The 115343-nt window shown below is 48.3% G+C and carries 100 protein-coding genes, 2 tRNA genes and 1 pseudogene (1 of these 103 cut by a window edge); 66 read left to right on the top strand and 37 right to left on the bottom strand.

Going from position 1 to position 115343, the window contains the following annotated elements; all coding sequences use genetic code 11:
- The 4 genes from M1L66_RS33415 to M1L66_RS33400 all read left to right on the top strand — a co-directional run.
- Nucleotides 1-833: the 3' portion of an MFS transporter gene (locus M1L66_RS33415; protein ID WP_434690033.1), read on the top strand. The gene continues 604 nt to the left of window position 1, outside the view; the window shows 833 of its 1437 coding nt (coding positions 605-1437); the start codon falls outside the window, past its left edge; its stop codon occupies nucleotides 831-833.
- Nucleotides 790-3735: a beta-phosphoglucomutase gene (pgmB, locus tag M1L66_RS33410; protein ID WP_434690031.1), complete on the top strand. Its 2946-nt coding sequence runs from the start codon at nucleotides 790-792 to the stop codon at nucleotides 3733-3735. The genes M1L66_RS33415 and pgmB overlap by 44 nt, the downstream gene beginning before the upstream one ends.
- Nucleotides 3736-3944: 209 nt before the next feature.
- A complete protein-coding gene (locus tag M1L66_RS33405; protein ID WP_055657698.1) occupies nucleotides 3945-4832 on the top strand; it encodes a DUF3881 family protein in 888 nt (295 codons plus the stop codon).
- Between the two features lie 222 nt (nucleotides 4833-5054).
- Nucleotides 5055-5131 (top strand) — tRNA-Arg (locus tag M1L66_RS33400).
- A 236-nt stretch (nucleotides 5132-5367) separates the two neighbouring features.
- Here M1L66_RS33400 and M1L66_RS33395 read toward each other — a convergent pair.
- Nucleotides 5368-6876 carry a tyrosine-type recombinase/integrase gene (locus tag M1L66_RS33395; RefSeq protein WP_118076972.1) on the bottom strand — a complete coding sequence of 503 codons (1509 nt, stop codon included), beginning with the start codon at nucleotides 6874-6876 and terminating at the stop codon, nucleotides 5368-5370.
- Between the two features lie 22 nt (nucleotides 6877-6898).
- A complete protein-coding gene (locus tag M1L66_RS33390) occupies nucleotides 6899-7111 on the bottom strand; it encodes a helix-turn-helix domain-containing protein (protein WP_118040979.1) in 213 nt (70 codons plus the stop codon).
- Nucleotides 7112-7376: 265 nt separating this feature from the next.
- On the opposite strand from M1L66_RS33390, the gene M1L66_RS33385 reads away from it, so the two are divergent.
- Nucleotides 7377-8078 (top strand): helix-turn-helix domain-containing protein, encoded by a 702-nt coding sequence (locus M1L66_RS33385; protein ID WP_118040981.1) that lies wholly within the window; start codon nucleotides 7377-7379, stop codon nucleotides 8076-8078.
- 56 nt (nucleotides 8079-8134) lie between these two features.
- On the opposite strand, the gene M1L66_RS33380 is transcribed toward M1L66_RS33385, so the two are convergent.
- A complete protein-coding gene (locus tag M1L66_RS33380; RefSeq protein ID WP_006773348.1) occupies nucleotides 8135-8332 on the bottom strand; it encodes a ribbon-helix-helix protein, CopG family in 198 nt (65 codons plus the stop codon).
- Between the two features lie 90 nt (nucleotides 8333-8422).
- Here M1L66_RS33380 and M1L66_RS33375 point away from each other — a divergent pair, with 90 nt between their 5' ends.
- From M1L66_RS33375 to M1L66_RS33365, 3 genes are all read left to right on the top strand, one after another.
- Nucleotides 8423-8899 (top strand): hypothetical protein, encoded by a 477-nt coding sequence (locus M1L66_RS33375; protein WP_118076971.1) that lies wholly within the window; start codon nucleotides 8423-8425, stop codon nucleotides 8897-8899.
- A 47-nt stretch (nucleotides 8900-8946) separates the two neighbouring features.
- Nucleotides 8947-9366 carry a hypothetical protein gene (locus tag M1L66_RS33370; protein ID WP_118040983.1) on the top strand — a complete coding sequence of 140 codons (420 nt, stop codon included), beginning with the start codon at nucleotides 8947-8949 and terminating at the stop codon, nucleotides 9364-9366.
- Nucleotides 9367-9439: 73 nt separating this feature from the next.
- The gene (locus M1L66_RS33365; RefSeq protein WP_118076970.1) at nucleotides 9440-9886 is read left to right on the top strand and encodes a hypothetical protein; all 447 of its coding nucleotides are present in this window, start codon (nucleotides 9440-9442) and stop codon (nucleotides 9884-9886) included.
- Nucleotides 9887-10143: 257 nt separating this feature from the next.
- Here M1L66_RS33365 and M1L66_RS33360 read toward each other — a convergent pair whose 3' ends face one another.
- The 4 genes from M1L66_RS33360 to M1L66_RS33345 form a co-directional block, all read right to left on the bottom strand.
- Complete coding sequence (locus M1L66_RS33360; RefSeq protein WP_118040987.1) at nucleotides 10144-10746, bottom strand: Type 1 glutamine amidotransferase-like domain-containing protein; 603 nt, start codon at nucleotides 10744-10746, stop codon at nucleotides 10144-10146.
- A 102-nt stretch (nucleotides 10747-10848) separates the two neighbouring features.
- Entirely contained in the window at nucleotides 10849-11259 is a 411-nt protein-coding gene (locus M1L66_RS33355; protein WP_118040997.1) for a plasmid mobilization protein, read from the bottom strand.
- A gap of 322 nt (nucleotides 11260-11581) precedes the next feature.
- Entirely contained in the window at nucleotides 11582-12133 is a 552-nt protein-coding gene (locus M1L66_RS33350; RefSeq protein ID WP_118040999.1) for a molecular chaperone GrpE, read from the bottom strand.
- 179 nt (nucleotides 12134-12312) lie between these two features.
- Nucleotides 12313-13368, bottom strand: coding sequence for an AAA family ATPase (locus tag M1L66_RS33345; RefSeq protein WP_118041001.1), 1056 nt, complete (start codon nucleotides 13366-13368; stop codon nucleotides 12313-12315).
- A 560-nt stretch (nucleotides 13369-13928) separates the two neighbouring features.
- Between M1L66_RS33345 and M1L66_RS33340 the strand changes: the two genes are divergently transcribed.
- The 3 genes from M1L66_RS33340 (at nucleotide 13929) to M1L66_RS33330 (ending at nucleotide 21173) form a co-directional block, all read left to right on the top strand.
- The gene (locus M1L66_RS33340; protein WP_434690023.1) at nucleotides 13929-16172 is read left to right on the top strand and encodes an ATP-binding cassette domain-containing protein; all 2244 of its coding nucleotides are present in this window, start codon (nucleotides 13929-13931) and stop codon (nucleotides 16170-16172) included.
- A gap of 242 nt (nucleotides 16173-16414) precedes the next feature.
- Nucleotides 16415-17368: a cell wall-binding protein gene (locus tag M1L66_RS33335; protein ID WP_434690021.1), complete on the top strand. Its 954-nt coding sequence runs from the start codon at nucleotides 16415-16417 to the stop codon at nucleotides 17366-17368.
- A 52-nt stretch (nucleotides 17369-17420) separates the two neighbouring features.
- Nucleotides 17421-21173: an EAL domain-containing protein gene (locus tag M1L66_RS33330; protein WP_434690019.1), complete on the top strand. Its 3753-nt coding sequence runs from the start codon at nucleotides 17421-17423 to the stop codon at nucleotides 21171-21173.
- 2 nt (nucleotides 21174-21175) lie between these two features.
- Here the strand turns inward: M1L66_RS33330 and M1L66_RS33325 are convergent, their stop codons facing one another.
- Together M1L66_RS33325 and M1L66_RS33320 are read right to left on the bottom strand one after the other, a co-directional pair.
- Nucleotides 21176-21772: an HdeD family acid-resistance protein gene (locus M1L66_RS33325; RefSeq protein WP_434690016.1), complete on the bottom strand. Its 597-nt coding sequence runs from the start codon at nucleotides 21770-21772 to the stop codon at nucleotides 21176-21178.
- A 121-nt stretch (nucleotides 21773-21893) separates the two neighbouring features.
- The gene (locus M1L66_RS33320; protein WP_187024295.1) at nucleotides 21894-22322 is read right to left on the bottom strand and encodes an Hsp20/alpha crystallin family protein; all 429 of its coding nucleotides are present in this window, start codon (nucleotides 22320-22322) and stop codon (nucleotides 21894-21896) included.
- 315 nt (nucleotides 22323-22637) lie between these two features.
- On the opposite strand from M1L66_RS33320, the gene M1L66_RS33315 reads away from it, so the two are divergent.
- Entirely contained in the window at nucleotides 22638-23630 is a 993-nt protein-coding gene (locus tag M1L66_RS33315) for a 3'-5' exonuclease (RefSeq protein WP_187024294.1), read from the top strand.
- On the opposite strand, the gene M1L66_RS33310 is transcribed toward M1L66_RS33315, so the two are convergent.
- The 5 genes from M1L66_RS33310 to M1L66_RS33290 all read right to left on the bottom strand — a co-directional run bounded on the left by M1L66_RS33310 (nucleotide 23627) and on the right by M1L66_RS33290 (nucleotide 28574).
- Nucleotides 23627-24337, bottom strand: a complete 711-nt coding sequence (locus M1L66_RS33310) for a response regulator (RefSeq protein ID WP_187024293.1) — start codon at nucleotides 24335-24337, stop codon at nucleotides 23627-23629. The two genes, M1L66_RS33315 and M1L66_RS33310, sit on opposite strands and share 4 nt — an antisense overlap.
- On the bottom strand, nucleotides 24330-25406 hold the full coding sequence (locus M1L66_RS33305; protein ID WP_187024292.1) for a sensor histidine kinase: 1077 nt from the start codon (nucleotides 25404-25406) through the stop codon (nucleotides 24330-24332). The genes M1L66_RS33310 and M1L66_RS33305 overlap by 8 nt, the downstream gene beginning before the upstream one ends.
- A gap of 24 nt (nucleotides 25407-25430) precedes the next feature.
- Nucleotides 25431-27113: a D-alanyl-D-alanine carboxypeptidase family protein gene (locus tag M1L66_RS33300; protein WP_434690012.1), complete on the bottom strand. Its 1683-nt coding sequence runs from the start codon at nucleotides 27111-27113 to the stop codon at nucleotides 25431-25433.
- Between the two features lie 85 nt (nucleotides 27114-27198).
- Nucleotides 27199-27894, bottom strand: a complete 696-nt coding sequence (locus M1L66_RS33295; RefSeq protein ID WP_187024290.1) for a TIGR01906 family membrane protein — start codon at nucleotides 27892-27894, stop codon at nucleotides 27199-27201.
- Between the two features lie 29 nt (nucleotides 27895-27923).
- Nucleotides 27924-28574 carry a trimeric intracellular cation channel family protein gene (locus tag M1L66_RS33290; RefSeq protein ID WP_187024289.1) on the bottom strand — a complete coding sequence of 217 codons (651 nt, stop codon included), beginning with the start codon at nucleotides 28572-28574 and terminating at the stop codon, nucleotides 27924-27926.
- 365 nt (nucleotides 28575-28939) lie between these two features.
- Here M1L66_RS33290 and M1L66_RS33285 point away from each other — a divergent pair, with 365 nt between their 5' ends.
- The 3 genes from M1L66_RS33285 (at nucleotide 28940) to M1L66_RS33275 (ending at nucleotide 34738) form a co-directional block, all read left to right on the top strand.
- Entirely contained in the window at nucleotides 28940-30298 is a 1359-nt protein-coding gene (locus M1L66_RS33285; protein WP_434690009.1) for a citrate/2-methylcitrate synthase, read from the top strand.
- Nucleotides 30299-30563: 265 nt separating this feature from the next.
- The gene (locus tag M1L66_RS33280; RefSeq protein ID WP_434690006.1) at nucleotides 30564-30932 is read left to right on the top strand and encodes an Hpt domain-containing protein; all 369 of its coding nucleotides are present in this window, start codon (nucleotides 30564-30566) and stop codon (nucleotides 30930-30932) included.
- On the top strand, nucleotides 30929-34738 hold the full coding sequence (locus tag M1L66_RS33275; RefSeq protein ID WP_434690003.1) for a diguanylate cyclase domain-containing protein: 3810 nt from the start codon (nucleotides 30929-30931) through the stop codon (nucleotides 34736-34738). The genes M1L66_RS33280 and M1L66_RS33275 overlap by 4 nt, the downstream gene beginning before the upstream one ends.
- 81 nt (nucleotides 34739-34819) lie before the next feature.
- Here M1L66_RS33275 and M1L66_RS33270 read toward each other — a convergent pair whose 3' ends face one another.
- From M1L66_RS33270 to M1L66_RS33225, 10 genes are all read right to left on the bottom strand, one after another.
- Nucleotides 34820-35440, bottom strand: coding sequence for a V-type ATP synthase subunit D (locus tag M1L66_RS33270; RefSeq protein ID WP_025531253.1), 621 nt, complete (start codon nucleotides 35438-35440; stop codon nucleotides 34820-34822).
- Between the two features lie 11 nt (nucleotides 35441-35451).
- Nucleotides 35452-36855 (bottom strand): V-type ATP synthase subunit B, encoded by a 1404-nt coding sequence (locus M1L66_RS33265; protein ID WP_187024285.1) that lies wholly within the window; start codon nucleotides 36853-36855, stop codon nucleotides 35452-35454.
- A gap of 14 nt (nucleotides 36856-36869) precedes the next feature.
- On the bottom strand, nucleotides 36870-38636 hold the full coding sequence (locus M1L66_RS33260; RefSeq protein WP_029467019.1) for a V-type ATP synthase subunit A: 1767 nt from the start codon (nucleotides 38634-38636) through the stop codon (nucleotides 36870-36872).
- The gene (locus M1L66_RS33255; protein ID WP_002605355.1) at nucleotides 38629-39231 is read right to left on the bottom strand and encodes a V-type ATP synthase subunit E; all 603 of its coding nucleotides are present in this window, start codon (nucleotides 39229-39231) and stop codon (nucleotides 38629-38631) included. The genes M1L66_RS33260 and M1L66_RS33255 overlap by 8 nt, the downstream gene beginning before the upstream one ends.
- A gap of 16 nt (nucleotides 39232-39247) precedes the next feature.
- A complete protein-coding gene (locus tag M1L66_RS33250; protein WP_002605354.1) occupies nucleotides 39248-39556 on the bottom strand; it encodes a V-type ATP synthase subunit F in 309 nt (102 codons plus the stop codon).
- A gap of 3 nt (nucleotides 39557-39559) precedes the next feature.
- On the bottom strand, nucleotides 39560-39988 hold the full coding sequence (locus tag M1L66_RS33245) for an ATP synthase subunit C (protein WP_002605353.1): 429 nt from the start codon (nucleotides 39986-39988) through the stop codon (nucleotides 39560-39562).
- A 27-nt stretch (nucleotides 39989-40015) separates the two neighbouring features.
- Nucleotides 40016-41944, bottom strand: a complete 1929-nt coding sequence (locus M1L66_RS33240) for a V-type ATP synthase subunit I (RefSeq protein ID WP_434689999.1) — start codon at nucleotides 41942-41944, stop codon at nucleotides 40016-40018.
- A gap of 15 nt (nucleotides 41945-41959) precedes the next feature.
- The gene (locus M1L66_RS33235; protein ID WP_434689998.1) at nucleotides 41960-43009 is read right to left on the bottom strand and encodes a V0D/AC39 family V-type ATPase subunit; all 1050 of its coding nucleotides are present in this window, start codon (nucleotides 43007-43009) and stop codon (nucleotides 41960-41962) included.
- Nucleotides 43010-43013: 4 nt separating this feature from the next.
- Nucleotides 43014-43325: an ATPase gene (locus tag M1L66_RS33230; protein ID WP_434689997.1), complete on the bottom strand. Its 312-nt coding sequence runs from the start codon at nucleotides 43323-43325 to the stop codon at nucleotides 43014-43016.
- Nucleotides 43326-43660: 335 nt separating this feature from the next.
- Nucleotides 43661-44641 carry an SH3 domain-containing protein gene (locus M1L66_RS33225; protein ID WP_434689994.1) on the bottom strand — a complete coding sequence of 327 codons (981 nt, stop codon included), beginning with the start codon at nucleotides 44639-44641 and terminating at the stop codon, nucleotides 43661-43663.
- Nucleotides 44642-44866: 225 nt separating this feature from the next.
- Here M1L66_RS33225 and trmB point away from each other — a divergent pair, with 225 nt between their 5' ends.
- From trmB to M1L66_RS33205, 4 genes are all read left to right on the top strand, one after another.
- A complete protein-coding gene (gene trmB, locus M1L66_RS33220; RefSeq protein WP_434689992.1) occupies nucleotides 44867-45511 on the top strand; it encodes a tRNA (guanosine(46)-N7)-methyltransferase TrmB in 645 nt (214 codons plus the stop codon).
- A 77-nt stretch (nucleotides 45512-45588) separates the two neighbouring features.
- The gene (locus tag M1L66_RS33215) at nucleotides 45589-45741 is read left to right on the top strand and encodes a hypothetical protein (RefSeq protein WP_002605347.1); all 153 of its coding nucleotides are present in this window, start codon (nucleotides 45589-45591) and stop codon (nucleotides 45739-45741) included.
- A 107-nt stretch (nucleotides 45742-45848) separates the two neighbouring features.
- Nucleotides 45849-45921: transfer RNA gene (locus M1L66_RS33210), tRNA-Lys, on the top strand.
- Between the two features lie 218 nt (nucleotides 45922-46139).
- Nucleotides 46140-48422, top strand: a complete 2283-nt coding sequence (locus tag M1L66_RS33205; protein WP_434689991.1) for a restriction endonuclease — start codon at nucleotides 46140-46142, stop codon at nucleotides 48420-48422.
- A gap of 17 nt (nucleotides 48423-48439) precedes the next feature.
- Here the strand turns inward: M1L66_RS33205 and M1L66_RS33200 are convergent, their stop codons facing one another.
- Nucleotides 48440-49435, bottom strand: coding sequence for a LacI family DNA-binding transcriptional regulator (locus tag M1L66_RS33200; protein WP_187024278.1), 996 nt, complete (start codon nucleotides 49433-49435; stop codon nucleotides 48440-48442).
- A gap of 501 nt (nucleotides 49436-49936) precedes the next feature.
- On the opposite strand from M1L66_RS33200, the gene M1L66_RS33195 reads away from it, so the two are divergent.
- Nucleotides 49937-50908, top strand: a complete 972-nt coding sequence (locus M1L66_RS33195) for a dihydrodipicolinate synthase family protein (RefSeq protein ID WP_187024277.1) — start codon at nucleotides 49937-49939, stop codon at nucleotides 50906-50908.
- 101 nt (nucleotides 50909-51009) lie between these two features.
- Nucleotides 51010-52257, top strand: a complete 1248-nt coding sequence (locus tag M1L66_RS33190; protein ID WP_187024276.1) for an Nramp family divalent metal transporter — start codon at nucleotides 51010-51012, stop codon at nucleotides 52255-52257.
- Between the two features lie 102 nt (nucleotides 52258-52359).
- Here M1L66_RS33190 and M1L66_RS33185 read toward each other — a convergent pair whose 3' ends face one another.
- On the bottom strand, nucleotides 52360-53670 hold the full coding sequence (locus tag M1L66_RS33185) for a sensor histidine kinase (protein WP_187024275.1): 1311 nt from the start codon (nucleotides 53668-53670) through the stop codon (nucleotides 52360-52362).
- Nucleotides 53667-54380, bottom strand: a complete 714-nt coding sequence (locus M1L66_RS33180) for a LytR/AlgR family response regulator transcription factor (RefSeq protein WP_434689988.1) — start codon at nucleotides 54378-54380, stop codon at nucleotides 53667-53669. The genes M1L66_RS33185 and M1L66_RS33180 overlap by 4 nt, the downstream gene beginning before the upstream one ends.
- Nucleotides 54381-54559: 179 nt before the next feature.
- Between M1L66_RS33180 and M1L66_RS33175 the strand changes: the two genes are divergently transcribed.
- Nucleotides 54560-55984, top strand: a complete 1425-nt coding sequence (locus tag M1L66_RS33175; protein WP_434689986.1) for an APC family permease — start codon at nucleotides 54560-54562, stop codon at nucleotides 55982-55984.
- Nucleotides 55985-56013: 29 nt separating this feature from the next.
- Nucleotides 56014-57270, top strand: coding sequence for a metal-dependent hydrolase family protein (locus M1L66_RS33170; RefSeq protein WP_002605340.1), 1257 nt, complete (start codon nucleotides 56014-56016; stop codon nucleotides 57268-57270).
- Nucleotides 57271-57363: 93 nt separating this feature from the next.
- Here M1L66_RS33170 and M1L66_RS33165 read toward each other — a convergent pair whose 3' ends face one another.
- Nucleotides 57364-58167 carry an alpha/beta hydrolase gene (locus M1L66_RS33165; RefSeq protein ID WP_187024706.1) on the bottom strand — a complete coding sequence of 268 codons (804 nt, stop codon included), beginning with the start codon at nucleotides 58165-58167 and terminating at the stop codon, nucleotides 57364-57366.
- A gap of 806 nt (nucleotides 58168-58973) precedes the next feature.
- Here M1L66_RS33165 and M1L66_RS33160 point away from each other — a divergent pair.
- From M1L66_RS33160 to atpC, 12 genes are all read left to right on the top strand, one after another.
- Nucleotides 58974-59141, top strand: coding sequence for a hypothetical protein (locus tag M1L66_RS33160; protein WP_187024705.1), 168 nt, complete (start codon nucleotides 58974-58976; stop codon nucleotides 59139-59141).
- A 10-nt stretch (nucleotides 59142-59151) separates the two neighbouring features.
- Complete coding sequence (locus M1L66_RS33155; protein ID WP_434689983.1) at nucleotides 59152-59313, top strand: hypothetical protein; 162 nt, start codon at nucleotides 59152-59154, stop codon at nucleotides 59311-59313.
- A complete protein-coding gene (locus M1L66_RS33150) occupies nucleotides 59238-59885 on the top strand; it encodes an RtcB family protein (protein WP_434689980.1) in 648 nt (215 codons plus the stop codon). Before M1L66_RS33155 ends, M1L66_RS33150 begins: the two co-directional genes overlap by 76 nt.
- A 20-nt stretch (nucleotides 59886-59905) precedes the next feature.
- The gene (locus tag M1L66_RS33145) at nucleotides 59906-60172 is read left to right on the top strand and encodes an RtcB family protein (protein WP_434689977.1); all 267 of its coding nucleotides are present in this window, start codon (nucleotides 59906-59908) and stop codon (nucleotides 60170-60172) included.
- A gap of 512 nt (nucleotides 60173-60684) precedes the next feature.
- Nucleotides 60685-61347 carry a F0F1 ATP synthase subunit A gene (locus M1L66_RS33140; protein ID WP_002605336.1) on the top strand — a complete coding sequence of 221 codons (663 nt, stop codon included), beginning with the start codon at nucleotides 60685-60687 and terminating at the stop codon, nucleotides 61345-61347.
- 53 nt (nucleotides 61348-61400) lie between these two features.
- Nucleotides 61401-61619, top strand: a complete 219-nt coding sequence (atpE, locus tag M1L66_RS33135) for an ATP synthase F0 subunit C (RefSeq protein ID WP_002605335.1) — start codon at nucleotides 61401-61403, stop codon at nucleotides 61617-61619.
- A gap of 51 nt (nucleotides 61620-61670) precedes the next feature.
- A complete protein-coding gene (atpF, locus tag M1L66_RS33130) occupies nucleotides 61671-62171 on the top strand; it encodes a F0F1 ATP synthase subunit B (protein WP_187024704.1) in 501 nt (166 codons plus the stop codon).
- Complete coding sequence (gene atpH / locus M1L66_RS33125; protein ID WP_002605333.1) at nucleotides 62152-62655, top strand: ATP synthase F1 subunit delta; 504 nt, start codon at nucleotides 62152-62154, stop codon at nucleotides 62653-62655. Before atpF ends, atpH begins: the two co-directional genes overlap by 20 nt.
- Nucleotides 62656-62660: 5 nt before the next feature.
- The gene (gene atpA / locus M1L66_RS33120) at nucleotides 62661-64169 is read left to right on the top strand and encodes a F0F1 ATP synthase subunit alpha (protein WP_187024703.1); all 1509 of its coding nucleotides are present in this window, start codon (nucleotides 62661-62663) and stop codon (nucleotides 64167-64169) included.
- Between the two features lie 3 nt (nucleotides 64170-64172).
- Nucleotides 64173-65072: an ATP synthase F1 subunit gamma gene (atpG, locus tag M1L66_RS33115; protein ID WP_187024702.1), complete on the top strand. Its 900-nt coding sequence runs from the start codon at nucleotides 64173-64175 to the stop codon at nucleotides 65070-65072.
- Nucleotides 65073-65110: 38 nt separating this feature from the next.
- Complete coding sequence (gene atpD, locus M1L66_RS33110; RefSeq protein WP_002605330.1) at nucleotides 65111-66517, top strand: F0F1 ATP synthase subunit beta; 1407 nt, start codon at nucleotides 65111-65113, stop codon at nucleotides 66515-66517.
- Between the two features lie 12 nt (nucleotides 66518-66529).
- Nucleotides 66530-66946, top strand: a complete 417-nt coding sequence (atpC, locus tag M1L66_RS33105; RefSeq protein ID WP_002605329.1) for an ATP synthase F1 subunit epsilon — start codon at nucleotides 66530-66532, stop codon at nucleotides 66944-66946.
- Nucleotides 66947-67056: 110 nt separating this feature from the next.
- Here the strand turns inward: atpC and M1L66_RS33100 are convergent, their stop codons facing one another.
- Both M1L66_RS33100 and M1L66_RS33095 read right to left on the bottom strand, forming a co-directional pair.
- Nucleotides 67057-67863 carry a GNAT family N-acetyltransferase gene (locus tag M1L66_RS33100; protein ID WP_187024701.1) on the bottom strand — a complete coding sequence of 269 codons (807 nt, stop codon included), beginning with the start codon at nucleotides 67861-67863 and terminating at the stop codon, nucleotides 67057-67059.
- A gap of 198 nt (nucleotides 67864-68061) precedes the next feature.
- Nucleotides 68062-68871 carry a ZIP family metal transporter gene (locus M1L66_RS33095; RefSeq protein ID WP_187024700.1) on the bottom strand — a complete coding sequence of 270 codons (810 nt, stop codon included), beginning with the start codon at nucleotides 68869-68871 and terminating at the stop codon, nucleotides 68062-68064.
- A gap of 219 nt (nucleotides 68872-69090) precedes the next feature.
- Here M1L66_RS33095 and M1L66_RS33090 point away from each other — a divergent pair, with 219 nt between their 5' ends.
- The 9 genes and pseudogenes from M1L66_RS33090 to M1L66_RS33050 all read left to right on the top strand — a co-directional run bounded on the left by M1L66_RS33090 (nucleotide 69091) and on the right by M1L66_RS33050 (nucleotide 81478).
- Nucleotides 69091-70137: a substrate-binding domain-containing protein gene (locus M1L66_RS33090; RefSeq protein ID WP_434689972.1), complete on the top strand. Its 1047-nt coding sequence runs from the start codon at nucleotides 69091-69093 to the stop codon at nucleotides 70135-70137.
- 11 nt (nucleotides 70138-70148) lie between these two features.
- Nucleotides 70149-71660, top strand: a complete 1512-nt coding sequence (locus M1L66_RS33085; RefSeq protein ID WP_187024698.1) for a sensor histidine kinase — start codon at nucleotides 70149-70151, stop codon at nucleotides 71658-71660.
- Nucleotides 71638-73224 carry a helix-turn-helix domain-containing protein gene (locus M1L66_RS33080; protein ID WP_434689969.1) on the top strand — a complete coding sequence of 529 codons (1587 nt, stop codon included), beginning with the start codon at nucleotides 71638-71640 and terminating at the stop codon, nucleotides 73222-73224. Before M1L66_RS33085 ends, M1L66_RS33080 begins: the two co-directional genes overlap by 23 nt.
- A gap of 54 nt (nucleotides 73225-73278) precedes the next feature.
- Nucleotides 73279-74335: pseudogene (locus M1L66_RS33075) on the top strand (substrate-binding domain-containing protein).
- A 146-nt stretch (nucleotides 74336-74481) separates the two neighbouring features.
- Nucleotides 74482-75660, top strand: coding sequence for a multiple monosaccharide ABC transporter substrate-binding protein (chvE, locus tag M1L66_RS33070; RefSeq protein ID WP_187024707.1), 1179 nt, complete (start codon nucleotides 74482-74484; stop codon nucleotides 75658-75660).
- Nucleotides 75661-75730: 70 nt separating this feature from the next.
- Nucleotides 75731-77269, top strand: coding sequence for a multiple monosaccharide ABC transporter ATP-binding protein (gene mmsA, locus M1L66_RS33065; RefSeq protein WP_187024696.1), 1539 nt, complete (start codon nucleotides 75731-75733; stop codon nucleotides 77267-77269).
- A 2-nt stretch (nucleotides 77270-77271) separates the two neighbouring features.
- A complete protein-coding gene (gene mmsB, locus M1L66_RS33060) occupies nucleotides 77272-78447 on the top strand; it encodes a multiple monosaccharide ABC transporter permease (RefSeq protein ID WP_187024695.1) in 1176 nt (391 codons plus the stop codon).
- Nucleotides 78448-78554: 107 nt separating this feature from the next.
- Nucleotides 78555-80096, top strand: coding sequence for a peptidoglycan-binding protein (locus M1L66_RS33055; RefSeq protein WP_434689966.1), 1542 nt, complete (start codon nucleotides 78555-78557; stop codon nucleotides 80094-80096).
- A gap of 2 nt (nucleotides 80097-80098) precedes the next feature.
- Nucleotides 80099-81478, top strand: a complete 1380-nt coding sequence (locus tag M1L66_RS33050) for an MATE family efflux transporter (protein WP_434689963.1) — start codon at nucleotides 80099-80101, stop codon at nucleotides 81476-81478.
- Nucleotides 81479-81676: 198 nt separating this feature from the next.
- Here the strand turns inward: M1L66_RS33050 and M1L66_RS33045 are convergent, their stop codons facing one another.
- Nucleotides 81677-83956, bottom strand: coding sequence for a sensor histidine kinase (locus M1L66_RS33045; RefSeq protein WP_434689961.1), 2280 nt, complete (start codon nucleotides 83954-83956; stop codon nucleotides 81677-81679).
- 8 nt (nucleotides 83957-83964) lie between these two features.
- Nucleotides 83965-84660 (bottom strand): response regulator transcription factor, encoded by a 696-nt coding sequence (locus tag M1L66_RS33040; protein WP_187024691.1) that lies wholly within the window; start codon nucleotides 84658-84660, stop codon nucleotides 83965-83967.
- 166 nt (nucleotides 84661-84826) lie between these two features.
- Between M1L66_RS33040 and M1L66_RS33035 the strand changes: the two genes are divergently transcribed.
- Nucleotides 84827-85174, top strand: coding sequence for a helix-turn-helix domain-containing protein (locus M1L66_RS33035; RefSeq protein WP_002605316.1), 348 nt, complete (start codon nucleotides 84827-84829; stop codon nucleotides 85172-85174).
- Nucleotides 85175-85187: 13 nt separating this feature from the next.
- Here M1L66_RS33035 and M1L66_RS33030 read toward each other — a convergent pair whose 3' ends face one another.
- A complete protein-coding gene (locus M1L66_RS33030) occupies nucleotides 85188-86051 on the bottom strand; it encodes a helix-turn-helix domain-containing protein (RefSeq protein WP_187024690.1) in 864 nt (287 codons plus the stop codon).
- A 444-nt stretch (nucleotides 86052-86495) separates the two neighbouring features.
- Here M1L66_RS33030 and M1L66_RS33025 point away from each other — a divergent pair, with 444 nt between their 5' ends.
- The 9 genes from M1L66_RS33025 to M1L66_RS32985 all read left to right on the top strand — a co-directional run bounded on the left by M1L66_RS33025 (nucleotide 86496) and on the right by M1L66_RS32985 (nucleotide 97967).
- The gene (locus tag M1L66_RS33025; RefSeq protein WP_434689959.1) at nucleotides 86496-88757 is read left to right on the top strand and encodes a pyruvate formate lyase family protein; all 2262 of its coding nucleotides are present in this window, start codon (nucleotides 86496-86498) and stop codon (nucleotides 88755-88757) included.
- Nucleotides 88738-89676 carry a glycyl-radical enzyme activating protein gene (locus tag M1L66_RS33020; RefSeq protein ID WP_434689956.1) on the top strand — a complete coding sequence of 313 codons (939 nt, stop codon included), beginning with the start codon at nucleotides 88738-88740 and terminating at the stop codon, nucleotides 89674-89676. The genes M1L66_RS33025 and M1L66_RS33020 overlap by 20 nt, the downstream gene beginning before the upstream one ends.
- A gap of 31 nt (nucleotides 89677-89707) precedes the next feature.
- Nucleotides 89708-91024, top strand: coding sequence for an ABC transporter substrate-binding protein (locus M1L66_RS33015; protein WP_434689954.1), 1317 nt, complete (start codon nucleotides 89708-89710; stop codon nucleotides 91022-91024).
- A 29-nt stretch (nucleotides 91025-91053) separates the two neighbouring features.
- The gene (locus M1L66_RS33010; protein ID WP_025531745.1) at nucleotides 91054-91968 is read left to right on the top strand and encodes a carbohydrate ABC transporter permease; all 915 of its coding nucleotides are present in this window, start codon (nucleotides 91054-91056) and stop codon (nucleotides 91966-91968) included.
- On the top strand, nucleotides 91968-92789 hold the full coding sequence (locus tag M1L66_RS33005) for a carbohydrate ABC transporter permease (protein ID WP_434689951.1): 822 nt from the start codon (nucleotides 91968-91970) through the stop codon (nucleotides 92787-92789). Before M1L66_RS33010 ends, M1L66_RS33005 begins: the two co-directional genes overlap by 1 nt.
- Before the next feature lie 51 nt (nucleotides 92790-92840).
- The gene (locus M1L66_RS33000; RefSeq protein WP_434689948.1) at nucleotides 92841-94901 is read left to right on the top strand and encodes a beta-galactosidase; all 2061 of its coding nucleotides are present in this window, start codon (nucleotides 92841-92843) and stop codon (nucleotides 94899-94901) included.
- Between the two features lie 6 nt (nucleotides 94902-94907).
- On the top strand, nucleotides 94908-95888 hold the full coding sequence (locus tag M1L66_RS32995; RefSeq protein ID WP_187024685.1) for a Gfo/Idh/MocA family protein: 981 nt from the start codon (nucleotides 94908-94910) through the stop codon (nucleotides 95886-95888).
- Between the two features lie 166 nt (nucleotides 95889-96054).
- Nucleotides 96055-97200 (top strand): glycosyl hydrolase family 18 protein, encoded by a 1146-nt coding sequence (locus M1L66_RS32990; RefSeq protein WP_434689945.1) that lies wholly within the window; start codon nucleotides 96055-96057, stop codon nucleotides 97198-97200.
- A 101-nt stretch (nucleotides 97201-97301) separates the two neighbouring features.
- Nucleotides 97302-97967 carry a hypothetical protein gene (locus M1L66_RS32985; protein ID WP_434689942.1) on the top strand — a complete coding sequence of 222 codons (666 nt, stop codon included), beginning with the start codon at nucleotides 97302-97304 and terminating at the stop codon, nucleotides 97965-97967.
- A gap of 62 nt (nucleotides 97968-98029) precedes the next feature.
- Here the strand turns inward: M1L66_RS32985 and thrS are convergent, their stop codons facing one another.
- Together thrS and M1L66_RS32975 are read right to left on the bottom strand one after the other, a co-directional pair.
- Nucleotides 98030-99931: a threonine--tRNA ligase gene (gene thrS / locus M1L66_RS32980; RefSeq protein ID WP_434689941.1), complete on the bottom strand. Its 1902-nt coding sequence runs from the start codon at nucleotides 99929-99931 to the stop codon at nucleotides 98030-98032.
- A 262-nt stretch (nucleotides 99932-100193) separates the two neighbouring features.
- Nucleotides 100194-100325, bottom strand: a complete 132-nt coding sequence (locus M1L66_RS32975) for a hypothetical protein (RefSeq protein ID WP_432764208.1) — start codon at nucleotides 100323-100325, stop codon at nucleotides 100194-100196.
- Here M1L66_RS32975 and M1L66_RS32970 point away from each other — a divergent pair.
- The 6 genes from M1L66_RS32970 to M1L66_RS32945 all read left to right on the top strand — a co-directional run bounded on the left by M1L66_RS32970 (nucleotide 100308) and on the right by M1L66_RS32945 (nucleotide 106901).
- Nucleotides 100308-100520, top strand: coding sequence for a DUF6783 domain-containing protein (locus tag M1L66_RS32970; RefSeq protein ID WP_349769008.1), 213 nt, complete (start codon nucleotides 100308-100310; stop codon nucleotides 100518-100520). The genes M1L66_RS32975 and M1L66_RS32970 overlap by 18 nt on opposite strands.
- 120 nt (nucleotides 100521-100640) lie before the next feature.
- Nucleotides 100641-101675, top strand: coding sequence for a leucine-rich repeat domain-containing protein (locus tag M1L66_RS32965; RefSeq protein ID WP_434689939.1), 1035 nt, complete (start codon nucleotides 100641-100643; stop codon nucleotides 101673-101675).
- Between the two features lie 108 nt (nucleotides 101676-101783).
- On the top strand, nucleotides 101784-103103 hold the full coding sequence (locus M1L66_RS32960) for a vWA domain-containing protein (protein ID WP_434689936.1): 1320 nt from the start codon (nucleotides 101784-101786) through the stop codon (nucleotides 103101-103103).
- Nucleotides 103100-104605: an AAA family ATPase gene (locus tag M1L66_RS32955; RefSeq protein ID WP_434689933.1), complete on the top strand. Its 1506-nt coding sequence runs from the start codon at nucleotides 103100-103102 to the stop codon at nucleotides 104603-104605. Before M1L66_RS32960 ends, M1L66_RS32955 begins: the two co-directional genes overlap by 4 nt.
- Before the next feature lie 184 nt (nucleotides 104606-104789).
- Nucleotides 104790-105002: a DUF378 domain-containing protein gene (locus tag M1L66_RS32950; RefSeq protein WP_002605301.1), complete on the top strand. Its 213-nt coding sequence runs from the start codon at nucleotides 104790-104792 to the stop codon at nucleotides 105000-105002.
- A 423-nt stretch (nucleotides 105003-105425) separates the two neighbouring features.
- The gene (locus M1L66_RS32945) at nucleotides 105426-106901 is read left to right on the top strand and encodes an aldehyde dehydrogenase family protein (RefSeq protein ID WP_434689930.1); all 1476 of its coding nucleotides are present in this window, start codon (nucleotides 105426-105428) and stop codon (nucleotides 106899-106901) included.
- A 92-nt stretch (nucleotides 106902-106993) separates the two neighbouring features.
- On the opposite strand, the gene M1L66_RS32940 is transcribed toward M1L66_RS32945, so the two are convergent.
- Nucleotides 106994-107578 carry an AAA family ATPase gene (locus M1L66_RS32940; RefSeq protein WP_432764207.1) on the bottom strand — a complete coding sequence of 195 codons (585 nt, stop codon included), beginning with the start codon at nucleotides 107576-107578 and terminating at the stop codon, nucleotides 106994-106996.
- A gap of 174 nt (nucleotides 107579-107752) precedes the next feature.
- Here M1L66_RS32940 and M1L66_RS32935 point away from each other — a divergent pair, with 174 nt between their 5' ends.
- The 5 genes from M1L66_RS32935 (at nucleotide 107753) to M1L66_RS32915 (ending at nucleotide 111607) form a co-directional block, all read left to right on the top strand.
- A complete protein-coding gene (locus M1L66_RS32935; protein ID WP_434689928.1) occupies nucleotides 107753-108133 on the top strand; it encodes a zinc ribbon domain-containing protein in 381 nt (126 codons plus the stop codon).
- Nucleotides 108134-108288: 155 nt separating this feature from the next.
- Nucleotides 108289-109095 (top strand): CPBP family intramembrane glutamic endopeptidase, encoded by an 807-nt coding sequence (locus tag M1L66_RS32930; protein WP_434689925.1) that lies wholly within the window; start codon nucleotides 108289-108291, stop codon nucleotides 109093-109095.
- A 558-nt stretch (nucleotides 109096-109653) separates the two neighbouring features.
- Nucleotides 109654-110838 (top strand): polysaccharide deacetylase family protein, encoded by a 1185-nt coding sequence (locus M1L66_RS32925; protein ID WP_434689922.1) that lies wholly within the window; start codon nucleotides 109654-109656, stop codon nucleotides 110836-110838.
- Nucleotides 110839-110973: 135 nt separating this feature from the next.
- Nucleotides 110974-111315 carry an MmcQ/YjbR family DNA-binding protein gene (locus tag M1L66_RS32920; RefSeq protein WP_002605293.1) on the top strand — a complete coding sequence of 114 codons (342 nt, stop codon included), beginning with the start codon at nucleotides 110974-110976 and terminating at the stop codon, nucleotides 111313-111315.
- Between the two features lie 154 nt (nucleotides 111316-111469).
- Nucleotides 111470-111607, top strand: coding sequence for a hypothetical protein (locus M1L66_RS32915; protein ID WP_434689919.1), 138 nt, complete (start codon nucleotides 111470-111472; stop codon nucleotides 111605-111607).
- A 39-nt stretch (nucleotides 111608-111646) separates the two neighbouring features.
- Here M1L66_RS32915 and M1L66_RS32910 read toward each other — a convergent pair whose 3' ends face one another.
- Nucleotides 111647-114247 (bottom strand): HD domain-containing protein, encoded by a 2601-nt coding sequence (locus M1L66_RS32910; protein WP_434689917.1) that lies wholly within the window; start codon nucleotides 114245-114247, stop codon nucleotides 111647-111649.
- Nucleotides 114248-114529: 282 nt separating this feature from the next.
- On the opposite strand from M1L66_RS32910, the gene M1L66_RS32905 reads away from it, so the two are divergent.
- Complete coding sequence (locus M1L66_RS32905; RefSeq protein ID WP_434689914.1) at nucleotides 114530-115273, top strand: MerR family transcriptional regulator; 744 nt, start codon at nucleotides 114530-114532, stop codon at nucleotides 115271-115273.
- Nucleotides 115274-115343: the final 70 nt, after the last annotated feature.

The raw sequence follows: 115343 nt of genomic DNA, 5'->3' as shown, positions 1-115343 counted from the left end.
GGGCTGCGGATGAACATGGGGGTGTGGTAGAATGTGGGAATGTGGTAGAATATGAGGAGAGGGCAGAACGGGGGAAGGTAATAGAATATGAGGAGAGGACAGAACGGGGGAAGGTAATAGAATATGAGGAGAGGACAGAACAAGGGAAAACGGCAGACACCGGCTCCATGCCATTTGGACGGCTTCTGACCGCATCCGGCCTTCTATTCCTTCTGATCCCGGTGGTGGTTCACGGCGTTTTAAAGGACGGTGTGACTTCGTGGGTTCCAACGTATATCAGCGAGACATTTATGGCCTCGCCGACGCTGTCCATACTGGTGACGACCATGCTTCCGGTCATCAACCTGACCGGGGCCTATGCCGCCCAGTTTATGTACCGGAAATTCTTTCAGAAGCATGAGGTTAAGACGGCGTCCTTTTTCTTTCTCATTGCCACCGGCGCGCTGGTTCTGCTCTGGCGGTTCAGCGCGGTCAATATGTTTCTGACGGCGGGACTGCTGTCCGTTATTACAGCGTCCATGATGGCGGTCAATACGCTGTTTGTCAATCTGCTCCCGCTCCATTTCGAGAAGGAGGGGAGAGTTTCTACCGTTTCGGGATTTTTAAATGCGATGGCCTACCTGGGATGCGCCATCTCCACCTATGGAATTGGTGTGCTGGTACAGCATGTGGGCTGGCAGGTGACGATCTTCGGCTGGCTGGCCATGACTGCCGCGGCTCTGGCCGTGTGCTTTATTTTAAGAAAACGGGTATTCACAGTAAAGATGAGCATGAAGGAGGAGACAATCCATGAGCAAATGGGTCTATCAGGCAGACGGGTTCAGCCCCGATGAGGAAAGCTGCGTGCTGCACGAGACCGTGTTCCATAACGGGAACGGCTATATCGGTGTGCGGTCTAATTTTGAGGAGGGGTATCCGGAGGGACAGAAGACCATCCGCGGCTCCTATATCAATGGATTTTACGATTTTATGAAAATGCCCCAGGCGGAAAAGCTCTGCGGCTTTGTTGAGGAAAAGCAGACCATGGTCAATGTGGCCGATACCCAGACAATCCGCTTAAAACTGGGCAGTGAGGAATTTTCCCTGTTTGAGGGAACCGTCCTCCGGTTCTGCCGCCGTCTGGATATGGAAAAAGGTGTGACAGAGCGCAGTATGGTCTGGCGTTCTCCCAAAGGGAAAGAGGTGGAGATCATCTGCCGGCGTATGGCTTCTTTTGTTAAATTACCGCTTTTCACGATGGAGTATCAGGTGAAATCCTTAAATTACAGCGGAGAAGCTGAAATTATATCGGATCATAACGGGGAGGTGAGCAATTACTGTAATCCCGACGATCCGAGAGTCGCGGGGGAAAGTATCTCTCACCTGCGTCCGGTAAAGGCAGTGGTGGAAGGAAATGTGTCCTGTCTGGTCACAGCGGCCGCGGCTTCCGGCCTATTGGCCTGCAGTGCGGTATGCCACCGGCTTTCCGTCCCGGCAAAGGAGATAAGGGAGACGGCGGGACACCGGATCACCCGGACGTATGCTTTTCAGATGAAGGCGGGTGAGACCATTTCCCTGACGAAATACACGGTATTTACGGATTCTGTGCGCCGTCCGGAGGTGTTGGCCGGGGCTATGGATGAGATGAGTGAGGCCGTAGGAATGGGACTGGAGTACTGGTATCAGAGGCAGCAGGAGTACCTGGCGGAATTCTGGAGGCGTTCGGATCTCGATATTGATGGGGATGAAGAGACGGCTGTGGCGGTGCGTTACAATCTCTATCAGCTGCTTCAGTCCGCAGGCCGGGATGAGTTCTGTAATATTGCAGCGAAAGGGCTGTCCGGAGAGGGGTACGAAGGCCATTACTTCTGGGATACGGAGATGTATATGCAGCCGTTTTTCACTCTGACAAATCCGGATATCTCCAGAAGGCTTCTGTCGTTCCGGTACAGAACGCTGGACGAGGCCAGGAAGAATGCCCGGATCGCCGGACACGAAAGCGGGGCATTATATCCGTGGAGAACCATTATGGGAAAGGAGTGCTCCGGATATTTTCCGTCTGGAACGGCCGCATACCATATCAATGGGGACATTGCCTATGCGGTGGCGGCGTATTATCTGGTGACAGAGGACCGGGAGTTCCTCGCGGATATGGGGGCGGAGATTCTGTTTGAGACAGCCAGGCTCTGGATGGATGCAGGGAATTTCCATGAGGGCCGTTTTGAGATTCATGAAGTGACAGGACCGGATGAATACACGTGCCTGGTGGATAATAATTACTATACAAATGCGTGTGCAAAATACAACCTGCACTGGGCCGTAAGATCCTGGGAGATTTTAAAGGAAGCGGGAACACTGGGACCGGTGGCGGAGAAGATCGGGATGAGTGATGAGGAAGCGGCGCTTTTCCGGCAGGCGGAGGAGGCCATGTACCTGCCGTATGACGAGAAACTGGGCATCAATCCGCAGGATGAGACATTTCTGTCTAAAAAGATCTGGGACTTAGACCATACGCCAAGGGAAAATTTCCCGCTTCTCCTTCATTATCATCCGCTGTATTTATACCGCCATCAGGTGTGCAAGCAGGCGGACACGGTTCTGGCCCACGTACTGTTTGAGGACATGCAGTCCAGGGAAACCATGGAGAAGTCATTCGACTACTATGAGAAGATCACAACGCACGATTCCTCGTTGTCTACGTGTATTTTCAGCATCATGGCTTCCCGTCTGGGCAGAAGAGAAAAGGCATACAGCTATTTCGGAGACTCGGCAAAGCTGGATCTGTTCAATACGCACCATAACACTGGGGATGGAATCCATACAGCCAACATGGGCGGCGTCTATATGGCGGTTGTCTATGGCTTCGGCGGCCTGAAGGTTAAGGAGCAGGGGCTGTTCCTTGACCCGTATCTGCCTGAAAAATGGAACGCCTACCGTTTCTCGTTTGTTTATCTCGGAAGCCTGATTTCGGTGGAGGTGAACCGGGAGGGATGCAGGCTTACTCTGCTGGAAGGAAAGCCGCAGACGGTGACGATTTACGGAAAACAGTGTTCTTTAACGGGAACTGCTGTGTTTTCCATGGGAGAGAAGAATGCACCGCAGTATGACGCGGTAATCTTCGACCTGGATGGAGTTATCTGTCACACGGACGCATACCATTATCAGGCATGGAAGGCGCTGGCGGACCGGCTGGGAGTGCCGTTTGACGAACAGGTCAATAATCTTTTACGGGGCGTGTCCCGGGAGGAGAGCCTGGAGGTTATTCTAAAGCATGGCGGGCTGACCACATTGACGGATGAGGAGAAACGACGGGCCTGTGCTGAGAAAAATGAGATCTACAAGGGACTTTTAGATGAGATGTCACCAGACGATTTAAGCGCGGAGGTGAAGGACACGCTTGACGGTCTGCGAGCCATGGGAATAAAGCTGGCGATCGGTTCCTCCAGTAAAAATGCGAAAAAGATTTTGGAGCGGATCGGTCTTGACGGCTATTTTGACGCCATTTCAGATGGAACGAATATCACGCGATCCAAACCGGACCCGGAAGTATTTCTTCTGGCGGCGCAGTACGCGGCGGTTGATCCGGAGCGTTGTCTGGTCGTCGAAGATGCCAGGGCAGGCATCGAGGCGGCGTGCCGCGCCGGGATGGACAGCGCCGGTATCGGTGATGCGGCATTGTGCGAAAAGGCAAGTTACGGCATGGAGACATTTTCACAGCTGCTGACAATCTGTGGAAAGCCGTCTGGACTGTTATAATTGGGGATAAAATCATAATAATTTTATAAAATATTACTGGCATTATCTCATATTATAGTATATAATAAGCGATAAGACTTGAGGCGGAGTTTTCTTCGCCTCATTGTTTTCTTTCCTGAAATGTGAGAAAATAGAGACAGGGGAACAGGAAAGCAGTAAATTTGAGCAAAGAAGTAAATTTCAGTAAAGCAAAGGCAGGTGACGACATTATGCATAAATTCTTAAGGTCTATTGGATTCAGCCTCTACCAGAAGGACCGGGATATCGATAAATTGTTAGATCAAATGACAGAAGATTTATCCGGCATGAAGCGGATTCAGCTGGATGAGGAGACGAACCTCTGTGAGATCAGAAAAGAGGTAGCGCCTGGAATGGGAATCGCCGTATTTGGACAGATGGACCGGGATGGAGTATTTCACCGGAATTATTACTATCCTTTTTTGAGAAGCGAGGATATGACATCGGATGTGTCCTGTTCCATTCAGCGCCATACAGAGCGCGAGACGTATGCGGGACTGCTTGATGAGTATAAGGTCGGTATTTCCCTGATTTTTTATATCGATAATTCATTCGAATGCAGGGAGAGAATCATGGATAAGAGTTCCCTGGAGACAAAGCGGGCTAATTTAACCGGGCTGGCGGTCAGTGGTAAGATTCTTCTGCCGATTCAGAAGACAGAGAAGCAGCGGGAGAATGCAAAGGTTACGGCAAAGGAGCGGAACACGCTCCTGGAGGCAGCCAAGAACGGTGATGAGGACGCCATGGAGACTCTGACCATCGAGGACATCGACATGTATTCCCAGATTTCCAGACGGGTGATGAAGGAAGATCTGTATTCGATCATTGATTCCTGTTTTATGCCGTGCGGAATTGAATGTGACCAGTACTCGGTAATCGGTGAGATTACGGAAATAGTAGAGAAGAAAAACCAGATTACCGGAGAAGACGTTTACGATTTGAAGCTGGAATGCAGCGACATCGTATTTCATGTGGGAATCGCAAAGCAGGATTTGACCGGAGAACCGGCGGTTGGCAGACGGTTTAAGGGACAGATCTGGATGCAGGGCAATGTGGTGTTTGATGAGGCGGCGGACTAGGCCGTGTTTGAATATGAATTTTTAAAAACACCCTATGCCGGGGGATTTTGAAAGATTCTTCAAGTAAAACTTGACGAAACGCCTAATTGTTAATATAATAATATACAGCCTGTTCGCGGAAGACCCGCGGCACAGGGGATGTTTCTGTAGCTCAGCAGGATAGAGCGTCCGCCTCCTAAGCGGTTGTTCATTCCTCACTATTTACAATTTCATTTGATATACGCGCCAATAGCTCAGTTGGATAGAGCGTCCCCCTCCTAAGGGGAAGGCCGGGGGTTCGAATCCCTTTTGGCGCGCCAGATAATAACGCCGAAAGCCTTTGTTTTCAAGGGTTTTCGGCTTTTTTGTTGAGCAGTAAAAGAAAAAATAATCAAGCTTCGCTTGGAGAGGTTTTTCTCTTTTATTGCTGCAAGGGAATCATGGTTCGTGTATTTCGTATCGCTTATATTATACAGTAAAATCAGTGGTTTTGTACAGTAGCCGAATTTTTGGGTGATTAGCGGTGTTCCGTACGGTTGGTGTAGAATGACCGCTGTTAGTCTGAATTATTTTTTTCGTACATAGCAATAGCAAACTCAAGCATCTGTTTTCCGGCTGAATCAGAAGCCACTTCCTCAAGCTTTTTTGCAAAATCTTCATCTTCCAGTGAGATTGTCACTTTGGATTCAGAATCCGATTCATCAGAGCGGATAAGGAATTTTCCAATCGCTTTTGCTGTATCAATTCTTACGCTGTCCTCCGGCGTTTCGTAATAGTCCTGTATTGTCCCCAACTGACGGTGGGCGGTATCCTTTGCCAAACTTACATAGTCATGCCCGTTAATCGCCAGTTTCTTTGTGATAGAGAAATGTCTTAGGCTATACAGGTCTACCCTCGGAAGTCCCAGAGGTTTGTAGAAAGAACTGAACATATCATCGGCGTATTGTGAACTGATATGCGTACCATCCTCGTGAGCAAATATCAAATCATCGTCAATGTAGCTGTCTCCTGCAAGCTGTTTATGCTGATTCTGAACAAGCTTGTAATCACGGAGCATGAAAATGACTTCCGGTGCTACATAGATTCTGTCCGTCTTTGCTTCGATTTCCTTTTCCGTCTTGGTAACATGGAAAACCGCTCGTCTCTTTGCATCCAGTCGGGTGCTGCGAACTTGGTCGAATACTTTGAGAATTCCTCGACCGTTTGTTTCTTTAATAAATTCCTCAGAGCGATAGACCAACTGCTTGTAGACACGAATATAGGATGGTTCGTGCTTGTCCTCGTTATCGTATACATCAGACCACGTTAGGGCAAGACATTCTCCAATACGGCTGCTCAGTGCAATCATAAGGCTGATTAGAAGCTTTAGCTGCGGATCGGAACAGTTATCATACGCAAAATTAAACTGTTCTTCCGTCCACACCTCACGTCTGCCGGACTTCGGCTGCTTCACAGTCACACCCAACATGGGGTTTTCTGTGATAATCTCCAAATCATCCGTAGCGTACTTAAATGCTCGGCTGATGATTTTCTTGCAATCGTAAACAGTACGCTGTGATACCCTTGCTCCATTTGCCCTATGATTCCCGTTGGCTTGCGGTAATTGAAGCATATCCTTGAAACCCTGTCTCATATCGACACGGGTTATTTTCCATATAGGGAATGAACCAAACACGGGAACAATGTAATTACGAATCTTACCGATATTCGCTCTGTAAGTGCCCTCGTCCCATCCATATCTGTCTCCGATGGTATGTAGATACTTGGTATGCTCGGCATAGGCATACAGGAGCTGTTCAACAGTTTCTATCTCCGTTTTATCGACTTTTGAAGCTACTGTTGTGCCCTTGGCAGCCTTATGTTCCTTTTCTCGGAGCAGAAGATAGGATAAGAACTGATTCTTCGCACGTTCGTTGTTCACGGTCTCGGTGGTCTGGTGTTCCTTGCCCTCGGAATCAAGATACCCGTAGCGGATGCGCCAGTTGTCATTGGTAGCGTTAATTTTGGTTGGCTCGCTATGCCACAAATATTCAGCTATGTCTTTCTTTTTAGGTTTTCTACCCATAAGTTTTCTTCCTCACAAGTTGTTAGAACTCATTCGGATGATTGTTATACCAATCCTCAAAGCTGTTCTTGTCGATACGAAGATATTTTCCCACCATGAATACACGAAAATCATTGTTTTTCTGATGCTTTTTGATAAAGTTGCGGACACTTTCCTCTCCGACACCATAGATGTTCATAATGTCCTGCACAGAGTAGTTGCGACACTCCATGATGGACGGGGTTACTCCTGCCATAGTATTCATCTCCTTTATATTGGTTACTGGTTAGACACGGTTATGTGGCATTATTCTTTTTTGTGCCACAACGGTATTATAGCACAGTAGCTTTCCCGACGTCAAGCGATTTGACACGATTATGTGACTTACAGTTTTTTGACGTGGCAATTTTTGTGTGATTACCCCGTTTGCGATAGATTACCATTGCTTTCTTCCTAAAAGGATGTTATTATTTGAAGTGTTATGGTGTATCGTAACACCAATACAGCTTGGAGGGAAATAAATGAGTTTATGGGATAAATTCTTGAACAATATAAAGATAGAAAAACGAATCGAAACGGGACAGAAAATCAAGAGAATCCGTTTGCGTAATAAGACTGCCGTTTCAGAATTGGCAGAAGCCGCAGGGGTAAATGAAGCTGCAATAAGAAATTATGAGGTTGGATATCGCCAAATTTCCAGAGATAAATTGGAATTGATTGCTCAAAGGCTCGGTGTCCCTGTGGAAACACTTGTTGACCGCCAGATCGACAGCTATAATGATGCCATGCACATTCTGTTTGAACTGTCGGATAAATATGACCTTGTTCCTATCGAACTTCCGCAAGAGCCTAAGTACGCTATCCAGACAAAGGATGAGACAATTCTACAAGCGTTACAAGCATGGTACAATGAAAGGCGCAAATGGGAGAACGGGGATATCACACAAGCCGAACTGCAAGAGTGGATGGATGCGTTCCCTTTGCAGTGTGAAGAAAACGAATCCCCGGCAGAAAAAGTTGAATCCCGTTATACAGACTTTGAACGCATTTTGGGTTTGAAATCCTCGTTAGAGCAGCTTGATATGATTGTGAATGACAATGTAGAACTGATTGAGGATTGCATTGCTCATAAGGATTATAAAGCGGCTCGTGAGCATTTGAGAACGCTTAAAGCCACTGTTCATACGCTGTCACAGGTGGATATCAAACGATACGGAAAATAAAGAAATCACAGGCGATTCCTATTGCACTACGCAAAGGAGCTGCCTGTGATTTTTTGTTACTTGGGTTCGATGGAGCAGCGGTCTAACGAAAACTCCAATAGTATACCAATCAGTTCATTTCGGCTGCGACCTGTCTGAGCCGATATTTCATCAATGCGCTGCACAACGTCCTCTCTGATACGAACAGAAAAGGTCTTATAACCGTCATCCCCCTTGGGACGTTTCGGATGAATTATCAATTTTTCCTCTTTCATGCTAAATCACCTCTATGTTAGATTTTATGTTTCCATAGATGTGATTTATATGTTATAATTTATGTTATAAATTATATTGGAGGGATTGAAATGAACTCGGACGAATTATATACGCTGAAAAGTATGGTGCTTGATAACTACGAGCAGTACCATGACGGTCTTAGAATACTCTTAGAAAGCGATAAGGGGCTTTACAAGGCGTTTGGACAGTCTCCCCGTACAAAGTACCTAAAGACAGAGAACTTTTATCTAACGTCAAAAGAACGCCTTACGTACATGATGGGATTCATTGATGCCTTAGCTTGGCTGACAAGACAGGGAAAGTTAGTGCCGGATACATTCCCGACAGATATCGCAGGATTCACAGACCCGGAGGAAACCCCGGAAGAACGTGCAGAATATTTTGAGCAACGATACAAGGGCTTATCGCCGGAGCAGCGTGCCGAACTGGAAGCGTTTGATAAGGAAAACGAAGAAATGTGGCTTGAACAAGTCGAAGAAAGCATTAAAGAGAATAAAGTAATCAATAATCTGATTCTGCGTATTATTACCGGGGAAGATTTTTGATCTAAGATTACACCGCCAAAAACAAAACAGAATTTGTGGAGGTATATATGAGCAGAATTACAACAAAAATCTTAAAAATGATAATTTTTTCAGGAATCTTTGCTTGGCACGTATATAGCCAATTCAAAAAAGGAGGGGCGATTTTTTCATTAGAAGTAATGGGAGCTGGTCTTGGACTTGCCTCTTTAGCCTATATAAGCTTATCGCTTTATGGATTTATATTAGATGTATCAAAGAGATATCTCCTTGCATTTATAATAACGGTAGTGATAGCATTGCTTGTAAGTTTTAAAATAGATGGAATTATTGCTTCTATTCCTTGGCTAAGCGAAGATGGATTTGTATTTATCATAATTGTTCTAACAGTTCTCTGTGTGGTTCGGGATGTTAAGACAATACGAACAATATCAAAAATTCAAAAAAGCAGTGTAACACAAACAAATTCTACGGACGAGCATAATACATAAAAAATTCTATAACCATGGGCAAAACTCCGATTTGCTCATGGCTGAAAATTCTATTCTTGCGAGGTGATTCATTATGAAAGATTACAACTATAATGAAAATAGAGAAGAACAGAGTGCAAGGGAGATTGGCAAGAAATTTGCAGAGTTGGGTTTTGGCACTGTTATGACAGATGAAGAATACGCAAGGTCACAAAAACGAATTGAAAAGTCAGAAAAAAGATATAAGTTTTTCGGTTCTGTTTTCAGTGAATTGAGGACGATTATTTACACGCCACTTTCCATTGCGTTTCATGCGGTTTCCTTTGTCGCAAAAGGAATTGGTTACATTTCTTCTTTCGGACTGATTGCAGGAGTTTACTATTTGTATCAGTCTTTTTGTGCTTTCAAGAGCGGTGTTCCGTTTGGGGAAATCGGAGAATTGAGCAAGGCAGTAGGTTTCATAGTTTTTCCTTTTATTGCTTATCTGGTAAGCTATGTTTCGAGAAAAATCTACACCTACTTTGAAGAAAATGCGTACTAATACCAAGGTATGCCCGACAAAAGCTCTGCATTAGCTTTTCGAATATGATAAATAACAAGAGCACCTCTGCACTCAATTGAGTATAGAGGTGCTCTTTGCGTTTGCGTCAGCAGTTAAAGTGAAATCAATACGTTGACGGTTTATCGCTGGTAAACCGCAAACGCAACCATCATCCCAAAAAGCTGTTGTGTGCTAATCGGCAGCTTTAAACGACTTTATTTTGTTACAATTTAGTTCGTAAAACTGGAATTTTCAAATTAGTCTTTGCAAATAACCTTTGAATCTTCACCATCAATTACAATTCCCTGACGGTTGTTAATTGGGCATAGATTCAAATCCGAAAACTCAGTTATTATTTTCTCGGTAACTTTCTTAAATGGTGCTGTAAGATAATGCGGAAGAACATAGAAATCAATCAAATCAAGCCCTGCATCATCTTCTTGTGAGTAGTCCTCCGGCTTTTCATCCATTTGTTCAATATATTGGATAGTTGGAGCGCATATAATCGCACCTGCCGATTCACCGATCATCAGTTTTCCCTTTTCCAATTCCTTCTTCAATAGCTCATCCGTTCCCGTTTTACGGAGCTGGTCCATAAGGAAGAAAGAATTTCCGCCGGTAAAATATATCACATCTGCTTCTTCAAAAACAGACTGTATCGTTGAATAAGCCTCCGTTGAAATATCAATTTCAGTTACGATTGCTCCCAACTTTTTGAATAATTTTCGAGCCGAGCCGACATAACCGGTGTAGCCTTCACGCAGTGAAGCTGTTGGAATAAATGCGACTTTCTTATTTTCAATTTCTTCCTTTATCAGACTTCCTACACTTGAAAAGTGCGAACATAAAAATAGTTTCATCAATATTCTCCTTTATAAATCCCGATTTGTTGGTTTCATTTTATCATATAGCATCATCATCTTACAAGCGTACTTTCTACCATGGTTAGAAAACAGAGATTATTATACACTTGAGGAATCGTCCTTTGGCATCAGTTCCAGAATCTTTTTATACCAGAGTTTTTCCTCTCCGTTCTCTCGCAACGCAAACTGACAAAACAGTGTCATTAACTCAAAATATTTTGCTTGGAGTTCTCCCCAATCTTTATTAGAAGAAAATCGAACAGCATTTGTGTTATAAGCAATTTGATTGACGTTATTTCCAATACGGTTCACTTCGTAAATCAACTGCTTTGCCTGGTCTCTATCCATGTGCCACTGCTTACCCGTCAATGCTTCCGCAAGAATCAGTTTTCTTAAATAGTCCGCTTTCGATAAGCCGTACTCAAAAGCATTTTTTGTGAGCATAGCATTTTCCTCTGGAAGCAAAGTAAAACGGAATTGCTCTGTGCGAACTCTATCTTTTTCAGCCATTTATTACTTCTCCTTTCAAAACTTCCTCACCGTGAGGAAATTACAAAATTGTTCGTCAGTGGTTTTAGTTTTGTTGTGCCGTCTGTGGGACAATCATTTTGCCGTTTTGCAAAATGGTACGGGTGGGGGTATTAGGGGGCACTGCCCCAGTGCAACGGCTAACAAGTGGGAAAATGACACGAGTGGGTACATTTCCCCTATGCTTGCTATTGCAAGTATAGGGAGAATAATGGACAACGAGTGGGTACAATTTCCCCATGCTTGCTATATGCAAGTATGAGGGAATGGGTACATTTTCCCCCTGCTTGCTAATAATGTTTTGCTATGGATTTTTAGGGTCGAGAATTGTATCAAGCTGCGATTTCCACGCCATAATATTTTCGATTTCTTTTTCAAAAACATAGGATTCTTTTTGGCGTTTTCTTTCCAGAAATTTGCCCCAATAATAATCAATTTCTTTCTGCAACTCATTGATGTACTCTTGCAGTTCGTCCCTTTCCTCAGCGGAATATTCTTCGGTGTCAGCGGTCATTTCCGCCATTTCTTTTTTATTGCTTTCAAGTTCATCCATCAAATCAATATAATCGTCCAAATCGCCCCACAGCAGCAAAAATTTCAGAAATGTATCATCCGAAAACATGGCGAACCAACAACGCTGATACCACTGTTCCGCATACATCCGTTCATCACTTCCGTTGGAATACGTTCCGTCTACCAAATCCCCGATGAAATTCTCTAACAGTTCTGAAATCGTTAGCCCACCCTCGCCGGATTTTTCGGCAAGGCGTTTCACATCTGCATCGGAAAGATTCACTGTTATGGTTCTTGGTTTTATGATTTCGATTTCGTTTTTTCGTGAATTATAGTCCCTCATTTCGTCTCCTTTGCTTGTAAAATAGATTGATTTAAACCGAGGACAACGGCAACTACGGGTGCGCCGTTGTTTTCGTTAGGATAAGCGGCAGAATTTTGCCGTTGTCCTCGTAAATCCGACTACGGGTAATTTTTCTTCATCATCCTATAAAAACAACGGTGTTGGCGTAGTACCCGTAGTTACTTGACTTCGATATAGTCAAGAGTTATCCATTTTTTCTTGTTATGGAATGCGCTCACATAAGAAACCCCATAGATCTCTCTCAGCGAATCTTGCGCTGCTTTCAAGCTCTTTGAGAACACAGCAGCACTGTAACTAACAAGAATCGACTCTCGTGCCTGCAAGATTGTCAGCAGCTCTGTTGCTGTCCCCTCCCAATGGTGCGCTTCTTCTGCCTTAATGAAATTAACGATAGCGTGTAAGAACCGTTCTTTCTCATTGACAACCGATTCGTCACGGGTGAGCTTGTTCCAACGGCAGGAGTCCTTGTCAAATTCAAGAGCAAATTCAAAGGCTTCGGTGTCACGGTTGGAAATGGTGAGATTGGCTCTGGTGTCGGTGCGCTTGCTCTTTGTCAGCACCCAGTTCCCGTCCGTTCCTCCTGCCATGCCCTCACTGCCGGAAATCTTGCTGATATCATCATCGTGCTTGCCTTTGTTGGTGTGCGTGAGTGCAAGGATGGTAAGGCCAAATTCCATGCTTATCTGACGCAGGATGTTGGTAAACTCCACGTCTCCGGCATAGATGTTTTTTACAAACTCATTCCCTCTGATATGTTGGAGCGTATCAATGACAACCAGTTTGATATTGGGATGCTGCGTTAGGTAATCACGGATATCTTCCTCAACGCCGGAAGTGATGCTATTTGCCTTTAAAACGAAGTGGATGTTCTCCATACCCTCATAGGCTTCAAGCATCTCAAAACGGCTCTGTAAGCGTGTTACGGTATCTTCCAGACCGAGATACAAGACCTCGGACTGTATGGCTTGATAGCCCCAGATTTGCCCACCACTGGCAACAGCGTAGGATATCTGCTCGGCAAGCCACGATTTACCAACTTTAGCACCTCCGGCGAGGATAAAGAAACCGTGCGGTAAAATGGTGCTGATGGTGTAATGAAGCGGTGGCAAGTCCATTTCCATCAAGTCTTTTCCGTTGATGGATTCAAAGCGGCTCTCCTTTATTTTTTCTTTTATCGCTTCTTCGCTTCTCATATTTGTAGTCGATTCATTCATTGCGAATACTCCTTTGTGTTGTATTTTGAGATTCGCCATGCTATAATGTGGTATATCGTATTTCATAGCATGGTCTGAGCTTCTGTGTATTTGCCCATACAGAAGCTTTTTTCATGTAAAAAGAAAACCACAACTTCGATAAACGAAATTGTGGTTTAGTGAGTGATATTTTGTAGAGACATCAAGCTATTTGTACAGTTGCGTTTTTAAGTACAAGCCGTGGTAACCAGTTTTAATCGGCTTGATGTCTCTATAATCGTCACGGAGAAAATACAGAAACCGGGTATAAACGTCACGAATACGTTACAAAGCGAATAACCCGGAAGCCTTGATTTGCCTCCTAAGCGGAAGGCCAGCGGTTCGAATCCGCTCAGGAACGTTGTGACAGACGCCGAAAACCTTGGTTTTGCCAGGTTTTACGGCGTCTTTTTTGAGTTTGAAAACCGGAAACGAGCAGGAAATATCAAGACACCTTTATCTCAATCTGCTATAATGAAGCAGACTGTGAAAAATCTGAAATTGTATGAGAGTATTCGCAGATGAGAAAGAGGGGTAAAGAGATGGCAGATATCATTGTCCAGGGATTGACTCAAAATAATTTAAAGCATGTATCTTTCCGAATTCCAAAGGAGAAGATCACGGTATTTACGGGCGTGTCGGGATCCGGGAAGTCCAGTATTGTTTTTGATACCATAGCCGCCGAATCACAGAGGCAGATGAACGCCACCTATCCGGCATTTGTGCGGTCCAGGCTTCCAAAGTACCCGAAGCCTGCGGTGGAGCGCATTGATCATTTGACGGCTTCTGTAGTTGTGGATCAGTCGCCTCTGGGCGGGAACGCCCGGTCCACAGTAGGGACGATCAGCGGACTGTACTCCAGCCTGCGCCTGTTATTTTCGAGAATCGGCAGCCCCTATGTGGGGACTGCATCCTATTTTTCCTTTAACGATCCCAACGGGATGTGCAGGACCTGTTCCGGGATCGGTAAGATCACTCAGGTTGATATAGAAGCTATCCTGGACCGGGACAAATCGTGGAATGAAGGCTGCGTGAAGGATTCTTTGTACAGCCCCGGAACCTGGTACTGGAAACAGTACGCCAAGTCGGGCCTGTTTGATTTGGATAAACCGTTAAAGGAGTACTCGGACGAAGAGTACAATCTTCTGCTGTACGGTTCCCGGAACGGCATGGATAAGCCGGAGAACCCGAAGGTGACCGGAATCTATCACAAGTACACGAAGACACTCCTGAATCGGGATATCAGCAATAAAAGCAGGCATACACAGGAAAAGTCACAGAACCTGATTGCCGAGACCGTGTGTACGGAATGCCATGGACAACGGCTGAATCAGGCGGCCCTGAGCTGTAAAATAAATGGCTGTTCCATTGCGGATTTATGCGGCATGGAACTCACTCAGCTTCGTGAGGTGCTTTTGCAGATCACCGATAAGACGGTGGATGTACTGGTGCAGACACTGATTGAAGGACTGGACCGGATGATCGAGATCGGCCTGCCGTATCTCCATTTAAACCGCGATACCCCATCCCTGTCCGGAGGCGAGGCCCAGCGCCTAAAACTGGTCCGGTATATGGGAAGCAGTCTGACAGGCTTGACGTATATCTTCGACGAACCCAGCGCCGGGATGCATCCACGGGATGTCTACCGCATGAACAGCCTTCTGAAACAGCTTCGTGACAAGGGCAACACGGTGCTGGTGGTGGAGCATGACAAGGATGTAATCTCGATCGCCGACTATGTGATTGACGTAGGCCCCCAGGCGGGGCAGAATGGCGGGGAGATCGTCTTTGCCGGCACGTATCCGGAACTGCTCCGGTCCGGCAGTCTGACGGGAAATGCAATGATGGAGACGCTGCCGGTCAAGATGGAACCGAGAAAGCGAACCGGAAGTCTGCCGGTTCGCGGAGCCTGTCTGCATAATCTGAAGAATGTGGATGCAGACATACCGCTGGGGATTATGACCGTGGTGACCGGAGTCGCCGGTTCGGGAAAGAGCACACTCATATCCCAGGTATTTGCCAGACAGTATGAAAGCGACATCGTGATGGTCGATCAGGGTCCCATCACGGCAACAAACCGTTCCACACCAGCCTCTTATCTGGGATTCTTCGATGAGATACGAAAGCTGCTGGCCAGGGAAAGCGGGAGGCCGGACGGACTGTTCAGCTTCAATTCTACCGGTGCATGCCCGGTATGCGGCGGAAAAGGCGTTATTGTCACCGAGCTGGCATACATGGATCCTATCGTCACGGAGTGTGAAGCCTGTTCCGGAATGCGGTATAATGAGGAAGCCCTGGCCTGCATGTACAAAGGCAAAAATATTGTTGAACTGCTGGGAATGACCGCATCACAGGCGATGGATCTGTTTGAGGATGCGAAGATTCGAAAACATCTGAAGGTAATGCAGCAGGTCGGACTCTCATATCTGACGCTGGGACAGCCTCTCAGCACCCTGTCGGGCGGAGAGCGCCAGAGAATCAAGCTTGCGAAGAATCTGGGGAAAAAGGGAAGCATAATCGTCATGGACGAACCGACCACCGGGCTGCATGCGTCGGATATTCAGAATCTTTTAAAACTCTTCGATCTGATCGTATCCCGCGGAAACAGTCTGGTTGTCATTGAACATAACCTGGATGTGATAAAGCAGGCGGACTGGATCATCGACATCGGGCCTGATGGCGGTAAAAACGGCGGGGAGGTCGTATTTGAAGGAACACCCATGGATATGATACGGTCTGCAGAGACGCTGACGGCGAAATGTCTGCGGGCGTCCTGTGCACAATAGAAAAATCGAGATTATCGTCTGCTGAATGGAAAGCACTGGAAGAAAAAGCAGAAGACATGTCTGGTATCCGTCAGGTCGTATTTACGCCTGGCGGCTTTTCTTCTTTATCAGGCCTCGCAGGCTTGAATTATCGCCTCATTTTATATATAATGAATGAATACGGAAATGGAGATTTTTATTGGAAATACGAATAAAATGAGAAGTACAGGGCGTCACGATAAACAATTAAAGGAGACAGAAAAATGAGAGTAAAAAAGGTAGCGGCTGCGCTGCTCTGCGCGGCACTGATATCAGGTATGACGGGGATGACGGCACTGGCAGTGGTAGAGACGAAGATCAGTTCGGTATCTCTTGTGGTAGAAGCGGATATGGAGGTCGGACAGAATATTCAGGATCAGGAAATAGAAATCACCCCGAAAAGCGATAAGTATTCTGCAGGAGAATATGAGTTCCTCAATACAGGCTTCTCCTGGTCGGAGGAGGATATCCCGGTTGTCAAGGTGAGCATCTACGCGGAAGATGGATACAAGTTCGCGGTATCGAAGGATAAAATCACCTTAAAGGGTGCAACGTTCGTAGATTACAGCCGTGAGGATGAGTCTCACACGCTGGTTATTACCATGCAGCTGCCGCCGCTGGCGGAGCAGACATCCGCTATTGAACAGGCCGCCTGGACCTCCACGACGGGAGTATCCTGGAGCCATTCCACAGGAGCCGGAAGCTATGAGGTGAAGCTTTACCGGGATGGAAAGACGGTGGGAACTACGAAGACCACAGCGGGGAATTCCTACGACTTTTCCGCGGCTATGACGAAGGCCGGAACGTATTTCTATCGCGTACGTCCGGTAAACAGACTGAAACCGGAAAACAAGGGAGAGTGGGTGGAATCCCCCTCCAGATATATTGACAACGATACGGCCGCAGCCATCTATCAGAACGGCAGCCCTGCGGGCGAGTGGAAGCAGGATGAATCCGGATGGTGGTACAGAAACGGGGATGGAACCTACACCGTCTCCAACTGGCAGCAGATTGACGATGCATGGTACTTCTTTAATGAGCGGGGATACATGGCCACCGGCTGGGTGGACTGGAACGGTACGCAGTATTACTGTGACGCCGCTGATGGTAAGATGCTGGTCAATACGACAACGCCTGACGGACATACGGTAGGAGCCGACGGGGCTCTGGTGCAGTAGCGCCGATACAACAGAGAAAGAACGGATGCCTGTTCTTGGGAGGTAATTCTATATGCCGCAAAACAGCTTGCAGACTGGCTCACCGCTGATTGCCATCGCGGCGGATTCAGAGCAGAAGGTGATATATGTACATGAAAAAATGCAGACATTTTTGAGATATCCCGTGTCAGACTGCTCCGGCCGGGAGCTTTCCGAAGTGATCTGGGATATTGCGGAACAGCGGCTGGAGTTCAAGCCAGATGAGAGGAGCTGGGAGGTGTTCTTTACCAGAGAGGGAGAAGAGTACCATCTGGCCGTTCAGCGGCTTGATTCCGGCCGGGATCAGGCTATGCCGGAAATCACCGTTATACTCCAAAAGAGCGGGGACAGGGAAAAAAGGCGTCTGGAACAGGAACTTTCCCTGAATTTACAGAGATATAAAATAGCGCTGTCCAGATGCAATAATATTATATGGGAATACCATGTGGATGAGGACTGTGCCTATTTGCAGGGGCTCCGGAGCCTGCCCTTTGTCCAGTCCGGGAAGATCGAGGACTTCAGCAAGAAGATGATGAGGGACCGGTACCTGGACAAAGAGAGCCTGCCTGCCGTACACCAGATGTTTCTTGATTTAAGGGCGGGGAAGCTTATGGCTTGTGCGCTTCTGCACACCAGTCAGCCCGACGGCGTCCAGAGCTGGTACAGGGTTACCCATACGATGCTTCACGACGGAAACGGCCCGGACAACATCGCCATAGGCGTAGTCGAGGATATCAGTAAGGAACAGAAAGAACAGGAGAAATACCAGCAGGAAGAGAAGTACCGCCAGGCTCTGATGGGAGACGCGCTGGCCTCCTATGAGATTGATATTGATAACGACATGATCATTGAAAAGATCATTGAGAAGAAAAAGGACATGCTGGCCTCGGTCGGCTTGTCGGTCAACTGCAAATATTCACATTTTTTAAAATGCTGGGCGGAAAAGAATGTTCACCCGGAGGACCGCTTTCTCTTTTTGCAGGAGATGAATCCGAAATTTCTCCGCAGCCAGTATGAGAGAGGCCGCCAGGAGGCAGTGTGCGAATACCGTAGCTTAAACGCGGACGCGGAGATGATCTGGTGCAATACCACCATCTATTTAATCGAGTCAGGAGGCCATCTGACCGGTTTTGTCTATGTGAAGAACATCGAGGAGAAGAAACGGAGGGAGCTGGAACTGCTTCGCCAGTCGAGAATCGATCCGCTGACCAATCTACTTAACCGGGCAGCCTCTCTTCAGGAGATCAACTACATTTTAAATGAGAACGGTCAGAAGGAGAGCGCACTTCTCATCATCGACGTGGATAATTTTAAGAATGTCAACGATACCTTCGGCCATATGTACGGCGACAAGGTGCTGGCAGGAATTGCGTACAAGCTGAAGAATATCTTTGATACGGATGCCATAGTGGGACGGCTGGGAGGAGACGAATTCCTGGTCTTTCTGTTCAATATCCAGGATGAGGATGTTGTATACCGTAAGGCACAGATGGTGGCCAGAGAGCTTCAGACTATCCAGGAGGAGGGGGAAAACCGCATTGCAGTCAATAATTCCATCGGTATCGCCGTCAGCCCCCGCCACGGAACCAGATTTCAGGAGCTGTATGTAAAAGCGGATACGGCCCTGCGGTATGCCAAACAGTCCGGAAAGTCCTGCTACAGCGTGTTTGGAGACAAGATATCGAAAGTCGTCCCCATGGAGTATGTGAACCGGGAATGGCTGCTCGATGAACTGGAGGAGATTGTATACATCAGTGATATACAGGACTATACCTTACTTTATGTGAACCGGGTGGGGCGCGATCTGTTCGGTATGAAGCTGGAAGACTTCGAAAAAAAGAAGTGTTACCAGATGCTTCAGGGAAGAAACACGCCGTGTCCGTTCTGCAATAACGCGAAGCTGGTGAAAGACGAGTTTTTCATGTGGGAATATGAGAATCCCTATTTAAAGAAATACTTTATTGTGAAGGACAAGCTGGTGGAGTGGAATGGCCGTCCAGTGCGCATGGAGATCGCCGTGGACATGGGAAACCATATGATGGGGAACCGGTCAACAACCGCCAAATACCACATGGAGACGGTTATGCTGGAGAGTCTAAGGACTCTGAACAGTGCCGACGACTTAGAGACGGGAATCACACGTATTCTGGAGCTGATCACCCGTTTTTACGACGGAGAGCGGTCTTATATCATCGAGATCGACCGGGAACATGGGTATGCCCATAACATCTACGAATGGTGCAGGGAAGGGGTGCCGCCCCAGAAGGCATCGTTACAGAACGTTGCCCTGGACGCGATCCCTTATATTGTGGAGACTTTCAATAAGAAACAGCATCTGATCATATCGCAGGTGGAAGAACTTAAATGCACGTATCCCAGTGAGTACCAGTTCTTAACGAGGCGGAACGCACACAGTCTGTTTGCCGTACCGTTTGAAGATGAATCTGCGTTTTGCGGATATATCGGAGTGGATAATCCGAATATTAACCAGGATACCATACGTTTCCTGGATTCAATCGCCTATAATATTGCAAATGAGATTAAGAAAAGGCGCCTATATGAACGGCTGGAGTTCGAGGCCGGGCACGATACGCTGAGCGGCCTCTTAAACAGAAGCAGCTTCGTCCGCTACCAGAACAGGGTCCAGAGAAAGTACGGGGAGTCCTGCGGAATGATCACAGCGGATATTAACGGACTGAAACAGCTAAACCAGGATTACGGACATTCCAGGGGAGATGAAACCATCATCACGGTAACTGCGGTCATGCGTTCCTGTTTCCCGGATGGGGAGATATTCCGCCTGAGCGGCGACGAGTTCGTGATCATCGCCATGAACCAGGAGTATGAGGTCTTCATGAAGCATGTCAGGGAGATGGGGATAGAGCTGGATTCGAAGACGCCCAACGGAGTATCCTTAGGTTCCACGTGGGTGGAACACTTAACTGATTTCGATATGCTTCTTCATCACGCGGAAGAGCTGATGCTGGTGAATAAACAGATTTACTACAAGAATAGCGACGATGTGCGCAAACACTATTCACCGGAAGGGATGAAGCTTTTAGTCCATGATGTGGAGCAGGGATATTACCGGCTCTATCTTCAGCCCAAGTTCGATCCGGAGACGGGAACGGTGCATTCTGTGGAGGCGCTGTCACGGTATCAGGCGCCGGGCCATGAGCTGCAGTCCCCGGTTAAATTTGTATCGCTGCTGGAAAAGATGAAGCTTATCCGGTATCTCGATTTTTATATGCTGGAGGAGGTGTTCCGTCTTCTCTCCAGGTGGAAAGCGGAAGGCAGGCCCCTGATTCCCGTCTCTGTGAATTTCTCCAGAATTACTCTGCTGGAAAGCGATTTATTCCAGATGCTGACAGAGATTAAGAACAAATATGATGTTCCCAGCAGCCTGGTGATGATAGAAATCACGGAGAGTATCGGGGATTTCGAACACAAGGTGATAGAGGCCGTCGGTTCGAAGCTCCGGAAAGCGGGGTTCCGCATATCACTGGACGATTTTGGGGCGGACTACGCCAATATGTCCATCCTGTCCATCATGCATTTTGATGAGGTGAAGCTGGATAAATCGCTGATTGAAAATCTGGTGGGGAATGAAAAGAATCAGATTGTTGTGAAGTGTATCATTGAGATGTGCCGCAGCCTTCATGTGGACTGTGTGGCGGAAGGGGTGGAGACAAAGGAACAGCTGGAGCTCTTAAAGGCCTACGGCTGCACCACCATCCAGGGCTACTATTACAGCAAACCCGTGGAGGTGGAGCAGTTTTCGGTGTAATATTAAAACCAGAACCAGTCGAAGGAATCCCATTCCTTCTCCAGCTCGGAAATCTGTCTTCCGATCTTTTTAAAGCGGTGTGAGGCTACAAAGTACTGTACTACGTGGAAGACACCGAGTGTAAACAGGATAGCGCCCATCATCATGATCATGGCAGCTGCCGTGGCAAAAGGATTGAAGACAGCCAGAGCGCCTAAGAGGATGGTTAAAACAGCCGTGATTAAGTTAAACCACCAGGAATCCAGGCCAAACTTTTTAAGCTTCACAGAGGTCTTAAGACCTATAATTCCATAGACGGCCAGAAAGATGCCGAGGATAAGCGGAAGTATGGAGGTTGCGGCCAGCGGTTTAAAAAGAAAAATTACTCCGAATACGATGGGCAGAACCGCCAGCACACACTGCAGCCAGTAATTGGCAAAGTGATTTTTGAACCGGGTAACTTCAAACAGTTTTGTGACGCCGTAGACGATGAAACAGACGCCTGTACAGATGCCGGCCGTCGCCAGTGTGGGTCCGGGCAGCAGAAGCAGCAGAAGGCCCAGCAATGCGGCGCAGATGGATATGACAAGGTATGAGCGTTTCATTTCTTTCCAGATCATAGTAATTCTCCTTTTGTAATTGGACATTGGGATACCGGTGTTTTGTTAAAACAGGGCGGGCCGTCTTCTGCGGCCCGCCCTGTTCCGGGATGGAGGGCTTTTTCGTCCCGGGATTTGCCTGTTATTCGATTAAGATGCGGTGTGTTTCCTCAACCTGCTTCTGGGAGGTCTTCGGAAATTCCAGATGAAGGATACCATCCTCGAAGCGAGCCTTCATATCTTCCTGTTTTACAGCCTCGCCGACATAGAAGCTTCTCTGGCACGAACCGCTGTAGCGTTCCTGGCGAACGTACTTACCTGTTTTCTCGTCCTTCTCGCTTCGTTCCATACCGCGTTCGGCGGAGATGGTTACATAGCCGTCGCGAAGGCTGACGGTGATCTCGTCTTTCTTAAATCCGGGCAGATCCATATCGAGTTCATAACCGTTTTCATTCTCTCTGATATCGGTCTTCATCAGATTCTTTTCCCGTTTCCCGAATATCGGGCTCTTGAAAGCATCTTCCATAAAGTCGTCAAATAAGTTTTCTCCAAAAATACTAGGCATCATCATAAGTCATTCCTCCTAAAATGAATTTCTTATATGTGTTGACACCTTGTCGGCAGCACATATATGGTTAAAAGTCGGCCACCTTTTTCATTGTGGTGCTCCTTTTTGTTACAATTACGTTATAGCACCATTTGTTAGCACTGTCAACAGCAGAGTGCTAATTTTATGCTTTTTTCACAGAAAATTCATATTGTAAATACAATTTAAAGAGCTTGTTCCATAATGACCGTTATTAAGCAAAAAATAATTGTTTGAAATAGGAGGCATGAACTTGTATGAATGGATAAACTATCATATAATAGCACAAAGGAGAATTTTATGAAGAATTATATTGTACTGGATTTGGAATGGAATCAGAGCCCTGACGGAAAAGAGGGGACGATTGACCATTTTCCTTTTGAAATTATAGAAATCGGAGCTGTCCGCCTGGATGAAGCGTTTCAGGAGACCGGGCAGTTTTGCCGTCTGATCCGGCCGCGGGTCTATCCGCAGATGCACTACCGGATCTCCGAGGTAACCCATATGGACATGGCCGAGCTGGAACGCAATGGTGAGACGTTTGTGGCTGTCATCAGGGACTTTCTCGAATGGTGCGGGAACGACTGCGTGTTCTGTACCTGGGGGTCCATGGACTTGACGGAGCTGCAGAGAAACATGGCGTTTTACGGCGTGGAGATTCCATTCGACAAGCCCCTTCTCTATTACGATGTCCAGAAGCTCTACAGCCTTCTTCAGGGAGACGGAAAACAGAAGCAGTCGCTGGATATCACGGCCCGGGAACTGGGAATCATGGAAGACCGTCCCTTCCACCGCGCGCTTGACGATGCCCATTACACGGGGCGTGTCATGGCAGCCATGGACTTTGAGCGGGTGATGGAATACTGGTCCACCGATTATTACCGGCTTCCTGAGAGTAAGGAAGAGGAGGTCTACCTCATATTTCCCGGATACTCTAAATACATTTCAAGGACATTTGAGACGAAAGAGGAGGCGATTGCGGACAAGACGGTCACCGATTTAATCTGTTACCGCTGCAACCGTATGCTCAGAAAGAAGGTCCGCTGGTTCTCTGTGAATCAGAAGTTCTACTTTGCCCTGGGTGTCTGCCCGGAGCACGGATACTTAAAAGGGAAGATCCGCATGAAGCGCAGTGACGACGGACGAGTCTACGCCGTAAAGACCATGAAGCTGGTAGACGAGGAGGGGGCGCGTCAGATCAGCGAGAAGAAGGAAGAAGCGAAGAAGAAGCGCATTGAAAAGACGAAACACAGAAAACAGAAGACGAATATAAAAATGCGGGGAAGCGATTAATTTTCGCTTTCCCGCATTCTGTATCCAACGCCTATTTCTGTATAAATATATTGAGGTTCCGCAGGATTGATCTCCAGCTTTCTGCGGATATGAGCCATATTGACCCGCAGGATCTGATTGTTGCTGTCCGCAAATGGACCCCAGATTCTGCTGATGATGTAATCATAGGTGAGAACTTTCCCGGACTGCTCGGCCAGCAGGGAGACCAGCTTGTACTCAATCTGGGTTAAGTGGACTTCCTTATCCTTAAGCGTGACGAGGCGTTTGTCAAAATCAATGACCAGATCCCCGCTGCGGTAGGTTGGCTGAACAAGAGTTCCATCTCCGGTGCTGACGGTTGGCTTGCCATGACGAAGCGCGGTGCGGATGCGCGCCAGAAGCTCGCTGGTGCCGAAGGGCTTCGTAATGTAGTCGTCTGCGCCGAAATCCAGGGCCGCGACCTTTTCCTGCTCCTGGGTTCTTGCGGATATGACGATGATCGGGATGTTGGACCAGCTGCGCACATTCTTGATGATGTCGATTCCATCCAGGTCGGGCAGCCCCAGATCCAGAAGGATCATGTCCGGGCAGCAGGCGTTGATCAGAGACAGGCCCTCTTTTCCGCTGACGGCGGTGAGTACCTTGTAATCATGAGTCTCCAGTGCCGCCTCGATAAAACTCAGTATGTTCTTCTCATCTTCTATAATAACGATCGTTAACTTACTCATAGATATCTTCTCCTAACGGTAACGTAAATGTGAACCGGGCTCCCTGTTTTTCATTTGCGGCTGTTATGGTGCCGCCGTGGGCGGTAATAATAGTTTTGCAGATGGACAGCCCGATCCCCATTCCTTTGTGGGAATCTCCGCTGCTGTTCGGGGATGGCGTGTAGCCGTCAAACAGTGTGTCCAGCCGCTCCGGCGGAATTCCGGTGCCATGATCCGTGATGTCAAACCAGGCCAGACCGTCGTGAACGGTGATATTAAAATCGATGGGTTCATCCGAGTGCGAGTGATAGACCGCGTTTTCCAGCAGGTTTATGATAACCTGCTCGATCAGGGTGGCGTCCATGGGCACCATGATGAATTCATCCGGTACGGTGACATGAACGGTAGCGTCGGGAAGGCGCTTGTGAAACCGCTGTACTGCCTCTGAGGCCACCTCCTCCAGCGGTTCTGAGGATTTCGTCACCTGGGTCTCGGTATCGCGGATTCTGGTGACGCTGAGCAGATTCTCCACCATGTTGAGAAGCCAGTTGGCATCTTCGTTGATGTTGGACACCATGACGGTCTTTTCGTTCTCTGTCATATGGTCCATGTTTTCCAGGTAGGCGCTGCTGGCGCCGATGATGCCGGTCAGCGGAGTCCGCAGGTCATGGGAGACAGCTCTCAGCAAGTTGGCCCTCATCGTCTCCTTTTCGGCCTCCATCAGGATGTGGTTCTGCTCTTTTAAATGGGTGGTGGTGGTGCTTGTAATACCGGAGATCAGAAGCATGGCAATGAAGGTTACCGGATAGCCATCCAGTGTAAAATCCAGTTCCATAAACGGATACGTAAACACGTAATTCACACAGATAACACCGAAAACGGAGGCTACGATTCCAGGTACGTAGCCGTCGGTGTAGCGCGCCGTCAGCATGACCGCCAGCATGAAGACGATCCCCACATTTGTCCGGTTTCCCCCGACAAAGAGAAACAGAATCGAACAGAAGGTAGCACCAAGCAGGAAAACCGATGTGACGACGATATTCCGGATTAAATCTTCTTTTGGCATCTTGCCTTGTCTTTTTATCCTCATTGTCTTTTACTGCCTTTCCGCGGATTATTTGAATTTTAAATGCCGGTTTCCGCGGCCTTTCTTTCGTTTGGACGTGTAGGCGCTGCGCCTCTGTTCCATCAGGTTGTTGAATTCATCGGCGGATACGCCGGAATCCTGCAGACGTTTTAACCTCTGTTCATGACGGAAATGGTATTCCTGGGCCTCCCTGTTCTTTCTGAGGATCAGGAAGGCGATGAGCGCGCCAAGGAGCACGACGCCGGCGACACTGCCGAGAATGATCCAGGCGATGACCGGTATCTCAAAGGGTCTTAATGCCTTTTCTCTGTAATCCTCAGTCTCTTTTGGAAGCTCTGTCTCGCCCTGAGGGTTCACTCCCTCCGGAGCACTGGTTCCGTCTGATGACGGTGCGGCGGCTCCGCCGTTCTCTCCGCTGCTGGCTGTATCAGGTGCGGCAGCTTCTGTCTGGGCGCCGGAGTTCTCCGAACCGGCAGCAGTCTGATTGGAGCCATCCGAAGTTTGCCCGGCTCCTGCCGCGGATTCGCCTTCCTTGAGGGCGGCCGGAACCTGATGGGAGGACGCGGCGCTTTCAAACAGTGCTTGGTTGGTCTCCAGATAGGTACAGCCGATCTGGCGTTCATTGTAACGGTAGCAGATTTTGGCAATCGCGTTATCGGGGTCGCTGTCTGAGATATCATAGCTGAGCGTTGCCTCGGCGTCGGAAAATTCGGCCGTTTTCGGAAGAATGATCCGTCCGTCAGGATCTAAAATGAGCGCCGCGGGCTTATCCAGGGTGAGGCCGCCGAAGGTTAAATCACTGCTTACGGGGCTGTATTTCGTCTCGTGATCCGCCGCTCGGACGGAGACAAAGTTCTGGAATCCAAAGTCCAGCAGATTCTTAGTATCGGTCCAGTACTGAGGCGTAGATCCCTTGAGGATGACGGCAATAAGCTTTAAACCGTTCTTTTTGGCACAGGTGACCAGCGTGTTGCCCGCCAGTGTGGTGTAGCCGGTTTTGCCGCCCACGATGCCGGGATAGTAGTACGGCGTACTCTTCTTAAGCATCTTATGGCCCGGATAGATGGTCAGACCTTCCGGGTTGATGGAATTGGGCGGAAGCTTATAATAGGTGGTGGAATCGATTTCCTCGAAGGTGGGATTTAAAAAGGCAGCTCTGGCAATTAATGCCATGTCGTATGTGGAAGTATAGTGTTCCGGGTCGTTTAAACCGCTGGGGTTGGCGAAATGGGTGTCAGTGCAGCCCAGTTCCTTCGCCTTTGCATTCATCATATCTGCAAACGCTTCTGTACTTCCGGCCACATGCTCCGCAAGGGCGTTGGCCGATTCGTTGGCCGATTTTAAAAGCAGGGCGTAGAGACAGTCCTTGACGGACAGCTTGTCCCCCTCGTTGATCCCTGCGTTGCTGCTTCCTGCTTCCACGTTAAAGACCGCGTTGTGGGAGAAGGTGACGGTTTCATCGAGGCTGCATTTTTCAATGACGATCAGAGCCGTCATAATCTTCGTAATACTGGCCGGAAAATACTGGTTGTGAATATTTTGTCCCCAAAGTACGGTTCCGGTGTCCGCGTCTATGACGATACCGCTTTCCGCCTGAACGGAAACATCGGAGGGCCAGTCAGGGGCCGCCAGTGCAGTTTCCGTAAATACACCCATAAGGAGCATCAGACATAAGAGGAACGCCGACATTCGTTTTATCAATTGCGTCATATCGTGTAATCTCTCCGTATTTTCATTCGGTTTCATAAAAAGGTCCACTTTACAGTATAGGTTATTTCCTGTAACAAGTAAAGGTTCAAACGCTATTTTTCTTTGATTTTCTAAGGAAAAAGAGGGCCAGACCGAAGACAATGACGACACAGAGAAAGAAGGTGATTCCAATATGGAGCACCGTGTCGCTGAAAAATCCCTCCGGTACGATATTGATCAGCATATCCGTGGCAGGGTCCAGAATCCATAAATCGTTGCGGAAGAAGATGTGATGGAACATGATGAAATATTTCGAAAAATCCGTGGAAATAATAGCCGCGAGGATTGCGGTGATGCCGAAGAACAGACCGGTCCCCAGACAGACCGATTTCGGGAATACCCGCTTAAAGTCGGCTTTCAGCAGTAACAGGATAATGATGCATAGAGCCATAAGGAGCAGGCAGCCACGGCGGATGGCGAGCGCGTCTAAGAAGAGTCCGCGGACATCCTCCATATGGGCGATTTCCCGCTCATTGAAAAATTCCCGTGAAACTCCGCCCATGGTGGTGTCTACATGGAGATCAGCCCGTTTTCCGCGCAGATAGGCCATCATCTGGTCCGTCACATCGAGTAAGTCTTCCATTGTCATGTCCACCGCTTCGGTGACGTTGTATTTCGCGTATTCCTTCTCAAAATATCCGGGTGTCCAGTAGACGACCGCCTCCACCGAAGTGATTAAGAGCGTAACCATCAGGCAGAGTGAGAAGATGATGCCTGCGGCGTAATGGATCAGTGTTTTCATAGTAAGTCCTCCTGTTAATGGTGTAGCGGTTATTTTTTCGTGGCCGTCGGAAGATTCCAGCAGTAGCGGGTGGCCAGAATCCGGATCAGGATGACGGAGCCGGCGCCGATCAGCATGGCGGCGTCATTGTTCATGTAGTCCTGAAGATACGCGTAGAGAACCGCTCCTGTGATGGAAGCAGAGGCGTAGACGTGTTTCCTCAGTATATAAGGCGTCTCACCGGCCATGATGTCTCTTAAGAGTCCGCCGCCCACCCCGGTGATTACGCCGAGAAAGATAATCAGAAAATGGTATCGCCCGTAGCCGGCCAGCACCGCGGTGTCAATGCCTACCACAGTGAAGGCGCCCAGGCCGACGGCGTCGAAGATGTTCATGAATTTCTCATACATTTCGATGGAGCGGCTGGCCAGAATCATCTGGTTGCGTCGTACAATAACAAACAGTATCATGACCGTAATGAAGGCAAGTAATACATAAACCGGGTCCTTAAAGAGATTTGGCGGCACGTTTCCGATAATGATATCGCGCAGCATTCCGCCGCCTACGGCTGTGGTGACGCCGAGGACGATGACTCCCAGAAGATCAAGCTGCTTTTTGATGGCCACCATGGCTCCGGAAGAGGCAAAGGCGATCGTCCCGACCGCTTCCACGAAAAATAGTAACGACAACTGCAGTTCCATATTCAAAAACCCCCGAATGTTCTATATTAAGCATTTTGTACGGTGAATCAACAAAAGTATACGTTTCTGTTCGAATTTTGTCAATAAATATGGAGGAAGGGAAAAAAGTATTTTCTTGTTTTTAACACGGTAAAGTGATATAGTATTATAGGGATAAATGTAAAAAATTGATAATTTTAAAATATTTTACTTGCATTTTTTCGGAAAATTATTTATTATTGAAAGTGAAACAGTTCAAAAGTGAACAATTGGGAGGTGACCATATCTAACGAAGGCCCAAGGGGGCCGAAGGCATGGGATCATGCCGGAGGACTTCCGGGAAAGCGGCGGAACTTAATCATTAATTTTAAGAAAGAGGTGTTTGCATGATTGATCAGAAAGAGTTTGTAAAAAATGTTGATGAGTGGTCCAGTATCTGTTTAAACGATGAGAGGATCGACTTGGGGTTATATGAAAAATATGACGTAAAACGAGGGCTCAGAGATAAGAACGGCAACGGTGTTGTGGCGGGTCTTACGAAGGTGTCAAAGATTTTGTCCAGCAAGACTGTGGATGGCGTAAAGATGCCGTGTGAAGGCCAGTTATTCTACCGTGGTTATAATATCTATGACCTGGTAGGGGGCGTTGTGAAAGACAGCCGTTTTGGATATGAAGAGATCGCTTATCTGCTGCTGTTCGGCGAACTGCCGAATAAGGAACAGATGGAACGCTTTTCCCAGACACTCGCCTACAGCCGTACCCTGCCTACAAACTTTGTCAGGGACGTGGTCATGAAGGCTCCAAGCAAGGATATGATGTCCTGTTTGGCGAGAAGCATCTTAACGCTTTCTTCCTACGATGATATGGCCAGCGATATCTCCGTTCCAAACGTGCTGCGTCAGAGCCTGATGTTAATCAGCGTCATGCCGATGTTAGCCGTATACAGTTACCACGCCTATAATCATTATGAGTGTGACGAGAGTATGTATATCCACCGTCCGGATGAGAATCTGTCCACGGCTGAGAATCTGCTGCGTCTGCTTCGTCCGGATAAGAATTACTCCAAGGTAGAGGCACACGTACTGGATCTGGCGTTGATTCTCCATATGGAACATGGCGGCGGCAACAACTCCACATTTACAACCCACGTCGTAACATCCTCCGGTACGGACACGTATTCAGTGGTAGCGGCAGCACTGGCTTCCTTAAAAGGTCCGAAACACGGCGGCGCCAACATCAAGGTCGTTGAGATGATGGAAGACCTGCGGAAGGAAGTCCATGACTTAAAGGACGAGGAAGAAGTAGAATTCTATCTAAGAAGACTGTTACATAAAGAGGCATTCGATAAGAAGGGCTTAATCTACGGTATGGGTCATGCCGTTTATTCCAAGTCCGATCCGCGTGCCGAGATCTTTAAAGGCTTTGTACACCAGTTGTCTGAAGAGAAGGGACGCATGGATGACTTTAACTTATATTCCATGATCGAGCGTCTGGCGCCGCAGGTAATTGCCGATGAGAGAAAGATTTACAAGGGCGTCAGCGCCAATGTGGACTTTTACAGCGGCTTTGTTTACAGCATGCTTGATATTCCGAAGGAGCTGTTCACTCCGATTTTTGCAATTGCCAGAATCGTTGGCTGGAGCGCACACCGGATTGAGGAGCTGATCAACATGGATAAGATCATTCGCCCGGCTTATACCAGCGTAATGATGGAAGAGGAGTATACACGCCTCGATGAGAGATAGGGACTTAATAGAGTTGTCATAATAAAACGGCTGCAGAATGCGGAGAGGATCCGGCTGGTCTGCAGTCGTTTTTAATGTTACAGTTCAGCCTTCGCTTCCGGCTGCCGCTGTCCGGCCCCCGGAAGCGAAGGCTGAACTGTAACTTTTTAATTGCCGGCATAATAGGATTTCATTGAGTTTTGTACCTGAAAGCGCTATAATAAAACTACTATTGACCCGAAAGACTCCGGACGGTGGAACGGATATGGAAAGAGAGGTACAAAGGATGACAGAGGAAACCTTGGCAATGATGCGTGAAGCAGAGGTGGACGTGGAGGGAGCACTGGCCCGCTTCTGCGGAAACAGCGCATTGTATGAAAAATTTCTTGGGAAATTCCTTCAGGATGATAATTTTAAAAAGATTGGAGACGCGGTTAAGGCGGGGGAGAGCCAGGAGATGCTGATGGCGGCCCATACGTTAAAGGGAGTTGCCGGGAATCTGGGCTTTAATGCTTTAATGAATGCCTGTGCCGAGATGGTCGGTCAGCTGAGAAGTAACAGTATGGAAGGCGCGTTAGCTGCGTATACGGTTGTGAAGGAGAAATACGAGATGGTCTGCGAAGCAATTAACAGTATGGAGGGGATCAGTGGATGAAAAAGCGTGATACCCTTCTGATTGTGGATGACATGGAGGTAAACCGCGCAATACTGAGAAGCCTGTTTGAACGCCAGTATAATCTTCTGGAAGCGGAAAACGGTGAACAGGCTCTGCTTCTTCTTCATGAATATGAGGAACACGTGGCAGCCATGCTGCTGGATCTGGTCATGCCGGTCAAAGACGGCTACGAGGTCATGGAGGAGATGGGAAAAAGCGGTCTTGTGTCGCGCATACCCGTTATTGTTATTACTTCTGATGATACGGCGGAAAGCGAGGTACGGGCCTTTGACCTGGGGGCAGCCGATATTATCATGAAGCCATTTGAACCCCATGTAGTAAAGAGAAGGGTACAAAATGCAGTGGATCTGTGCCGCCATAAGCTCCATTTGGAGGAACTGGTGGAAGAGCAGTCGGCCAGTTTAAGGGATTCCAACGCCATCATGATCGACGCCCTTTCCTCTATCATAGAGTACCGGAGTGTGGAATCGGGACAGCACATACGCAGAATCCGCATGTTTACCAAGATCCTTCTGGAGGATGTGGCGAAGGCCTACCAGGAGTATAATTTAGACAGCAGAACCATAGAGATTATCGCGGATGCCTCCTCGATGCACGACATCGGCAAGATTGCGATTCCCGACTCTATATTAAACAAGCCGGGGCCCCTGACGAGGGAGGAGTTTGAATTGATGAAGACTCACACCACAAAGGGGTGTGAGATGCTTTCCGGTCTGGAGCGCATGAACGATAAGGAGTATATCGGCTACGCGTATAACATCTGCCGTTACCACCATGAGCGCTGGAACGGAAAAGGGTATCCGGATGGTTTAAAGGGCGACAATATCCCGATTTGCGCGCAGGTCGTGGCTATTGCCGACTGTTACGATGCGCTGACTACGGACCGGGTTTATAAAAAGGCGCTTCCGGCGGAGCAGGCGTTCAACATGATTCTGAATGGGGAGTGCGGCGAGTTTTCTCCGCGGCTGCTGGAGTGCTTTAAGAATGTACGTGAGGATTTTGCGGCTCTGTCCAGGGCGTATGCGGACGGAGTCGGCCCTAAGCTGAAGCCGGAGAGGAAAGAACTGAGAAAGCCTGAGACGATCGATGCGGTCAATACCATGGAGCAGGGGCAGATGAAGTATTTAACGCTGCTGCGGTATGTGGATTCCACGGTCATGGAGGTGGATTTGAATACGGGGATCTACCACGTCGTCTACATGCCAAACCGCGATTTTGAACTGCTTCGCTCGGGGAGCCGGTTTGAAGATTCGGTGAGAGCGTTTGCGCAGGGATCGGTCTATCCCGATGACAGAGGCATCGTTCTGGGACTCCTGGGAGATTATATGACACAGTTCTTCTCAGATGGCCTCATGAAGCGGACGAGGAAATACCGGGTGCTGGACCAGACGACGGGCACCTATTACTGGTGCTATGCCACCCTTTTGCGGGTGGATATCGGCAATCCGGGTCAGAAAAAGGTGATGCTGGTCTGGCACCGGGCATCGGATGGACAGCAGGAGGAATTGCTGCCTGGCACGGTGAAGGAAGGCATGTACCGGGGAACGGTAATCAGCCGCCTGGCCGGAGGTGTCATGAAGTGCAGGAATGATAAATGGTACACACTGGCGGACAACGGAAGAGGGCTGTGTGACTTAATCTGCTGTACAGAGCAGGACCTCAGTGAAAAATACCATAACCGCTATCTGGAGATTATATTCCCGGCAGACAGGGACCGGGTGAGCCAGGAGATGGTGTCGCAGCTGGAGGAGGGCCGTATCACGGAGCTGGAATACCGGCTGGTCACCGAGGAAGGAAAGCTGATCTGGGTGATGGACCGGAGCATTCTTGTGATGGAAGAGGACGGGCTGGAGTATATCTATACGCTTCTGGTGGACGTTACCCAGTCGCATAAGGCGATGGAAGAGCTGCAGATGTCAGTGGAACGCTACAAGATCATACTGGATCAGACGAAAGACGTGATCTTCGAGTGGAATATTGCGTCGGATGAAATATCGTATTCCAGCAATTGGGAACATAAATACGGGTATCAGCCTATCATAGACGGAATCAGCCGCCGTCTGCCTTTTGCTTCCCATATTAACCCGGATGATATTCCGGATGTTCTTAAGTTTTCCAATGATATGATGACCGGCAGGCCGTTTGGTGAACTGGAATTCCGGCTTGCAAACCCTGAGGGACGGTATTGCTGGTGCAGAGTGCGGGCCACGGCTCAGTTTGATACGGCCGGAAAACCGAGGACAGTCGTCGGAATTATTACGGATATCGACGATGAGAAGCGGGCTACGGAGAAATTAATAGACCGGGCGGAGCGCGATGTTTTGACGAAGCTGTATAATAAACGGGCGGCCAGACATAAGATCAACCGCTTTCTAGAGCTGAGCCAGGGAAGAGACTGCTCGGCCATGCTCATGATAGATGTAGATAATTTTAAGCTGGTGAATGACCGGTACGGCCATATGTTTGGCGACGCCGTGCTTACGGAGATGGCCTCCAGGATATCATCGCATTTCCGGGACAGCGATATCGTATCGCGCATTGGCGGTGATGAGTTTATGGTCTTTATGCCCGGGATCGGAAAGCGTGAGATGGCAATGGAACGGGCGGAGCGGCTGATGGCTTCATTTCAGACTATGTTTAAAAGTAATCTTAAGGATGTTCCATTTTCGTGCAGCATTGGTATCGCTTACAGCCCGGACGACGGCACTGACTTCCAGAGCCTCTTTCAGAACAGTGACGCAGCTTTATATCAGGCGAAGCTGGAGGGAAAGAACCGCTGTATGCAGTATTGTAAGTCCGCTGTGAATACGGCCTTTGAATTTAAAGAAGAGACGGACAGGCCGGAGGCTGAGAGGGAGAACGCGGAGCAGAGAGGGCAGGTTACCGTGGCCAAAGTGATCAGCATGACCTTTCAGGAACTGTATGATGCGGCAGACTTCGACCAGGCTATGAATTCCATTCTAGAGATGACGGGAAGGCTGTTTCACGTCAGCCGCGTCTATATATTTGAAAACTGCGCCGACAGCGAGGAACGCTGCACAAACACGTTTGAATGGTGCAGGGAAGGGATACGGCCGCAGCGGGATGAACTGCGGAACCTTGCCTATGGCGAGATGGGCGGTGACTACAGGGATAACTTTAATGAAGAGGGCGTGTTCTACTGCCTAGATATTACAGAACTGACGCCAGAGCTGCAGTGCCTGCTGGCAGATCAGGGGATTGCTTCCGTGCTACAGTGTTCGATTACCGCGAATGGCGTTTTTAAGGGATTTGTAGGCTTTGATGAGTGCGGGACGGGGAGAATATGGACGCAGGAGCAGGTGGACTGCCTCGTGTTTCTGTCAAAAATGCTGTCCACCTTCCTTCTTAAGAAGAGGGCCGAGGACCGGGTGCGGGAATCCATGCAGAATCTGGAGTGCATTTTAAACAACCAGAACTCCTGGATCTATGTGATCGACGAGGATACGTATGAACTGCGTTATATTAATGAAAAGACGTACCGGCTCGTGCCGGAATCCAGACTGGGTATGTGCTGCTACTATGCGTTCTTTCATCGGGACAAGCCCTGTGAGCGCTGTCCTGTCAGGGAATGCGCGGGAACGGGCAGCAGCGCGATGGAGATCTATAATCCGGTGCTGAAGGTCTGGACGCTGACCGACTCCTCGCGGATCCGGTGGGGGGACAGGGATGCGTTTCTTCTGGCCTGCCATGATATCTCACCGTATAAGGAGGGGGAGGCGGTGGAAGGGGGTACGCTTCTCACCCTGGAAGATATATACAAATAATACCTCACAGGCAGATTATGATTACAAATCAGGTCTGTCTGTGAGGTATTTTTTATTTATACGAATATTTTGTCCGCTGAATCAGGCGCTGGTCTTATTTCTCTTAATAACCTTCAGCCTTGTAAACTCCTCGCGGTCCTTTTCTTCCAGCGCGTTTGTAATGTTTCTGGTGAGCGCCTCGTAACGTGGGATCGTGATGTTCTTAAGCGCATTGGCACGCTTCTGTGTACGCTTGATGCTGTTTGCCAGGCGGTATGCGGAGTTTTCCACCATGGACAGCTTTACCGTAAGCTCCTTCACCTTTTCAAAGTGGTATCTGGCCTCATCTAAGGATTCCTTTGTGCTGTAGTAGGCATACGTCAGATTTAACGGCTTTTCCTCGTGCTGGACGAGCGGAATCTCCGTACCCATGATGCTGCGGGTCTTGATACGCACCGTATCGTCCACAGGGACGGCCGCGGCGATGTCCTGCACATAATTGATACCCAGCTCGATATTGGCCTTCTGAAGGGCCCTGTAGGCCGCTGTGAAGGTGGTGTCGATCTCAGACTGGATTCCCTTGGCTTCCTCGATCAGACCCATTAGTTCCTTGATTAAGATATTCCGCTTTTTATCCATCAGCTCATATCCCTGACGGGCCAGCGTGAGGGAACTCTTGGCGAGAATTAAATTACCCTTTGTGGGAAATGTATTCGGGTCCATACGCGTCCCTCCTATTCTTCGGAAGCTTCTGCGGTTGTCGGCTTATAGTACTGATCCAGAACCTTGGTGTCGATACGGTCGAGTTCTGCTCTCGGGAGAAGTCCTAAGAGCTCCCAGCCGATGGTCAGTGTCTCTATGATATTACGATTGGCATGGTTTCCCTGGCCGACGAAGCGGCGTTCGAATTCCTTGCCGAATACCAGATATTTCTTATCGATCGGAGATAACTCATCTTCACCGATAACGGATGCCAGCGCTCTTGCATCGCCTACCTTGGCGTAACAGGAGAACAGCTGGTTTGCCACACCCTGATGGTCCGCTCTCGTAAAGCCTTCGCCGATGCCATCCTTCATCAGACGGCTCAGGGATGGCAGTACGTTGATCGGCGGATAGATGGACTGGCCGTATAAGCTGCGGTCCAGAACGATCTGCCCTTCTGTGATATATCCCGTAAGGTCAGGGATCGGGTGGGTGATATCGTCATTTGGCATGGTGAGAATCGGTATCTGGGTCACGGAGCCGTGGCGTCCCTTTACGATGCCCGCGCGCTCATAGATGGCGGCCAGCTCACTGTAAAGGTAGCCTGGATAGCCTTTTCGGGAGGGAATCTCGCCTTTGGACGAGGATACCTCACGAAGCGCCTCCGCGTAGGCCGTCATATCCGTCAGGATAACAAGGATATGCATGCCCTTTTCAAAGGCCAGATACTCAGCCAGCGTCAGCGCCACCTTCGGGGTGATCAGACGCTCAACGACCGGATCGTTGGCCAGATTGATAAACATGGCGACGTGGTCGGAAACACCGCTTTCCTCGAAGGTACGGCGGAAGAAGTCTGCCACATCGTACTTTACACCCATGGCGGCGAATACGACTGCGAACTTCTCGCTGGACTGCGCGTCGTCCCCTAAGGATGCCTGTTTTACGATCTGAGCCGCCAGGTCGTCATGGGGAAGTCCGTTGCCGGAGAAGATCGGCAGCTTCTGGCCGCGGATCAGTGTCATAAGGCCGTCGATGGCCGAGATACCGGTACGAATATAGTCACGGGGATATTCTCTCGTAACCGGGTTTAATGGTTTGCCGTTGACATCCAGGCGGATATCGGAGCTGATGTCGCCGAGTCCGTCGATGGGGTCTCCGACACCGTTGAAGGTACGTCCCAGCATATCCTCGGACACAGCCAGCTCCATGGGACGGCCGGTCAGCCTGGTATGAACGTTTCTTAAGGCCAGTCCTTCCGTTCCCTCGAAGACCTGGATGATTGCCTTGTCTTCGTAGACCTCGATGATACGGCCGATCTTTTTATCGCGTCCCTCTACTGTCATTTCCACAATCTCATCGAAAGCCGCATCCTGGACGCCCTCTAAAACGACCATGGGGCCGTTAATAGCACTTAAGCCTAAATATTCAATTGCCATCTTATGCCGCCTCCTTATGCGTTGCGCTCGATGACGGATTCATAGAAGGCATCAATCTGCTTCCTGTAGTCATCAAACATGTCGAGTCTGTCGTTAGGTACATCGTATTTGATGGAGATGATCTTATCGAAAATCGGGTCCTCCTTGAGCACGGACATCGGCATGCCCATGGAGACGAGGGAACGGGATTTCTTATAGAGATAGAGGATTAAATCCATCATTTTAAACTGCTTTTCCATTGGAACGCACGTATCGTCCTTGTGGAACGCATTCTGCTGAAGGAATCCGATTCGGATGACCTTTGAGATCTCCAGAATCAGCTTCTGATCGTCGGGAAGCATGTCTCCGCCGATCAGCTTGACGATCTCCATCAGGCTGCTTTCCTGTGTCAATAAAAAGACGATGCGGTTTCTGTAGTCCACAAATTTCTTGTCAACATTTTCCACGTACCATGGGGCTAAGTCGGTTAAATACTCGGAGTAGCTGCTCAGCCAGTGGATTGCCGGGAAATGGCGCTCATTTGCCAGGTTCCTGTCCAGACCCCAGAAGCAGCGGACAAAACGCTTGGTGTTCTGGGTAACCGGCTCGGAGAAGTCGCCGCCCTGCGGGGATACGGCGCCGATGATGGTGACGGAGCCTTCCGTTCCATTCATGTTCTGCATCATGCCGGCGCGCTCGTAGAATGCGGATAAGCGGGATGCAAGGTAAGCCGGGAAACCTTCCTCGGCGGGCATTTCCTCCAGACGTCCGGAGAGCTCTCTTAAGGCCTCCGCCCATCTCGATGTGGAGTCGGCCATGATGGCGACGTTATAGCCCATGTCACGGTAGTATTCCGCCAGCGTTAAGCCGGAGTAAAGGCTGGCCTCACGGGCGGCAACCGGCATGTTGGAGGTGTTGGCGATCAGCGTGGTACGGTCCATTAACGGATTGCCGGAACGCGGGTCGATCAGTTCGGAGAACTCCTCCAGAACCTGGGTCATCTCGTTGCCCCGCTCGCCGCATCCGATGTAGATGATGATATCTGCGTCGGACCACTTGGCGATCTGATGCTGGGTCATGGTCTTTCCGGTACCGAAGCCGCCGGGGATACAGGCGGTGCCGCCCTTTGCCAGCGGGAATAAGGTATCGATGATACGCTGGCCGGTGATCAGCGGCCGGGAGGCCGGATATCTCTTTAACGTAGGCCTCGGAACACGGATCGGCCATTTCTGAGTCATGGTAAGCTTCTTCTCGGATCCATCCGGGAGCTGAAGCGTTAGAATTTCATCGTGAATCGTGTAGGAACCATCTGATACCACATCGAGGACGTAGCCCTCCATGTCCGGCGGAATCATGACCTTGTGCACGATGGCCGGGGTCTCTGGAACCTCCGCGATGATGGAACCCGGGAATAGACGGTCGCCCTTCTTTACGGTGATATGGGTTTCCCACTTCTTACCGCCATCCAGGGAATCCACATGGACGCCGCGGTCGATATAGGCGCCGCCGGTCTTGGCGATCTCGGTTAAGGGACGCTCGATACCGTCGAAAATATTGTTCAGAATACCGGGCGCCAGCGTTACGGAAACCGGTGATCCGGAGGAGGTAACAGTCTCGCCCGGCTTTAATCCGCTGGTTTCCTCGTATACCTGGACAATGGTGCGTCCGGAGGTGAGGCCGATGACCTCGCCGACTAAGTTGTCCTTGCCGACGTAAACCATTTCATTCATTTTGAATCCGGGGTCGCCCTTCAAATAGATGACAGGGCCGTTGATACCGGAAATAGTGCCAGTATTAATCATTGGTGATACCTCCCTCCAGATCCTTTAAGTTAAAACGGAAGTCCCGTTTTGCCTCCTCCAGTTTTGTCTGGAAGGAGTCGTCAATCAGGATATGCCGGGATGGGATGACGGCCCTTGTGCCGCCTCCGAAGGAGTATTCGCTCACGCGGATGTCGGCGCTGTTGTGGAGCGCCAGCCGGTTAAGCCTGGTCTCGTCTGCCGGATCGATGTAAATGGTAAAGAATTCATTTCCGGCGAATTCTCTGGCGTGGCGGATCTGCTTCTCCAAAAGCTGTGTATATTCGGGAGTTTCCATGTACTGTTCCAGCACATCTTTAAGCTCCACAAAAATCTTGTCTTTCAGTTCTTCCTGTTTATGTCCGAGCTCCCGTTTGATGCCAATCTGCTCCAGGGAAAGCTTCTTGTTCGTCTCGTGTTCGATCCGTTCGCTTTCCAGTTCCACCTGCTGTTCGGCTCTCCGCCTCGCATCTGCCTGATGCTCCGCAAAGGTCTGTTCCAGGGCGGCGGTATATTCATCGAGCATCTTTGCACTGCGGCTTCTCGCATCTTCCATGCAGAAATCCAGGAAATGCTGTAATTTTTCCTCAGTTGTCAAGATGACCACCTCTTTCCTATAGTTTTAATCCGATGGCTTCGTTTACATAATCCGTGATAAAGTTCGGCTTGCGGCCGGTACCATGGCGGTCGGGGATTTCTATGATGAGCGGCAGTTTCCGGTTCAGCTTTACATCGTCGATGATGTCCGGAAATTCCCGTCCGAATTTTTCTGTCAGTAGAACAATTCCGATCTCCTTGTCGGCCAGGACCTTATCCAGCTCCTGTTTTAACTCAGCCTTTTCATGGACGACAGCGCCTTCCACCCCGGCCAGCCTCATGCCGGTCCAGGTATCGATGTTGTCGCTGATTAAATACATTTTCATAGATTATAACTTACCTAAGATCATGAAAGAAATGATCAGACCATACAGACAAACACCTTCGGCAAGACCTACGAAGATCAGTGATTTACCAAGGATGGAACCATCTTCGCTGATGGCGCCAAGAGCTGCGGAAGCAGCTGCGGATACGGCGATACCACCGCCGATGCAGGCCAGACCTGTGGAAAGTGCGGCAGCTAAATATCCCATGCCTGCCACGCCGGAAGCTGCAGCAGCCGGTTCCGCGGCTGCTGCACTGCCGGAGAACATGAAGACTGCGGATACCATCAGGGTGCCGAAGAATAAGAACGCATTAACGCCCAGTGCCTTTTTGTAACGGCCTTTGGACTTTTCACCCATGGCAAATGCGCCGAAAGGAACTGCGATGCTTAAGATTAAAGCTGCTGCTAAGGTTATTTTTACTAAAGTTGACATAATAAGATACCTCCTGATCGGTTTAATTTAATTTGTCTTTCCGTATGGTTTAAATGCACGGCCTGTTCCGCGGTAGAAACGGCTGAACAGCTCGTAATATTCAAGACGGAGCACCTGAATGCCCACGATTAAGCCCTCCATGCCGCACACGAATAAATTGCCGAGAACGACAATTGCCCAGTTGGGATTACCGGCTTCTGCGCCGGACAGCATGAGAACAACCTCCATCATGGCCGCATGGCTCACGGCGAAAGCGCCCACTCGGACGAAGGAAAGCGTGTTGGAGAAGTAGCTGAGCAGTACTTCAAACAGTTCAAAAAATCCCTGAACCACAAACATGCCCTTGCCGGCCGGCATGATCTGCGCCTTCTTTTCCAGCACATGTGTAAGCGGTTCCTTGAAGAACATGACAAGGAGCGGAATTCCGAACATAATGACTAACAGAACGGTCGCCGGTACCGGATTGCCCGTCATATATAAAACGATTGTGAGGACCAGGCTCGCATAGAAGATGAGGCCGGCCACACCGTTGGTGTCAAACCATGTTTTTTCCGGATCGTGGTCCCGGAGGCTGTTGATGATGTTAAGCACCATAGTCAGCAGGATGATACCCATGCCGATGGAGACAGCCACGATAAATACCGTGTTCAGCTTGCCGATAAACGGCAGATTTGTCATGTGTTCCATGGGGCGCAGCCATACGGCGTCGATTATCGTTTCGAAGCCGAATACGCTTCCGAACATAAAACCGAAGATGGTGGAGAAGAATCCGCAGCAGGAGATGATAGCCGCCAGATTCGCCTTCTTGAACCGGTAAAGCAAAAAGCCGCCGAGCAGGAGGCAGAGTCCCTGTCCCACGTCTCCAAACATGAAGCCGAAGAGGAAGGAGTAGGTGATGCCGATCAGCATGGTCGGATCGATCTCATTATAGGCCGGAAGGCCGTACATCTGGATAAACATTTCAAACGGCTTAAACAGCTTCGGGTTATGAAGCTTTGTCGGTGGTCTGCTTATAATGTTGTTGTGGTCATCCTCCACGATGCAGAAGGTCTTTTCGTCGTTCGATATCTCCTTCTGGAACGCCTTGGCGTCCTTTTCACTCATCCAGCCGCACAGAATATAGAAGGTATTGATGTTCTGCTTCGTGCAGGCCGCCAGCTTCCTGACATTAAAGTTTGTGGAGAAGGTGGAAAGCTTCTCGTAGGAGGCCAGAAGTTTATCGCGCTGGCTGCCCAGCACCTCGGCCATCTGACTGTGTACCGCGTCGATGTCCGCTTGAAGCGCGGAGATCTTGTCCTCCAGGGTGTGAATGGCGTCTAACGGCGTGCCTTCATACTCATCCGGAAGGAAGAACCGCTCGAAATGCATGGACGAGTAGATTGCATCGATCTGATTGGAAATGGTCTCAGGCACGAAATAAACGACCCAGACGTATTCCTCGTCCTCACGGCACTTATAGAGCACGGTGTCGATGGAGTCGTAAACGTAGCTTTCAAATTTCTTATAATACTCATGAGAAATGCGTCCGAACCTGAATTTAATGTATTTGAAATGCAGGATAGAACTCAAATCATAGTTAAGCCCCGTAAAGGGAACTACCTTGTCTAAGGATTCCTGGAAGGAATCGCGTTCACCGGTGAGCATGGTCTCCTTTTCCGTAAGCTCTGTCATCGTCGTGTCCAGTTTTTTAATGGTGTCGATGGCCTCTTCAATGGAAACTACGGCGGCTGTGGTCTTCGGCGCTGTGGCCGGAAGCAGTTCCACCAGCTCGGCGGCACGCTGGTATGTGTCCCTGTACGGGTTAATCTCAATATATGGTCTTAAGTCTTTTACCGTCTTTAATTCTGACAGCGCATTTTCCAAATGAATCTCGTATTTGGACAAATACGTGTCAATGACCCGGTCGATGTCTTCTTTGGGCCCGGTGATACTTAAGAACTTCATCTTTTCTATCACGGATAATAACCCCCTTTACTGGTTCTTTACCACATAGGAGAGAATTTCATCCGGGCTGACGCCGTAACGGATGCTCTCTATGACGGTAATAATCTTCTGAATCTCCTCCTCCTTGAAATAGAGGTATGAATTCAATGTGGCGATGGAATATGGATTCTTGTGGCTGGTGGCACTGTAGATCCTGCCCAGAACTTCCTCGGCCAGCATCTCCAGCTCGGTATTATCCGAGGAGTCCATGTCTTCCAGTCTGCCATAGTACGTCGTCTGCAATGCATGGAAAAATTCATCCAGCGTTCCGGCTTCCACAAGCTTTGTGATCTGCTCCTTCTTTAAATGGAATTCGATGGGAATGAGCAGTGCGTAAATGTCTGCCGGCTGCAGGTTATAATATTTTTTTGAACGGTATATCCACTGAATATTTAAAAGGTCCAGCTTGCTGCCGAAGCAGTCGGTGAGGAGCTTCTGTTCTTTTCGGGAAAGATACTTTCCCTTGACCTTCCAGATGGTTTTGAAATACAAAAGATCCAGATGGATCTCGTAATCAAACAGGGAAGGATGTTCCACGTCATCCAAATGGGTCAGCAAATCGTAATAGATCGACCCGTCTAAATTAGAGATAAATTCCTGTACGCTTCCCGACGAGGAAAGCCTTATTAAATCAAGCTTTGAATGCTTCTCGAAAAAGTCCTGGAACACCGATAAGTCTATTTCAGGCTTCTGGTGGCCCAGCGCGTTGCGGAAGCATTTCTTCAGGATATCGATCTCATAGTGCATGAAATATAAATCCAGGAATTTGCGCTGCGAAAGGTTTGCGAAACGATAGAGCTTTGCAAAATCCTGGTATTGAGACAGAATCAGACGCTGTTCGATGGCGCCCCGGTGCAGCTCGACTCCCTCCAGATTGGAAAAAATCATGCCGTAAGCGGTCAGCCGCCGTAAATATTCCACTGCGTCGGATACTGATTCAAGCGTGGACATCTCGCCGAACTGGCGGTCGGTGATCAGATGGCTCTCCATGGCCCGGACCTTGGTAGTGATGCCGCTGTAGGATAGCAGGCCTCCCATATGATCACTCCTTTGTCATTTTTTTAAATAGTTCCTCCACATATTCTGTGTGATGTTCCTGATAACGTTGTTCCATTGCGTGAAGGACGTTCTGGGAATCGTTCCGCTGTTTTTCGAGACGTTCGTTCATCTCGATCTCCATTCTGGCCCGTAGTTCTTCAATCCGTTTATTCGTCTCGGCTTCCAGCTGAGCGTCAAAAGCTGCAGTCCGCTCTTTCATCTCTTTGGCAAATGCTTTCTTGCGTTCATTGGCATCCTCCATGATGGCGGTAGCAGCAGATTCGATCTCGGATATCTTTTCAATAACAGTATCCATATATTGCCCTCCTCTAATTATAATAAAACTCGTACACGCACAAGTTTCAACTTATAATCATACTACAAATTTAAAAATTTTCCATAGTAATTTTAGAAATAGGATATTAAAAATTATGGAAATTCAATATTTTTTAACTTTTTTGATTTAAAATTATCAATTTCTTGCTTTTAAGGAAAAAAATGGTGCACAAAAACGGCGGCGAAAGTACTTTCTTAAAATATAAAAGACCGCGGTGCGGACAGTGCCGTCATATGACGTCTGTCCGCATCGCGGTTCTAAACATTCGTTTTTCGCGGAGTGATTGATCGTACCGTGAATCTGTGATTGGAATATTACTGGGCTGCAGTTGTCGCTTCTGTCTCGGAATCCGACTGCTGAGGCGCTTCTTCTGCGGCCAGATACTTACTGGATACATAGGCCTGCCTGCCCTCAAACATAATGACCGCCCAATCCTGATCATGGGCCTGGACGTATTCGACCACTGTTCCGGGAACCAGTGTTCCCAATACTGCGCCGGTCTGTGAAGGTTCTGCTCTGACGTTCAGTCTGGGGCTGGCTGTGGTCTTATAAATCTTCGGGGCTTCCGTCGATGGCTCCGGTTCTGTCGCCGGTTCCGGCGCTACAGTCGCTTCGGTGGTAACTTCCGGAGAACTGGACGGAGCGCTTGTCTCCTTCTTATCATCCTTGCCGCCGAAAAGCTTGAAGAGGCCCATGGCCGCCAGAACGATAACGAGAATAATCAGGAAGATTACTGCCGGTCTTAACAGGTCGTAGGGATCAAATCCTTTTTTCTTTGAGCGCCGCCTGCTCCGGTTTGCCGAAGACGGTCTCTGGCTGCTTCGCTGACCGCTTCTCTGGGGAGACGAACTCCTCTGGCCGGTGCTTCTCTGAGCCGGCTGTGCGGATCTTGCCGCAGGCCGCTGCTGTGGCTTGGCGGGGGTGGTACTGCGGCGTCTGCCGCTATAGATATTTGCAAAGGCAGCAGCTTCCTGGGAAAGAAGCTGATACGCTTCATTCGCATCATAAGGGCTGTCATTACCATCATGAACAGCTTTGTTGCCAAGTACCCGAATTCTGTGATAGTGGTCTTTTGTGGCCTGGGATATCCAGTGGCCTTCAAACAACTGATCGATGCTGTCCGCCAGATCCCCATCTACAATCAAAGCCTTCTCTCCAAGGCAGTTTACCATAAATTCCAGTGCCTGGCGGGATTTGATCATGGCCAGATTATACTGCTTCTGGCCGATGAGACGTTCTGCCTCCCGGACACTTTGCTGGACCCTTGTCCAGTTGTTGTTGTCTGTAGTTCCCATATGCTTCCTCCTTTGCAAAAAACGATCGTATACCAATATACAGATATTATACTAGATTATCTGTAATTGTGCACCTATTATTTTGAAGTTTTTTATTTGTAAGAGAAAAGTAAAAAATAGCAAAACCATAATAAATCCCCTTCAAAAAGCCCGCACTTGCGTTCGAATCGTATTCTATGGTACAATCAGAACGAAAAAATTATACAGGTACTGGAGGATATGAATATGAGATTACGCCATATTCCAGGCTCGGAGGAAGAGATCGCAAACAGCCCTTACGTGGTTTCAAACCCGGAAGAGAAGAAGGGGCGCTGGAGCGAGTTCTTTGGTAATGATAATCCAATTGAAATAGAAGTAGGCATGGGAAAGGGACGGTTTATCATGGAACTGGCGTCCAAAAACCCCGGGATCAATTATGTGGGTATTGAGCGGTACTGCAGCGTCCTGCTGAGAGGAATTCAGAAACGCCAGGAGATGGAGCTTTCCAATATCTACTTTATGTGTGTGGATGCGAGAGAGCTTTCTGATATTTTCGCTCCGGGCGAGGTAAAGAAGATTTATCTTAATTTTTCCGATCCATGGCCCAAGGACCGCCACGCGAAGAGGCGTCTGACATCGGAACCGTTTATGGAAGTGTATGATAAGATTCTGGCCCCGGATGGTGTCGTGGAGTTTAAGACGGACAACCGCGGACTGTTTGACTATTCCCTGGAATCCGTGCCTGCGGCCGGATGGGAGATCAGAGAGTATACGTACGACTTACACCATTCCGACATGGCAGAGGGAAATATCATGACGGAATATGAGGAAAAGTTTTCTTCTATGGGTAACGCCATATTTAAGCTGGTTGCGGAACGGAAAAGGAAGTAACCGGGAAAAAGGGACTGGCACGCCGGAGACCGCCTGTCATATAATGGAGTTAACAGGATATGACAGGAGCGGTCCATATGGGAATGAAAGACAAGGTAACCGTAAAACTTCTCCAGGCGACAAGCGATAAGACGGAGCTCAACAAGAAGGCACTGCAATGGAAGAAATCCTTTGTGGAAGTGAACAAAACTCTCGGTACTTCCTCCCCTAAAAAGAAGAAAAATAAATAATTATGAAAGAGTTGTAAATTTTTTGTAAAAAAGGGGTTGACTTTTGTCAAACGCAGTTATATAATAACACACGTGTCACCGAGACAGGCACACAAAACTGAAGAGAAGCGCCTTTAGCTCAGTTGGTAGAGCAGTAGACTCTTAATCTATTTGTCCAGGGTTCGAGTCCCTGAAGGCGCACGAAAAAGTTCCGATTTTGCAGACAGAGAGTTGCGGGGTTGGGGCTTTTATTTCGTATTGTCACAATCTTGTTTGTTCTCGAAAGAGTGATTTAAGCTGATGAAACATTCCCATTCATAAATATTTCCCCCAAAATATGTTACAATTTAACTAAGGAAACTCTGTTTTTAATAAAATAAAAGCGGAGGGAAAGTGTAATAACAGAGTGAGGACAAGTTATGGAGTATGATTTTAAATCGTTGTTTGACTATGATTTTGAGTTGTTGTGCTGTGATTTGTTAAGTGCGTTATTAAAAAAGAGGATAGAAAACTTTCGCAGAGGAAAGGACTTAGGTATCGATCTGCGGTATGCCGGAACGTCTCAAGGGCGAATTGTTGTTCAGTGTAAGCATTTTGCTAATACGCCTTTTTCTGGTCTTTATCGCGCTGTGGTTAAAGAATATTCCAAAATTAAGAAGCTTAATCCTGAGCGCTATCTGCTAATAACATCCTATCCTTTAACACCTGGAGAAAAAGAAAGACTATTTGATGTCTTAAAACCATACTGTAAGTCAATCGATGATATATTGGGTGGAAATGAAGTGAATTCTCTTCTTCGTGAGCATCCTGAAGTAGAGCGTGTTCATTATAAATTATGGCTTACCAGTACTGCAGTTTTAGAGAAAATTCTTCATAGTGAGGTTTATCAGCAGAGCGAGATTCTTCAGGAAGAAATTAAAGATAAACTTAAATTGTATGTTCAAAGCCAGACTGCATATGGAAAGGCTAGAAAAGTACTTGATAATTATAATTGCTGTATTATATCGGGAATTCCAGGAATTGGAAAAACCACGCTTGCTGAGATACTGTTGATATACTATCTTGATCAGGATTATCAAATTGTTAAAATTCAATCGGATATAAAGGAGGCGCTTAAGGCGTATACTCCCGGTGTCAAACAGGTTTTTTTATATGACGATTTTTTGGGAGATACGGCTTTGGAGATAAAGGCTAATAAAAATGAAGGGAAAGAACTGATCTCTTTTATGAAACATATTTCCAGGCAGAAGGGAAAAAAGTTTATCCTGACTACCAGAGAGTATATTCTTAATCAGGCATGCCAAAGTGATGAAGAGCTTGCAAGGCAGGACTTTAAGTATGATAAATGTGTGATTTCTTTGGAGGATTATACGAAAGCTGACCGGGCCCGGATTTTGTATAATCATCTATGTTTTTATAACATTTCTAACGCATGTATTGAGGATCTGTTAGTAAACAAACGGATTATGAATATTATTAATCATCCCAATTATAGTCCGCGGTTGATTGAAAGTGTTATGAATCTTTACCATAGTGGTGGCGGTGGTAAATTTTACGAGTTCTTTATGAATACCTTATCTCATCCGGATAAGCTATGGGAAAAGTCGTTCTGCCGTCAGATCAGTCCCGCCGCAAGAGACTTATTGCTTCTGGTGTGTTCATTCAGTAGTCCGGTCTCTGTTGCCAGGCTAAAAGAGTGTTATGAACCTTACCATCGTCATAAGACTATTTTGGAAAACCGATCTTTGTCAAGTATCGACTTTAAGGATGCCTTGAGGGAGACAGAAGGAACTTTTATTATAATCGACAGGTCGCATATTTCCTATCATAATCCTTCCGTACGCGACTTTATTCAGGGGTATTTACTGGAAAATGATGTGGAGTATCGGATGCTTTGCGAGGGGGCGCAAGATTTTGATTTAAGCATTCAGCTAGCCGGATTTAATGAAGATTTATGTATAGCTCAACGGAATTCTCTGATTGATGCAGTTAAAAGGACATATAACAGTGGAGTCCAGTATGAGTGCGGCGGATTTCAAGTGATGGGAAACAGGGCAGTTAAATTAGCACGTATTAATAAAAATCTCAAGTTTCCGGAATTTCATAAGATGGTAAAAGAATTCATTGATAAGATACCAGACCTGTTAGAAGAAGAGCAAAAAAATATGACAAACGAAAACTGCTGCTTGAAAGTAGCGCCACATGAATTACGGGAGATACTGGAAGGATTAAAAGCTGCCGGTTACGGAGAGAGTCTGGTACGAATGAAGTATAATAAAGTGTTTGAATATTTACAGGCATGGTTTTTCTGGTCTATCATTTATTCTATAGAGGATTTTATGTTGTTTCGTGACTTATCGTCTGAATGCCCTCTCGAAATTGACGCGTTAAATTTTCCTGATGTTTATCTGGCTTTGGAGGATTTCAGAGACAATATTGCAGAAGAACATATACAGAATATTGATTATGAAAGTGACTGTGATGAATACCTGGAAAGTATAGAAGCATTACAGAGTTTATTTAAGATAGACCTTTCGGGAGCAAGGATGGCAGCCGAGGAACGTTTTTTTGAGCTCCATGATTTTGAAGACGAAGAAGATGATTATGAGTTTAGGGAGGAGAAAAATAACCAGCTGTTTAATGATGAAGTTATTTTAGATATGTTTCAAAGCCTTCTGGAGAGAGGAGAAAGCTTCGTATAAGTTAAACCTGAGCCGGTTTAACTGCTTTCCCTCTCCACCAGCGATGCAGAGAATACCAGATGCTGCACGCTCGGTTTATTATCGGAAGGCGCTTCAATTTCATCGATGACCATATGTGTCGCTTTTTCGCCCATCTCGTGGGCGGGAATCTCCAGCGATGTCATGGTCGTCTCTAAGAGTCCGCCAATGGAGTGACCGGTTAGGCTTACCAGCCGGATCTGCTCCGGAACGCGGATATTTCTGTCTTTTAAGGCGCGGATCGCCGCCATTCCCTGAATATCCACGGCCGCCATGATGGCGTCCAGCTCCGGATTCTGATTCAGAAGATCTTCTGTACACTGATACCCGTATTCAAAATTGTTGCCCGGCATCGGAGAGGTGGCGCAGGTTTCTGTCAGCCCCAGCTCTTCCATGGCCCGGTGATAGCCGTTATAGCGTTCCCGGTAGGGCGCAAGGCTTGTGGTGCCGTTAATCAGGCCGATTTCCCGGCAGCCCCTGGAATAGAGATATCTGACGGTGTCATAGCCGCAGGCGTCGTAATCGGCAATGACGCTGCTGATGCTGCCTTCCTGCTTCCGGACGATTTGGGTCACCGCAATGCCTCCGGCGTGGATATCCCGCAGGAGGTGGCCATTACGCCCTGTACCGGCTATGATAATGCCATCCACGAAACCATTGCGCAGGCGGTTTAAACACTCTTTCTCGATGACCGGGTCATCCTCCGTGTGACAGATGAGCGTCGCATACCCCAGCTTTCGGGATTCCGATTCGATACTCTGAGTAATATCGGCGAACAGCGTCAAATGAAGACGGGGAACGACGACGCCGATGGTATGGCGTTTCCCCTGACGCAGTCCCTGGGCAAGAACGTTGGGCTGATAGCTTAATTCCTTCACGGCTGCGAAAATTCGGGCCTTTGTATCCGGATGGACATAGGAAGTATTGTTCAGCGCCCGGGAAACCGTGCTTACATCGACACATGCCAGTCTTGCAACATCTTTTAAAGTAGCCATAAGATCAATCCTTTTCCATTTATTTTTGCAGAACATTATATACAATCGTTTGCCTATAATAACAATATAGTACAGATTAAAGCGGATTACAAGCAAAATGCAGGAGAAATACGAAAGAATTACGGGGAAGATTAAAACCTTCTTTTCTTAAGCGTAACACGGCCCGATTTATACAAAAGACGGTGAATATGCACAAAAACTATAGGTATAAACAAAATATACTATACTTTATGCAAATATTTGTAGGCTGTATGCAATAAATTGCAGGTCGGGCCATATCTATTGACCGCCGCATTGCGGTATGGTATAAAGGAGCTACAGACATACAAACGATTGCATAAACGAAGCTGAAACACCAGCGCGCGATGGTGAAGTAGATTTCGGGGCAGACCGCTGTGTCAGATGACATTCAAATTGAATAAACAGATTGGAAAAACAGATTAAATAAGGCAGATTGAATAAAACAGATCAGGCTTATAAAATGAGAAGGAGATTAGAATTATGGCAAAAGTAAAAAATTTTAAAACAATTTTCCCGGCAGTATCCGTACCTTTAAATGATGACTATACAATCAATGAACCGGAGTTCCGTGCTTACCTTCGTTGGATGAAGACTTTCTATAATAAGGGAATCCAGGGACTGGTGTGCAACGGCCATACAGGTGAGATCACAGGCCTTTCCCGTGCGGAGCGGAAGCGTGTGGTTGAAATCTGCAGCGAGGAATGCGGCGATATTATGACGATCATTTCCGGAATCAACTGCGAGAACACCATAGAATCCATTGAGATGGCAAAGGAAGCAAAGGAAGCCGGAGCGGACGGAATCCTGCTGATGCCTCCTCACATGTGGCTGCGCTTTGGCATGCATGCGGACGCGCCGTTTGAGTATGTGAAGGACGTGGCAGAGGGCGCGGATATTGATATCATCATTCACCTTTATCCGGCCACCAGCAAGGCGTTTTATCCGGTCGAGACACTGATTAAGATGTGTAAAGAAATCGACCACGTAAAATGTATCAAGATGGGAACCCGTGTTACCTCCATCTATGAGCACGACGTTCGCCTCCTTCGTCAGGAATGCCCGGATATCTCTCTGATTACATGCCATGATGAGACACTCTGTGTCAGCTGGTTCCCGGGAATGGACGGCGCCTTAATCGGCTTTGCAGGCTGTGTACCGGAGATCATCTGCCCGGCCCGCGAGGTATTCGCCAATCCGGAAAATCACACATTAAAAGAGGCCCAGGACTGGTCAGACCGGATCTATCACATTTCACAGGCTATTTACGGCGGCGGCCAGCCATCCGGCGAGGCCCATGCACGGCTGAAAGAGGCACTCGTACAGCGCGGCATATTCTCCAGCGGTTTAATGCGTAAGCCTGTGCTTCCCCTGAACCAGGAAGAGAAGGACTGGATCGCGCTGGGACTTAAGAACAGCGGCATGGAAAAAGTGGACATGAGCCAGTTTCAGTAATCAGTAATGAAATCCAGTTGTAAAATCAGAGAATCGAAAGGATTATAAAGAGGCGGTGCCGGAGGCAGCCGACATCGCCTCTTTACAGGAGAGGTGAAAATATGGGGGAAGAATTTGACCAGACAAAAGTCAAAAAAGCATCAATTCTGGAACTGTTAAAACGTATTGGTCCGGGTATTATTCTGGCGGGGGTCGTAATCGGACCCGGAAATATAACGACATCTGCAATGCTGGGCTCCAACTATGGGTATTCCATGATATGGCTGGTGATTCCCATCGCATTTATGGGAATCACATTTATGCTTACGACATATCGGCTCTCTATGCTTACGGGAATGCCGGTAATCCATGCAATACGGCATTACTATGGAAAAGGGGCGGCAGTGATTGTTGGCATGGCCACATTTTTCTCGTGCCTGTTCTTTACCATGGGTAATATCACAGGATCGGGAGCCGGTATGAACCTCATCTTCGGAATGAACTGGAAGCTGGGCTCTCTTATTATGATAGCTGTTATTCTGGTGTGTTATTTTACCAAAGGGGTTTATTCCAAAGTGGAAAAACTGATCACGCTGTGTATTCTGGGAATGATTATCTGCTTTTATGCCACGCTGGCTGCCACGGGCGGACCGGCATGGGGAGAGCTTGGCAGGGGGCTTACCCACTGGAAGGTCGCGGATGGCAGCCTCACTACGGCGCTGGCCTACATAAGCACCAATGCGGCCATCACAGCGGGCATTTACGGAACGTATCTGGGCGTTGAAAAGAAGTGGAAAAAAGAAGATTTGTTCAACGGAATCATGCTTGCTGACGCCATCGCCCATGTGGCCGCTGTCATCCTGATATCAGGGGCGATAGTTTTAGTCGGTGCGATAGTACTGCATCCGACAGGAACGGCAATCAAGGCTCCGGCCCAGCTGGGCGATCTGCTGATTCCATTTTTAGGCAAAGCCGCGCCGGTCGTCATGGGCATTGCGCTGCTTGCAGCAGGGTTTTCCTCACTGCTTGGAAATACACAGCGCGGTATGGTGCTGCTTGCCGCCGGAATCGATAAGCCGGTGGGGCTGGAGACGAAGTTTATCCGCTGGGGCTGCCTTCTTTGCATCGCTTTTGCGGCAGTCATCTGTTACAGCTACGGCGGTTCCCCCACTCAGCTGATCTTCATTGCCAATATTGCAACTGCGATCGCTACGCCGTTTGGCGGATTCTTCGTCTGCCGGCTGATTTTCCGCAAAGACGTTAATGCCGGATTAAAGACTCCGAGGGTACTTCAGATCTGTATGGTGATCAGTTACGCCTTCGCCCTGATCATGACAGGCTCCGCTCTCTGGAAGATGTTCTTTTTGTAATTGTGAGAGGCAGCCTGTGGGATGACGGGAATCTATAATAGAAAACCAGGGCAGAGAAAACAATTCTTGTTTCAGGAAAATTGTTTTCTCTGCCCTGGTTTTTCAGTTACCCAGCAGCATTAACATCACCGTAACGACAAACTCCTTTTCGTTCGGTGTGACCTTCATCTCTCCGTCGTACTTTTCCACCGTCGTGCGAACGTTGGAGAGTCCGATTCCGCAGAAATGCTGGCCTTTTTTTACACTTTCATACTGGTTTTCCTTCAGGATGTACTGGCCGTTATAAGAGTTTGTGACCTTGATAATAAGAAAGGACTTCTTAAACAGAATTTCCACGTCAATAAAACGGTCCTCCGTGTCTCCCTCCATGCGGCAGCAGGCTTCCTGGGCGTTGTCCAGTAAGTTTCCCAGAATAATGCATAAATCCACGTTGTCAATCGGTAAGTCCGGCGGAACCATGACATTTACTGTCATGCGGATGCTGTTCAGGCAGGCTCGTTCTTTGGCATCGTTCAGCAGGATGCTGATCAAATTGTTTCCAATGTTGACCGTGGAAGACAGGTGTCTGGAATCGGTGTAAATCTCGTCGATGTAATGAAGCGCATCCTGATACTGCTCCAGTTCGATGAAGGATGCGATGCAGTGCAGATGGTTTTTCAGATCGTGGCGCATGGCCGCGACCTCGTGCTGGGACTTTTCCACACTCTTGTAATAATCTTTCTGATGTTCCAGAAGCTTGGACGCCATCAGACTCCGCTCGCTGGCCTCGTCGATCATCTCGGTCTTGTCGATCAGATAGAACAGCGCGAAGGACGTACACATGAGAATCCCGGATTCCGATAAATAAAACGGAGCGGTCTGGTTGATGGTCCGCAGATAAAACTGATGTATGACGATAAAGAGGATTCCGGCCGGTGCTAAGTAGGTGATGGCGGAATACAGGTTGTATTTATTGTGGCGGCGCATGCTTCGGAAGTAGATGAACAGCCAGGTAAACAGGATAAAGACCACGCAGGCCGCAATCTGTGACAGAGGGCTCTGAATCAGATTGGAAGGGACCGACGGCAGATCCGCGTGCTTTAGCGCCATAAAAAATGTGGAACAGGCCAGCTTGCATGAGTAATGCAGGGTGACAAAGAGGTACGTCACGAGGATCTTAATCTGAAGCGCATCCGCGAAAAAGAGGCAGGCCAGCAGAAGCGTAAACAAAAGATAGTAGGTCCACGCGGAAAACAGCGGCCAGCGGCCGGCATACGTGACAAGCTGAAAAACGAAATACGAAAAAAGCCCCAGGTAATAGTATTGATTGGGGCGGGAGTTACGCCTTAAGAAGGCACGGTACATCTGAAACAGAATCAGTGTCTCGGCACATGACAGAATTGTGTCCAGAAGCAGCTGGTAATAAACCGTCATATGATCTGCTCCTCCATATAATCTAAAAATTTCTGGTTTACTTCCCTGTGGCGGTGACGGCTCAAGGGAATCACTTCTCCGTTATCCAGCGTTACAGAATCCTTAAAAATGTTGTGAACGTGCTTCAGGTTTACGATGAAGCTCTTATGAATCCTGAGAAAGCCATGGCCTTCCGTCTGCTCCTCAACGGCGCTGATCCGTCCGGTAAAGGTATAGTCGCCCTGTCTGGAGGAGATGTGGATAGACCGGATATCCGATTCAAAATAGAAGATATCTTCCATGGATATGACGGTAGTCCCGCTCTTGCTGGGAAAACGGTAATAAGCCCCCCTCTTTTTATCGATGGAGGCGAAGATGTTCTTTGTGATTTTCTGAAATTCCGGCTTTGATACAGGTTTGACGATGTAACGGGCCGCATTGATCTTATAGCCCTCGATGGCGTATTCCACAGTTGCCGTCACGATGAGAATGGCCACATTCTGATCCACTTTTCGTATCTTCAAGGCAGTTTCGATCCCGTTTAACCGGTCCATCATCATATCGAGGATAATTAAGTCGAACTGTCCTTCCTTTTTATATGCCTGCACCAGCTCTACTCCGTCGTGGAAGGAGGACAGCTCCAGCGGATAGTGAAATTCAGGTTCTGTCAGATAATCCGTTATTAACTGCAGGTCTGCCGGATTGTCATCACATATTGCAACTTTATACATATGGCTTCCCCTTTCCGAATCCGTCCGCCGGTGCGGACAGATTAAAAATAGCTAAATCAGGTGCCGTTTCTGACATGAAAAATGTCTTTTCTGCACAGATAATTGACTATAAAATCATAAGAGTTAAAATGGCATTTGTCAAGTGACACATATACCAAATAAAAGGGGGAATTAATTCTATGGCTGGTTCCAAACAGACAGCTCCGGAAGGAACGGGTATGCAGAAAACCCTATCCATCTGGAACTATTTCACAATAGGTTTCGGCGCGATCATCGGGACGGGCTGGGTGCTCCTGGTGGGTGACTGGATGATTATCGGCGGCGGTCCCATCGCTGCAATGATTGCATTTTTCATCGGTGCGTTATTTCTGCTTCCGATTGGCGCGGTGTTCGGAGAACTGACGGCGGCAATACCGATATCCGGAGGTATCGTCGAGTACGTGGACAGAACCTTCGGTAAAAACGTTTCATACATAACGGGCTGGTTCCTGGCGCTTGGAAACGGAATCCTGTGTCCGTGGGAGGCAATCGCAATCTCCACACTGGTTTCTGATATGTTCGGCGATATGCTGCCGTTTCTTCGCTCCGTAAAGCTCTATACGATTATGGGGGCCGATGTGTATCTGTTCCCGACAATCATCGCTCTGGGCTTTGCGTGCTACGTAATCTTCTTAAACTTTAAAGGCGCGAGTTCCGCCGCCAAGCTGCAGGCGTTCTTAACAAAGGCGCTGCTGGGCGGTATGCTTCTGGCTATGGCTATATCTTTTGTAAAAGGCGGTCCGCACAATATTTTACCTGCTTTCGGACAGGTGGATGGTGCCGGTTCCTCTACGAGCGCAACAAACATGTTTGCCGGAATTGTATCCGTCCTTGTCATGACACCGTTCTTCTATGCGGGATTTGATACGATTCCGCAGCAGGCGGAGGAGGCGGCGGAAGGCCTCGACTGGAATAAGTTCGGCAAGGTAATCAGCATGGCGCTTTTGGCTGCCGGCGGCTTCTACATGATCTGTATCTATTCCTTCGGAACCATTATTCCGTGGTCCGATTTTGTAAAGAGTTCCGTGCCGGCTCTGGCCTGCTTAAGAGACATCAACATGTTCCTGTATGTCATCATGCTGGTAATCGCAACCTTGGGGCCGATGGGACCGATGAACTCCTTCTATGGCGCCACCAGCCGAATCATGCTGGCCATGGGACGAAAGGGTCAGCTCCCGGAGAAATTCGCTGAAATCGATCCAAAAAGCGGTGCGCCGAAAATGGCCAACATGCTTCTTGCCTGCTTAACCATAGTCGGACCGTTTCTGGGCAAGAAAATGCTGGTTCCGCTGACCAATGTATCCGCGCTGGCATTTATTTTCTCCTGCACCATGGTGAGCTTCGCCTGTCTGCGTATGAGAACGACGGAACCGGATCTTCCAAGAACGTATAAAGTACCCGGCGGCAAGCTGGGAATCGGAGCCGCCTGCCTGGCCGGTTCCATCATTATTGCATTAATGGTTATCCCGATGAGCCCGGCGGCCTTAAAGCCGGTAGAGTGGCTGATCGTAGCAGGCTGGCTGGTAGTTGGCCTCATCTTAAAGATGTTTTCACAGAAAAAATAATATATCTAAAAATTAAAGGAGGTTTTATCATGAAGAAAGAATTAAAAGATACCGCATTTGTCGGCGGACTGCTGATCGATGGTACCGGTGCAGAGCCAATTAAGGATTCCCTGGTTCTGGTAAAAGACGGAAAAGTCGCCTATGCGGGTGCTGGAAAAGAATTTAGTCCGGAGTATGAAATCGTAGATGTTTCAGGAAAGACAATTATGCCTGGTTTAATTGATACACATCTGCATTTCTCCGGTAACTTAACGGATGATGACAGTGACTGGGTACTGGAGAGCGTTGAGCAGAAAGCAGTTGTAGCTGTTCAGCAGGCGCATGAATGTCTGGAGACAGGCCTTACCACAGTTGGTGAGATCGGACGCAACGGACTTGCAATCCGTGATATGGTGGAAGCCGGAATCATGGAAGGACCGCGTGTTGTCGGTACAGGACTTGGATTCTGCCGTACAGCAGGTCATGGCGATTCCCATAAGCTCTTAAAAGAGCATAACGATTTAGGCCATCCGTGGGCTGAGCGTATCGACGGACCATGGGATTTAAGAAAAGCAGTGAGAAGAAGGCTGCGTGACAACCCGGACGCCATCAAGATCTGGGCAACCGGCGGCGGAATCTGGCGCTGGGATCAGAAGCTGGATCAGCATTACTGCATGGAAGAAATCCAGGCAGTCGTAGACGAGTGCAATATGGTAGGAATCCCGGTATGGGCTCACTGTGAAGGCTTCGGCGGCGCATTAGACTGTGCAAAGGCCGGCGTTCATCTGATCATCCATGGCCAGGCTTTAAATGACGAGTGTCTCGATATCATGGCGGAAAAAGGCATCTACTTCTGCCCGACAATTCAGTTCTTACATGAGTGGTTCAAGACATATCCGCCGACATACGTACCGGAAATCCATGACAAGTTCCCGGGCAAGGATGTGGTTGAGAAGGAACTTAACCGTGTTTACGCAAACCTTAGAAGAGCAAAAGACAAGGGCATCGGCTTAACCATCGGTTCTGACTCTTTCTGCTCCAGCCTGACACCATACGGCTATACCGCCATGGGCGAGATGTACTCCTTCGTAGAGTGCGCAGGCATCAGCGAGATGGATACCATCGTTGCCGCTACCAAGGTAGGCGCTGAGATGCTGAAGGTTGCAGACGTAACGGGTACTCTGGAAGAAGGCAAGAGCGCTGATTTACTGGTTATCGACGGCAACCCGCTGGAGAATATCAGAAATATCTGCGTGGAGAACATGAAGGTTATCATGAAAGAAGGACGTTTCGTAAAACGCCACTAAATACAGAAACAGAGAGCCCGCAGAATACGGCGGCCGCGCGTGCGGCACCGTATTCTGCGGGCTTTTGCTGTTAGAGGGCTGACCTGCCCTGCCTTAAATTCTCTTCTCGATCCAGTGGATCGTATCTCCGATCACTTCATCCCGGCAGTATTCATTAAAGATCTCATGGAAGAGTCCGCCGTAAATTTTCATCTGTTTATCTTTGGACGGTGCCTCAGCAAAGAAATCATAAGTATCTTTTACACTTACGAGTCCGTCTTTTTCTCCATGAAGCATGAGGACCGGATAGGTAAAGTCCTTGACAGCGCCGTTAAACCAGTCGAGACCGCCGCAGATGGCGTAGCACAGGCCTGTGGTAAAGGTCTTTGTGTTATGGGGATCCTTTCCGTACCAGTCTACGACCTCGGCTACGGAGCAGACACCTGCGCCCAGCTCATTGGGAAGCAGGGTGTGCGGATCCAAGTCCTTCGGAACGCCGGTAATCAGGCCGCCGTTGTCCTTCGTCAGAGCGCCGCTGGTGATCAGGCCGCGCAGCCTCTTATCCGGATATTTTGCACCGTATAGCGCAACGGTGAACCCACCCATACTGTGGCCAATTAAGAAGACCGGCAGATCGGGATTTTCTGCAATAGCCATGTCCACGATTACATTGGTATCATCTAAAAGCTCGTTAAAATCTTCGTAATACGTGCGCTCTCCTTCGGAACGGCCATGCCCCCTGTGGTCGAACCTGTATGTAGCGATGCCTGCCTGATGGAAAAGATCTGCGAGATAATCGTACCGCCCCTGGTGCTCGCAGAGTCCATGTACAATAACGGCAGCAGCTCTTGCCTGTTCCGGCACTTCTCTGTTAAAGTAAAGCTTTGTTCCGTCAAATGAAGAAATCATTTCTCCCATAAGAAACCTCCTTAATAATAGTTGAATATTCTGTTTTTGCTATGCATCCATCATACCATAAACGGCAGGTTCGTGAAAGACCTCATTCCAATTCCGGGCGTATCTTTATCAACTGTAATAGGAATCCTTACATAATCCTTACACTTCCAGTCATACCCTTGCATTCCATAACCTTCCATGATAGAGTATTCGAAGAGCCATAATGGTGAGGAATACTGTAATCGAAAGAAAAGAGAAAGGAGGACCTGCGATGAGACGCGGCTATTCATTCTTTATACAAAACCAGTTTATACAGTCACAAAATATAATACAGCTGCATACAGATGATATCATACGGTTTCAACCGACAGCCGACAGGCTTAGTCTTAAAATGGTCCATCCTGATCGTTCGCCAATAGGAGGCGAAGAAATCACCTGATGTCCAACCGGAGGAATGTGAAGAGTCCTAAGTAAACTTTACAGAAATCCAGGCGGGAGCACAGGGATTACAGGAAGTATTTGATATCCGGCTGCCTAAAATAACTGGATTTTAGCGGCAGGATCAGAGAACGAGATAAGGACAGAAATATTTAAAGACGTTGGGAGAGCCGGAAGGCTCTTTTTTTATTTCATAGAAAATTCGTCCTATGAAACAAAACCCTTCGGGGGACAGCGCGCCCCGCTTTATCGGGTATGCGCACTGCGCACTAAGGAAATATGGCCGCTTTAGCGACCGCGCTCCGGCGCGAGAGTCCGGATCGCCGGACTCCTTATTCATCTATATTCATAAAAAACAGATTAATATATAAATTTCAGGAGGGATTACAATGAGACAGGTTAAAGAAGAAGTATGTCTTTACTATATGGGCTTTGGCATATGCGCCAGAGGGCTTCATGCAGATAAAAAGGGATGCTGCGCCGGATGCAGCCAGTACAAAGCAGCTGGTGTTAAAATCGGTAAAAAAAGCAAGGTTGTGACTGGAAAAAGAGCATAAAGGTAATGGTATGAAAACAGTAAGAGGAAAGTACAACGAGGCTATTGTCTATACAGATGTGGTAGAAGACATGGCACTCCAGCAGCTTAAACAGTTATGCGACATGGAATTTGCGGCGGACGCCAGGATCCGGATTATGCCGGATGTCCACGCGGGCGCCGGCTCGACCTAAAGAGGCTGGACACGCTGATTCATGAGCGGATTCCGGCAGGATTTCTGGTGAGGGAGAAGACTCATCCCTATTACGGTGAGGTTGACTTAAAGAAGCTTAAATGCCTGGAGCAAGGCGCTGTCAATCTGGAACGCGCGGAGAAAAGCATGGGCACCCTTGGGGGCGGCAATCACTTTATAGAGGCGGATCAGGATGAGGACGGCAATATTTATCTTGTTATCCATTCGGGAAGCCGCCATCTGGGGCTGGAGACGGCCGGTTTTTATCAGGATCTGGCGTATAAGAGCTTAAAGGAGCCGTCATGTAAAACCATTAATCAGATGATCGAATCGTACAAGGCCCAGGGGCGGCAGGGAGAGATTGAGGCAGCTGTCAAGGCGCTGCATGCGTCCGGTGAGACCACGGTTCCCAGGGAACTGGCATACGTAAGCGGTCAGCAGATGGAGGACTACATTCACGATATGAAGCTGGTCCAGCACTTCGCCCTTTTAAACAGAAAGGCCATGATGGACGAGATTGTAAGCGGAATGGGTCTGACCGTGGAGAAAAACTTCTCATCCCCATCAACATGAAGGAAGGGAGCCTGATCTGTGTGGGAAAGGGCAATGAAGAGTGGAACTGGTCCGCGCCTCATGGCGCCGGCCGTCTGATGAGCCGGAGAGCGGCGAAAAAGGCGTTCACAGTGGCCGAGTTCGAACAGGAGATGAAGGGAATCTATACGACGTCGGTGGGCGCAGAAACTCTGGATGAGTGTCCCATGGCTTACAAGGCCATGGATGATATCGTCAAGTACATCGATTCCACGGTAAAAATTCTTCAGGTGATAAAACCAGTTTATAACTTTAAGGCAGGAGAATAAGCTATTTAATAGGAAGAGTTTTTCGGAAATATTATAAAAAACATAGATGAGCCATTTGTAAGTTTTGATGGTCAAAATAATAGGCTGTCCCATGGGGATAGCCTTTTTATCTATCATTTGCAGAATATTAACTTAACGTTTAGGTAGTAATGACGATGGAAATAAAAAACACAAAAAAAACACGGTCAAATTTCACAAAATACTGAAATGATTTTTGGTATAAAATTAAGAAAATTGGGGTTCAAATTAATAAAGTTCATAATTCCTTCATATTTTCCTTAAAAATTTAATAAGAATTTCAGAAATAACTCCGGGAAAATTGTTCCAAATGTTCAAACAATTAGTCTCATTAACGATTTGTTAAGAAGCAGCGGAAAAGTTGACAATTGTTGCAGATGCAAGTATGATACACGGTATACTTAATGTACAAATATCAGTACAAGTATGATAATAGTATTAGAGAGTCTTGAAGAAAGGAAGTGAGCATTACGGAGGATTTAGCAGAGAGGTTAATGGAAGAACTTAACTGCGAAACGGTATTTACCATTCCGGTATTTGGTGGAATTCCTATCGCTGAATCCGTAGTGGTGTCGTGGATTATCATGGCGGTGCTGACCATACTTTCCATCTGCCTGGTGAGAAATTTAAAGGTGGAGAATCCTGGGAAGAAGCAGCTGGCGCTGGAAGTGGCAATCGGCGGCATTTACAAATTCTTTGATGATCTGGTTGGAGAAGAAGGGCGCAGATATATCCCGTATCTGATATCCATAGCCATCTACATCGGCGTTGCAAATCTGATCGGTTTAATCGGCTTCAAACCACCAACCAAGGACTTGAATGCGACTGCGGCACTTGCCCTTATGAGCATCGTATTAATTGAATATGCGGGCTTCCATAAGAAGGGACTTAAGGGATGGGTAAAAAGCTTTGCAGAACCGGTAGCGATTATCGCTCCGATCAATATTCTGGAAATCTTTATTAAACCGTTGTCTTTATGTATGCGTCTTTTTGGCAACGTGCTTGGTTCGTTTGTAGTCATGGAGCTGATTAAGCAGCTCGTAGCGCCAATCATACCGATTCCGTTCAGCATGTATTTTGACATCTTTGACGGACTCATTCAGGCGTATGTATTCGTATTCTTAACTGCCCTCTTTATCAAAGAAGCAGTGGAGTAACCAAAGTGTTGGAGTAATCAAAACAATTAAAAAGAGAAAAGGAGATATTTATTATGTTAACAGCTATTGGTGCAGGTATCGCAGTTTTAACAGGTGTAGGTGCAGGTGTAGGTATTGGTCTGGCAACTTCAAAGGCAGTAGACGCAATCGCAAGACAGCCTGAGGCAGAAGGCAAGATCAGCAAGGCTTTATTACTTGGTTGTGCTCTTGCAGAGGCAACTGCTATTTACGGTTTCGTTATCGCTCTGTTAATCATATTATTCTTAAAATAATGCCTGACAGACGGAAAGTTAAGAATATAGATAGAAAGGCAGGCGAATTCGATGTTACGTTTGGATTTTAACCTTGTGTGGAACATCGTCAATGTCATCGTCCTGTATCTTCTGCTCAAGCATTTCCTGATTAAACCGGTGATGGATATCATGAACAAACGCCAGACTATGGTGGATCAAAGCATCACAAATGCAAGGGCATCCGAGTCCCAGGCATTCGAGCTTAAAAGCCAGTATGAAGAGAAGCTGGCGGCGTCGGCGGAAGAAGGAAAGAAGCTTGTGGAAGAGGCAAAGGCAGAGGCGAAGACTGTACAGGAGCGCATGATAAAAGAAGCCGGAGAGCAGGCGGACAGAATTATCGAAAATGCCCACAAGACGGCGAATGCGGACCAGGAAAAGGCAATGAGGGAAGCGGAAGCGCAGATTGCAGGTCTGGTACTTGCAGCAGCGGCGAAGGTTGTGCAGGGCGAGATGGACGATAGGAAGAACCAGGCACTCTACGACCAGTATATAGCAGAAGCAGGTGATTCTCATGACGCAGGCAGCAAATAATTACGGACAGGTGCTTTACGAACTGAAGGTTCCAAAGGAAATGGTGGAAGAAGCGGAGGTGCTGTTTCGCGAGGTTCCCCAGCTTAAGGAAGCCCTCGTAAGCCCTGTGGTGAAAAAAAGCGAAAAAAACCGCGTCATTGACCGGGTATTTCCAGCAGAGCTGAGGAATTTTCTTAAGGTGCTCTGTGGACATCAGGACATGGGCGAGGTCGAAGATGTATTCGAAGCGTACCATGCCTATGCATGCGAACAGGAAGGCAGTCTGCGAGCAACGTTGTATTATGTGACGGAGCCGGACGCAGAGCAGCTTAAGAAAATTAAGCAGATGCTGATGAAGAAATACCAGAAACAGGATGTGGAACTCCGCCTTGTTAAGGATTCCAGTCTGGGCGGAGGATTTGTGATCCGCACCGGCGATATGGAGACAGACTGGAGTATAAAAGGACGTATGAAACAGTTAGAGCAAATATTGATGCGGAGGTGAGAAGCGTGGGTTCAATCAATTCAGATGAGATTATCTCCATCTTAAGAAGCGAGATTGAAGATTATGACGTACATGCAAGAGACCAGGAGGTCGGCACGGTCATCGGAATCGGTGACGGAATCGCGACGATTTATGGAATTGACCACGCCATGTACGGCGAGATCGTTATCTTTGATAACGGTGTAAAAGGTATGGTACAGGATATCAGACGGGACGACATCGGTTGTATCCTGTTTGGTTCAGATAGAGAGATTAAAGAGGGATGCAAGGTTACGAGAACAAAGAAACGTGCCGGTATCCCGGTTGGCGACGCTTATATAGGAAGAGTTGTCAACGCATTGGGTGCAGCAATCGACGGGAAAGGTGACATCAAGTCCGATGATTACCGCCCGATTGAGAATGAGGCGCCTGGTATTATTGACAGAAAGAGCGTTTCGGTACCTATGGAGACGGGAATCCTGGCAATTGACTCCATGTTCCCCATCGGCCGCGGCCAGCGTGAGCTGATCATCGGCGACCGTCAGACCGGTAAAACCTCGATTGCCATTGATGCCATTTTAAATCAGAAGGGCAAAGATACGATCTGCATCTACGTGGCGGTAGGCCAGAAGGCTTCCACCGTTGCGAAGATGGTCAATACATTAAGCCAGTATGGAGCCATGGATTATACCATCGTTCTGTCCTCGACAGCCAGTGAACCGGCTCCGCTTCAGTATATCGCTCCCTATTCCGGAACGGCGCTGGCAGAGTACTTTATGTATCAGGGAAAAGATGTGCTGATTGTTTACGATGATTTGTCGAAACATGCGGTTGCTTACCGTGCGCTGTCTTTACTCCTTGAGCGTTCCCCGGGACGTGAGGCATATCCGGGCGACGTGTTCTATCTGCATTCCAGGCTTCTGGAGAGGTCCAGCAGACTGAGTGAGGAAAAGGGCGGCGGTTCCATTACGGCGCTGCCGATTATTGAGACACAGGCCGGAGATGTTTCGGCATATATTCCGACAAACGTTATCTCCATCACGGACGGACAGATATTTCTGGAGAGCGATTTATTCTTCTCCGGTATGAGACCTGCGGTCAACGTGGGACTTTCCGTATCCCGTGTCGGCGGCGCAGCTCAGACAAAGGCCATGAAGAAGGCGGCAGGAAGCCTTCGTATCGACCTGGCCCAGTGCCGTGAGATGGAAGTATTTACCCAGTTCAGTTCGGACCTCGATCCGGCGACGAAGGAGATGATCCAGTATGGCAAGGGACTGACAGAGATGTTAAAGCAGCCGCTCTGCCATCCGATGAGCTTACACGATCAGGTCATCAGCCTGGTAGCTGCCAATAACCGGCTTCTTCTCGATGTGGAAGTGTCAAAGATCAAGGGGTTCCAGAAGGAAATGCTGGCATTCTTTGAGCAGAAGCATCCGGAAATCGTGAAGGAGATCGAAGAGAAGAAAGTTCTTTCCGACGAGCTTAAGCAGAGCATTTTAGACGGCGTGAAAGAATTTAAACAGAAGCAGGTGTAAGATATGGCAAATGCGAGAGAGATACAAAGCAGGATGAACAGTATCAAGAGTACGATGAAGATTACGAATGCGATGTATACGATTTCCTCGTCAAAGCTTAAAAAGGCCAGAAAAAACTTAACCGATACAGAACCCTATTTCTATGCGCTCCAGAGGACCATTTCCCGAATTGTCAGGCATACACCGGAGATAGAGGACCCTTATTTCGATACGAGGCCGCAGATTAAGCCGGAAGACAAGAAGATCGGATATATCGTGGTAACCGCGGACAAAGGCCTTGCGGGCGCATACAATCACAACGTATTTAAGCTGGTACAGGAACAGATCGACAAGGGAGGAAATCCCATGCTGTTCGTGGTTGGTGAGCTGGGCCAGCAGTATTTTGTGAGAAAGGGGATTCCGGTAGAACAGGATTTCCGGTATACGGTGCAAAACCCGAATATGAGCCGGGCGAGGATCATTGAGGAGAAAATCGTGGATTATTTCCTGTCCGGGAAACTGGATGAGGTATATATGATTTACACCAGAATGGTCAATGCAATGAAGATGGAGGCCGAGATTACGCAGCTTTTACCGCTTCCGAAGTCTAATTTCAGCGTGCCCCAGGGCATACCGATCGACATCCATCTGGAGGAAATCACGATGAAGCCATCGCCCAAGGCGGTGATCGATGCCATCGTACCTAACTATATAGCCGGATTTATCTATGGCGGTCTGGTGGAATCCTACTCCAGCGAGCAGAATTCCAGAATGATGGCCATGCAGGCTGCCACGAAGAGTGCGCAGGATATGCTGGATGAACTGGCAATCACCTATAACCGGGTCCGCCAGGCTGCCATTACCCAGGAGATCACCGAGGTAATCAGCGGAGCAAAGGCCCAAAAAAAGAAGAAGAAAAAATAACAGAGAGGAGGAGTCCTCACAACTGTGAGAAACAGATTATGAATAAAGGAAAAATCGTGCAGGTTTTAGGGCCTGTTGTAGACGTAGAGTTCGAGGAAGGCGTGGAGCTGCCGTGTATTAAGGACGCCCTTGAGGTAGATAATGACGGAAAACGCTGCGTAATGGAAGTTTCCCAGCATCTGGGAAATAATACCGTTCGCTGCATTATGCTTGCTTCCAGCGAAGGACTCTGCAGAGATATGGAAGTAACGGCCACCGGTTCGGGAATCAGGGTTCCTGTCGGCGAGCAGACACTGGGACGCCTTTTTAACGTCCTGGGTGAGACGATTGACAACGGCGAACCGTTAAAGGAAGGCGAGAAATGGGTCATCCACAGGGATCCGCCGTCATTTGAGGAACAGAGTCCGGTAGCGGAGATCCTGGAGACGGGAATCAAGGTTATCGACCTTCTGGCCCCCTATGCAAAGGGCGGAAAGATCGGTCTGTTTGGAGGCGCCGGTGTAGGCAAGACGGTCCTCATTCAGGAGCTGATTCATAACATTGCGACAGAGCATGGCGGATATTCCATTTTTACCGGTGTTGGAGAGCGTTCCCGTGAAGGTAATGACTTATGGACCGAGATGGGAGAGTCCGGCGTTATCGAGAAAACGGCCCTGGTATTCGGTCAGATGAATGAGCCGCCGGGAGCCCGTATGCGTGTAGCGGAGACGGGACTTACCATGGCGGAATACTTCCGTGACCAGGAGCATAAAAACGTGCTGCTGTTCATCGACAATATCTTCCGTTTCGTTCAGGCCGGTTCCGAGGTGTCCGCGCTGCTCGGACGTATGCCGTCCGCTGTTGGTTACCAGCCGACACTGGCGACGGAGATGGGCGAGTTACAGGAGAGGATTACCTCTACCAAGAACGGTTCTGTTACTTCGGTTCAGGCGGTTTACGTGCCGGCCGATGACTTGACGGATCCGGCTCCGGCGACCACCTTTGCTCATCTGGATGCGACGACGGTTCTTTCGAGAAAGATCGTGGAACAGGGTATTTACCCGGCGGTTGATCCGCTGGAATCCAACTCCCGTATTCTGGAACCGGATGTGGTAGGCGAGGAACACTATGAGGTGGCCAGAATGGTTCAGGAGACACTTCAGAAATACAGAGAGCTTCAGGACATCATCGCAATCCTCGGAATGGAGGAGCTGGGCGATGAGGATAAGACCACAGTAAACCGTGCCAGAAAGATCCAGAAATTCTTATCCCAGCCATTCTCCGTGGCGGAGAACTTCACCGGCGTTGCCGGAAAGTACGTTCCTTTAAAGGAGACGGTGCGCGGCTTTAAGGCCATCGTAGAAGGTGAGATGGACCAGTATCCGGAGGCGGCGTTCTTTAACGTGGGAACGATCGACGAGGTAATCGAGAAGGCGAAGACATTAGGAGCCGAGGAAGGCAGATAGAGGTGAGGGCCTGTGAGCGCAAATACATTTTTTCTGCAGATCATTGCAACTGACAAGGTGTTCTTTAAGGGACCGTGCCAGAAGCTCATCATCCCCCTGTTAGACGGAGAAAAAGAGGTTCTGCCGCACCATGAGGATATGGTAATTGCAGTTACGATCGGCGAGATGAGACTGATGAATGAAAGCGGCGAATGGATTAACGGCGTGGTAGGCGATGGTTTTGTACAGATTATCAACAACCGTGTCACCCTTCTGGTGGATACTGCGGAACGTCCTGAGGATATTGACGAGAGGCGTGCCGAGGAGGCCAGAGAGAGAGCCGAGGAGCAGCTCAGACAGAGTAAGAGCATCCAGGAACATTCGCATTTCGAGGCGTCGCTGGCGAGGTCGCTGGCGAGGCTGAGGCTGAAGCATAAGTATGAGATTTAATAAATAGAGAAAGCTTCTGCAAAGGCACCGGGCAAACGTGATGTTTGACGGGCGGTGCTTTTGCGGAAGCTTTTTCTATACCCGGCAGCAGCCAGGCGGTATACGTTTTCTCAATGGTTTTCAATACTTCTTACCATAGCATACTGCCCCAGTTCCTTAAAACCGATCTTGCGGTAGATGGCGCCGGCCTCCGGGTTATCATAGAAGAGGCAGAGGAATTTCATACCGTCCGCCAGACAGTCCCGGCACAAACGGTTTACGAGCCGGGTGGCGTATCCGCGGCCTCTGTATTCGGGCAGAGTCGCAACGCTGACGACCATGGCCGACATGGAGTTTTCGGCTGAGGTTCCGGCTATGGCTGCAAGCGTCCCATTTTCAAAGACCCCGTACATCCGGCCTTCGTTGGTCATGGAACTCAGAATATCTTCCCGGTTTTCCTCCTCCGTCTTACTCCGCATGGAAAAGAATTCATCAATCTGCTTTAGCAGTGCGTAGATAGCATCAATATCATCAGGGACAAGGCGCCTTGCAGGAAAGGCAGGATCATCGGGGCTGGCCGGCTGGTCAAGCCTTGCCAGATACGTGGGAACCAGCTCAAGGCCCTTCAAGAGCGGTATCAGGGGCTCGATCAGTTCACGTTTTCCGCTTAAATTGTGCATCTGGAATCCGGAAAGAAATCCGGCGACTTCAGCTTTATTGTAATCTGCGGTATGGCTGTAGAACAGGAAATTGTTCCTGTAATCCAGAATAAAGTAGGGAAGTGTTCCCCCTGTCCAGGTGTCGGCCGTGTATACGGAGACGTTTTCCGACTCCAGACCGTAGTTTTCCAAATCCCCGATAAGGAAGAGGTTGAATTCCGGTTCCAGAAGGGCATAGGCCATGGCGTCATTAAAATGTGAAGCAGTAAGTTTTTTCATAAATTCTCCCTCCTCAGACTGATTGTCAGATGCAAACAGAATGTGATGGTATCAGTATAGCAGAGATGGAAAAAATTTCCAAGTGGCAGGATTTACGAAAGAAAGTAAGTAAAAAAAGAAGCGAAACGGTCCATAACAAGAACCATTTCGCTTCTTTCCATATAGATAACATCTATAAATATCATCTCTTAAATATCATCACCCAAGTGCCACGTCCAGTATCATCATTATGACAAATCCCCCCATAACGCCCAGTGTACCGGCGTTGGAGTGTTCACCTAAATGAGCTTCGGGAATCAGTTCTTCCACTACGACATAGAGCATGGCTCCTGCGGCAAAGGAGAGCAGCCAGGGCATCAGAGGCTCGATGGCGCCTGCCACCAGCACCGTGAGGATACCGAAGATTGGTTCTACGATACCTGACATACTGCCGCGGAAGAATGCCTTTCCGGTGGAAAGACCTTCCTGACGCAAGGGAAGGGAGATTGCCGCGCCTTCCGGGAAATTCTGAATACCGATACCGATGGCGAGAGCCATGGCCGCGGTGTAGAGCGCCGGATCATTGCCGTGCTGCGCGGCCAATGCGAAAGACAGGCCGACCGCCATGCCCTCCGGTATGTTGTGAAGCGTAACCGCCATGACTAACAGGGTGGTCCGCTTCCAGCTGGAGGAGACGCCCTCTGCCTCGTTGCAGTCCGGGTTACTGCAGTCCGGGTGAAGGTGGGGGAGATAGGTATCGAGAGCGATCAGGAAGAACACGCCCAGTAAAAAGCCTCCGGCGGCAGGAATCCAGCCGATACCACCATTTAAGGAAGCTTCCTCGATGGCAGGAATCAGCAGTGACCATACGGAAGCCGCCACCATAACTCCGGCCGCGAATCCCAGAAAAATTCTTTGTACAGATGCATTGACTTCTTTGCGAAAGAAAAAAACTACAGACGCGCCCAGCGTGGTCATTAAAAATGTAAATCCAGTCCCGCCGGCTGCCCATAATAAAGACGTACTCATAATAAAACCTCCTTTCGGGTTCTGAGTTAGCGAAATCTAACTTTGTTTAGTATACCATACTATTATCAACTGTGCAATGATACATAAAAGAAGGAATACAGAAGATCAGGCATTATTTGTCAAAATAATGCTATTCCTGTGCAAGATAATCCTGCTTTTCCATTGGCTCTGAATTTAGTATAATAAATTCAGAGTGAATATACAGAAAGAAGGCCGCTTATGAGTAAGAAGAACAAAAACCTGTTTCGCCTGGTCGCGGCGGGCCTGTTCAGCATTCTGTTCCTGACGCTGCTGACAATCTCCTTTTATGGCTATGTGCTGGAACAGATCGGGGTAGACCATGCGGAAAATGTAAGGAATTACCGGTATCATTTTGTGATGATTGTCGCCAATACCGATTCCCGGTTCTGGAACGACGTATTCGACAGTGTGCGGGAGGAAGCGGCAAAGCAGGAGGCATATGTGGAGCTGAAGGAAAAGAACCAGTCCTCCATCAACACCATGGTCGATTTAATGGATATGAGTATCGCGGCCAAGGTGGATGGCATCATCCTGGAGTGTACCGATGAAGAAAACCTGGATGAAAAGGTGAATGAGGCGACAGAAAAAGGCATTCCTGTCGTTACCATTTTAAACGATGCCCCCGCGTCGGAACGGAAGAGCTTTGTGGGCATCAACCCCTACCAGCTTGGACAGGCTTATGGCTGCCAGCTTGAGAAAATGATCAGGAAGCTGGAATCGGAGGGAGGAGGCCGTGACGGGGAGGGGGAGTACCGGATTACGGTTTTACTTAACGATTCATCCATAGACAGCAACCATTTCCAGATTTTCAACCAGATCAACAACATGATGGTGACATCCGAAGCCACGGCGGAGCTTGTGAAGGCGGAGGCGGTTCGGATTCCGTCCGGCGGGGCGTTTGAATCTGAGGAGATCGTCTGGAACTTATTTCAGAGTGCAAAAGGGCCGCCGGACATCATCGTGTGCATGGATGAGGTAGATACGGAGGCGGTCTACCAGGCGGTAATTGATTACAACCGCGTGGGCAAGACGCAGGTCATCGGCTATTACAAGTCAAAAACCACCCTGGATGCGGTCCGGCGCGGCACTATGGCGATGACATTCTGCATCGACACGGAGGAGATGGGCAGATACAGTGTAAAGGCAATGATGGAATGCATCCGGGATGGAAGGACCAATTCCTTCTACAGCGTGGACTTACAGTTCGTAACCCGGGAAAATGCAGATGAGTTTATGGATCAGTGATGGGAGAGACGATGGGAAACCGATTGAAAAGGCTGTGGGAAAATCTGCCGATTACCCGCAAATTATTTCTGGAAATCGCGTTTACAGCTGCTGCGCTTTTTGCAAGCAACTTATTAATTTATGCCCAGATTAACCGGATGGTGGGGCGGATGGACTCGGTATATTCCAGCAACGTGAATTTAAACGAGCTGTCGGACCGCCTTGGCGATGTGCAGAATTATATGTACCGGTATTTAGAGGTCAAGGACTCTGATTCCCTCACCAACTATTACCGGGCGGAACAGGAATATAAGGATTTGCTGAATGGGCTGAACATGCAGATCAGCGACAACCCCATACAGATTTTAGAAAAGAATATTCGCAGCATGTCCGACAATTATCTGGTAATTGCCGATGAGACCGTTCAGGCAAAGCGGGGGATGAACGTGGAAAAATACAAAAGCTCCTATGAATCGGCGCTTAAGCTTTACCGCTTTATCACCCACGACATCTCCGTGCTCAACGGACGCCAGTTCAAGAACAATTCCGCCAGTTACCAGACGCTGCAGGCGGCGCTTAAGTATTTAGAGATTGTCAGCCTGGTGATTCTGATGATTGTCATGTTCATCAGTCTGGCGGTTATGATGATTCTGACAAAGGATATCGTCACCCCATTAACCAATTTGGCACAGACCGCCAAACTGGTGGGACAGGGCAATTTCCATGTAAAGGTGTCGCCGGTCCATTCCAGGGATGAGCTGGGAATTGTGACGGGAACCTTTAACCAGATGGTGGACAGCCTGGGCGAATATGTGACTAAGATCAAAGAGAGCGCGGAGAAGGAGCAGGAGATGCAGGCCAGGGAACTGCTGACGCAGAGCCATTTAAAGGAGGCGCAGCTTAAGTTTCTGCAGTCCCAGATTAATCCCCATTTCCTCTTTAACTCCTTAAACGCGGGCGTGCAGCTTGCCGTGATGGAGGATGCGGAAAAGACATCGGTATTTATCGAGAAAATGGCGGATTTCTTCCGCTATAATGTAAAGAAGGGGATGGAGGACGCCACCATCCGGGAAGAGGTGGAGACGGTAGAAAATTACATTTATATTCTGAATGTGCGGTTTGCGGGAGAGATTCATTACAGCTCTGAAGTTGATCAGTCGGTTTTGGACTACCGGGTTCCCAGCATGATGCTTCAGCCCCTGGTGGAAAATGCAGTCAACCACGGGATACGGGGGATCGACTGGCAGGGCGAAGTGAAGCTGGTGGTCCGGGACTGCGAAGAAGAGATTGAAATCCGTGTGGAGGATAACGGAAAGGGAATGTCGGAGGAACAGATCCGGCAGATTTATGAGGGGAGCCGGGGGACGAAGAATCCGGAGACCACAGGAATCGGGGTCAGCAACGTAATATCCAGGCTTAAGCTTTACTATAATACGGACAGCGTGTTAGAGATTGCCAGCGGCGGGCCGGGAAGGGGAACCACGGTTATTTTAAAAATCCCCAGGAAAGAGGAGGAGAGAGATGTTTCGGATATTGGTGGCTGATGATGAGGGGATTATGCTGGAGTCGATTCGATCCAGCATAGAATCGAATTTTGGAAGCGAATGCGAGATTGTCTGCGTCAAGACTGGACGGGCAGTCATTGAACAGGCGGAGTCCTTCCGCCCGGATATTGCGTTTGTGGATATTCAGATGCCGGGGCTAAGCGGAATTCAGGCAATCCGGGAGGTCCGCAAATTCAATTCCTCCATGGTGTTCATTATCATCACGGCGTACGACAAGTTTTCCTACGCGCAGGAGGCGGTAAACTTAGGGGTTATGGAGTTCATCACCAAGCCGGTGAACAAAAAGAAGATCCTGGACGTCTGCATCCGCGCCATGCGGCAGGTGGAAGAGGCGAGGCAGAAGCTGAGCGACGATTTAAAGATTCGGGAGAAGTTAGAAATCGTGGTGCCGATGATGGAGAGCGGATTTATCTACAGCGTCTTACAGGATGATACGGATATTAATAAACAGGGATATTTGGAGCTGCTGGATATCCGCCAGCCATACGGCTTTATGATTGTGCTGGAATTCGGGGATGATGTCGAAAACGGTGCGATGACCAATGCGGTGGGGGCGAATGTGCGGGTGAATAAGTATTATTCCACCCTAAAGGAGACGGTAAAGGATTACTTTGACTGTATCACCGGGCCGATTATGGGCAACCGGATCGTGCTTTTCGTGCCGTTTGACCGGGAAAAGACGGGATATGAGGAGCGGGTCGAGACGATTACCAGGACGAGGAATATGATACACAGGCTGGAAGGCGCCATTGACGCCCGGTTCCGCGGCGGGATCGGCGCAGTAAAGCCCATTGCCGATGTGCGGGATTCCTATAAGGAGGCGCTGAAGGCATTGCGGGAGAGCGACAGCCATGTGGTGCATATCACGGATATTCCGGCGGCAGCCTATTATGACGGGGATTATCCGACAGATTTGGAGAACCAGTATCTACAGCGCGGCATCAAGGCGGATCAAGAGGGAGCTGCGGCCTGCGCCAACGAATTTTTTGACTGGATGGCCCAGCATGACGGCAATGTCCGGGCCAATATCGAGGTGAAGGTGCTCGAAATGATTATGAGGCTGGAAAAGCGGGCCTTTGAGGCGGGAAACGTCCATTATGGGTTCCGATACCGGGAAAATTATCTGGCGGAGATCCAGGGGGCGGCAGACTTAAATGGCCTGCGCCAGTGGTTTGTCGGGAAAACCAGAGAGATCTGTGACAACATCAGCACCTCCAGAGAGCGCGAATTTGAAAATGTGGTTTCCAGGGTGAAAAATTACATCAACGAAAACTACGCCAGGGAGATTACCCTCGATGAGGCGTCCCGGATGGTGGATATCAGCCCCTACTATTTCAGCAAGCTGTTTAAGCAGGAGGTGGGGGAGACGTTCATCGAGTATCTGACGCGGACCAGAATCCGCAATGCCAGGCGGCTGCTTGAGGACCCCAGACACAGCATCAAGGAGGTCTGTATGATGTGCGGATACAGCGACCCCAATTATTTCAGCCGGATTTTCAAGAAATATGAGGGCATGACGCCAAGTGAGTACAGGGACCGGTAAGACGGAAGAAAGAGAGGGACGGATATGAAAAAAATAACCCGAAGAGGGAACGGAATGGGGTTCGTCCTGGCGTTTATGAGCCTTGCGATGCTCCTGGCGCTGACCGGCTGTCATAAGGCGGAGGAAACATCGATGGCAGAGACGGAAGAGGGGGAGAAGAAAATTCAGATTGGGCTGAGCTTTGATTCGTTTGTCATCGAGCGGTGGATCCGGGAGCGGGATGTCTTCGTTTCCACGGCCATGGAGCTTGGCGCGGAAGTGAATGTACAGAATGCCAATGGGGATGTAAAGGAACAGATTGAACAAATCGAGTATTTCATCCAGAAGCAGATGGATGTGATTGCGGTGATCACCGCGGACTGCGACGCCCTGTCAGCCGTGATGAAGCGGGCCAAGGAGGCGGGAATTAAGACGGTAAGCTATGACCGTCTGATTAATAACGCGGACTGTGACTTATATATCTCTTTCGACAATGAGGAAGTAGGCAGACTTGATGGCAGAAAGCCTGGTAAAAAATATTCCGGAAGGCGGAGATATCTTCATGATCCAGGGATCCCCTACAGACGGCAACGTGGATTCGGTACGCCGCGGATTTGACGAGGTGCTGAAAGGGAGCCGTTTGAATGTAGTATATGAGGCTTACTGCGACGGCTGGATTGCGGAGCCTGCCTTTGACTACGTAAAAGAGGGGCTGGAGCGGCATCCGGACATCAAGGGCGTCATGTGCGGCAATGACGATGTGGCGACTCAGGCGTTCCGCGCGCTCTCCGAGGAGCGGCTGGCGGGCAAGGTGGTGCTGACCGGGCAGGACGGGGATTTGATGGCCTGTCAGCGGATCGTGGAAGGCACCCAACAGATGACGGCGTTCAAATCCGTGGAGGAGGAAGCCCGGCTTGCGGCCCAGTATGCCGTGAGACTTGGAAGGGGAGAGGCGCTTGACGACGTGACGAGGACGATCCATGACGGAACGTATAACATCCCTTATAAGGAGCTGACGCCGATTGCAGTAACCAGGGAAAATATGGATGAAGTGATTATCCAGGGCGGCTTCCACGCCCAGGAGGATGTGTACTTAAATGTCCAGCATCATGAGGCAGTAGCACCGCAGTAGCATATTTTTGTGAAAAAAAGTCCTGTATCACCGGGGCTTTTTTTCATGTCGGTAGTATCGTGCTATTTCTTCCCAAGCAAGTCCAGAATCCGCTGTGTTAGAATAAAACCATCAAATAAACAAGTGATTTGGAGGAGGTTCTTATGATGAAAAAAAGATTTCTTGCAGTGGCAATGACGATGGCAATGGCAGCGGGGCTTATGACCGGATGCGGCGGCTCGAACGAAACGGCAGCGACGACAGCGGCTCCGACGACGGCGGCTCCTGCTGCAACCGAAGCGGCGGCGCCTGCAGAGACCGAGGCGCCTAAGACGGAAGCTCCGGCAGAAAAACCGGCAGGCGGCGCTGGGGCGCTGGTTGGCGTGGCGATGCCGACAAAGGATTTGCAGAGATGGAACCAGGACGGCTCAAACATGAAAGCAGAGTTAGAGGCCGCGGGGTATGAAGTGGATTTACAGTATGCAAGCAACGACGTGCAGACCCAGGTATCCCAGATTGAGAATATGATTTCCAATGGCTGCCAGATCTTAGTCATCGCGTCCATCGACGGAAGTTCCTTAGGCGAACCTTTAAGTCAGGCAAAAGAAGCAGGAATCCCGGTTATCTCCTATGACCGTCTGCTGATGAATTCTGATGCCGTCAGCTACTACGCAACCTTTGACAACTACATGGTCGGACAGAAGCAGGGCGAGTATCTGGTAGAGGCTCTGGGACTTGACACAGCAACGGAACCGAAGAACATCGAGCTGTTCACCGGCGACCCGGCAGACAACAACTGCAACTTCTTCTTTGGCGGCGCAATGGACGTGCTTCAGAAGTATATCGACGAGGGCAAGCTGGTGGTCAAATCCGGACAGACGGCGTTTGAGCAGGTTGCTACAGCCAACTGGGATTCTGAGAAGGCACAGAACCGTATGGATACCATCATTGCAGGCAACTATTCCGACGGAACCGTACTGCACGCAGTCCTCTGTTCTAACGACTCCACCGCACTGGGCGTTGAAAATGCCCTGGCATCTTCCTACACCGGAGAGTACCCGATTATCACCGGTCAGGACTGTGATATCGCAAACGTAAAGAACATGCTGGCCGATAAGCAGGCAATGTCCGTATTTAAGGATACCCGTACCCTTGCAACCCAGGTGGTCAAGATGGTAGACGCAGTAATGCAGGGCGGTGAAGCGGAAATCAACGATACGACTTCCTATGATAATGGAACCGGCATCATTCCGACCTATTTATGCGAACCGGTGGTTGTCACCATAGACAATTACAAAGAAATGCTGATTGATTCCGGATACTACACCGAGGACCAGTTAAAATAAGTCGCTAAATCCCATGGGGACGGTCAACAGGCCGTCCCCATCATAAAAGAAAGATGAGGGAGGGAGAGCATTGGCAAAAATACTGCTGGAGATGAAGAATATCACCAAGACGTTTCCGGGTGTAAAGGCTCTTGACAACGTAAACCTGCGTGTGGAGGAAGGGGAAATCCATGCCCTGGTCGGAGAAAACGGCGCAGGCAAATCCACCCTGATGAATGTGCTGAGCGGCATTTATCCGTATGGAAGCTATGAAGGTGATATTATTTATAATGAAGAAATCTGTAAATTCAACCGGATCAGTGACAGTGAAGAAAAGGGAATCGTTATCATCCATCAGGAACTCGCCCTGGTTCCTTATATGTCCATTGCTGAGAACATGTATCTGGGCAATGAAAAGGGCAGCAAATATGCAATTAACTGGAATGAAACGTATGGGGAGGCGGACGAGTATTTGAGGACAGTAGGCCTTACCGAGTCGTCCCATACTTTGATAAAGGATATCGGCGTGGGCAAACAGCAGCTTGTAGAGATCGCAAAGGCCCTGGCCAAACATGCAAAGCTCTTAATCTTAGATGAGCCTACGGCGTCCTTAAATGAAGAGGACTCTAAGGCGCTTTTGGAGCTGCTGCTGAAATTCAAGTCTGAGGGAATGACCTCCATCATAATCTCCCACAAGCTGAATGAAATCGCTTATGTCGCAGATAAGATTACGGTCATCCGGGATGGTTCCACCATCGAGACCCTGGATAAAGAGAAAGACGTGATTACCGAGGATAGGATTATTAAGGGAATGGTAGGTCGGGAGCTTTTAGACCGATTCCCAAAACGCACCGGCGGGAAGATCGGGGACGTGGCCATGGAGGTGGAACACTGGAATGTCTACCATCCGCTCTATTCGGAACGGAAGGTGGTGGACGACGTATCCATCCATGTCAGAAAGGGTGAGGTCGTGGGCATCTGCGGACTGATGGGGGCAGGGCGCACAGAGCTGGCCATGAGTATTTTTGGAAAGAGCTACGGGGTGAATATCTCCGGCATGTTAAAAATTAACGGGGAAGAAGTAAAGCTTTATTCGGTCCGGGAGGCAATCCGCCATAAGCTTGCCTATGTCACGGAAGACCGGAAGGGTAACGGGCTGATTCTCTCAAATCCCATCAAGATTAACACGACGCTTGCCAATATGGGCGCAGTGAGCCGCCATACGGTCATCGATAAGAACAGGGAGTACGTCGTGGCAGACGAATACCGCGAGAAACTGAATACGAAATGTCCGTCCGTGGACCAGAATGTAGGAAATCTAAGCGGCGGAAACCAGCAAAAGGTGCTGCTGGCAAAGTGGATGTTTGCGGAGCCGGATATCCTGATCTTAGATGAGCCCACCAGAGGAATTGACGTAGGCGCGAAATACGAGATTTACTGTATCATCAACCAGCTTGCGGCCGAGGGTAAGTCCGTGGTGATGATTTCTTCCGAGCTTCCGGAGATCCTTGGCATGTCGGACCGGATTTATATTATGAATGAAGGCAGACTGGCGGGCGAGATTAGCGCTGCGGAGGCAACCCAGGAGAAAATCATGGCGTGTATCCTGAAATCTGATAAAGGAGAGTAATCATGGAAAATAAGATAAAATTATCCGAGGTATTAAAAAAATATACGATGGTAATCGTGCTGGCGGTTGTTATTATCCTGTTTACCGTGAATACCGGGGGAAAAATGCTGCTTCCCCAGAACGTAAACAACTTAATTGCACAGAACGCCTACGTATTCATTCTGGCAACCGGTATGCTGTTTTGTATCCTGACCGGCGGAAACATCGATTTATCGGTGGGGTCTGTGGTCTGCTTTGTGGGGGCAATCGGCGGCACTATGATGATCAAGATGGGAATCAATCCTTATCTTTCCCTGATCGCCATGGCTATTATCGGAATCCTGGTGGGAGCCTGGCAGGGATTCTGGATTGCCTATGTGAGAATTCCCCCATTTATCGTAACACTGGCCGGTATGCTGATGTTCCGCGGCCTGTCCAATGTGGTGCTGCAGGGCATGACTCTGTCCCCGACTCCTGACAAATTCTTAAGCCTGTTTAATACATACGTGCCGGACTTTTTCGGCATGGAGGGCTTTAACCTTACGTGTTTTCTCGTTGGCCTGGCGGTATGCGCCGCCTATGTGGCAGCAACGCTTTACGGAAGAAGAAAAAAGCTGCAGAAGGGATACCGGGTGGACCCGGCTGGCGGCATGATCATCAAGATGGCAGTAATCTGCGCGGTTGTGCTGGCGTTTATGTTCAAGCTGGCACAGTATAAAGGGATTCCCAATGCGTTAATCTGGGTGACGGCTGTCATCTGTATTTACAGCTATATTTCATCGAAGACCACCACCGGACGGTATTTCTATGCGGTTGGCGGAAATGAGAAGGCGACCAGGCTTTCCGGTATTGATACGAATAAGGTTTATTTCCTGGCTTACCTAAATATGGGGCTTCTGGCGGCTGTGGCAGGGATGATCACTGTGGCAAGGCTGAATTCCGCCAATCCGACGGCTGGAAATAATTATGAAATGGATGCCATCGGCGCCTGCTTTATCGGCGGGGCCTCGGCCTACGGCGGAGTCGGCACCGTGCCTGGAGTCATCATTGGCGCAACTCTGATGGGCGTGCTGAACCTGGGCATGAGCATCATGGGCGTGGACCAGAACCTTCAGAAAGTGGTGAAGGGAGCTGTGCTTTTGGCTGCAGTTATCTTCGATGTAGTCAGCAAACGGAAGTCGTTTATACTGAAACAGTAAGCAGATTGTAACGAGTAATATCCGGTATGAGATAAATTTCCTTCCCTTTTCTCCTATAAATGTGCTAAAATAGACCTGATTCGACAAAAGGAAAGGAATACCGATTTATGAATAAAAAAGCGCGATGGTACACACCTTTTATACATAAAGTACTTCTGGCCGCGGCTGTTGCGGCGGTTTTGGGAGGCTGCGGAAAAAAGAATGACGCAGGGCAGGAGACACAGGCGCCCGAGCCCTCTTCCATCTCGATTGAGCTGGAGACTGAGAAGAATCCCCAGCCGGTAAAGATCCTGACAATCGGTGAGGAGCCGATGCCGGTACTGCCGGATCTTCCGGTTCTGGATGAGAATCCCATTCCGGAGTATCTCCGAAACGGCGTGGAGCATCCCATTATAGCAAGCCTTCAGCAGCGTCTGATGGATCTTGGATTTATGGACAACGATGAACCGACTCAATATTTTGGAAATATGACCGAATCTGCAGTCAAGACTTTTCAACGGCAGAATCAGCTGGCGCAGGATGGCATTGTCGGCCCGGAGACACTGAAGGCAATCATGGCCCCTTCCGCCAAATACTACGCGGTTTCGAAGGATGTTGATGGTGACGATATCAAGCGGATTCAGAACCGTCTTTACGAACTGGGATATCTGGCTACCGGGGATTTGGTGACCGGACACTTTGGGGACGATACAGAGGCCGCGGTCATCAAGCTTCAGGAGGTCAACGGACTGAATGTGGATGGCAAGGTGGGGCGGCAGACGATTAACCTTCTGTACAGTGATGAGATCAAACCCAATTTCCTTTCCTATGGAGAGAAGAGCGACGTGGTTCTGGCGTGCCAGACGCGGCTGAAGGAGCTGGGATATTTAACAACCACACCGGACGGTTCGTATGGCGATGATACGGCAGCAGCGGTCAAGCAGTTCCAGGCACGAAACGACCTGGTGGTTGACGGTTATCTCGGGCCGTCCACCCGTGTGGCCTTAAACAGCGCAGAGGCGCAGGCCAACGGCCTGATGCTGGGGGAACAGGGAGAGACCGTTACCCGGATCCAGCAGCTGCTAAATAAATACGGCTACTTATCTTCGGCCAATGTTACCGGCTATTACGGCGAGGTGACGGAAAAGGCAGTGAAGTCTTTCCAGAGCAACAATGGCCTTGCTGCAGACGGTTCTGTAGGCCGTCAGACGATGAATAAACTGACGGGAAGCAGCGTAAAGAAGGCGGGGACAGGCGGTTCATCCGGAGGCGGCAGCGGTTCTAAGGGCGGAACGGTAAAAGGCGGCTCCGGTGTCAGCGGTCTGCTGTCCATCGCCAGATCCAAGCTGGGATGCCCATATGTCTATGGTGCGAAAGGGCCGAACGCGTTTGACTGCTCCGGCTTCATCTACTACTGTCTGAATCAGGCGGGAGTACGGCAGAGCTATCTGACTTCGTCTGGATGGCGAAGCGTAGGAAAATACACCAAGATCACGAATTTCAACAGTCTCCAGGCGGGCGATATCATTGTCGTAAGCGGCCATGTGGGAATCGTGGCAGGCGGCGGTAAGGTGGTGGATGCATCTTCAAGCAACGGACGTGTCATAGAACGTGCCTTAAGCAGCTGGTGGAGAAATAACTTTATCTGCGGATGGCGTATATTCGGATAGGAATGGTTCAAAATAAGGGTATGAAAAAAAAGAGAAAAGCAGTAAACATGATAACCGATTCACCGGGCAGCGCGTTGCTTCTGTTCGCTCTGCCGATGATTCTGGGCAATTTATTTCAACAGTTTTATAATATTATGGACTCGGTCGTCGTAGGCCGGTTCGTAAGTGAGGAGGCGCTGGCATCTGTCGGCGCTTCCTATTCCATTACCAATGTCTTTATTGCCATCGCCATCGGCGGTGGCATTGGAAGCTCCGTGGTAGTGTCCCAGTTTCTGGGCGCGAAGCAGCTGGGGAATATGAAGACGGCGATCTCTACGACACTGCTCAACTTCCTGACGCTGAGCGTACTTCTCGGCACGCTGGGGTTTCTGTTTAACGAGCCGATTCTGGCGTGGATGAACACGCCGGAAAACGTATTTGCCGATGCCTCCGTGTATTTAAGCATTTACTTTGTAGGGCTTCCGTTCCTGTTTATGTACAACGTACAGGCGGCTATATTCCAGTCGCTGGGCGATTCCAGAACGCCGCTCTATCTCCTGATCTTTTCGTCGCTTCTGAATATTGTGCTGGATTTGCTCTTCGTAATCCGGTTCCATCAGGGAGTCGCAGGCGTTGCGGTGGCGACGCTGATGGCTCAGGGGCTGTCGGCGGTGATTTCCTTCACCATATTGCTGAAGCGCCTGAAGGCGTATGAAGTGACGGAGGAGTTTCATTTTTACGACATGAAGATGATGATCAATATGATGCGGGTGGCGATCCCTTCCACGCTTCAGCAGTCGATCGTCCATATCGGGATGCTTTTGGTACAGTCGGTGGTGAACGTCTTCGGTTCCGCGGTCATGGCCGGATTTGCCGCTGGTACCAGGATCGAGTCGATCTGTATCGTACCCATGCTGGCCATCGGCAATGCCATGTCGACCTTTACTGCACAGAACATCGGAGCCGGGCGTCCGGACCGGGTGAAGCAGGGGTATCGTTACTGCTATGCCATGGTCGGATTCTTTGCAGTGGTCATCTGCATAATCATGCAGCTGTGGGGGGATCTCTTCATACGCGGGTTCCTAAATGAGGGAAGCGCTGAGACCGCTTTCCAGACCGGTATGGCGTATGTGCGGTTTATCTCCTTCTTCTTTGTGTTTATCGGCCTGAAGGCGACGACAGACGGTCTGCTGCGGGGCGCGGGAGATGTGGTGGTGTTTACGATTGCCAACCTTGTGAATCTGGCGATCCGCGTGATCGTGGCGGCGGTATTTGCCCCGATTATCGGAGTACAGGCGGTATGGTACGCGGTTCCCATGGGATGGGCGGCAAACTATATTATCTCATTTATGCGGTATCTGACAGGAAAATGGAGCCGGGTTCATCTGATCTCCGGAAGATAAAAAAACAGGAATATTTGCGCGCCGTCTTTCGATAGGACGCCAGCGAATATTCCTGTTTTTATGTAATAGGAAAGTGCTCCTATTACATAAAAAGCCCTCCGGGCAGGAGGCGCATTCCGCGCTAAGGAAGTTTGGTTGCTGAAGCAACCGCGCTTCGGCGCGAGAGTCCGGCAAGCCGGACTCTTTAATTTTCCTTAATTATGAATTCCCCCTGCCATTCTGCCGGGGAAATGCCAGCTGCACTTTAAATAAATCTCCATCGATATAGATGGTAAACTTCCCGCCGAGAAGCTCCGTAAGGCTCTTGGCGATCGACAGGCCCAGCCCGCTTCCTTCCGTGGTTCGAGCCACGTCACCCCGGACGAAACGCTCCGTCAGTTCATCACCCTTGATGTTCAGAGGATTCTCTGACACATTCTTTATGGTGAAGAGTACCTGGCTGTCCCCTGCGATGACATCAACGTATACGCGGCTGTGCTCCATCGCATACTTAAACGCATTGTTATAAAGGTTTTCCAGGACACGCCACAGATGGCGGCCGTCAGCCTGAATAATAACGGTTTCCTCAGGGAAGCTGGATACCAGCTCCAGATGGCGGACCAGGAATTTTTCTTCAAATTCCCCGTTGGTCTGATAGATCAGCTCGACGAAGTCGATGTTGGTCAGCTCGATCTTTAAATTCCCGGAACTGGCTTTGGAGGCTTCGACAAGATCCTCGGTCAGAGTCTTAAGTCTCTGAGACTTTTGTTCCAGAACCTCTAAATAACCCTGAATCTTCGGGTCCTGAAGGTGTTCCCGTTTGATTAAATCCACATAGTTGATAATGGACGTAAGCGGCGTCTTAATATCGTGGGAGACATTGGTGATAAGGTCCGCCTTCAGGCGTTCGCTGCTTACCTTTTCCTGCAGCGCGGTATCCAGCCCCCGGCTGATATGGTTGATGTTCTCAGCCAGTTCCCGCTCTTTTCCGTCAAATTCTTCTGCATTGATCTTGTATTTGGTGTCTCCGTGGGAGATCTTTAACAGCGCTTCATTAATCTGGTCCGTCTCCCAGGCATTCTTATACAGCTGATGGAAAACCCATGAGTCCATACAGAGAAGCGCAAGGACGAGAATGCCCGTTAAAATTCGGGATTCCATGCTGTCATAGGTGAAATAGACGAACGCGCCGGTCGCGATAATGACACAGTTAAAAATAAAATAACAGATGTAGCCTAAAGCCAGCCGGGTCGTAAACCGGTGGTTTTTGATATAGAGACTGATATTCACGCAGATACGGCTCGTCAGACTGCCCGTCCAGAGCGTTCCCGCCTTATAGCGGCGGATCATGCTGAATGCTGCGACCATGCCGACTGCATAGAGAATCACCATGCGTGCAGCCAGTTCCCCGTAATACCAGCGGTCTTCCGACAGGAATAAATGGATAACCTTGTAGCCGACGTGTTCGCCCAGAAACAGGGCGCACATGGCGGCTGCGGCAAACAGAATCAGGCAGGTCTCCGTGGCGATCCGGTCGATTCTTCCCAGAACAACCGCGTCGTGATCGGAATTCTGATGGCCCGCCATACTCACCATGAAATACAGGCTTGCAGCGGATCCCAGAATTCCAATAATCAGGGACACGAGGCCGATGATAAAGAGCAGACGCATATGGTCATAGGATTTGGCAGCTTCAGAGTAGGAATCCTGGACGGGATACGCCGTATTGACTGCCACAACCATATAGTAATTGCTGTTGTTGTAAGGGTTGGACTTCTCCAGCTGGGCCGATATGGTCTTCAGTGTTGTGTTCAAATTGGTATCAACATACAGGGATTCACCGGTTACGTAGATATAACGGCCCAGCGTCTTTAACTCCTCCGGATTATCGATCACGGTGTTGTTATACAGCTTGGGAGCTTCCGAATCTCCCTTAAAAGATACCCGGAATTTCAAGTTGCTGGGATTCTGAATAAATTTATAGTGAAATGCATAGTAATTTCCTACATGGGCCAGCACTTCTTTTGCCAGTTCGGCCATGGTGGTATAAGATTCTCCCGGCTCGGAATCCTGATGATCGGGATCGTAGGAACGCCAGTCCACCCGGATGTCCTGCTCACCTTCTTCCGGTGTGTAGCGGCCGTCCACCTTAAATTTTTCATTCAGATAATAACCCATGGACTTGGCCATACGCACCATCTCATCAACGGTATATTCTCTTACTTCCCCAGGACCGGTGGTCACACGGACGACAGGCTTGTCATAAGCCAGCTTTCCGTTTGATTCAAATACCTCTTTATATTTGATGTAGTTGAAAATATCGTCGATGTCCGTCTTAAACTGCCGGATGAACTCCGGCGTGTCCTCATACGTCTCGTTGGTAAGCCAGCTGATGCCTTCTCCGTAGTGAGGATTGTTGTACATGATGCTGATGCCCGTCACCACGAGGATGACAAAAAGAATGTGCAGCAGGACTGCATGTTCCTTTTTTCTTTTCATATGTTCTCCTATTGCTTTTCAATCTTGTAGCCGACACCCCAGACTACCTTTAAATAGCGGGGCTCCCGCGGATTGATCTCGATTTTCTCACGGATATGGCGGATGTGAACGGCTACGGTATTATCCGCGCCGATGGCTTCTTCATTCCAGATCTGCTCATAGATCTCGTCAATGGAGAACACCTTTCCGGCATTTTTAACGAGGAGCAGCAGAATGTTATATTCAATGGGAGTCAGCTTGATGAGATCCCCATCAACGGTAACTTCCTTGTTATCATCATTAATTGCCAGACCACCGCATTTATATACCTGGCCGGCAGTCTGCTGGTTCATATTGCCCAGCTGGGTATAGCGGCGCAGCTGGGATTTGACTCTTGCGACCAGTTCCAGGGGATTGAACGGCTTTGTAATGTAGTCATCCGCGCCGATGTTGAGTCCCAGGATCTTATCGGTGTCTTCTGACTTTGCGGACAGGATGATAATAGGAATGCTGCTGGTCTCCCGAACCTTTAACGTGGTTCTGATTCCGTCCAGACCCGGCATCATCACATCCACGATCATTAAATCCACCTGATTATTCTCCAGCAGATCCAGGGCTTCATAGCCGTCATATGCTTTTATCACATTAAAACCTTCTCCGGTCAAATAGATATCTATGGCTTCCACAATCTGTTTATCATCATCACAAACTAATATACTCTGCATGTCAAAACCTCCTTTTCCATTATTATACAACGGGCAGGATAAAATTCACATTACTTTTTTCTGAAGAATCAGGGACAAAACATTTATAAATAGTAGAAAGTACAGATTATATAAGTAATATAGCAGGAGTCTTTCCGCTACAATAAAAAGAAAAAGGATTGATACAATGGGAAAAAACAGAATCTATAGTTTGAGGAGACAGAAAAAAATTCCCCAGGCATTATTGGGAGATTTACTGGGAGTCAGTCAGCAGACCGTCAGTAAGATAGAATCACAGCCGATTCCAGATATCTCATCGGAGCTGCTCTGCCGGATTGCCGACTACTTCGGTGTTACGGCCGATTATTTAATGGAGCGTTCGGAACAGTCCTGTGATTTTAATTTCGCCGACATGGATCCGAGAGAGATCGGGGATTGCCTGACTCCGGATGATAAGAAAATGTGGCTGGAAATGGGGATCCGGCTGGCGGGAAACGAATTTATGGCAAAGCATAAGAAAAAAAGCGGGAAATAATGCCTGGCGGCGGTCAGGGAGCCTGGGACACACTGACTTCACTGGACAGCTCCCTGAATGCTTTGGGCGATAACCCGGTATCCCTTTTAAACAGATGGTAGAAATGGCTGGTGTTGTCAAAACCCACCTCCTCACAGATCTGTAAAATGGACCGGTTGGTATATTCAAGAGCAAGTTTTGCATTGGCGATGCGGATGTCATTGATAAATTCAGTCGGCGTCTTATTTAAATGCTTTTTAAAGACCCGGCACAGGTATTCAGGACTCTTCTGAGAGATGCGGTAGAGGGCGTTTAAGCCTTCCTGGTAATTCTGCTGTTTCTGCATCTCCAGCGCAAGTAGCCCCAGCCACGTTGGAATGTCGTGGGACAGCTTTAAGTTATAGGAAAGAAAATAGCTGGTAAGGAGATTGACGGTGGCGGCCCTCAAAAGAGTATTAAACCGGACGATGTTGAGTTCGTGCGCAATGGCCAGCTGCTCGAAGGAGGGCAGTAAGTTGTTTAATTCCGCGGGGAGAAGCTGGCGGAAGGGAGGCATCTCGTTCTCCATCAGCTGGTCCGCGTTGCATCCGGTACCAAGAAAAGAAAAACACGAGTCCATGGTGCCTCTGGAAACCAGCAGATTATAAAAACAGAAATCGGAAGACGGATTCTGGAAGCTGTGTATGTCCTTTGGGCGGATGAAGACTAAGGCTCCGGTGTTTACTATCTTTTTCTTGTCATTAATGTGATGTGTGGCGCTTCCCGCGCCGACCAGGAAGAATTCATAATAATTATGGTTATGGGAACGGGTGTCGGCATCCTGAAATGCGATTTTTGTGCAGATCCCGTCTTCGCCTGAGAAGAGCCAGTCCTGCTCTCTGTAAAATTCAATTTTCATCTCTCGGCTCCTTTCGTGTCTACTGGATTACCAGTCTGCGTTTTCTGATATGGGAAATCGTTTAATAAGAGATCATTATGAGATATAGGCCTTCGCGTTATGCGCAGGGCTTTTTTTATGTAATTGGAAATTGCTCCTATTACATAAAAAGCCCTCCGGGCAGGATGCGCACTCTTTATTCTGTCATGGGGAGGTCATTCTTACGGTTTCTATGTATGTCAATATAGCACAATAAATAGGGAAAGGCAAGACAAGACAGCGTCCTTTTTTTATGGTACATTTATGCTATCAAAATTACTTGAAAACAAGGGAAATAAATAAAATGTCTATAAAAAGTGCATTTCTTTCTAAGAATACCGGAGGGAAATACACGGTCTGTCAAGTGCGCTCAAAAAGCAAGAGATGGAAGAAAGTGGATAATTTATTACAATGAAGGAGGCAGTTATGAATCATTTTAAGGTGGCCAGCCCCAGAACAAATCTGGAAGTGGAAATTTCATTTACGAAGGCGTACCGAAGGATCCTGAAGCAGTGGCGGGGGAATAAATACAAGATTGAAGCAGAGTGTATGAAGGCCATGTATCCAGCCATCCTCCACCCGATTGAGGAGCAGGATGTTCTGGCGGGGCGCCATGAGTTCGGACCGGTAGGATTCGGAATTCAGCATCAGACCGGGGGCTTCGGATTCTATATCCACGAGGACGAGGTGGTAAAGGAGCTGGAGAACGGAGTCGGAAGCCTGAAATATCGTGAAGACTTAAATGATATGCTGGTATTCTGGAAAAAAGAAAACACGGACCGCTATGTGATGGAGCACATGCCGGAACACTTAAAAAAGGCTCTGATATCTGACCAGTGGGATAAGCTTCCCATGCCGGCCTGCCCGATTCTCCGAATGGCGGGCTGCTACCTGGACTTTGACAAACTGGTGCTTAAGGGAATTCCGGGGATGGTGGAGGAGCTGTCGGAATCAATGGAGAGGAGTGGGCTTAAGGAAGAACAGATTCAGTTTCTGGCGGCTTCTATCGAGATGTTTGATCTCCTGAAAGAGATGCTTCATTACTACGAGGAGCAGGCCGGTGAAATGGCCGAAAGAGCAGAGGGAAAACGGAAAGAAGAGCTGCAAAAGCTTAAGGAGGCGCTCTTCCAGAATCAGCGAAGGAAGCCGGAGTCCTATCTGGAGGCGGTCCAGCTGGTATGGATGTACTGCCTTATGACGCCTATCATTGATATTGGAAGATGTGATGTGTTCTTTGGTGATCTTTACTGCCATGACATAGACAATGGGATTCTGACCGAGGAGGAAGCGCTTAAGATTACCCAAAACTTCTTTCAGCTGGTTGACCATCTGGATTGTGAGACAGACGGCCGCGTGATCGTAGGCGGATATGGCCGGCGCAATCCGGAGACGGGGGACCGTTACAGCCTGCTGGCTATTGAGGCGTGCAGAACCGTAAAAGAGGTTCTTCCGCAGTTCACACTCCGGTTTTATAAAGACACGCCCGAATCGGTGATGAAGGCCGCGATTCGCTGTATTTTAGAGGGAAGAACATACCCGCTTCTCTATAATGACGACGTGATCGTGCCAGGAGTCATGAGTACGTACGGTGTGTCGAGGGAGATGGCCGAACACTATATTATGCTTGGATGCGGAGAATATGAGTTTGAGCACTACAGTGTGGCAACGCCGAGCGGATCTCTCAACGCCGCAAAAATCATGGAACTGACCGTAAACGGAGGATGGGATCCGGTAGGGGGCTGGGCAATCGGTCCCAGGACGCCAAAGCTTTCCGAATGCGGAAGTTTCGAGGAGTTTTACCGTTACTATCAGGAGCATGCGAAATATTATATAGAGGCCCAGGCGGAATTTGAGGCGTATGAATATGAGATTACAGGCGCCAGGCACCCATTTCTGATGGCATCCGTTCTTTATGACGGCTGCATCAAAAAAGGAAAAGCACTTTTTGAGGGAGGCTGTGAGTATCTGGCGGGAACGCTGGAGTTCTATGGCGCGGTCGATGCGGCAGACAGTCTGTGTGCGGTTAAAAAACTGATCTTCGATGAAAAACGGATGACAGCGGAAGAGATGATGGAGGCGCTTGCCGATAACTTTTTAGACTATCCGGCTGCCAGAAAAATGATGCTGGAAGCTCCGAAATACGGCGTGGATCATGAGGAAGCAGATGCATTTTTCGTAGAATTACAGGACTTCTTTAATGAGACGGCAAAGGCCCAGGCAGACCGGGTCGGACTAAAGAGTTACTTGCCGGTTTACATAAATAATGCACAGAATACCACGCTGGCGAGATGGGTGGGAGCTACGCCGAACGGCAGAAAGTCCGGGTGCGCGACAGCCAACGCCAATAACCCGGAATCGGTGGTAGAGACGAAGGGATTGACCTCCATGATTAACAGTCTGCTGAAGCCCTCTCACATAAATCACGCTGGGATGGTACAGAATTTTCGATTCACGAAGGAGCTGTTGGAGCAATCAGAGGATAAGGTGATCGCCGCCATGAAAGATTACTTTGACAGAGGCGGATGTCAGGCGATGATTACCGTAATCGGAAAGGATGATTTGAAAAATGCGATGGAACGCCCCGAGGAGTACGGCGATCTGATCGTGAGGGTCGGCGGTTTTTCGGCAAGATTCGTCATGCTGGAAAAGGATGTCCAGAAGGAGATCTATGAACGGGCCAGCTACTGAGAAAAAAATGGGGGAAATATTTGATTTGCAGCATTTCTGCCTGGATGACGGTCCTGGAATTCGTACCACTGTGTTTTTAAAGGGCTGCCCGCTTCGCTGTATCTGGTGTCATAACCCGGAATCCTACGAGAAAAGGGATACCATCTCGTACAATGAAAGCAAATGTTCGGGATGCGGCGCGTGCGTGGAGGTCTGTCCTCAGAAGGCGCACCGGATTGTGACAGGATTGCACCGGTTTGAGAGAGAGGCATGCACCAGATGCGGGGCATGTACGGAGGTCTGCTGTTATGGGGCGCTGAAGAAAATCGGCAGAACTGTGACCGCGGAAGAGGTAATCGCCGAGGTTAAGAAAGACAGGACGTTTTATGAGAAGCCGGGACCTGGCGGAATCACCATTTCCGGAGGGGAACCGTTATTCCAGCCGTATTTTCTGAGGGAACTGTTGCAGGCGGCCAAGGATGAGGGCATTCATACGTGTCTGGAGACATCAGGCTTCTGTGTCGCTGAACCGTTAAATGCGGTCATTCCTCTCACGGACTTATTCCTGTTTGATCTGAAAGGGGAGAGGGCGGCGTATCCACACTTAACTGGTGTCAGGGCGGAGGAAATATACCAAAATCTGGATATTCTTCTTGAAAAGAAGTGTCATGTGGTAATCCGGGTTCCGCTGATCCCGGGAATAAATGATACGGAGACCTTTTTCGGCGAATTGGCAAAGCTCTACCGCCGTCAGCCGGGAATTGAGGCATTTGAAATCATGCCGTATCACGGCATGGGAGCCTCAAAGGCGGTACAGGCCGCCGTTGTACAGGGGCTGGGTAAACAGCCTGACGCGACAGAAGATGAGAAAAAGGCATGGCTGGCCGCACTGAAAGGCTTGGGGCTGCCTGCGTTTATCAATTATTTTAAAAACAAATAGCACAAAATGTGCGAGGAAGGGAGCAACAGATATGAAGAAGGTATTGAGTTTGGGGATGGCAGTGGTGTTGACACTCAGTCTTACGGCCTGTGGAGGCAGGACGGAAAGCAAAGAGACAACTGCAACGCAGGCACAGGGACAGACAGAGTCCGTTCAGAGTGGAAAGGAGACGACGCAGGCCGCCTCCAATGTGGAGCTGGTAGCGACCAGATGGTCCGGAGGACAGTCTGATGATCAGAAGGAGCTTGTAAAGGGGTATACGGCTTCTGAGATTGTGATTGACGATGTGGCGTACGATAAGTTAAAGGAAAAGGAAACGCTTAGTATGCAGAAGAGCGGAGGCGGAGATTACGACCTGATCTATGTAGCGGAAGTATGGTGCCCGGATTACGCATCGAATGGCTGGCTTCTTCCTTTAAATGACTACATTGAAAAATATAATGTGGATTTAAGCATGTATAACCAGAGCCTCCTGGACACCATGACAGTAGATGGAAAAATCATGTCGCTTCCGACATTTACGCAGACGTCCATCCTGGCATATGACGAGACTGCCATGCAGCGGTACGGCGGAGAGGTTCCGAAGACCTTCGACGAGCTGATTGCATGCGCCAAATGGTTTAAGGAAAATGAGGGAACCGGAATTGCAGTTCCGGCCATGCAGGGACAGGCGGCAGTCGATTTATTTGGTGCGATCCTCTACTCCTGCGGCGGAGAGTTTATAAAGGATGGTAAGGCTGATTTGGGAAGTGATGAGGCAGCACAGGCAATTACCATCTGGCAGGAACTCTGTAAGTATGCTATGGACGGAGCTTCTACGTGGCATGTGGACGACGTGGGGCAGGCAATGAAGGATGGCGTGGCTCCTATCAGCATCAGCCTGTCGGGCAACTGCTCCGCATACTTAGATCCGGAGCAGTCGGCTGTGGCTGAAACCGTAAAATTCGCCGGTATGCCTGGAGTCGGAGACAAGGATTATGTGGGAACCGCCAATTTCTGGGGATGGTCTGTAGCGGCAAACAGTGAAAATCCGGATGAAGCATTCCAGGCGGCCGTATGGCTGACGAGCCCGGAACAGGAAAAGTCAGCGTCTCTGGCAAACGGATCGATCTCCGCGCTGCCGGAGCTGGCCGAAGATCAGGAAGTACTGGAAAAAATTCCGTATCTGCCCGCAGTCACAGAGGCCCTTGCGCACGCCAGGATTCTGCCTACAGCAGGAGATTCCTCCACCATGCTGACCGGCTTACAGGCAGTTTTATCAGAGATTGCCACTGATCCGGACACCGATTCGGCTGCGTTAATCAAGTCTTATAACGAGTCCTGCAAAGATTATCAGTTTGGCAGGTAGTGATAAAGGGGATGGGAGGTAAAGTAACAATGAAGCGGAGAAGAAATATACTGGAACAAGGGGATTTACTGCCCGTCCTCCTTCTTCTGCCCAGTATTCTGGTAGTGTTTGTGGTGATGTTCATTCCTCTTTTGTACGGCGTGTTCATGAGTTTTTACAACTATCATATGGGCAGTATTGATCTCAAAGAGGATTTCATAAGCATCAGCAATTATGTCAGGCTGTTTAAAGACAAGGTCTTCTTAAAAGCGGTCGGGAATACGCTGTATTTCACAGCCGCCGCCATTGCCGGGGATTTAATACTCGGTACGGTGATCGCAGTGTGGCTTCAGAGCCTTACGGGCCGGTTAAAGAGTATTCTCCGTCCCATCTGCACCATGCCGCTCCTGGTCTCGCCCATTATCATCGGTCTGATCTGGAAATACATGTTTAATATCAACGGCGGACTCATCTACTGGGTTCTGGGGCTGTTTGGAATCACCTCCAAACAGTTCCCGGGCCTTGCGGGAACGTCCACAGCCATGCTCTGCGCTGTCATTGCACATTGCTGGCAGGTTATTCCCTTTGTTATCGTGGTGCTCAGCTCCGGTTTGCTCAGCATACCGGGCGAGTATTATGAGGCGGCGGAAATGGACGGAGCCGGATTTATACAGAAATTTTTTCATATATCCCTTCCGGGTCTGATTCCGGTTTATATGGTCATCCTCCTGTTTAACGGAGTGGATGCCATCAAGGTGTTTGATATCATCTATGCATTGACCGGCGGCGGTCCGAATAACTCCACCATGTCGCTCAGCCTCTATGCGTATAAAATTGGGTTTGATACCTTTGATATGGGATATGCGATGACGATATCCAATGCCAGCATGATCCTTTCCTTTCTGGTATTTGGCATTATCTTTATCCGGTATAATGCAAAAGCGCATAAGGAGGGACAGCAGTGATGAAAAAATCAGCGATTGTATGCGGAAAAGCGCTGTTCGGCCTGCTTGTGGTGCTTACGGTAGTCTTCCCGATCTATATGATAGTGAGCAATTCCTTTAAGCCAACGCTGTTGATCAGGAAAATGCCGCCGCAGTTTTTCTTTCACCCGACTCTTCAGCATTATGTGAAGATCTTTAAGCAGGGAAACTTCCTGTCGTATTTTGGCAACTCGTTTATCATTGCCATGTCGACAACGGTTATCAGTATTGTGCTGGGAAGCCTCGCGGCATATGGGCTGGCAATCATGAAATCCAACTGGGGGAACCGTATTTCCACGTTTCTGCTGTTTTCCAAGCTGGTGCCGACGATTACCATTATGATCCCTCTCTATATTATTCTGGACAAGGTGCATCTTCTGGGGACCTACATGGGGCCCATACTGGCCCATGTGTCGGTAAACGCGCCGTTTGTGGCCTGGCTGGTGCTCGGATTTATCCGGGATATTCCGGGAGACTTATTTGAGGCCGGGAAGCTGGACGGCTGTACGAGAATGCAGGTATTCTGGAAGATTGTATTTCCTCTTCTCTCACCGGCGATTGGATCCGCACTTTTACTGGTCATGCAGTATTCCTGGAACGAACTGCTGTTTTCCATGCAGTACACAAATCTCCACACGTATACGCTTACGGTGGGTGTATCCAGGTTCGTAGGGGCGATTTCGGTAGACTGGGGACAGTCCAGCGCGGCGGCTACCATTGTCATGGTGCCGATTATTATCGCGGGCTTCTTCCTTCAGAAGTATCTCGTCAGCGGGCTGACGGCCGGTGCGGTTAAGGGATGAGTATAAAATAATATTACAGCAAAGAAAGAATGAACAATGGAGGTACAGGACGTGTATTTTGGAGCGCAGTATTACAGGCCGCCATTCCCGGACCGGACGTGTTGGGAGCGCGATTTTTTAAATATGAAGCAGCTGGGATTTCGTGTGGTAAAGCTTTGGGCGGTATGGAACGATATTGAGCGGGAACCGGATCATTTTGTGTTTGATGATCTGGACCGACTGACAGAGTTTGCCGGAAAGAACGGTCTGAAGGTGATTATTAATACGATACCGGAAGGGGCGCCGTACTGGCTGTATGAGGCATACCCGGACTGTCTGTACGAGACTGTGGAAGGAAAGAAAATTACCATGGGGGGGCCTGCGAACCTTCCGACAGGGGGATGGCCGGGACTCTGTATGGATAATCCGGAAGTTTCGGATCTGGTGTGTAATTTTATATTCCGTACAGCAGAGCATTACCGTGACAACAGCAGTGTGATCATCCTTGATGTGTGGAATGAACCGCACCTGGAGCCGATGTTCGATTATAAGAATGAGCTCCTCTGTGCCTGCAGAGCGTCGAAACGGGCGTTCCGGGACTGGCTGAAGGTTAGGTATGGATCGCTGGAGCGTCTAAACGAGGCGTGGTTCCGTCGGTATTCCGACTGGGAGGAGATCGTTCCTCCGCCGCGGTTTGGGACATATACGGATATGATGGACTGGAGGCGGTTCTGGTTATATAATCTGGCCGAATGGCTGAAACGGCGTGTGGACGCGGCGAGACGCGGCGCACCAGGCAAGTTGATTCAGACTCACAGTGCCAGCGCGGATTATATGGGGGCTTCCAGTAACGGCGCGCTGGGTATAGAACTGTCCGATGAATTCCTGCTCGCCCGCGAGGTGGACGTGTTCGGGCTGTCCAGCTTTCCGAAGTGGCTGATGGGAGAGACGAAGCGGGACTACGATCTTTCTCATCTGCTTCAGTCAGAAATCATCTGTGCGGCCTCCCGGGAAAAGGATTTCTACCAGGCAGAGCTTCAGGGCGGGGCCGGCGTACCGGGATTTCTGGCTCATAAGGTCCCAAAGAGAGAGGATATCCGTATCTGGAACTGGAATACCATTGCGGCTGGGGGAAAAGGCGTGGTGTACTGGCAGTACGCTCCGGAGCCTGCGGGAATGGAATCTCCCGGATTTGGCCTGACAGGCTTTAACGGAGAAAACACGGAGAGAAGTCTGGAAGCGGGCCGCTGCGCCAGGCTCTTCGAAGCATATGAGCTGGACCGAAGCAGGCCGGTTCCGGCTATAAATGGCATCTACCTCTCCAGAAATGCGGACTTACTGCTCTTTGCAGCAGGCGCCCAGGAAGAGAAATATGCACACAGTATCTATGGTGTCTTTAAGTCCTGCGCCGAAGGGGGAATACCTGTGAGATTTGTCCATAGCGACTATATGGATTCCGTATGGGAAGAGGGCCTGCGGGTTCTGTATGTTCCCATGTCGCTTTCCCTGTCTGACGAAGAGCAGAGCAGAATCCTTGAGTTTGCCGGTATGGGCGGCCGCGTGGTTTTGGAGGCGGCCGCAGGCCTCTATTCGGAGATGGGGGAGATATCTGCGGGTGGATCAAGCTCTCCATGTCCCATGCTGGAAGCCGCTTTTGGGGCGGAGGAGATATCTCTGGACGCTGGAGACGGAGAGCTTCCGGTGATGGATAAAGAGGGCGCTGTCCTGTGTGAAGGCCTGTATTACAGGCAGACGATGAAGGCAGCCCGGGGGGAAGTGACCGGCTGGTTTGAAGACGGAACTCCTGCTATGGCTGAGGTGGAATATGGAAAAGGGGAAATACGGTGGACCGGAACATTTCCAGGGGCAGCAGTAAAGGATGCGGGGAGCCGCGCAGCGGCTGAATTTATACAAAAGCAGTTCAAAGCGGAAGGCTATTCTCTGTTTTCTGTACTGGAGGCGCCGGATCTGATCGTCAGACTGCTCCAGACGGAGAACGGACCGGTTATGGCAGTTGTAAACCAGACACCGGAGAGCAGACCTCTCTTTGCCAGGGAACAGACAGGGAAGGAGTGGAGCCTGGAGGTCCCCGGATATGACGGAGTGCTGTTTAGATTAGATACAGGGGAGTAACCATAGATGGGAAAACGAATAGGGATCGTAGGTACCGGGTTTATTGCGATGAAACATTTGGCTGCGTTCAAGGCGCAGAAGAAAGCGGAGATTGTGGGCATGTGTACCTACTCCAATATGGAAAAACTGCATGCCATCTGTGAGGAACACCAGATTATCCCGTTTGCCAGTATGGATGAAATGCTGGAAAAGGGAGAACTGGATGCGGTGGTTCTCTGCAGCGTGACTGCCTGCCACTATCAGGAAATATTAAAGGCCGCCGCTGCCGGGGTCTCCATGCTGGTGGAAAAGCCCGTGGTAGGTGAGGCTGAACAGTATCAGCGCGTCAGGCGAGCCATCGAACAGAACCGGGTCATGCTTTTTCCAGGACATAATTTCATGTACCGGAGGCCCCTTTCGCAGATGAAAAAACTGCTTGACGAGAAGGCGTTGGGAACAATACTCCAGTCCTCTTTCTTCTCAGCGCAGCTTCTGGATACCTCGGGAACAGAGAACTGGAGAAGGCAGAAGGAGCTGTCCTGCGGAGGTGCGTTAATCGACAGCGGACACCACCTGATTTACCAGATGCTGTATCTTCTGGGCGTGCCGGCGCGGCTTCAGGCGTTTACGGCTAATCTGCGTTTGCATGATCTGGATGGCGAAGATACCGCTCAGCTCAATATGCAGATGACGGATGGCTCGCTCTGCGTCATAACAGAGAGTTGGGCATCTGAAGCGGCAGACCAGTTAAACGGGATACGAATACTGGGGACCGATGGGGAGATGCATTTGACGGATGCGCTCTATGTAAATGGGGAAAGACTCTGTGACGCAGAGCCGTACGACCAGACATTTGTTAATCAGGCGCAGGCATTTCTGGACTGCCTGGATGGTACGGGAAAACCGTTGTCGACACTGGAGGATTCCGAGCATACGCTTCAGATTATACGGGCGGCCTACCGGAGCTCGGCAGAGGGAAGTGTTTACAGAACGAAATGGTATAAGTAACAAATATAAAAAGTAAAGCATATAGCTTGAAAGCTGCTGCAAAAGCGGACGAAGGATCGTCTGTGGAACGGCAGCTTTTTTGTCAAATGAAAACAACGGGATCACAGGATAACGTGTTTCCCCTCTGCGGCATATATTGTAGTAATACTGATAAAAGGATGCTGACATGCAGATATATGTTGTAAAAAGCGGAGATAATGTAGATTCCATAGCCGCAGAAGCCGGAATTCCCGTGAGTACGCTTCTGTGGGACAATCAGATTGCATATCCATATCGCCTGGCCGTGGGTCAGGCGCTTTTACTAGATAATGAAAGAAACGGAAGAATGAAGAGCCCTCTGCACGTAAACGGCTACGCGTATCCATTTATTAACCCGGATACTTTGGACTGGACGCTTCCTTATCTGACGGATCTATCTGTCTTCTCCTATGGATTTACGACGGATGGGGACCTGATTCCGCCCATGGCTGACGACAGCTGGATGGTAAATGTGGCGTCGGCAAACGGCGTGCGGCCCGTCCTGACGCTGACGCCTCTGGGTGAGGACGGAAAATTCAACAATAATCTTGTGACAGCACTGGTAAATAATCCCGATGTTCAGAAAAATCTTATCTGGGAGCTGGGGCGCACGATGACGCAGAAAGGCTACGGCGGAGTTGATATTGATTTTGAATACGTGCTGGCGGAGGACCGGGTGAAATATGCAGAATTTGTAAAGCTGGTGAGACAGGTGATGAACCTGTTCGGCTATCAGGTGAGCGTTGCACTGGCTCCCAAGACGGCCAGAGACCAGAGAGGGCTGCTCTACGAAGGAATCGATTACCGCCTGCTCGGAGAGGCGGCCAACCGGGTTTTGCTGATGACGTATGAATGGGGATACACATATGGCCCGCCCATGGCCGTGGCCCCGATCAATATGGTCAGACGTGTAGTAGAGTACGCCCTGACGGAAATACCAGCGGAAAAGATCAGCCTGGGAATTCCCAACTACGGCTATGACTGGCCGCTTCCCTACGAGCGTGGGGTGACAAAGGCGGAGACAATCAATAACCTACAGGCCGTTGAAATTGCCATTGATCACGGTGTGCCTATACAGTTTGATGAGACGGCAATGACGCCGTATTTCCGGTACTGGCAGTCTGGCGTTCAGCATGAAGTATGGTTTGAAGACGTTCGAAGCCTGAAGGCCAAATTTGATCTGATAAAAGAATTTGACTTATCAGGCGCCGGCTACTGGCAGATCATGAACTTTTTCCGGGCAAACTGGCTGCTGCTCGCCGATATGTTTGAGATAAATAAAGTAAAAAAATAACTATTTTCTGTTATCATCTTCAATAACTCCTGAATCGTGGTATAATTATGGCAGAGTAATGAGTGTAACGTTTATTTTCATATCTGTTTAGGAGGGATTTTATGATGAAAAAAGGAAAATGCATTGCGGTATTGCTGCTCACGGCAGTAATAGCAATGGCACCGGTAAACGCGTACGGTATTGAGACAACGGGGGAGTATTTTGAGATCAGTTCAGAGGAGGCGGGAGCCTTCTTATACGATGGGACGACTGTCATGGCGGGGACTGACGGGGAAATGATTCTAACTAAATCTGAGAGTGGCTGGGTGCGCCGTGCCACAATCAGAACCACCGACATGAACGTCATAACAGCGGAGATTGTTCTGAATGAGGAAGGGCTCAATACAATTCGGTACCATGCAAAAAACGCCGGAATGGCCCAGTTAATTGTTGTAGTACCCAGCGGAGCCGCCGTGAACATGGGAACCTTTTATGTTATGGACGCCAGGGAAGATGGGACCATAGACGGAGGATGGATACAGGAAAATGACCAGTGGAAATATAAGAAGGGCGATGGAAGCTTTGTAAGCAGCGCCTGGCTGATGGATAAGGGAAAACGTTATTATTTTGGAGAAGATGGTGTTATGGCTGTAAATCAGTGGCTGAAAGGCTGGTTCTGCTGGTATTACGCCGGACCGGATGGGGCCATGATGACCAATACTGTCACGCCTGACGGGTATGAACTGGACGATACAGGGGCGTACTATGATCCGACATTGAGCGATTAAGAAAACAGGGAGAACGAGGCGATGATATCAGCCCCGTTTTCCCTGCCTATTTACTTTCGTTCTTAATCTCTTTCTTCAATCTCTTTCTTCAGCATTTCTGTAAATTCATCCAGTGTCATGGTGACATTTTCACCGGAATCGCGGTAACGGACTGCCACCGTATGATTCTCCTCCTCCTTCGCTCCTGCCACCAGCATATACGGAACCTTCTCAAGCTGTGCCTCGCGGATTTTGTAGCCGATCTTTTCAGGGCGTTCATCGATCTCACAGCGGATGTGGTTCTTCTTTAAGGCATCGTATACATTTTTTGCATATGCCGCATTCTTGTCGGAGATTGGGAGCACCTTTACCTGAACAGGAGCCAGCCATGCCGGGAATTTTCCTGCATAATGTTCGATCAGAATGCCGATGAAACGCTCAATGGAGCCCAGCAGTACTCTGTGAATCATGATTGGGCGGTGTTTCTCGCCATCCGCACCTGTATATTCTGCCTCAAACCGCAGTGGAAGCTGGAAATCAAGCTGTATGGTACCGCACTGCCAGGTGCGGCCTAAGGAGTCCTCTAAGTGGAAGTCGATCTTCGGACCGTAGAAGGCGCCGTCGCCTTCGTTGATGATATAGTCGTATCCCATCTCATCCAGCGCTTCTCTTAAGCTGTTTGTCGCCATCTCCCAATCCTCGTCGCTGCCCATACTGTCTTCCGGGCGGGTGGAAAGTTCGACGTGGTATTTAAAGCCAAACATATTGTAGACCTCGTCGATGAGGCGTACCACGCCTTTGATTTCATCGGTGATCTGATCCGGTGTCATGTAGATATGGGCGTCGTCCTGTGTGAAGCAGCGAACCCGCATAAGGCCGTGGAGCGCGCCGGATTTTTCGTGGCGGTGTACCAGACCGAGTTCTCCCATGCGCAGCGGCAGATCACGGTAGGAACGCGGCTGGGATTTGTAAACCAGCATACTGCCTGGGCAGTTCATGGGTTTGATTGCAAATTCCGTATCGTCAATGGTTGTAGTATACATGTTTTCTTTGTAATGATCCCAATGGCCGGAAGTCTCCCACAGAGAGCGGTTTAACATGATGGGAGTAGCGATTTCCACGTATCCCTCGCGCTCATGGATCTCACGCCAGAAGTTTGTCAGCGCATTTTTTAACACCATGCCCTTCGGCAGGAAAAATGGAAATCCCGGGCCTTCGTCCATGATTGTAAACAGACCCAGTTCTTTTCCCAGTTTCCGGTGATCACGTTTTTTCGCTTCCTCAATTCTGGTTAAATATGCCTCTAAATCGGAGGCCTTGGGGAACGATGTGCCATAGATTCTGGTCAGCATCTTATTGTGCTCGTCACCGCGCCAGTAAGCGCCGGCGATGGATGTCAGCTTAAATGCCTTCACAGGACCAGTAGTCATTAAATGCGGCCCCGCACAGAGGTCGGTATATTCGCCCTGACGGTAAAAGCTGATGGTTTCTTCTTCCGGAAGATCCTCGATAAGCTCAACCTTGTAAGGCTCATCCTTCTCCTTCATGAGGGCGATGGCTTCCTCACGCGGAAGCGTAAAATACTCCAGTTTTAAGTCTTCTTTGACAATCTTCTTCATTTCCGCTTCCAAAGCTTCTAAGTTCTCCGGAGAAAATGGTTCCGGGCGGTCGAAGTCATAGTAAAATCCGTCGGCGATAGACGGCCCGATGGCCAGCTTAGTCTCCGGAAACAGCCTTTTGACGGCCTGTGCCAGAATGTGGGAAGTGGTATGGTGGAAGGCCGCCCTGCCGCCTTCGTCTTCAAAGGTCAGGATCGTAAGCCCGCAGTCTCCGGATACAATGGTACGCAGATCCGCCGGGGTTCCATTGATCTCCGCGGCGCACGCCTTTTTTGCCAGGCCGGCGCTTAAGGATGCCGCAATCTCATAGACGGACAGCGGGCTGTCAAATTCTTTTACTTCTCCATTTTTTAAAGTTACTTTCATGATGATCCTCCTTATACTCTGAGAGTTATGATGCTTTTTCGTGAGACGTGATTGTTTCAATCCACATTTGTTTATTCCCGCGGGCAACGAGCCAAACGGACACGCTGGCGCGTCCATTTGGCGACTGCGGCGGGGTTTTTGACTGTTGAAAAGAACAAAAAACACCCCTGGACAGAATAATCCTGTCCAAGGGTGCATGAATGTCGGATGCACGGTTCCACCTTGATTTTTCACTCGTGTCCAAACGTGAGACACTGCTTCCTTAACGCAGAAGATACGCCGCCATTGGTTTGACGGTGCTCGGGAGTGGTGTTCGCCATTCTGTACGGAAAACGGCTTTCAGCAGGTATGCCGTTTTTCTCTGTCTCGCATCAGAGTGTGTTTGAAAATTCATTCCTGCCATCTGCACGCCTCATTTCGCGGGAGATCTGCCCCGAATTCACTTAACGTAGCCCACTACGCCGCGTTCATTCGGAACAGAGCTCCCACAAAATGCGATGTACATCTGACAGAAAGCAATTTTCAAACACGCTCTAAGAATGGGTACTGGTTCCGTCATTGCAGTTCGATTTGCTCTTATGATTCTTAGGTTATACCTTTCTTTTTTGTTTGTCAAGAGAAAATTTATCCATTGCAATTTTGATTCGTTTCTGTTATATTCATCTGTTATACAATAGATCCGTATAACAGAAAGGCAGGACGTCTGTTCATGTTTTTATATCAGATAAAGAACGAAGCAATCGCAATACTCGGCTGCAGAAGCTATGACGGCCTGGTCGAGATTCCTGAGACAATAGATGGAAAACCGGTGACAGAGCTGGCGGCATACGCATTTTCCGAGGGATGGGGACGGCGGGAAATGTTAAAGGCAGCGGGAAAAATTCTGCTGGCCGACGCCGAAGGGAATGCACAAAACGGAATGGATGCGGGGAGGAATGCCTCCAGTCCCGAGGCTGTCGAGCTGCCGCCGGTGGCATGCTGCGGCCACTTAAAGGAAATCATTCTTCCGCGGACGATTAAAAAAATCGGCAACTACGCATTCTATAACTGTTTTGAACTGAATACGATCCGGTGCTATAGCACGATTGAAGATGTAGGGTCCGGCCTGTTTACCGGTTGTGCCAGCATCAAATATATGGATATTCACATAATTCCAGGCCGCCGTTCCTGTTTTAAGGAACTGATATCAGAATTGAGACAGGAACTTTATGTAAACTATTATACAGAATCGGAATTAAACTCACCACCTGCAAAATCAGCTCTCCAGGCAAAACTGGTATTCCCGGAAATGTTTGAGGAATCCGTGGAAAATACACCCGCCCGCATCATCATGCGGGAAATGCATGGATGCGGCCACATGTACCGCTACTGTTTCGAGCAGACAGAATTCCGTTTTTCCAAATACGATGCGCTGTTTCCCCATATCAAAGTTCAGGAGCCGGAGCGGGTCGTCTGCTCCCTTGTTATGGGGCGGCTTAAGTATCCTTTGGAATTGATGGAACCGCATCGAGGGGCGTATGAGGAGTATCTGAGGGAACACATGGGTGGGGCCGCGGAATGTGCACTGGCAGCGGGAGACACGGAAACTTATTCCTGGCTGGCGGTCCATTATGCGGACCGGAAGGAAACGCTGGATGAGATGATTGAACTGGCCGGCCGGGAAGGTGAGACGGAGATACTGAGCGGCCTGATGGATCTGCGCCACCGGCGTTTCCCGGCAAAAAAACGGACATTTTCGCTGTAGGCATGTAAAGCAGGGAAATGACAGAAAGAAAACAATAAAGCAACAAAACAATAAAGCAATAAAACAATAAATCAATAAATCAATAAAAAGAAAGGCAGGTGAAGCCATATGATAGATCCTTTGCGGCAGCAGCAGCTCGACGAACTTGAAGAAGTACAGATATGCCACGATATTCTGACAAATTCCAGAAATGAACTGTATTTAAATTTTCGCTATCTGGACGTGGCCTTAAGCAGCCTTGGATTTCTGGCGGACCGCGCAGGGCGCGGAGTGGCAACGGATGGATTTCTCATCTATTACCAGCCGGAGCATTTGATGAGTATGTATAAACGGGGAAGGGTCTTGATTAACCGGGCCTTTCTTCACATGGTATTCCACTGCCTGCTGGGCCATATGGATACGCGGGGAAAACGGGCGGTCCCGTACTGGAATCTGGCCTGTGACATTGCCATAGAATCCATCATCGATGAATTTTATGTAAAGAACGTTTACCGCCATCAGTCGGTTTACCGGAGAGAAGTATACGCGAAGCTGAAGGAAAAGCTCCGGGTTCTGACGGCGGAGGGCATCTATAAGTCGCTTCAGGACATGGATTTAACCGAAGAGGAATACGAGCGCATGGCGGCAGAGTTTTACGTGGATAGCCATGACCATTGGGAGAGGGAAGAAGATCCCAGGATCCGCCAGGAGCGCCAGAATAAGTGGCAGAATAACAGAGAGAAGATGCAGACGGAGATGGAATCCTTCGGCGAGAAGGACGCGGAGGATTCCAGAAGCCTGTTGGAGGCTGTGCGGGTTGAAAACCGGGAGCGGTATGATTATAAGCAGTTTCTGCGCAGGTTTTCCGTACTTCGTGAGGAGAACGAGGTAGACCAGGATTCCTTCGACTACGTGTTTTATACGTATGGAATGGAGCTATACGGCAATATGCCGCTGATTGAACCGCTGGAATCGAAGGAGGTTCACCGCATTGAAGACTTTGTGATCGTGGTGGATACTTCGATGTCCTGCTCCGGGGAGCTGGTGCGGCGGTTCCTGGAGGAGACGTATTCCGTGCTCTGTGAATCCGAGAGCTATTTCCGGAAAATCAATATCCACATCATACAGTGCGATGAGATGATCCGGTCTGATGAGACGATTACCAGCCAGGACGAAATGAAGGCCTATATGGAGAACTTTACTATATCGGGACTGGGCGGAACTGATTTCCGGCCGGCCTTTGAATACGTGAATGGACTGATGAATCAGGGGAAATTTAAGAAACTCAAGGGGCTTTTATACTTTACCGACGGAAAGGGAATATACCCTGTCCGAATGCCCGCTTATGACACGGCTTTTGTCTTTGTGGAAGGGCAGTATGAAGATGTATCCGTCCCCGCGTGGGCGATGAAAATTATCCTGACAGAGGAGGAAATAAATCAATTATGAATATAAAACGAGCCAAGGAAGAGATAAAGGATACGATTGAGGCGTATCTGCTGAAGGACGAGTACGGCGCCTATGAAATCCCATCTGTCCGTCAGCGTCCGGTTCTGTTAATCGGACCGCCGGGTGTGGGCAAAACGCAGATTATGGAGCAGATCTCGCGGGAATGCGGAATTGGGCTGGTGGCCTATACCATTACCCATCACACCCGCCAGAGTGCGATTGGACTTCCGTTTATCGTTAAGAAAGAGTATGGCGGTAAGCCGTACAGTGTGACGGAGTACACCATGAGTGAGATTGTGGCATCCATTTACAATAAAATCGAACAGACCGGTCTTCCGGAGGGAATTCTGTTTATCGATGAGATTAACTGCGTTTCGGAGACGCTTGCGCCTGCCATGCTGCAGTTTTTACAGTGTAAGACATTTGGAAACCATCAGATTCCGGAAGGCTGGATCATTGCAGCGGCCGGTAATCCGCCCGAATACAACAAATCCGTAAGGGATTTTGACGTGGTGACCCTGGACCGGATTAAAATGATTCACGTGGAGCCGGACTACGAGGTTTGGAAGCAGTATGCGTATGAACAGTCGATCCATCCCGCCATAATCTCCTATCTGAACGCGAGGCCGGAATCATTTTGCAGGATTGAGACAACGGTGGATGGCCGTCTGTTTGCTACTCCGCGCGGCTGGGAAGATTTATCACGATTTATTGAAGTATATGAAAAACTTGGAAAAAAGGCGGATCGGGAGGTGATTGGACAGTATCTCCAGTACCCGAAGATAGCCAAGGATTTCTCCAATTACCTGGAACTCTATTATAAATATCAGGATGATTACCAGATCGATGAAATTTTAGCTGGCTCGATCCGGGAAAATCTCTGCAATAAGCTAAAACGTGCCCAGTTTGACGAGAAACTGAGCGTAATCGGCCTCCTGCTCTCGAAGCTGAACAGCGGATTTAAGCAGGTGGTAAAAGATGCGGAAAAGCTGGAAATTTTAATGGCGGAGTTAAAAAAGCTGCATGAAGGAAGTCTGGACGGAGATATGGAGGAACGACTCCTCGTGGTGCAAAAGGAATTTAAACAGGTCTGGGAAAAGAAGCGGGAAGCCGGACTTTTAAACCGTCAGAGCGATTACCTGCACCGGGATGTGGAACGGATTCTGGAGCAGTATGAAAAAGAGCTTCGTTTCGCGGGAGCACCGGATTCGGAGGCGGCGTGGGAGACGGTAAAATCTTACTTTGGCCGTGAGCGGGAGCAGTATGAAAAACGGTTCGACGAGAGCGGAGCCATGCTGGAACACGCCTTTGATTTTATGGAAATATCCTTTGGCGACAGCCAGGAGATAGCGGTGTTTATCACCGAACTGAATACGAATTACTACAGCATAAAATTCCTTCAGGAATATGAGTGTCAGAGATATTACCAGTATAACGAACGCCTTCTGTTTAACCGCCGAGAGGATGAAATAAAGGAACGGATTGACCATCTGGGAAAATGACAGATGGTGCGGATTGTCTGTTAATTTAGTACAAAGTGTATAAAAACCCAAAAACTTCCCCATAATAAAAAAAGAAAGCCACTTCAATGAGAAAGGAAATCTTTTTCTCCTCTGAGAGGCGGCAGTTATCGCACGCAGGCGGGGAAAAACAGCCGCCGGGTGCTCACAACAAGGAGGTAGTGCCATGGGTAACAAAGCATTGGACTATACAGCCCTTACCATCGCCATTATCGGCGCGGTAAACTGGGGTCTGGTAGGCTTCTTCAATTTTAATCTGGTGTCATTCCTTTTCGGCAGCATGTCCTGGATATCCAGAATCGTGTATGCGCTGGTCGGAATCTGCGGATTATACCTGCTCACCTTTTATGGTCGCTCAGAAGTAAGTACAGAAAGATAGTAACAGGAAAATGGCGGGAGAATCGCCCGGGCCTTTGAGGCTTCGGCGATTCTCCTGCTTTTTGTGCAGCAGAAACGTGCTCCTGTTACACAAAAAGCCCTCCGGGCAGGAGGCGCACTCCGCGCTATGGAAATATGGCCGCTGAAGCGACCACACCCCAGTACGGGAGTCCGGCGAGCCGGACTCTTTATACAGTAATAAGAGTTTTTGTCTAAAAAATATTTTGATAGTTAATTAACGATCAAAACACAATTTTGTCAGAAAATGTATATTATACACAAAAATAATTCGATTAGTTGTGAATAAAATATCTATTGTTGCCATTATTTTTCAAAGCTGTTATACTGGAGACAGAACAAAAGAGTGCGGCAGGGCCGCGAGGAATGCTCTGCATCAAATTTTTTATTAGAAAGGAGACGTTATATGGAAAATGCAGCAAGAGAGAGCTATAACCTGTACATCAACGGCCAATGGATCGACGCATCCGATGGCGGTACATTTAAATCTTACTGTCCGGCGAATGGGGAATATCTGTCCACATGCGCGGAAGCTACGAGAGAGGATGTAGATGCCGCGGTAGATGCCGCATGGGACGCGTGGGAGAGCTGGAAGAAGACGACGCCTGCAGAGAGGGCGGATGCACTGTTAAAGATTGCAGATGTGATTGATCAGAATAAGGAGAGACTGGCTCTTTTGGAGACGCTGGACAATGGAAAACCGATCAGAGAGACCATGACGATCGATATTCCGTATGCATCCGATCATTTCCGTTATTTTGCCGGAGCGGTGAGGACGGAAGAGGGAGAAGCGTCCATGCTGGATGAGAATACGCTGAGCCTGATCTTAAGGGAACCGATCGGTGTTGTGGGCCAGATCGTACCGTGGAATTTCCCATTTCTGATGGCGGCTTGGAAGCTTGCGCCAGTGCTGGCAGCAGGGTGCTGTACGGTATTTAAGCCTTCCAGCTATACTTCCTTAAGCGTGCTGGAGCTGGCGAAGCTGATCGACGGAATTCTGCCTCCTGGTGTCTTTAATATTGTGACAGGAAGAGGTTCAAAGTCGGGGCAGTATATGCTGGAGCATCCGGGTTTCCGGAAGCTGGCATTTACAGGATCATCCGAGGTGGGCTGCCAGGTAGGATGCGCGGCTTCGGAGAAACTGATACCGTCCACGCTGGAGCTGGGCGGCAAATCGGCAAATATTTTCTTCCCGGACTGCAAATGGGAAATGGCGATGGACGGACTGCAGCTGGGAATCCTGTTCAACCAGGGGCAGGTATGCTGTGCCGGATCCCGTGTATTTGTGCATGAAGACATTTATGACAGATTCGTGGAAGAGGCTGTGGCGAAGTTTAACAGCGTGAAGGTTGGCCTTCCGTGGGAGGCGGACACGATGATGGGATCTCAGATCTACGAGGCTCATTTGAATAAGATTCTGGACTACATAGAGATTGGAAAGAAGGAGGGAGCCAGGGTAGCCTGCGGCGGTGAACGAATCACGGATGGAGAACTGGCAAAGGGCTGCTTCTTAAAGCCGACGCTGCTTGTAGACGTGACAAATAATATGCGGGTGGCGCAGGAAGAGATCTTTGGACCGGTGGCGGTTGTGATGAAATTCAAGGATGAGGAAGATGTGATCCGTATGGCCAATGAGAGTGAGTACGGTCTGGGCGGCGCTGTGTGGACCCGGGATATCAACCGGGCTGTCCGTGTCTGCCGTGCAATCGAAACAGGCCGTATGTGGGTGAATACGTATAACGCGATTCCGGCCGGAGCGCCGTTTGGCGGCTACAAGAAGTCGGGGATCGGCCGCGAGACCCATAAGGTTATTCTGGAGCATTATACCCAGATGAAGAACATTATGATTAATCTGTCTGAAAATCCATCGGGATTCTATTGATTCGATGCATGAACTGCCGGACAGACTGCCGGATACAGGAATGGAGATGAGATTCCTTGTATCCAGCGTGTCTGTCCGGCAGTTTATTCTGTTTAGCCATTCCCTTCCAGTATTCCAACAATTCTCTTCATAGATTCCTGGTATTCCTGATCGGTTGAGTTATAGAATAAAAGAAGATCGTCGTCAGAACTGTCCGGCCGGTCAATGGCTGAAGGAATCGAAAAATCCACACCACTGATATATTTATCCCAGTTTTCCAGCTTCCATGTGTCCCGGCTGGAGTTTCGGTGTATCATGCGCTGATGGCAGATCTCGGGGGCCGTGACGACCCAGATAATCTCCAGGCGGGCGTTCTTCATTGCCAGCCGCTTCCGGAACTGATCCATATATTCCGGGTTCCGTATTTCGCGGGTAAACGGCGCGTTAATCAGGACAATATCGTCATAATCCAACGCCTCCATGGCAATATTAATGATAGCCTCATATTCATAATTGCGAATATTGGATTCAAAAAAGTCGGAACTCCGGTTGCGTTCCACACCTGCCACATCGAAAATGCGGTTAGACAGGACGATCAGGGTATCTTTGTCCAGATAGACGACGTGCTTCAGATTTTTTGCCAGTTGTTTCGAGATGTAGGTTTTCCCGCATGCCGGCGGTGAGGTTACCAGTATCATTTTTTTCAAGACAAATTCCTCCTCTTACGGCCTGTAAATGTCAGACTGTGATGATTTACGCCTATTATAAATGGTTTGTCTGTAAAAGTTCAAGGCGGTCTTCTGTAAAGATTAATAGCAGAATAGATAAAATATGGTATAATAAAATAAATTTACTTGAGAAGGAGATTCTTTATGTTTTTCGTCTTTGGAATCAGTCAGGGAAAGAAGGCGCTGGAATACGCGAAGACCGTTATCTGCGCTCAGTGCGGCGGTTATGGGAGATATCAGGTTTTTATGACCTACTCTTATTTCAGCCTCTTTTTCATTCCCATCATAAAATGGAACCGGCATTATTACGTTCAGATGTCATGCTGCAGTACCGTCTATGAACTGGATCAGGAGGTGGGAAGGCGTCTGGCGCATGGAGAACAGCCGGATATAACCGAAAAGGATTTAACGCTTGTGCAGACTGGGCGCAGAGTGTCCGGATGGAACCGGAAACGGTGTGAAAACTGCGGGTATGAGACCGAAGAGGACTTTGAATACTGCCCGAAATACGGAACGAAGCTTTAATAAGAGCCGGAGGAAAAATAAAGTGGAGTGCAAAACTGGTTCTTGGTGCTGCTGACTTATACATTGGGATTGACGCCCCTTGCTGGGGCGGCTTTATGCTTTGTTAAATGCAATATGAATATGTGCATCAAATTGTTAAGATTAGGAGTGAATTTATGACAGATAAAAAGATTGCAATTCAATTTACAGTAGTCACATTCATCATTGCTTATGCAACGGCAGGTGCGCTTATTTTTTTGGGGCAGTTTGGTTATAGAGTCTATAATTTTACAAATACATTTGGACAATTTGTTTCAAACATCCCTTTTGCCATATATATTTTGTCGCCGGGGATTGCATCTTACTTTGTACTAAAGAAAAACAAGCAAATCACCAGCCTCAGAGGATGGCTGAAAAACGTATTTTATGTAAAAAGCAATATTTATCCCTATTTATTTGTTATGTTCGGATTGGTGATATATTTTGGCATACACCTTGCTGTTTCGGGACACGCATTAACAGAATTTCCTCTGTATGTGTTTCTGCTATCTTTGCCTGGCAACCTTATTATCGGCGGTTTAGAGGAATCAGGATGGATGTATATATTACAACCAATACTTGATAAAAAGTACGGGTATCTTCTCTCATCTTTATTTACTGGAATAATTTGGATTTGTTGGCATATCCCTCTTTTTTATATTCCGGGAACGAATCATGGAGATGGGCTGATTAACTTCGGGATGTTTGCTGTTCAATGTTTGGCTTTCCGTTTTTTCTTTGGAGCAGTCTACAAAGTATCAGGCAAAAGCCGTATATTCATGTGTGTGTTGTTTCACACGATGTTTAATGCGGCATCTGCTGTTTTTGGAACGATAACGATGAACTGGACTGGCACAATCACTGCAAATACTGCGATTATTTTTGCCTCAATAGTAACTGTTCTAATGTATTATAAAAGACATCGGCAACGGGCGATTCAATAGTGGCAAGAAGGGGAGGAGTGTACACACTCGTACTCTTTTCACAATTTATATACAACTCAAATTGTGAAAATCGGCTTGTTGGAGGTGCCCCCAATCCTCGTATGAACGCCCCTTTTACGGGGCGGACGCTGGTCTAAGAGCGGTATTTAGACTGCCCAGATGGAGCGTATGCGTCTGTTTTAGAGGATAAGTACCACTACCTTGTAAAGCGCTATGGGAATAAAATTAGCGGATATGCAACAATCCAGGTTTCATGCATGTTTACGGGGGGCTTATAAAACAGGGCAAGAGCTTTTATGCTGTTATTTCGGCTTCAAGCAATAAAGATAAAAAGGGGCTTCCCGGCCAGCGGGAAGTCTTTTTTGTAATTGAAAAGCGTCTCTATCATACAAAAAGCTATCCGGACTTCCAATAGATTCCTCTATCTGATTTACTATTTTCAGTGGTATAATACGTTTGAATATTAAGAATATTTAAAAAGTTTCATGTAGTTGAAACTTTTTTGAATGCTGGCACGTCTAAAGGATAGATATAAGAAAAAAGACAAGAGGTAATCGAATGAAAAGAATACATATGAAAATTAAGGCGCTGATGCTGGCGCTTCTGGTGTTTTCAGGCACCCTCCCGGCTCCGGTGCAGGCGATAATTGCCCGGGCGGAAGAGCCTGTGAAAATAAGCTATCAGGCGTTTAATAACCCTACTGCATGGAGTGATAAGCAGGCAGACGATTCGCTGTATACAGCTCCGGAGGGAACCTACATGACCGGATTTCAGGCTGAATTACTGAATCAGCCGCAGAACATCGCCGGAGGTCTGGCGTATCAGGTGGAGGTGGGCGGCGCCGGTTGGACTGAATGGACGGCGGGAAGTGTCATGGCCGGCCGTACAGAGGGAGATGCTCCGGTTACTGCATTCCGGGCGAGGCTGACCGACGGACTGAGCAGTCTGTATGACGTCTGCTATACGGTCCAGCAGAATGGAGCGTGGACGCCCTGGGTGAGAAACGACGAGGGAACAGCCGGTCAGGAGGGAAGCGGACTTAAAATAACGGGAATACGCATGACGATTGTCACAAAGGGCGCGGCGATACCTGGAGAAAAAGCAGCCGTACAGGGCATTGACCCAAACCGCCCTATGATAGCGCTGACATTCGACGACGGCCCTCACGCACCTGTTACCAACCGGATTCTGGACAGCCTGGAAGCGAACGGAGGACGTGCCACCTTCTTCATGGTGGGAAATCGTGTAACAGGAAAGGCAAATAAGGCGGCGGTAGCGAGGATGGCCGCACTGGGATGTGAAGTAGCCAATCATACGTATGAGCATAAAGCAATCACAAAATTGGGAGCAGAGGGAATTAAGTCACAGCTGGCACGAGCCAATGACAGCATACGTCTGGCAGGCGGTGTATCCCCTGTACTCATGCGGCCGCCGGGCGGAGCGAAGAGCGACGCGGCCATGAAGACCGTCGGTTCCATGGGGATGTCTGCGGTGCTGTGGTCCATCGACACCCTGGACTGGAAGACGAAAAATAAGCAGAAGACCATTGATGCGGTCATCGGCCATGTAAAAGACGGAGATATCGTGCTGATGCACGATTTGTACGGAACAACCGCGGACGCCGCAGAGGTTATCATTCCAAAGCTGAAGGAAATGGGATTCCAGCTGGTGACAGTGAGCGAGCTGGCCAGCTACAGAGGCGGTATCCAGCCGGGAAAGGTGTACAGCAGATTCCGGCCATAATATCATTGTAGAATTGCCGGAAATACAGTATAATTAATACGCCCGGCTCATCTGCACCGATAACACACAGCGCCGGTAAATCCCCCGAAACTGTTCCGACACAGTTTTGGAATCAAGGAAAGACGGGTATCTGCTATGGCATTTAAAACGAAGAAAGATTTAATTAAATACTGTCTGACTTATCCGGATGTTTACGAGGACTATCCGTTTCACGATACGGAATGGGCTGTGATCCGGCACAGAAAGAATAAAAAGGTATTTGCATGGATCTATACGCGTGAGGAAAAGACCTGTGTGAATGTAAAATGTGATCCCGAATGGACTGAATTCTGGAGAAATGCATTTCCGGGCGTTCTGCCTGGTTACCATCTTAATAAGAAGTACTGGAATACGATTTTACTGGATGGTACGGTCCCGGATCCGGATATAAAAAGAATGATTGGCGAGAGCTTTGATCTGACAATGGAAAAGCGATGAGGCAGGCAGACCCGAGAACCGACCCGATGCAGGAATGGTATGCAGCAGGGACAGCCTTATTTTGGCTGATACTCATTGCGAAGCGGATAAGAAAGACTTCATAGCCCCTGTATTATGATTGGCTGGATGAACAGCTAGAACTGGATGCCGTGGTGTGATGGATGAAATCCTCCAGTTGGAGGTTAAGAGCAATGAAAAGGAGAAGGTTCTTGTAAACTTAAAACTGAAGCTGTGTAGGAGTTTTCAGGAAGGAAAAAGCCTCATAACCCATAGAAATACTATTGGATTATGAGGCTCTGCTTTTGTATTTGTTACCGGAAAGCAGAATATACTATTCCGAAGTTAAACATTTAAGATTAAATGTATCTGGAATGGTGTAAAATTCTGAATAGGAATTAGGATCAAATAGTAATTTGTTTATTTTATTGTCGAACAGATGAGCAAAATAAATCTGAGGAGTTTGATTAGCTGCTGAAAATGCAGCGTAAGAAACATCCTTTTTTTCGCATAGCCAATTCTGGTGGTCTACAATTTTCTTATTTTCTAATTTGTAAAGATGAATTAAATCTACGGAGTTTCTATATTGTTGATATATGCTGTATGTAAGCAAATACAGCTGGTTGTTAATTGTTTTGGATACAACATGTAATATTCGTTGGGATTCCAGATTTGCAAGCTTTATAATATTAGAGCTACATAAATCACCTATATAAATATTATTATTGATTAATAAAAATATTTCTTTTCCCAGCGAGTTTATAAAATATGAATTGAGCCGATTTCCATAGCCATCTGCGGATTCTTTGCTAATATCTATATGTTTATATATCTCAAGTCTTAATACTTGATTAAAACTTAAGGCAGAGACTTCAACTAATTCTATTATGTTCGGTTCCACATTATCACTGTAAGAGTTTAATCCTAAACATTCATACGCAGGTTCGGCCGTTGATAAACGGGTATTGACCATAAAAACATCATTTCCTGCAGGAATACATGTAATTGGCTGTTCTTCTTTATACAGTTCCCAGATTAATATATTTCTATCTACAAGTCCCATGCAATATAATATGCCATTTATGGATCGATAGATTAAGTAATCAGATATTGGTTTAAGAGATTTTATAATGTATATGGGCTCTCCATTGTTTAAATTAAGGTTCCAGAAGTATATCTGCCGAATTCCTGCTGCTGTTATAATCACTTGATTGTCAAATCTGTATATCTTTATATTGTTGACAGGTTCGAACAGACCACCTAAGGCTGCTATGGGTTCGCGTTTTTTGTTTTCGATATCCCATATGAGAATTTTGTTTGATTCACCATAAATACTTGCGGCAAGCAATTTTCCATAAGATGGACTTGGATATACATACGAATTTGAAAATTCAATATGATTGGTAGAAAAATTAATGATCTTATTATAAGATCGTAGTATCCGTTCAATCTGTTCGAATGTATAATAATCAAATAAATCACGGGCTTTAATTATCTCTTCTAATAAATCAGGATTACTCTTATATTTAAAATAAAATTTGAAAAAATTGTTTGCATATGGCAGGGCTTGTCCAGAGGATACCTGACAGGGGATTTTGATTCCAATATCACTTAAATATGTTAACTGTTCAGTGGTAAATGCTTTAATAAAAAGAAATATTTTGTATGAATTAGTAAATGCATCTTCGCTGTCCGTAAAAATACCCGGCTTTACATCATATCTAAGAGAATTTATTGTTGTAATAGCATTTTCAACAGATGGCTCGCTTATAAAATAGGAAGCCTTTAACTCATCTATAAGAGATTTTAAATTTTGTGCATTAGTAATAAAGTTATTTTTGTATTTTTGCATAAAATTTAAATTATTAGGTTTTCCTAATAACATATTAAGGATTTCCTCTTGATTTTCATCTGCGGACATACTAAGTAATAATTCGATGCTATCCTTGGATTCTGCTTTTAATTGATCTTTATACATGGCTTTTAACGTGGAGGCAATTTCTTGAGGTAAATCTTGTTGAAAACGATCTATTTCGACTCCGGAGTCCTCACTAATAAAAACGTTAATTTTATTTTGAGAAATAATGTCAGTTAATATTTTATTTTTTAATTTAAAATTTTGTATATATATTTTGTCAATACATGAAGCATAATTATTATAATCATTTTTGGTTAAAAGGGCAGTAACGGTTACTGCTGAATCTTTAATTGTTACCTTTGTCCTGGAATGTAAATACCAAAACACAGCATTTTCTGTTTTATATCCAAATGCGGCCATGGTTTCAATATGGATACGGGAAGCATCTATATCTAATTCATCACCAAATCTCAATAATGCAGCAACCAGTCTGGTTCGAATGGAGGTTAACCTTGATATTTCTGTACAATCGGATATTTGTAATTTCGAATGATATATGCATATTTTTATTAAATCATCCAGGTATGATGTATCAATCATATTAACAAACGGTGATAATATAGTATTATTCTTTTGTGAATATTCAATCCATGCACCAGTTAGTAAATGGTGATTACGCCGAATTTCATTTTGCTCTTCAGAGGAATATGTGTTTGCAGTGCCCTCTTGTAATTCAAAATTAAATGATGCAGAATAAGTATTTATTGCTAAATCTTTAATCTCCTTATATTTTTTAATATTACACTGCATACCAATATCATGTAGATATACCCCTAGTAATAAAAAATATAATTCAGTTTCTGTTAAAATTTGAGGATACGGCCGTATTATTTCATATAATTTCTGAATTATTCTTTGAGAATGTTCATATCCATGATCGGTGTATTCTCTAACGATTCTGACCTCAGAGGTCCAGATCTTTTTTACTATTTCACAAACGGTTTCCACTTCTAATTTGTGCCTTGGGGTGGTTATTAAATTAATTACATATTTTTCCTCTTTCGTTTGTTCTGACATAAAAATCTCCTTATATAATATTTGCCACATATTTTTTTGCTATGTTCTTTTCGCGAAATTATGTAATGGGTGCCATGCAAGTTACTGATAAGTTTGACCTTTTTAATAATCTATCATTATAAAGACTATCTATTTCTATTATACTATAGAGAAAACAAAGCGCAAATGGGAAATCAGCATTATTGTGTATTTTGATGGTTAATTATTTTATACTAATAAATAAAACTCTTGACTCTCACGCTGCGTCATACGTTATAGTAAAAAATGAAGGCGGTGATAACTATGAGACTGACAGTAAGCGAGACAGCAAAATTAACAAATATCAGTGTGCGCACACTCCATTACTATGATGAAATAGGGCTGCTCAAACCAACCGACACGACGGAGGCGGGGTACCGTTATTACGACGAGGAGGCGCTTACAGCGCTGCAGCAGATTTTGCTGTACCGGGAACTGGATTTTCCTCTGAAGGAAATCAAAGACATGTTGTCGAAGCCTGACTATGACCGCCAGGAAGCACTTGCGGCCCATAAGTCGCTGCTCTTGCTGAAGATCGAGCGGCTGCGCCGGCTGACCGGACTGGTGGACAGTATGATGAGAGGAGAAAACACCATGAGTTTTCAGGAATTTGATATGCACGAGATAGAAGAAGCAAAGAAAAAGTACGCGAAAGAAGCGAAGGAACACTGGGGTGACACGGAGGCGTACCGCGAAAGTGAAAAGAAGACTTCCGGCTACGGAGAGGAAAAGTGGAAGGCTTTAAACGAAGAAATGAGTGATATTTTCCGGGAATTTGCGGAGTGCGCCCAGGCTGGTGAGACGCCTGAGGGCAGCCGTGCGGCCGGATTAGTGGAGCGGTGGAGGAGCCATATCACCGAAAACTACTACGAATGCACCCTGGAAATCCTGGAGGGACTGGGAAAAATGTACGTGGGGGACGGACGTTTTAAAGAAAATATCGACCAGTTCGGCGAACACACAGCCGAATTTATGAGCCGGGCGATAGAAAGCTACTGCAAACGGTAAATAATGGAAAATGGGCTGAAAAGCGCCGCAAACGTGGTAAAAACACAAAAACACAGGAAAATAGCAAAAA

Origin of the sequence: Hungatella sp. SB206 (genome assembly GCF_051132295.1) — a bacterium.
In the GTDB taxonomy this organism is placed as follows: domain Bacteria; phylum Bacillota; class Clostridia; order Lachnospirales; family Lachnospiraceae; genus Hungatella; species Hungatella effluvii.
Note: the sequence above shows the minus strand (reverse complement) of the source record. Positions and strands in the feature narration are given on the sequence as shown.

What these genes read in the sequence shown, in the direction of transcription:
- pgmB (WP_434690031.1), top strand. Translation starts at nt 790, where the DNA reads ATGAGCAAATGGGTCTATCAGGCAGACGGGTTCAGCCCCGATGAGGAA.
- M1L66_RS33405 (WP_055657698.1), top strand. Translation starts at nt 3,945, where the DNA reads ATGCATAAATTCTTAAGGTCTATTGGATTCAGCCTCTACCAGAAGGAC.
- M1L66_RS33395 (WP_118076972.1), bottom strand. Translation starts at nt 6,876, where the DNA reads ATGGGTAGAAAACCTAAAAAGAAAGACATAGCTGAATATTTGTGGCAT.
- M1L66_RS33390 (WP_118040979.1), bottom strand. Translation starts at nt 7,111, where the DNA reads ATGGCAGGAGTAACCCCGTCCATCATGGAGTGTCGCAACTACTCTGTG.
- M1L66_RS33385 (WP_118040981.1), top strand. Translation starts at nt 7,377, where the DNA reads ATGAGTTTATGGGATAAATTCTTGAACAATATAAAGATAGAAAAACGA.
- M1L66_RS33380 (WP_006773348.1), bottom strand. Translation starts at nt 8,332, where the DNA reads ATGAAAGAGGAAAAATTGATAATTCATCCGAAACGTCCCAAGGGGGAT.
- M1L66_RS33375 (WP_118076971.1), top strand. Translation starts at nt 8,423, where the DNA reads ATGAACTCGGACGAATTATATACGCTGAAAAGTATGGTGCTTGATAAC.
- M1L66_RS33370 (WP_118040983.1), top strand. Translation starts at nt 8,947, where the DNA reads ATGAGCAGAATTACAACAAAAATCTTAAAAATGATAATTTTTTCAGGA.
- M1L66_RS33365 (WP_118076970.1), top strand. Translation starts at nt 9,440, where the DNA reads ATGAAAGATTACAACTATAATGAAAATAGAGAAGAACAGAGTGCAAGG.
- M1L66_RS33360 (WP_118040987.1), bottom strand. Translation starts at nt 10,746, where the DNA reads ATGAAACTATTTTTATGTTCGCACTTTTCAAGTGTAGGAAGTCTGATA.
- M1L66_RS33355 (WP_118040997.1), bottom strand. Translation starts at nt 11,259, where the DNA reads ATGGCTGAAAAAGATAGAGTTCGCACAGAGCAATTCCGTTTTACTTTG.
- M1L66_RS33350 (WP_118040999.1), bottom strand. Translation starts at nt 12,133, where the DNA reads ATGAGGGACTATAATTCACGAAAAAACGAAATCGAAATCATAAAACCA.
- M1L66_RS33345 (WP_118041001.1), bottom strand. Translation starts at nt 13,368, where the DNA reads ATGAATGAATCGACTACAAATATGAGAAGCGAAGAAGCGATAAAAGAA.
- M1L66_RS33340 (WP_434690023.1), top strand. Translation starts at nt 13,929, where the DNA reads ATGGCAGATATCATTGTCCAGGGATTGACTCAAAATAATTTAAAGCAT.
- M1L66_RS33335 (WP_434690021.1), top strand. Translation starts at nt 16,415, where the DNA reads ATGAGAGTAAAAAAGGTAGCGGCTGCGCTGCTCTGCGCGGCACTGATA.
- M1L66_RS33330 (WP_434690019.1), top strand. Translation starts at nt 17,421, where the DNA reads ATGCCGCAAAACAGCTTGCAGACTGGCTCACCGCTGATTGCCATCGCG.
- M1L66_RS33325 (WP_434690016.1), bottom strand. Translation starts at nt 21,772, where the DNA reads ATGATCTGGAAAGAAATGAAACGCTCATACCTTGTCATATCCATCTGC.
- M1L66_RS33320 (WP_187024295.1), bottom strand. Translation starts at nt 22,322, where the DNA reads ATGATGATGCCTAGTATTTTTGGAGAAAACTTATTTGACGACTTTATG.
- M1L66_RS33315 (WP_187024294.1), top strand. Translation starts at nt 22,638, where the DNA reads ATGAAGAATTATATTGTACTGGATTTGGAATGGAATCAGAGCCCTGAC.
- M1L66_RS33310 (WP_187024293.1), bottom strand. Translation starts at nt 24,337, where the DNA reads ATGAGTAAGTTAACGATCGTTATTATAGAAGATGAGAAGAACATACTG.
- M1L66_RS33305 (WP_187024292.1), bottom strand. Translation starts at nt 25,406, where the DNA reads ATGAGGATAAAAAGACAAGGCAAGATGCCAAAAGAAGATTTAATCCGG.
- M1L66_RS33300 (WP_434690012.1), bottom strand. Translation starts at nt 27,113, where the DNA reads ATGACGCAATTGATAAAACGAATGTCGGCGTTCCTCTTATGTCTGATG.
- M1L66_RS33295 (WP_187024290.1), bottom strand. Translation starts at nt 27,894, where the DNA reads ATGAAAACACTGATCCATTACGCCGCAGGCATCATCTTCTCACTCTGC.
- M1L66_RS33290 (WP_187024289.1), bottom strand. Translation starts at nt 28,574, where the DNA reads ATGGAACTGCAGTTGTCGTTACTATTTTTCGTGGAAGCGGTCGGGACG.
- M1L66_RS33285 (WP_434690009.1), top strand. Translation starts at nt 28,940, where the DNA reads ATGATTGATCAGAAAGAGTTTGTAAAAAATGTTGATGAGTGGTCCAGT.
- M1L66_RS33280 (WP_434690006.1), top strand. Translation starts at nt 30,564, where the DNA reads ATGACAGAGGAAACCTTGGCAATGATGCGTGAAGCAGAGGTGGACGTG.
- M1L66_RS33275 (WP_434690003.1), top strand. Translation starts at nt 30,929, where the DNA reads ATGAAAAAGCGTGATACCCTTCTGATTGTGGATGACATGGAGGTAAAC.
- M1L66_RS33270 (WP_025531253.1), bottom strand. Translation starts at nt 35,440, where the DNA reads ATGGACCCGAATACATTTCCCACAAAGGGTAATTTAATTCTCGCCAAG.
- M1L66_RS33265 (WP_187024285.1), bottom strand. Translation starts at nt 36,855, where the DNA reads ATGGCAATTGAATATTTAGGCTTAAGTGCTATTAACGGCCCCATGGTC.
- M1L66_RS33260 (WP_029467019.1), bottom strand. Translation starts at nt 38,636, where the DNA reads ATGATTAATACTGGCACTATTTCCGGTATCAACGGCCCTGTCATCTAT.
- M1L66_RS33250 (WP_002605354.1), bottom strand. Translation starts at nt 39,556, where the DNA reads ATGAAAATGTATTTAATCAGCGACAACATCGATACCTGGACCGGCATG.
- M1L66_RS33245 (WP_002605353.1), bottom strand. Translation starts at nt 39,988, where the DNA reads ATGTCAACTTTAGTAAAAATAACCTTAGCAGCAGCTTTAATCTTAAGC.
- M1L66_RS33235 (WP_434689998.1), bottom strand. Translation starts at nt 43,009, where the DNA reads ATGGGAGGCCTGCTATCCTACAGCGGCATCACTACCAAGGTCCGGGCC.
- M1L66_RS33230 (WP_434689997.1), bottom strand. Translation starts at nt 43,325, where the DNA reads ATGGATACTGTTATTGAAAAGATATCCGAGATCGAATCTGCTGCTACC.
- M1L66_RS33225 (WP_434689994.1), bottom strand. Translation starts at nt 44,641, where the DNA reads ATGGGAACTACAGACAACAACAACTGGACAAGGGTCCAGCAAAGTGTC.
- trmB (WP_434689992.1), top strand. Translation starts at nt 44,867, where the DNA reads ATGAGATTACGCCATATTCCAGGCTCGGAGGAAGAGATCGCAAACAGC.
- M1L66_RS33215 (WP_002605347.1), top strand. Translation starts at nt 45,589, where the DNA reads ATGGGAATGAAAGACAAGGTAACCGTAAAACTTCTCCAGGCGACAAGC.
- M1L66_RS33205 (WP_434689991.1), top strand. Translation starts at nt 46,140, where the DNA reads ATGGAGTATGATTTTAAATCGTTGTTTGACTATGATTTTGAGTTGTTG.
- M1L66_RS33200 (WP_187024278.1), bottom strand. Translation starts at nt 49,435, where the DNA reads ATGGCTACTTTAAAAGATGTTGCAAGACTGGCATGTGTCGATGTAAGC.
- M1L66_RS33195 (WP_187024277.1), top strand. Translation starts at nt 49,937, where the DNA reads ATGGCAAAAGTAAAAAATTTTAAAACAATTTTCCCGGCAGTATCCGTA.
- M1L66_RS33190 (WP_187024276.1), top strand. Translation starts at nt 51,010, where the DNA reads ATGGGGGAAGAATTTGACCAGACAAAAGTCAAAAAAGCATCAATTCTG.
- M1L66_RS33185 (WP_187024275.1), bottom strand. Translation starts at nt 53,670, where the DNA reads ATGACGGTTTATTACCAGCTGCTTCTGGACACAATTCTGTCATGTGCC.
- M1L66_RS33180 (WP_434689988.1), bottom strand. Translation starts at nt 54,380, where the DNA reads ATGTATAAAGTTGCAATATGTGATGACAATCCGGCAGACCTGCAGTTA.
- M1L66_RS33175 (WP_434689986.1), top strand. Translation starts at nt 54,560, where the DNA reads ATGGCTGGTTCCAAACAGACAGCTCCGGAAGGAACGGGTATGCAGAAA.
- M1L66_RS33170 (WP_002605340.1), top strand. Translation starts at nt 56,014, where the DNA reads ATGAAGAAAGAATTAAAAGATACCGCATTTGTCGGCGGACTGCTGATC.
- M1L66_RS33165 (WP_187024706.1), bottom strand. Translation starts at nt 58,167, where the DNA reads ATGGGAGAAATGATTTCTTCATTTGACGGAACAAAGCTTTACTTTAAC.
- M1L66_RS33160 (WP_187024705.1), top strand. Translation starts at nt 58,974, where the DNA reads ATGAGACAGGTTAAAGAAGAAGTATGTCTTTACTATATGGGCTTTGGC.
- M1L66_RS33155 (WP_434689983.1), top strand. Translation starts at nt 59,152, where the DNA reads ATGAAAACAGTAAGAGGAAAGTACAACGAGGCTATTGTCTATACAGAT.
- M1L66_RS33150 (WP_434689980.1), top strand. Translation starts at nt 59,238, where the DNA reads ATGCGACATGGAATTTGCGGCGGACGCCAGGATCCGGATTATGCCGGA.
- M1L66_RS33140 (WP_002605336.1), top strand. Translation starts at nt 60,685, where the DNA reads ATGGAAGAACTTAACTGCGAAACGGTATTTACCATTCCGGTATTTGGT.
- atpE (WP_002605335.1), top strand. Translation starts at nt 61,401, where the DNA reads ATGTTAACAGCTATTGGTGCAGGTATCGCAGTTTTAACAGGTGTAGGT.
- atpF (WP_187024704.1), top strand. Translation starts at nt 61,671, where the DNA reads ATGTTACGTTTGGATTTTAACCTTGTGTGGAACATCGTCAATGTCATC.
- atpH (WP_002605333.1), top strand. Translation starts at nt 62,152, where the DNA reads ATGACGCAGGCAGCAAATAATTACGGACAGGTGCTTTACGAACTGAAG.
- atpG (WP_187024702.1), top strand. Translation starts at nt 64,173, where the DNA reads ATGGCAAATGCGAGAGAGATACAAAGCAGGATGAACAGTATCAAGAGT.
- atpD (WP_002605330.1), top strand. Translation starts at nt 65,111, where the DNA reads ATGAATAAAGGAAAAATCGTGCAGGTTTTAGGGCCTGTTGTAGACGTA.
- M1L66_RS33100 (WP_187024701.1), bottom strand. Translation starts at nt 67,863, where the DNA reads ATGAAAAAACTTACTGCTTCACATTTTAATGACGCCATGGCCTATGCC.
- M1L66_RS33095 (WP_187024700.1), bottom strand. Translation starts at nt 68,871, where the DNA reads ATGAGTACGTCTTTATTATGGGCAGCCGGCGGGACTGGATTTACATTT.
- M1L66_RS33090 (WP_434689972.1), top strand. Translation starts at nt 69,091, where the DNA reads ATGAGTAAGAAGAACAAAAACCTGTTTCGCCTGGTCGCGGCGGGCCTG.
- M1L66_RS33085 (WP_187024698.1), top strand. Translation starts at nt 70,149, where the DNA reads ATGGGAAACCGATTGAAAAGGCTGTGGGAAAATCTGCCGATTACCCGC.
- M1L66_RS33080 (WP_434689969.1), top strand. Translation starts at nt 71,638, where the DNA reads ATGTTTCGGATATTGGTGGCTGATGATGAGGGGATTATGCTGGAGTCG.
- chvE (WP_187024707.1), top strand. Translation starts at nt 74,482, where the DNA reads ATGAAAAAAAGATTTCTTGCAGTGGCAATGACGATGGCAATGGCAGCG.
- mmsB (WP_187024695.1), top strand. Translation starts at nt 77,272, where the DNA reads ATGGAAAATAAGATAAAATTATCCGAGGTATTAAAAAAATATACGATG.
- M1L66_RS33055 (WP_434689966.1), top strand. Translation starts at nt 78,555, where the DNA reads ATGAATAAAAAAGCGCGATGGTACACACCTTTTATACATAAAGTACTT.
- M1L66_RS33050 (WP_434689963.1), top strand. Translation starts at nt 80,099, where the DNA reads ATGGTTCAAAATAAGGGTATGAAAAAAAAGAGAAAAGCAGTAAACATG.
- M1L66_RS33045 (WP_434689961.1), bottom strand. Translation starts at nt 83,956, where the DNA reads ATGAAAAGAAAAAAGGAACATGCAGTCCTGCTGCACATTCTTTTTGTC.
- M1L66_RS33040 (WP_187024691.1), bottom strand. Translation starts at nt 84,660, where the DNA reads ATGCAGAGTATATTAGTTTGTGATGATGATAAACAGATTGTGGAAGCC.
- M1L66_RS33035 (WP_002605316.1), top strand. Translation starts at nt 84,827, where the DNA reads ATGGGAAAAAACAGAATCTATAGTTTGAGGAGACAGAAAAAAATTCCC.
- M1L66_RS33030 (WP_187024690.1), bottom strand. Translation starts at nt 86,051, where the DNA reads ATGAAAATTGAATTTTACAGAGAGCAGGACTGGCTCTTCTCAGGCGAA.
- M1L66_RS33025 (WP_434689959.1), top strand. Translation starts at nt 86,496, where the DNA reads ATGAATCATTTTAAGGTGGCCAGCCCCAGAACAAATCTGGAAGTGGAA.
- M1L66_RS33020 (WP_434689956.1), top strand. Translation starts at nt 88,738, where the DNA reads ATGAACGGGCCAGCTACTGAGAAAAAAATGGGGGAAATATTTGATTTG.
- M1L66_RS33015 (WP_434689954.1), top strand. Translation starts at nt 89,708, where the DNA reads ATGAAGAAGGTATTGAGTTTGGGGATGGCAGTGGTGTTGACACTCAGT.
- M1L66_RS33010 (WP_025531745.1), top strand. Translation starts at nt 91,054, where the DNA reads ATGAAGCGGAGAAGAAATATACTGGAACAAGGGGATTTACTGCCCGTC.
- M1L66_RS33005 (WP_434689951.1), top strand. Translation starts at nt 91,968, where the DNA reads ATGAAAAAATCAGCGATTGTATGCGGAAAAGCGCTGTTCGGCCTGCTT.
- M1L66_RS32995 (WP_187024685.1), top strand. Translation starts at nt 94,908, where the DNA reads ATGGGAAAACGAATAGGGATCGTAGGTACCGGGTTTATTGCGATGAAA.
- M1L66_RS32990 (WP_434689945.1), top strand. Translation starts at nt 96,055, where the DNA reads ATGCAGATATATGTTGTAAAAAGCGGAGATAATGTAGATTCCATAGCC.
- M1L66_RS32985 (WP_434689942.1), top strand. Translation starts at nt 97,302, where the DNA reads ATGATGAAAAAAGGAAAATGCATTGCGGTATTGCTGCTCACGGCAGTA.
- thrS (WP_434689941.1), bottom strand. Translation starts at nt 99,931, where the DNA reads ATGAAAGTAACTTTAAAAAATGGAGAAGTAAAAGAATTTGACAGCCCG.
- M1L66_RS32975 (WP_432764208.1), bottom strand. Translation starts at nt 100,325, where the DNA reads ATGAATTTTCAAACACACTCTGATGCGAGACAGAGAAAAACGGCATAC.
- M1L66_RS32965 (WP_434689939.1), top strand. Translation starts at nt 100,641, where the DNA reads ATGTTTTTATATCAGATAAAGAACGAAGCAATCGCAATACTCGGCTGC.
- M1L66_RS32960 (WP_434689936.1), top strand. Translation starts at nt 101,784, where the DNA reads ATGATAGATCCTTTGCGGCAGCAGCAGCTCGACGAACTTGAAGAAGTA.
- M1L66_RS32955 (WP_434689933.1), top strand. Translation starts at nt 103,100, where the DNA reads ATGAATATAAAACGAGCCAAGGAAGAGATAAAGGATACGATTGAGGCG.
- M1L66_RS32950 (WP_002605301.1), top strand. Translation starts at nt 104,790, where the DNA reads ATGGGTAACAAAGCATTGGACTATACAGCCCTTACCATCGCCATTATC.
- M1L66_RS32945 (WP_434689930.1), top strand. Translation starts at nt 105,426, where the DNA reads ATGGAAAATGCAGCAAGAGAGAGCTATAACCTGTACATCAACGGCCAA.
- M1L66_RS32940 (WP_432764207.1), bottom strand. Translation starts at nt 107,578, where the DNA reads ATGATACTGGTAACCTCACCGCCGGCATGCGGGAAAACCTACATCTCG.
- M1L66_RS32935 (WP_434689928.1), top strand. Translation starts at nt 107,753, where the DNA reads ATGTTTTTCGTCTTTGGAATCAGTCAGGGAAAGAAGGCGCTGGAATAC.
- M1L66_RS32930 (WP_434689925.1), top strand. Translation starts at nt 108,289, where the DNA reads ATGACAGATAAAAAGATTGCAATTCAATTTACAGTAGTCACATTCATC.
- M1L66_RS32925 (WP_434689922.1), top strand. Translation starts at nt 109,654, where the DNA reads ATGAAAAGAATACATATGAAAATTAAGGCGCTGATGCTGGCGCTTCTG.
- M1L66_RS32920 (WP_002605293.1), top strand. Translation starts at nt 110,974, where the DNA reads ATGGCATTTAAAACGAAGAAAGATTTAATTAAATACTGTCTGACTTAT.
- M1L66_RS32910 (WP_434689917.1), bottom strand. Translation starts at nt 114,247, where the DNA reads ATGTCAGAACAAACGAAAGAGGAAAAATATGTAATTAATTTAATAACC.
- M1L66_RS32905 (WP_434689914.1), top strand. Translation starts at nt 114,530, where the DNA reads ATGAGACTGACAGTAAGCGAGACAGCAAAATTAACAAATATCAGTGTG.